This is a genomic window from Rubrivivax sp. JA1055, assembly GCF_020966565.1.
Classification (GTDB): Bacteria; Pseudomonadota; Gammaproteobacteria; order Burkholderiales; family Burkholderiaceae_C; genus Rubrivivax; species Rubrivivax benzoatilyticus.
Window position 1 is genome coordinate 444,548 of record NZ_JAJKFP010000002.1, and the last position, 82,298, is coordinate 526,845.

Consider the following 82,298-nt stretch of genomic DNA (forward strand, 5'->3'; position numbering starts at 1 on the left):
ACGGCCCCTGCATCGCCGGCAGCGTCAGCAGGATGCCGACGAGGCCGACGCCCAGCGTGATCGGGAAGCCGACCGAGAACACGTTCATCTGCGGCGCCACGCGCGACACCGCGCCGAGCACGATGTTGACGAACAGCAGCATCGCCAGCAGCGGCAGCGCGATCCAGACGCCGGTCGAGAAGATCTCCGCCGCCCACAGGTGCGGCCGCGCCTCCTTCAGGAAGCCGAACGGCTCGGGCCCGACCGGGAAGGCGGTGAAGCTCTGCACCAGCGCGGCGATGACCAGCAGGTGGCCGTTGATGACGATGAACAGCCACGCGATCGTCGTGCCGTAGAAGCGGCTCGTCGCGGTGGCGGTGCCGCCGCGGATCGGGTCGAAGAAGGCGGCGAAGTTCAGCCCCATCTGCAGGCCGACGATCTCGCCGGCGAACTCGACGGCGGCGAAGACGATGCGCACCGCGAAGCCCAGCGACAGCCCGATCACGACCTGCTGCACGACGAGCACGAAGGCCTGCGGCGAGTCCAGCGGCACCGGCTCGACGGCCGGCAGCGAGGGCTGCGCGGCGAACGCGATCAGCCCGGCCAGGCCGATGCGCACGCGCGTGGGCACGCTGCGCGTGCCCAGCACCGGCATCGCGGTGAACAGCGCCAGCGCGCGCAGGAAGGGCCAGATCAGCGGCGTGATCCAGCCCAGGATCTGGGCCTCGTCGAAGCTGATCACGGCCGGCGCGTTTGGGTGCGGGGGCGGGCGACGTTCAGCCGACGACGCTCGGGATCGCCTGCAGCGTGCGCTGCAGGTACTCGACCAGCGTCGTGATCATCCACGGCCCGGCGAAGCCGAGCACGGCGACGGCGGCGACGATCTTGGGCACGAAGCTCAGCGTCGCCTCGTTGATCTGCGTGGCCGCCTGCAGCACGCTGACGATCAGGCCGATGGCCATCACGACCAGCAGGATCGGCGCCGACACCAGCAGCAGCAGGTACAGGCCCTGCTGGCCCATCGAGAGGACTTGTTGTGCGTCCATGGCGGCGGCTTTCAGGTGACGAAGGAGGCGGCGAGCGAACCGAGCAGCAGGTTCCAGCCGTCGGCGAGCACGAACAGCATCAGCTTGAAGGGCAGCGCCACCAGCACCGGCGACAGCATCATCATGCCCAGGCTCATCAGCACGCTCGCGACGATCATGTCGATGATCAGGAACGGGATGAAGATCATGAAGCCGATCTGGAACGCGCTCTTCAACTCGCTGGTGACGAAGGCGGGAACGAGCACGCGCAGCGGCACGTCCTCGCTCTTGACCTCGGCCGGCAGCTTGGCCAGCTTGGCGAACAGCTGCACGTCGCTCTGGCGCGTCTGCTTGAGCATGAACTCGCGCATCGGCACCTCGCCGCGCTTCAAGGCCTCGTCGAAGGCGATCTGGTTCTCGGCGAAGGGCTTGTAGGCCTGGTCGTAGACCCGGTCGAAGGTCGGCGACATGACGAAGAAGGTCAGGAACAGGCTCATGCCGATGATGACCTGGTTCGGCGGCGCGGCCTGCGTGCCCAGCGCCTGGCGCAGCAGCGACAGCACGATGACGATGCGCGTGAAGCCGGTCATCAGCAGCAGCAGCGCCGGGATGAACGACAGCGCCGTGAAGAACAGCAGCGTCTGGATCGGCACCGAGTAGCTGGTGCCGCCGGCGCCCTGGCCGACGAGCAGCGGCAGCCCGCCACCCGGCGCCTGCTGGGCGAAGGCGGCCGCCGGCAGCGCCAGCAGCGCGGCCGTGCCGAGCCCGCGCAGTAGACGGTCAGCGCGCATCGTGGTCCCCGCGGCGCTGCAGCCGGCCGAGCATCTGGCCGAAAGGCGTGCCGGTGCCGGTGGCCGGCGCCGGGGCCTCGTCCTGCGGCGCCATCGTGTGCAGCGTGCTGATCGCGCCCGGTGTCACGCCGAGCACCAGCCAGCGGCGCTCCTCGCCGCTGCCGACCTCGACGGTGACGATGCGCTGGGTGTTCGACAGCGGCAGCGCGGCGACGGTGCGCATCCCGGCCGACGAGGCGTTGCGGCCCATCGGCGTGCGCCGCAGCAGCCACAGCGCCACCGGGATCAGCGCGATGACGACGGCGAAGGAGAAGAGGGCGCCGAAACCGGCGGAAGCGTCCACGCGGGGCTCCTCAGGTGCGCGACAGCCGGCGCATGCGCTCGCTGGGCGTGACGATGTCGGTGAGCCGGATGCCGAACTTGTCGTTGACGACGACGACCTCGCCCTGGGCGATCAGGTAGCCGTTGACGAGCACGTCCATCGGCTCGCCGGCCAGCGCGTCGAGCTCGACGACCGACCCTTGCGCGAGCTGCAGGATGTGCTTGATCGGGATGCGCGTGCGGCCGAGTTCGACGGTGAGCTGGACAGGGATGTCCAGGATCATGTTGATGTCGTTGCCCGAGCCGGAAGCCGGCACCGACGCGCCGAAGTTGGTGAACGCCGCCGGCGCCACCGTCTCGGCCGGTGCCCGCACCTCCGAGGCGACCTCGGGTTCCTTGCTCTCGGCGAGCGCGGCGGCCCATTCCGCGGCCATGCGGTCCTCTTCGGACATGTTGGTGTCAGCCATGGTGGTGGTCTCCGAGCCAGCCCACGTTGGAGCTGGTCAGCAGTCGGTCGATCTTGATCGCGTAGCGGCCGTTGGTCGTGCCGTAGTGGCAGTCGAAGACGGGCACGCCGTCCACCTTCGCCTGGATCATCGGGTCGAGGTCGAGCTCGATGAAGTCGCCCGGCTTGAACGACAGCAGTTGCTCCACGGTGGCCGGGGCGTGGCCGAGCTCGGCGACGAGGTCGACCTCGGCGGCCTGGATCTGGTGCTTGAGCAGGTTGACCCAGCGCCGGTCGGGCTCGGCCGAGTCGCCCTGGATCGTCGAGTACAGGACGTCGCGGATCGGCTCCAGCGTCGAGTACGGGATGCAGAAGTGCACCGCGCCCGAGGTGTCGCCGATCTCCAGCGTGAACGCGGTGGAGACGACGATCTCGCTGGGCGTGGCGATGTTCGCGAACTGCGGCTGCATCTCCGAGCGCTGGTACTCCAGCTCGAGCGGGTAGATGCCGTGCCAGGCCTTCTTGTACTCGGCGATGATGCACTCGACGAGGCGCAGGATGACGCGCAGCTCGGTCGGCGAGAAGTCGCGCCCTTCGATGCGGGTGTGGAACTTGCCGGCACCGCCGAACAGCGCGTCGATGACGGCGAAGACGACGTTCGGGTCGCAGACGATCAGCCCGGAGCCGCGCAGCGGCTTCACCGACACGAGGTTGAAGTTCGTCGGCACGACGATCTCGCGCAGGAAGGCGCTGAACTTCTGCACCTTGATGCCGCCGATCGACACCTCGGGCGACTTGCGGATCAGGTTGAACAGGCCGATGCGGATGTTGCGGGCGAAGCGCTCGTTGATCACCTCCATCGTCGGCATGCGTCCGCGGACGATGCGCTCCTGGGAGGAGAGGTCGTAGTCGCGGATGCCGCCGGCGGTCTGCTCCTCCTGCTCGAGCTTCTGGCTCTCGCCGGTGATGCCCTGCAGCAGTGCGTCGACTTCGTCCTGCGAAAGGATCTGCTGGTTCATCGAGCGGGTGTCACTGGATGATGAAGTTGGAGAAGTGCACGGCGGAGATCGGGAGCTCCTCGGTCTTCTTCTTTTTCTTCTTCGGCTTGTCCTCGGCTGCGGCCTCGTCGTCGGGCTCCTCGACCTCGTAGCCCATCGCGCGTGCGGTCTCGCGGCGCACCTGCTCGGCGAGCTTGGCCTTGCCTTCGCGGTCGGACAGATCGGCGGCGGTCTTGTCGGCCAGCGCCATCAGGATGTTGTTGCGGATCGCCGGCATGTAGGCCTTGATGGTGTCGCCCATCTTGGCGTCGCGGACCTCCAGCGTGATGCCGACCTGGGCGTAGCGCTCGGCATCGCGGTCGGCGAGGTTCACGGTGAACGGGTCCAGCGGCACGAAGGTCGGCGCCGACTTCGGGTCGTGCTTGACCTCGGCCTTCGCCGGCTCGGCGTCCTCGGCCCCTTCCTCGGTGTCGGCGTGCGGCTTCTTCAGCAGGAACACCGCGGCGCCGCCGCCGATCGCGAGCACGGCAACGAGCGCGCCGACGATGATCAGCAGCTTCTTCTTGCCTTTTTTCGGCGCGACCGCATCGGTTGCAGCGGCTGCGGCGGGGGCGGCGGTGGCCATCGGGCGGACTCCTTCCTGTCGGGATCCCCGTCGTGGCCGATGACCGGCCATCGACGGGCTTGGAAGGAATTATTCGGGGCGCGCCGCCGGCGAAAGCGCCGATAAGCGGCCCGAAAGCCCGTCTAAAGCCCGTGGCGGCGGTGCCGCCGCCGCGGGTGATCAGGCGTAGGTGTCGAGCATGCCGCGCGTGTGCGCGCGGGCCGGCGCGGCCGCCGCGACCGACTCGTCGCCGCCGCCGTCGCCGCGTGTGCGTCCCGCGTCGGCCGTGCCGCGGCCGCCTTCGGTGTCGTCACGGGCGGGGCCCTGGTGCTGCTCGAAGACGCCGCCGCCGGTCAGCGTCAGCCCGGCCTCCTGCAGCGCGCCGGCCAGCGTCGGCAGCGCCTGCTCCAGCGCCTGGCGCGTGTCGGCCTGCTGCGCCGCCATGACGACCTGCGCGCTGCTGCCCTCGACCTGGATGCGCACCGTGATCGGGCCCATCTCGGCCGGGTTGAGCTGCAGCCGGGCCTCCTGCAGGCCTTCGCGCAGCATCACGCTGACCTGGGCCGACAGCCCCGGCGCGAAGTCCGGCGAGCCGACCGGCGCGGCGATCTGCGCGGCATACGGCGTGGCGGTGGCCGCCGCCCGGGCTTCGGGCGTGGCCGCCTGCTGCGCCGGGCTCGTCTGGGCCGGGGTGCCGGCGGCGGCCAGCTCGGCGCGGAAGTCCGGGCGACGTTCGCCGCCGACGGCCTCGGCCACCGCGCCGCGGGCCTCGGTGGCGCCGGCCTGCAGCGCGGCGGTGGGGTCGGCCTTGCCGGCGCCGGCGCCGCCGCGGGCGCGGCCGGTGGCGGCTGCGGCGTCGCCTTCGGCCTCGCCGCGGGCGCTGCCGGCGCGGGCGGCCCCCGCACGGGCGGCCGCGGCGGCGGCGCGTGCCGCCGGGTTCAGCAGCCCGGCCAGCAGCGACGAGACGTCGCCGCTCCCGCCGGCGTCCTCGTCCGCGTCGCCGCGCGTCGTGCGCTCGCCGGCTTCGGCGGTGGCCGACGCGGCATCGTCGGCGGCGTCGGTATCCGACGCCTTGCGGGCCGCCTTGTCCGGGCCGCGCTCGGCGCGGTCACGTTCGGCACGGTCGTTTCGTTCGGCCTTGTCGGCCTGGCGCGAGGTCTCGGCCTTGCGTGCACCCTGGCCGTCCTCGGCGGCGCGCCCGAGTTCACGGGCGAAGGCGCCGGGCTCCTTCTGCCGCGCGGCGTTCGACGGCGTCGGTGCGGCGGGGCTCGGGTTGACAGTGGCGATGGCGGCAGTCGTCATGGCAGTGGCGGATGTCTAGTGCCGGGCGGCTTCGGCCTGGCTGGCGCGCCAGCGGATCTGCTGCGCGGTCTCGTCGGTCTGGCGCTGGTCGCGGCGGGCCTGCACACGCTGCTGCTCGAGCTCGCGGCGCTCGATCAGCTTGCGCACCGAGGCGACGCGCATCTCGGCGGCGACGAGCCGCTGGCGCAGCCGCTCGACGTTGGCCTTCGCGGTCTCGATCTGCTGCTGCTGCTGCACCAGGGCCTCGTCGATGCGGTCGCCGAAGCTGCGGTAGCAGTGCAGGATCTCGACCGCGCCGAGCTGGCGGAACTGGCTCGCCCAGCGCTGCTGGTACTCGCCGCGGTAGCCGTCGAGCTGATCGGCCTGGGCCTGGGCGCGGCGCGCGTGCTCCTCGGCGCGCTGGACCGCGGCCTGGATCTGGTCGCGCTCGGACTCGGCGTGTTCGAGCAGGGTGGGCAGGGCGCTCATGGTCAGGTCCCGACGAGGTGAAGGAGTTCCTGGCGGCTGGACTCGAGGTCGGCGCGTTCGCGCATGTCCTGCTGCAGCAGCGCGACGATCTGGCCGTGCAGGCGCACCGCGGTGTCGAGCTCGGCGTCGTGGCCGGGGGCGTAGGCGCCGAGCTGGATCAGGTCGCGCGCCTTGTTGTACTTGGCCAGCAGCTGGCGCAGCTTGCGCGCGGCGAGCAGGTGCTCCTTCGGCGCCACCGAGCTCATCACGCGCGAGACCGAACGCTCGACGTCGATCGCCGGGTAGTGGCCCGACTCGGCGAGCTCGCGCGACAGCACGATGTGGCCGTCGAGGATGCCGCGCGCCGCGTCGGCGATCGGGTCCTGCGGGTCGTCGCCCTCGGTCAGCACGGTGTAGAAGGCGGTGATCGAGCCGACGCCGTTGAGGCCGTTGCCGCTGCGCTCGACGAGCTGCGGCAGCTTGGCGAAGACGCTGGGCGGGTAGCCCTTGGTGGCCGGCGGCTCGCCGATGGCCAGCGCGATCTCGCGCTGCGCCATCGCGTAGCGCGTCAGGCTGTCCATCAGCAGCAGCACGTGCTGGCCGCGGTCGCGGAAGTGCTCGGCGATCGCGGTGGCGTAGCTCGCGCCCTGCATGCGCACCAGCGGCGGCGCGTCGGCCGGCGCGGCGACGACGACGCTGCGGCGCAGGCCTTCCTCGCCGAGGATGTCCTCGATGAACTCCTTGACCTCGCGGCCGCGCTCGCCGATCAGGCCGACGACGATGACGTCGGCGGCGGTGTAGCGCGCCATCATGCCCAGCAGCACCGACTTGCCGACGCCGGTGCCGGCGAACAGGCCCAGCCGCTGGCCGCGGCCGACGGTCAGCAGCGCGTTGATCGAGCGCACGCCGGTGTCCAGCGCGCGCCGCACCGGGTCGCGGTCCATGGCGTTGATCGGGCGGCGGATCATCGGCTGCGCGTGGGCGTCGGCGATCGGGCCGCCGCGGTCCATCGGATGGCCATGCGAGTCGACGACGCGGCCGAGCAGGCCGTCGCCCATCGGCAGGTGCAGGCCGCGGTCCTCGCTGCGCCGCCAGGGGTGGTTCTCGACGCCGAAACGCGGCGGCACGCGCGGCGCCGGGCGCGGGATGACACGCGCACCGCTGGCCAGGCCGTGCAGGTCGCCGGTGGGCATCAGGAAGGCGCGGTCGCCGTTGAAGCCGACGACCTCGGCCAGCACCGGCGGCTGCCCGGGCTGGCGGATCTCGCAGATCGAGCCGACCGGCACACGCACGCCGGCGGCCTCGAGCACCAGGCCGGTGACACGCAGCAGCGTGCCCACGGCCTCCAGCGGCTGCGGCGCGCTGGCGTAGTCCTGGATGTCCTGCAGGAAGCGCGACCACTTGCGCGCGCGGGTGTCGGCCACCGGGGTCACGGCGTCGGCTCCCAGGGCTCGTCGCTGCCCATCGCCGCGGCGGCCTGCGCCCAGCGCGAGGCGATGCGCGCGTCGATCGAGCCGACGTCGGAGTCGACGAGCACGCCGCCGCGCTCGATGCCGTCGTCGGCCAGCAGCCGCGCGCCGCGCGCGGTCAGCGCCTCCTCGGCGCCCTCGGCGACCAGCGGCAGGTCGTTCGGATGCACGCGCACGGTGATGTGGCGCGCGCTCAGCAGCACGTTGTTGACGGCCTCGGCGGCGACGCGTGCCACCAGCGACGGGTCGGCCTGCAGCTCGCTGCGCAGCACCTGGCGCGCCAGCTGCACCGCGGTGCGCGCGACGGCCGTCGCGATCTCGGCGTCGAGCCGGTCGAACTGGGCGTTGAAGCTGTCGACGACGGCGCCCACCTGCGCCGTGGCCTGCGAGGCGAAGCTCTGCTTGAAGCCTTCGAGCGCGACCAGGCCGTCGCGGTAGCCGTCCTGGTAGCCGGCCTGGCGCGCGGCGGCGATCTTCGCCAGCCACTCCTCGGGCGTCGGCTCGGGCGGGGCGGCCGGCTCGGGCGGCGGCGCCTCGGGTTCGGGTTCGCCGTGGAACGAACCGGGCTTCCAGGCGGCGAAGTCGCCGAGCTCCTCGCGCGGGATGAAACGCGTGTAGGCGCTCGCCGGCTTGCTGCCCTGCGGCGGCGGGACGTTGCGGAAACCGTGTTTAGAGGAACTGCTCATCGCCACCCGTGCTCAGCATGATCTGCCCTTCGTCGGCCAGGCGGCGGACGGTCTTGAGCATCTCCTTCTGTTCGGCCTCGACCTCGGGCAGGCGCACCGGGCCGCGGGACTCGAGGTCCTCGCGCAGCGTCTCGGCGGCGCGCGTGGACATGTTCTTGAAGATCTTCTCGCGCAGGCCCGGCGTGGCGCCCTTGAGCGCGACGATCAGCGACTCGGACTGCACCTCGCGCAGCAGCGCCTGGATGCCCTTGTCGTCGATCTTCTCCAGGTCGTCGAAGGTGAACATGTTGTCCATGATCTTCTGCGCCAGCTCGTTGTCGGTCTCGCGCACGAAGTCCAGCACCGAGGTCTCGGCCGAGCTGCCCAGCATGTTGAGGATCTCGGCGGCGGCCTTGACGCCGCCGAGCGTGCTCTTCTTCATGCGGTCGCCGCCGGCGAGCACCTTGCTCATGACCTCGTTGAGGTCCTTCAGCGCCGCCGGCTGGATGCCGTCGAGTGTCGCGATGCGCACCAGCACCTCGTTCCTCTGGCGCTCGACGAACTGCTTGAGCACCTCGGCGGCCTGGTCGAACTCCAGGTGCACCAGGATCGCGGCGACGATCTGCGGGTGCTCGTGGCGCAGCAGCTCGGCCACCGAGCTGGCGTCCATCCACTTCAGGCTCTCGATGCCGGTGACGTCGCTGCCCTGCAGGATGCGGTCGATCAGCAGCGCCGCCTTGTCCTCGCCGAGCGCCTTGCGCAGCACCGACTTCACGTACTCGTCGGTGTCGGGCACGAGGATGTGCTCGCGCTCGGCAACCTCGGTGAACTTCTCCAGGATGGTGTCGACACGCTCGCGCGGCACGGCCTTCATCTTGGCGATCGTCTCGCCCAGGCGCTGCACTTCCTTCGGGGCGAGGTGCTTGAAGACCTCGGCGGCCTCCTCCTCGCCCAGCGACATCAGCAGGATCGCGGCGTCTTCCAGCCCTTCGTCGTCCATCGGCGCGGCCATCGGATCCTCCCGTCAGGCGGCTTCGCCGCTGACCCAGCCGCGCACGATGTTCGCGACGGCGGCCGGGTTCTCGCGCGCCAGCTTGCGCGCGGCTTCGAGCTTGTCGTTGGAGCGCGGGGCCTCCAGCGCCGGCAGCTGGTCGGGGCCGGGCAGCGCCGCGCCGCCGTCGACGAGCTCGTCGACGGTCTCGCCCTTGATCGGCTCGGGCTTGGCCGCGGCGGCCTTGATCGCCGGGCGGATCAGCGTGAAGACGACGATCAGCGCGACGAGCACCAGCGCCGCCGGCGTCGCGCCGCTGCGCAGCAGGTCCAGCACCCAGGGCTGCTGCCAGATCGGCACTTCCTCGGCCTCGGGCGCCTTCTCGACGCGGAACGGGGCGTTGACGACCCGCACCGAGTCGCCGCGCTCCTTGCTGAAGCCGATGCCCTGCTCGACCAGCGCGGTGAGCTTGTCCAGCTCCTCCTGCGACAGCGGCGTGCTCGTCGGCTTGCCCTTGGCGTCGACGCCGTTGCGGTGGTTGACGACGACGGCGGCGTTGATCCGGCGCACCGTGCCGGTGGCGCCGCGGATCACGCGCACCGTCTTGTCGACCTCGTAGCGCGTCTCGGCGTCGCGCTGGGCGTTGCCGCCGGCGGCGCCGCCGTTGGCCGCCTGCAGGGCCTGCGCCGGGCCGTTGATCGGCGCCGAGGCCGGCACCGGCGGCTGGTTGCTGACCGCGCCGGGCACGCCGCTGGGCACGTTGGCGCCCGGGCGGGTGGATTCGGACACGCGCGAGGCACGCACCGCGGCCGGGTTGTCGCCCTGGTTGGGCTTGAACTCCTCGGAGGTCTGCTCGGTCTGCGAGAAGTCGACCTCGGCGGTGACGGTGGCGCGCAGGTTGTCGCGGCCGAGCACCGGCTCGAGCAGGTCGTTGACGCGGCGCAGGTAGGTCGCCTCGACCTCGCGCACGTACTGCAACTGCTGGGTGTCCAGGCCTTGCGAGGCGTTGTCCTGGCTGGACAGCAGGCTGCCGTCGCCGTCGAGCACGCTGACCGCCTTGGCGCTCAGCTCGGGCACGCTGGAGGACACCAGGTGCACGATGCCGGCGAGCTGGGCGCGGTCCAGCGTGTGGCCCGGGCGCAGCGTCAGCACGACCGAGGCCGAGGGCTTCTGCTGCTCGCGGAAGAAACCGTTCTGGTTGGGCAGCGCCAGGTGCACGCGCGCCGTCTCCACCGACGACAGGGTCTGGATGGTGCGCGTGAGCTCGCCTTCGAGCGCACGCTGCAGGTTGATGCGTTCCTGGCCCTGCGTCTGGCCGAAGGCCGTCTTGTCGAGCAGCTCGTAGCCGGTGATCGAGCCCTTGGGCAGGCCGGCGGCGCTGAGCTTCAGGCGCAGGTCGTAGACCTGGCTGGCCGGCACCATGATCGTGCCGCCGCCTTCGCTGAAGCGGTAGGGCACGTTCATCTGCGCCAGCTTCTCGACGATGGCGCCGCCGTCCTTCTCGCCGACGTTGGCGAAGAGCACGCGGTAGTCGTCCTGCTTCAGCGACAGCGCCAGCACGACGACGATCGCCAGCAGCGCGGCGAGGCCGGCCCCGGCCATCACCTTGGTCTTCATCGGCAGCGCCGTCAGGCGCGCCACGAATCCGGGCGGCGTCTCGGGCACGAGCGGGGGTTGCGCAACGACGGCAGTCTCCATGGCTGGGCATTCTTCGCTGCCGCCGGGCTTTCCGGTGGCACAAGAAAACCGGCAAACACTCGCCTGTTCGCGCCTTAGGACCGGGGACGCCGCCTCTACAGTGCCTCATCGGCACCATGGAACTCAAACTCAAGCCCTTCGACTTCAACCAGGCGGTGGCCCGCGCAGGGCTGCGGCCCGACGGCACGCCCCTGGTCGGCAAGACCGAGGCGCCGGCCCAGGGCGGCAGCTTCCGCTCGGCGATGGCCGAGGCGCTGCAGGACGCGAGCCGCAACCAGCTGGAGGCGCAACGCCTGCAGCGCGAGGTGGCGCTGGACAACCCGACCGTCAGCCTCGAGGAGACGATGGTCGCGATGCAGAAGGCGCAGCTGGGTTTCCAGGCGACGGTGCAGGTGCGCAACCGGCTGGTCAGCGCCTACACCGAAATCATGAACATGCAGGTGTAGGACCCCCCCCGTAGCGCCTTCGGCGCTCCCCCCCAGGGGGGGCGACGCCGACGGCCGGGCGGAGCCCGGCCGTCGGCGTCAGCTTGACGCGGCCGGCCGGGCCGCTTTTCTTTGTTCGCGACTGTCAGACCAGTGCTGTGTCTGCGCTCTGGTGGGGCAGGCGGTCGGCGGGCTGGGGGCGGCCGAGCAGGAAGCCTTGCAGGACGTCGCAGCCGTGGGCGGCCAGGGCCTGGCGCTGGGCTTCGGTCTCGACGCCTTCGGCCGTGACGTGCATGCCCAGGGCGTGGGCCATCGAGACGACCGAGCCGACGATGACGCCGACCTTGGCGTCGTCGGCCAGGCTGTGGGTGAACTCGCGATCGAGCTTGACGCGGTCCAGCGGGAAGCGCCACAGGTGCGCCAGGCTGGAATAGCCGGTGCCGAAGTCGTCCATCGCGATGCTCACGCCCAGGCCGCGCAGCTCGCGCAGCGCGCGCAGCACGGGCTCGGTGCGCGCCATCAGCAGCGACTCGGTGATCTCCAGCTCCAGCCGCTCGGGCGCCAGGCCCGAGTCGCGCAGCGCCTCGGCGACGACCTCGGCGATGCCGCCGTCGCGGCGGAACTGCGCCGGACTCAGGTTGACGGCCACCGACAGCGGTGCCGGCCAGCGTGCGGCTTCGCGGCAGGCCGCGCGCAGCACCCAGGCGCCGAGATCCTCGATCAGCCCGGTCTGCTCGGCCAGCGGAATGAAGCTCGCCGGCGGCACCCAGCCGCGCTCGGCGTGCGGCCAGCGCGCCAGCGCCTCGTAGCCGACGATGCGGCCGCTGGCGGCATCCATCAGCGGCTGGAAGTGCAGCACCAGCGCGTCGGCGGCGAGCGCGTCGCGCAGCTCGGCGCCCAGGCGTCGGCGGCGCTGCAGCTCGTCGTCCAGCCGCGCGTCGTAGAAGCGGAAGGTGCCGCGCCCGTCGGCCTTGGCGCGTGCCAGCGCCAGGTCGGCTTGCTGCAGCAGCCGGTCGGCCTCGCGGCTGTCGACGCCGTGCAGCGCGATGCCGATGCTCGCGCCGATCTCGCAGCGCCGGCCGCCGACGTCGTAGGGCTGGCGCAGCGCCTCGACGATGCGCTGGGCCAGCGTCGCCAGCGCCTCGGCGTCGCCGGTGTCGGCGAGCACCGCGAACTCGTCGCTGCCCAGGCGTGCGACGAGGTCGCCGCTGCGCACCGTGGCGCGCAGCCGTGCCGCCACCTGGCGCAGCAGCGAGTCGCCGGCACCGCGGCCCAGCCACTCGTTGAATTCGCGGAAGCGGTCCAGGTCCATGCACAGCACGGCGCTGTGGCCGGCGCGGCGGGCGGCGGCGCGGCGCAGCGCGGCGACGAAGCTCTCGCGGTTGAGCGCGCCGGTCAGCGGGTCGTGCTGGTCGAGGTAGTCGATGCGCGCGCGCGCGCTGCGTTCGGCGCGTGCGTAGGCGCGCCACAGCAGCAGGCCGGCCAGGCCCACGCCCAGCAGCCCGGCGAAGGTGGCGCTGGCGGCGCGCACGGCCGAGCGGGTCGTCACCGCGGCGCTCTCGTCGAGGTCGACGCGGACCTGGGCCACGCCCAGCAGCACGCCGTCGCCCTGCACCGGCAGCCAGACGTCGGCGTGCACGGCCGAGCGCGTGTCGGGCTGGCGCTGGAGCTCGACGACGTGGGTGCTGCGGCCGGTCACCAGGTCGAGCACACGGGCCCTGGCCAGCGCCGCCGGCGCCGCCGGCAGGCCCTCGGAGGCCAGCGTGACGCGGCCGTCGGGGGCGTGCAGGCGGAAGGCGTAGACGGCGGTCGTGCCGCGCAGGCCGGCCAGCGGCAGCAGCGCACGCGGCGCCGGCGCCGGCCCGAACAGGCTGGCCGGCTGCGGCACGACGCGGCCGACCTGCAGCGCCCAGCCGCGCGCGGTGCGCAGCGCCTCCTCCTCGAGGTGGCGTTCGGCGACCTCGTGCAGCCGCAGCGCCACGAGCACGATCGCCGCCAGGATCACCGCGCCCCAGATCACCAGGGCCCGGGCGAGCGAGAAGCGGACGCCGGCCGGGCGCTGCGGCGTCAGCATGCGGCGTAGCCGGACACGACACCCGCCGGTGCGCAGATGCGGGCCCGGCCCAGCGGCGACAGCGAGACCTGCAGCCGCTCGCCGCGCGAGGACTCGAACACCGCCGGCCGGGGCTGGGCCTGGGCCTCGCCGTCGGCTTCCAGCCGCGCCGGCGCGGCGTCCAGCAGCCGGATGCCGCGGTGGTCGGCGGCCCGCTCGGTCTTGAGCTGGCAGCCGCGCTCGCTGCCGCAGCCGCAGCCGCTGTCGGTGGCGATGGCCCAGCACCAGTCGGCGCCGGCGTGCACGTCCAGGTGCAGCGGCTGGCCGCGGCGCGCGGCCTCGAAACGGGCTTCGCCGAGGTCGGCGGCCAGCGTCTCGGCGGCCATGCGCAGGCGGGCGCGCTCGGCGGCGCTGCCGAAGGACGGCACGGCCAGCGAGGCGAGCAGCGCCACGATCGCCAGCGCGATCATCGCTTCGAGCAGCGTGAGGCCGAGGGCGGGGCGCTTCATCGGTTCCAGCAGCGGCGGGTCGGGCCCTGGCGGGCAAAGCCGCTGTCCACGGCCAGCGTCAGCGCCGGGCAGTCGTGATCTCCGGCCTGCGGGCCGCCGGCCACCGGCGTGGCGCTGGCGAGGTAGCGGCCGTCGGCCTCGCGCTCGAGCGCCAGCGCGTAGTGGCCGGCCTCGCTGACGCCGGGCAGGCGCAGCGCCGCGACGTCGTCGGCGTAACGGCCGTGGCGGTCGCGGTAGCCTTCCTGCGCGGCCTGCAGCCGCGTCAGCGCCTGCACCGCGTCGGCGCGGCGCGTCTTCACCAGGCTGCCCTGCCAGCTCGGCACCGCCAGGCCGGCGACGATGGCCGTCACGGCGCAGGCGGACATCACGTCGACGAGGCTGAAGCCGCGCGCGCGGCGGCCGGTGGCGGGCGGGTTCACAGCGACATCAGCCGGCGGCGGCGCTGCGAGAGGTCGATCCAGCGCTGCAGCAGGCGTTCGCCGCCGGCCGGCAGCGACAGCCATTCGCAGCCCAGGCGCAGGCCCTGGCCGTCGGCGGGCAGGGCGGTGACGTGGCGCAGCGACAGCTTGGTGACGAAGCGGGTCTCGAGATCGAGCTCGATCTGCACGCCGGCCAGCTCGATGCCCGGCGGCATCGGCGGGACGTCGTGCGGCAGCAGCAGCGCGCAGCCGCCGGCGCTGATGTCGATCAGGCGCAGCGCCAGCGACATCTCGGGGATGGCCGGATGGCGCAGCCGTGCGGTGGGCGCCTGACGGCCGTGCGGCCGCACGCGGTAGGCGCCGCGGCGCTGGAAGCGGTAGAGCGCGCGCGGCATCTGGGCCTGCAGCGCGCAGGCGCGCGGGCCGCGCACCAGCAGCAGGCCCTGCAGCTCGAACTGCAGCTTGACGCTGTCGAGATAGGCCACGGCCGTCGCCTCGTCGGCGTCGACCAGCGCCTGCAGCCCCGGCAGGCCTTCGTCGGCGCTGAACGACAGCCGCCCCGAGGCCGCGTCCACCGACCACAGCGTGGTCGTCAGCCCGATGCCGTCGGGCGCGTTCAGATGCACCGTGGCGCTGCTCTCGCAGATCTGGCGCAGCAGCGCCTGCAGCTCGCGCGGGTGATCGACGCGGAACTCGGCCCAGCGGTCGATCGTGCCGCCGGCGTCCAGGTCGGCGGGGCGGGTGTCCTCGAACATGGCCATGGCTCTTTCGTGAACGACGAACGCCGCCCGAGGGCGGCGTCGGCCGGACGGCTAGTGCAGGGTCTTCTGGCGCCCTGCCAGCGTGTCGTCGAGATCCTGCAGCCAGGGCTCGGCGAGGTGCCGGATCTCGGCGTCGTTGATCAGGATGCGCTGCATGATGCGCGACTTGGCCTTGGCCGCCTCGGCGTCCAGGCTGGCCTCGCGTGCGGCGTGCTTGAGCTGGCTGATCAGCAGCACGCAGGCGCCCTCGAGCTTGACGACCTCGTCCCAGTTGCCGGCCTTGGCCGCCGACAGCATGTCGGCGCTGGCCTGCTCGATGGCCTCGTAGTACTTCAGGAGGTCGGTGTTCATCGCGGGTCCTCGTGGTGGCGCCGGTTCAGCCTCGTCCGGGCTGGCCGCCGACCTTGTCGCCGATGGCGTTCCAGGCGTCCTGCAGCGGCTGCATCAGGCGCTGGCATTCGTCGAGCACGGCTTCGTCGTTGCGCAGGTTGGCGTGGGTCAGGCGCAGCTCGATGTAGCCGTACAGCGCGTGCAGATCCTTGGCCAGCTGGCCGCCGGACTCGAGGTCCAGGCAGGCGCGCAGGCCTTCGTCGACGATGGACAGCGCATGCTTGATCGCGCGGTTCTTGCGCTCGATCTCGCCGGCGCGCATCGCGCCGCGGGCCTGGGCGATCGCGTCCTGGAAACCCTGGTACAGCAGCGCGACGAGCTGGTGCGGCGAGGCCGTGCTGATCGCCGTCTCGGCGCCGACACGGTGGTAGGCGTGGGCGAACTGCTGCGGGCGGGCGAACGCGGAGGCGGAGGCGAACATGGTGGGGATGTGCGTCGATTCAGCGGAAAGTGATGGATTTATCGGCGTGGGCTGGCGGGACTTGAGCCGGAAACGGCGGTCCTGACCCGGCTTTTCCGGCGACCGCCGGCGCCGGCATCGCCCCCTGAAAGGACATCGGCCCCAGGCCCCGCGGTCGCGGGCGCCTGGGGCCGTGGCGCGGGTGCGGCGGCGGCGGCCGCTCAGCTGCTCGACTTGTTCAGCGCGGCGAGCTGCTGCGTGACGTAGCTCGACAGCCCCGACAGCGTCGTCATGCTGGTGTCCAGCGCCTGGTACTGGCGGCGCAGGCGCGCCTCGGCCAGGGCCAGCCGGACCTCGAACGCGTCCTGGCTCTTCTCGTTCTGCTTGATCTGCGACTGGATGCCGGAGGTGCGCGTCGTCAGCAGCCCCTCGCTGCCGAGCACCGCGTTGCCCAGGTCGCGGAAGCGGTCCATGAAACCGGAGCCGGCGGTGGTGTCGGCGTCCTCGGCGAAGACCTTGCGCAGTTCCTCGCGCTGGCTCGTCAGCGCGTTCTTCAGCTTGGTGCTGTCGACCGAGAGCTGGCCGTTGGCGCCCATCGAGATGCCGACGTCGGACAGGCGGCCGTAGACCGACGACGCGCTGCTGCCTTCGTTGATGACGTTGCGCAGCTGGGACTGCAGCGACACCGTCGTGCGGTCGCCCTGCAGCGTGCCGCCCTTCTTGGTGTCGGCGTCGTACTTGGTCTGCTCGGCGATGTAGCTGGCGAGCTGGTTGAAGGCCTTCACGAAGGTGTCGACGGCCTTGGTGACGGCCTCGTCGTCGGCGTTGACCTTCACCTCGACGGCGCTCGTCGTGGTCTTGTTCAGCGTCAGCGTCAGCCCTTCGGCGACGTTCTCGAGCTTGTTGCTCGCCGAGGTGACCTGGATGCCGTTGATCGTCGCCACGGCGTCGGCGGCGGTCTGGGTGCGCGTCATCGCGCTGGCGCCGACGGCGCTGAAGCCCAGCGTCGACAGGCCGGTCGTGGTGCTGCCGTCGTCGGCGGTCTCGGTCGCGGTGACGCGGAACGCGCTCTCGGCGCCGGTGCTCGCCGAGCGCAGCGCCAGACGCGCGCCCTGCGAGTCGGTGACGATGGTCGCGGTGACGCCGGCGCCGGCGGCGTTGATCTTGTCGCGGATCTTCTCGAGCGTGTTGTCCTCTTCGCCGATGGTCACCGTGACCTCGCTCTTGGCGGAGAAGCCGGTCGGCGTCGGTTCGCCGGTCCAGCTGCCGAGCTCGATCTTCAGCGTGCCGGTGCCGACGACGGTGTCCGACGCCGCGAAGCGCTGGCTCGCGACGGTCTGCGTGCTGGCGAGCTGCTGCACCCCGATGGCGTAGCTGCCGGCCACGGCCCCGCCGGCGGAGCTGACGCCGACGGCGGCGCTGTCGCTGCTCGTCGCCGCGGTCTGCTTCCACAGCAGCACCGACGACAGCGCGTTGGCCGCGTCGCGCATCTCCGAGGTGTAGCTCGTGAGCTTGCCGACCGCCGACAGCCGGGTGTTGAGCGTCGAGTTCGCCTGCTGCAGCAGGTTCAGCGGCCGCTTCTCGACCGACATCAGCTGCGTGACCACCGCCTCGACGTTGATGCCGCTGCCCAGGCCGGTGGAGGAAATGGTCGCCATGTCGATTCCTTGGAGTCTCGTCTCGCCTTCGGCGCGCACGCGCCGAACTTGAGCCTGCGCTGCGCCGTTTCGCGCAAGGCGTCACGCCGCGCCGTGGCTGACGGCCCCGGAGCGGCGTGGAAGGAGGGCTTGCCGGTGGTCCCGGCGAAGGGGGGGCGCGTCAGCGCTGCAGCAGGCTCAGCACCTGCTGGGGCAGCTGGTTGGCCTGCGCGACCATCGCGTTGCCGGCCTGCTGCAGGATCTGCGCGCGGCTCATGTTGGCCGTTTCGGCAGCGAAGTCGGCATCCATGATGCGGCTGCGCGCGGCCGACTGGTTCTCGACGCTGATCTGCAGGTTGGAGATCACGGCCTCGAAGCGGTTCTGGGTCGCACCCCACATCGCGCGTTCGTTGTTGACCGTGTTGAGCGCCTTGTCGATGTTGTCGATGACGGTCTTCAGGTCGGCGGCGCTGGTCAGCGCGCCGGAGGTGCCGATCACCGAGCTGGTGGTCGTCACCGCGCCGAGGTCGGCATTGGCGCTGAAGGCGGCGGCGATCCTGACGGTGACGACGTCGTCGTCGGTCGTGTTCGGGCCGACCTGGAACGACATGTCCGTGGTCTGGCCGAAGACCGGCTTCTCGTTGAAGGTGGTGCCGCCGAGCACACGCTTGACCTCGGTCTGCAGCTCGAAGAATTCCTTCTGCAGCGAGTCCTGGTCCTTGGCCGTGTTGGTCGAGTTGCGCGACTGCACGGCGAGTTCGCGCATGCGCTGCAGCGAGTCGCCGATCTTGGCCAGCGCACCTTCGGCCACCTGGGCGTAGGAGATGCCGTCGTTGGCGTTGCGGATCGCGACGTTCATGCCGCGCACCTGGGCGTTCATCCGTTCGGCGATCGCCAGGCCGGCCGCATCGTCCTTCGCGGAGTTCACGCGCAGACCCGACGACAGGCGCGCCATCGACGTCGCCAGCGAGCCCTGGGAGGCGCTGAGGCTGCGCTGGGCGTTCAGCGAGGCCAGGTTGGTGTTGATGGTCTGAGGCATGTGCGGCTCTCCTTCGATGGCTGCATTGTCCGGAGGGCCGCGGGCGGCAAAAGCGCGAAAAGGGCAGGAAAGACGCGCCAAAAGAAAAGCCGCGCCCGGGTGGGCGCGGCTTGCGGGGCGGTGTCCGGGGCGCGCCGCTTCGACGCGCGCCGGGCCCGGGCTGCGATCAGCGCAGCAGGCTCAGGACCTGCTGGGGCAGCTGGTTGGCCTGCGCGACCATCGCGTTGCCGGCCTGCTGCAGGATCTGCGCGCGGCTCATGTTGGCCGTCTCCGAGGCGAAGTCGGCATCCATGATGCGGCTGCGGGCGGCCGACTGGTTCTCGATGCTGACCTGCAGGTTCGAGATCACGGCCTCGAAGCGGTTCTGCGTCGCACCCCACATCGAGCGCTCGTTGTTGACCGTGTTGATCGCCTTGTCGATGTTGTCGATGACGGTCTTCAGGTCCGCGGCGCTCGTGACCGAGCCGCTGGTGCCGATGATGGCGGCGGTGGAGGTCACCGCGCCGATGTCGGCGTTGGCGCTGAAGGCGGCGGCCTGCTTGACCGTCACCACGTCGTCACCGCTGGTGTTGGCGCCGACCTGGAAGGTCAGGTCCGAGGTCTGGCCGAAGATCTTCTGCTCGTTGAAGGTGGTGCCGCCGAGCACGCGCTTGACTTCGTTCTGCAGCTCCAGGAATTCCTTCTGCAGGGAGTCCTGGTCCTTGGCCGTGTTGGTGGCGTTGCGCGACTGCACCGCCAGTTCACGCATGCGCTGCAGCGAGTCGCCGACCTTGGCCAGCGCGCCTTCGGCGGTCTGCGCCCAGGAGATGCCGTCGTTGGCGTTGCGCACGGCGACGTTCATGCCCTTGATCTGGGCGTTCATGCGCTCGGCGATGGCGAGGCCGGCGGCGTCGTCCTTCGCGGAGTTGACGCGCAGACCGGACGACAGCCGGGCCATCGAGGTGGCCAGCGACGACTGCGAGGTGGTCAGGTTGCGCTGCGCGTTCAGCGAGGCAATGTTGGTGTTGATGGTGGCAGGCATTGAGGGCTCCTAAGACTGTCGGCGACCCGGGCGCACGGCGGAAACTCTCCGCTCGCGCAAGCCGCCTCGGGCGTCACGTGTTGCACTGACCTCATCCGGCTCGCGCCTTCGAGGCCACCGCCCGACGCCAGTCCCCTTCTCGTGGCCTTCCTTGCGGGAGGCGTCGATCGGGCTTCTGGCCGGACCACGGATTCGTTGTCGGACCCGTTGGGGGTGTTATCGAAGCGCCGCGGAAAAACTTTAGCGAGTCGTTGCGAAACCCTTCGCCGCCGCCGCCGCCGGCGCCGCGCACTGCGAGTGCCGTCGCGGCCCGCGCCCTCGTGCGAGATGGCCCGGGAAGGCGGCGCTTATCCGTCGACGGTGCCCACGCGCGTCTGCCTACAGTGCAGCCGGGGTCGCGGTGTGCGCGGCCTGCCCGCGCTTGGAGTCCGACAGACCATGAAAAATGCCACAGCTGGTTCAGATCACCGTGCCCGCACGCACTGGCAGGCCGGTGCCGCCGCCGTGAAGGTCGGGCGCTGGCAGCGTGCGGCGGAGGAGTTCGAGCGCGCCGCCCGGCTGGCGCCCGGCGACGCGCTGTACTGGCTCAACCTGGGCCGCGCCCGGCTGCAGCTCGGCCAGAACGACGCCGCGATCCAGGCCTTCAACGCGGTCACGAAGAGCACCCGCGGCTACGACACCATCACCGCGCTGACCGCCGCCCAGTGCCTGTCCGCGCTGCACCGCTATGCCGATGCCGCGGCCTGCCTGGACGCGGCGCCGGCCGGTGTCGTGCGCGACCACGCCTATCACTCGACGCACGGCTACGCGCTGTTCCGCGCCGGGCGCCACCACGAGGCCATCGAGGCCTATTTCCGCGCGCTGTCGCTCAAGATGGATGCGGCGCTCGAGCACTACCGCATGGGCCTGGCGTTCAAGGCGCTGCGCATGCCGGAGCAGGCCGCGGAGTGCATGCGCACCGCCGCCGTGCTCGACGAAGGCGCGGTGCGCGCGCTGGCGCTGACGATCCTGACGCACGAGAGCGGCAACGCCTGCGAGTGGAGCCGCCGCGCCGAGGAGACCGCGCAGCTGCGCGAAGCGCTCAACCGCATCGGCCTGGACACGCCGCAGCTGCTGTCGGTGTTCCCGCTGCTGGCGCTGGACTGCAGCCCGCAGGAGCAGCTGCACGCCGCCCGCCTGTGCTCGGCCACCTACGCGCGCGGCGTTGCGCCGCTGCCGCGGCGGCGCGTGCGTACCGAGGGCCGCCTGCGCGTCGGCTACCTGACGGCCGACATCTGCTCGCACGCCACCGCCGTGCTGATGGCCGAGTTCTTCGAGCGCTGCGACCGCGAGCGCTTCGAGGTGCTGGTCTACTCCCACAGCCCGGACGACCAGTCGGCACTGCGCGCGCGCGTCATCGCGGCCTGCGACCGCTTCGTCGACGTCAACAGCATGACCGACCAGCAGATCGCCCAGCGCATGCACGCCGACGGCGTGGACATCGCGGTCGACCTCAAGGGCCACACCGCGGACACGCGCTACGCCGTCCTCGCGCACCGCCCGGCGCCGGTGCAGGTGGCCTTCCTGGGCTACCCCGGCACCACCGGGGCGGACTTCATCGACTACGTCATCGGCGACCCCGTCGTGACGCCGCTCGAGCACGCGCCGCACTTCAGCGAGAAGATCGCGCAGCTGCCGTGGTCCTACCAGCCCAACGACCGCAACCGCGTCCTGCCGCCGTGCCCGTCGCGCCGCGAGGAAGGGCTGCCCGAGGGCGCCACGGTGTTCTGCTGCTTCAACCAGAGCTACAAGCTCAACCCCGCGATGCTCGACCTGTGGGCGCGCATCCTGGCGCAGGTGCCCGACAGCGTGCTGTGGCTGCTGGAGTGGAACGGGCAGGCGCCGCGCAACCTGCTCGCCGAGCTGGCGGCGCGCGGCATCGCGCGCGAGCGCGTGGTCTTCGGCAAGCGCGTGTCGATCGAAGACCACCTCGCGCGGCTGCAGTGTGCCGACCTGTTCCTCGACACCTGGCCCTGCAACGCCCACACCACCGCCAGCGAGGCGCTGTGGGCCGGCGTGCCGGTGCTGACCGTGCCGGGGCAGACCTTCGCGTCGCGCGTGGCGGCGAGCCTGCTGCACGCCTGCGAGCTCGACGAGCTCGTCTGCGGCGACGGCGACGCCTACGTGGACCTGGCCGTCGGCCTGGCCCGCGACAGCTCGCGGCTGCAGGCGCTGCAGCGCCACCTGCGCGAGCGGCGGCTGACGCTGCCGCTGTTCGACACCGCGCGCTACGCCGCCGACTTCGACGCGCTGCTGCTGCGCATGGCCGAGCGCGAACGCCAGGGCCTGCCGCCGCAGGCGCTGCCCGCGACGGCCCCCGAGGGCCGGCGCTGAACGGCGCCGCGTGCCCGGCTTCGTCTTCCCCCGTCTGTCGACCTCCGAACGGCCCCCGATCCGGCCTGAAAGGCGCCCATGAGCCTGCCTCCCAAGATTCACCTGAGCATCTGCCAGCCGCTGGGCTACGTGCACTCGCTGGGCCTGCTCGATCCGGCGCGCTACTTCCGCTGGCAGTTCCGCCGCCTCGGCGCCGAGGTCAGCATCGCCAAGAACCGGCTGCGCCACGACGCGGTGAACTTCGTCTTCGGTGCGCACCTGGGCTTCGACGCCTCGCTGTGCCGCCGCCATGCCTGCGTGTTCGTCAACCTCGAGCAGCTCGGCGACCGCGGCGCCTCGGTGCGCCCGGAGTACCTGAAGCTGCTCGCCGCCAACGCCGTCGTCGACTACGACGCCGACAACGTCGCGGCCTACGCGCAGGTTCCCGACGAGGTGCCGGTGGTGCCGTTCTGGCACGCGCCCTATCTCGCGCCGGCGGTGCCGCTGCCGCTCGAGGAGCGGCCGATCGACCTGCTGTTCTTCGGCAGCATGAACGACCGCCGCAAGGCGATGATCGACCGCATCGAGGCCCTGGGCTGGACGGTGACGGTGTTCGACAGCGCGCTCTACGGCGAGGAGCGCGACCACTACATCCGCCAGGCCAAGGCGGTGCTGAACTGCCACTTCTACGACAGCGCCCGCTTCGAGCAGGTCCGCGTCGCCCACTGCCTGTCGCTGGGCACGCCGGTGATCTCCGAACGCACCCCGGACACCCGGCCCGACGAGGCCTTCGAGGACTGCGTGATCTGGCTGCAGGACGAGAACGAGCTCGTCCAGTTCTTCAGCGAGGACTTCGCGACGCCGGCCTACTACGACGTCACGCGCGCGGCGCTGCAGCGTTTCGAGGCGGCCGATCCGCTGGGCGCCTACGCCGCCGCGCTGGGTTTCGCCGAGGGTTTCGTCGGCACCCACCACGAGTGCCGCCCGGCCGAGCCCTGGGCGCCGGAGCGCATCCACATCGGCTCCGGCAAGGACTACCGGCCCGGCTGGCTCAACGTCGACGTGCTCGCGCGGGCCGAGCCCGACCTGCTGCTGGACCTGTCCGGCGCGCTGGAGCTGCCGCTGCATGCCGACTCGCCCACCGTCGGGCCGCTGGTGCTGGCCGCCGACAGCGTCGATCGCATCGACGCGAACAACGTGCTCGAGCACGTCGGCGACCTGCCGGCGCTGATGAGCAACTGCCTGCGCCTGCTGAAGGAGGGCGGCGAGTTCCACATCGAGGTGCCGCACGAGCGCGCCCTGACCGCCTGGCAGGACCCGACGCACGTGCGCGCGATGAACGAGAACTCGTGGATCTACTACACCGACTGGTTCTGGTATCTGGGCTGGGTCGACCACCGCTTCGAGGTCGCCGCGTCGAGCTGGCTGGACGCCAGGGTCCAGCCCTGCCAGCGCGAGCAGGCGGCGTTCATGCGCGTGGTGCTGCGCAAGATCCGGACGACGCCGCGCGAGCGCATGGTCGCGCTGACGATGGCCGCCGGGGTGCACCTGCCGGACGACGAGCCGGTCGCGCCCGCAGCGGCCGGCGAAGGCCCCGCGTCGTCGTGAGCCCCGCGGGGCGGCGCTCGCGCCGCCCCGGTCGCCGTGCCGGGCTCAGGCCGCCGCGTCGAGCTCGGTGCAGGCGCGGCGCAGCACGGCGATGACCTCGCGGGTCTGCGCCAGATCCTGCGTCGGCCCGATCGGCAGGCTCAGCACCTGCGCGTGCAGGGCCTCGGAACGCGGGAAGCGCCCGGCCGCCAGCCCCAGGTGGGCGTAGGCCGGCTGCAGGTGCGGCGCCACCGGGTAGTGGATCATCGTGCCGATGCCCGCAGCGGCCAGCCGCGCCGCCAGCGCGTCGCGCCGCGCATGGCGCACGACGAACAGATGCCAGACCGGCTCGGTCCCGGCCGCCGCGGCGGGCAGCTCCAGGCCGGGGAGTCCGCGCAGCCCGTCCAGGTAGCAGCCGGCGATCTCGCGGCGGTGCGCGTTGTCGCCGTCGAGCAGCGGCAGCTTGGCCCGCAGGAAGGCGGCCTGGAGCTCGTCGAGCCTCGAGTTGAAGCCGGCGACCTCGTTGTGGTACTTGAGCCGCGAGCCGTAGTTGCGCAGCGTGCGCAGCCGGTCCGCCAGCGCGTCGTCGTCGGTCGTCACGGCCCCGCCGTCGCCCAGCGCCCCGAGGTTCTTGCCGGGGTAGAAGCTGAACCCCGCGGCGTCGCCCAGCGTGCCGACCCGGCGGCCTTGCCGCCGCGCGCCGTGGGCCTGGGCCGCGTCCTCGAGCACCTTCAGTCCGTGCGCCTTCGCGATCGCCATGATCGGGTCCATGTCGGCGGGTTCGCCGTACAGGTGCACCGGGAGGATGGCGCGGGTCCGGGCGGTGATGGCCGGGCGCAGCAGCTCCGGGTCGAGGTTGTAGCCGCCGGCCGTCGGCTCGACGGGGACCGGCGTCGCGCCGGTGTGCGTCACGGCCAGCCAGGTCGCGATGTAGGTGTTGGCCGGCACGATCACCTCGTCGCCGGGGCCGATGCCCCAGGCGCGCAGCACCAGGATCAGCGCGTCCAGGCCGTTGCCGACGCCGACGCAGTGGCGCGCGCCGCACAGCGCGGCGAACTCCCGCTCGAAGGACTCGACTTCCTGCCCGAGCACGTACCAGCCCGAGTCCAGCACCCGGTCCAGCGCGTCGTGGAACGCCTGCCGCTGGCGCAGGTTGATCGTGCCGAGGTCGAGGAACTTGGTCATGACGTGCGCTGGCGCCGGACCGCGTCCAGGAACTGTTGGTAGTCGCGGTAGTAGTCGGCCTCGTTGTACGGCGTCGACGCCAGCACCAGGCAGACCGAACCGGGGTCGAAGTTGATCTCCGACGCCCAGATCATCGGCGGGATGTGCAGGCCGATCCAGGGCCGGTTGAGGTGGACCACCTGCTTGGACACGCCGTCGTCGAGCGAGACGTCGAAACTCCCGGACAGGCAGATCAGGAACTGGTGCAGCTCCTTGTGCGCGTGCGCCCCGCGGTCCTCGCCGGTGGGGATGTCGTAGAGGTAGAAGACACGCTTGATCTCGAACGGGACGTGGCTCTGGCCCTCGATGAAGGTCAGGTTGCCGCGCGGGTCCTGGACCTTCGGCAGCGAGATCAGCTTGCAGTCAGACAGAGGCATGGGTCCTCCCGGTGGGGCGACGACGGGGCGCTCAGCGGGCCGGGTCGGCCCGGCGGCTCTTCTTGTGGCGTGCGGTGTGGATCGGTTCGGTCGCGATCACCACCTTGGCCGGCACCTTGTAGGCCGCCAGCGCCGCCCGGCAGGCCTGGCGGATGCGGCTCTTCACGCCGTCCACCGGCTCCGGCTGCGCCAGCACCACCCGGGCCACGATCATCTGGCCCAGCAGCGGGTTGGCCTCGGCGAAGACGGCGACGTCGACGATGTTCGGCAGCGTCATGATGACCTCCTCGATCTCGGTCGGGTAGACCTTCTGTCCGCCGACGTTGATCAGGTCGGTCACGCGGCCGAGGATGCGGAAGTAGTCGCCGTCGACCTCGACCTTGTCCTGGGTGTTGAACCAGCCGTCGGCGTCGAAGTTCGACGCCGCGTTGAGGTAGCCGACCATCGAGTACTCGGACCGGATCCACAGGATGCCGTCGACGACCTTGGTCTCGAAGCCCTCGCCGCCGATGCGCATCCACAGCGAGCCGTCGCCGCGCGACTTGGACGCCAGCACGCCCACCTCGGAAAGGCCGTAGGTCTGCTGCAGCACGACGTTCGGCAGCGCGCGGGCCAGGCGGTCCAGCGTGGCCTGCGGCATGACCTCGGTGCCGTAGCTGATGCGCTGCAGCGACGACAGGTCGTAGGCCTCGTGCGCCCGGGCCGCCAGCAGCAGGTTCAGGAACGAGGGCGTGGTCGGCAGCAGCGTGACGCGGTACGTCTCGATCGCCGCGCAGACGCTGGCGACGCTGCGCTCGGCGACGCTGACCACCGTGCCCAGGCTCGAGGTGATGGCCAGGATGGTGTTGAAGCCGCCGAAGTGGTCGAACATCAGGAACGGCACGGCCACCACCGGCGAGCGCGGCTTCACGAACTTGCCCGCCACGCGGCCGAGGTCGTGCAGGATGCCCTTGGGCCGGCCGGTGGAGCCCGACGAGAAGAACACCAGGCCCGGTGCGCCACCGGCGATGAACTCGCGCATCGTCGTGTTGTCGACCTCGACCGGCGACCAGGTCAGCGTCGGCTCCACGGCGCCGGCGGCGAACTCGAAGATCCACTCGCAGCCCGAGACCGACAGCGCGGCCGACAGCTCGACGACCGACTCGCGCGTCAGCGGGATGACGACGTTGCCGTTGCGCGCCAGCGCCAGCAGCAGGGCGAAGGCCTCGGGCGTGTAGTCGCCGAGCACGACGACGCGCTGCCCGGCGTGCACGCCCTCGCGGGCCAGGCGCTGCTCGAACGCGGCCACCTGCCGCAGCAGCTCGCCGTAGCGCACCGAGCGGCCCTCGTGCACGAAGGCGAGCCCGTCGGGCGCGCCGGCGAAGCGCTCGAGCAGCCAGTCCAGCGTCACGGCCGGTCCTTCAGCTGCTCGAGCAGCACCAGCCGGATCAGCGGGTAGGAGGTGATGTTCGCCGCGTCCTCGTCGGGGATGCCGACGCCGAACTCCTCCTCGATCGCCAGCACCAGGTTCATGTGCTGGATGGAGTCCCACGTCGCCACGGTGTCCATGCTGGTGTCGTCGTCGATCGACTCCGCCGCGATGCCCAGCACGGCGGCCATCACGTTCTTCAGCGTGTCTTCGGTTGTCATGGGCAGACCTTGATCCAGTCGATGGGAGAGGGGTTGAAGCGGTCGAGCTCGGCGCGGTAGCGGCGTGTGCCGTCGTCCTCGCCGACCCGTGTCAGGCCGAGCCGGTCGTAGAAGTCGGCCACCTGGGCGTTCTTCGCGCTCGGGCGGTACTCGGCGGCGATGAAGCGGCAGCCGCGCCGCCGCGCGTCGTCGGCCAGCGCCGGCCAGATGCTGAACTCGATGCCGCGGCCGATGACGCGGCCGCTCATCAGGAAGGCCTCGATCCGGGCCGTCTCGGCCTCCCACGAGACCAGCACGACGCCGGTCAGGCCGGCGTTGCCGAAGCGGTCGCCGACCTCCAGCGCGTACACCGTCGACGCCGGGCTGTCGATGCGTTCGCGGACCTGCGCCGGCGACAGCCGCGGCGTGGTGAGGTTGAACTGGTTGGACTTGAGCGTCAGCTCGCTGATGCGGGCGACGCTGGCCACGTCGTCGCGCGAGATCCGCACCTGCAGGTCCAGCGAGGCGAGGTACTGCTCGTGCGTCTCGAAGTCCGCGCGCGCCGCCTCGGCCTGTTCGCGCTGCCGGTACTGCGCGGTCTTGGAGCGGCTCTCGGCGGTGACGCCGCCGGCCAGGAACAGCTCGCGCAGCTCGTCGAGCAGGCGCGGGTAGTCGGTCAGCGACTTGGGCACCTGCATCACCCGCAGCTCGGGCAGGGCGCTGCGCACCGCGCTGCACTCGAAGTCCGAGTCGTCGACGAACACCATGCTGTCCAGGCCGATGTTGAGCTCGCGCGCGATCGACTGCAGGTTGCTGACCTTGTCGGTCCAGTCGACGCGGCGCGCGGCGATGTGCTCGCGGCGCAGCACGGCGAACGGGTGGCGATCGAGCACCTCGTCGACGTCGGCCGCGTTGTTCTTGCTGCACAGGCACAGCAGCACGCCCTGCCGCTCGAGGGCGCGGAAGGTCTGCTGCGCCTGCCAGAACACGCGGCCGGGGTAGTGGTGCGGGTCGAGCCGGATGCCGTCGAGCTGGTCCTCGCCGACGATGCCGCCCCACAGCGTGTTGTCGCAGTCCAGCACCAGCGCCTTGTAGAAGTGGGCGTCGAAGCCGCGCGCCGCGGCGACGATGCGCCGCGCCAGCTCGTCGAGGAAGGGCGTGGCGAAGGGCGCCGTGCTGCGCAGGTAGAAGCGCATGTCGAAGGCGGCCGCGGTGCCGATGCGCTGGACGACGGCGCCGGCGTCGATGACGCGCACGTTCGCGAACGCCGCCGCCTCGTGGCGCAGCATGTCGTTGAACCGGTCGAGCACCCGTGCCACCGCGTCCGGCGCCCCGGTGTCGACGGCCGGCGTGCAGCGCACGAAGCTGCAGGCGTAGAGCCGCTTGAGCCTGCCGGCCTTCTCGAACACCAGCCGCAGGCGGGCGCGCAGGTCGGCCTCCCGGGCGTCGATGGCCTCGGGTTCCAGCAGCTCGATCTGGCGCTCGAAGGCGGGCAGCAGGTTGTCGAAGAACGGCAGCAGCACCATGTGCTCGACGCCGGCCTGCACGAAGCGCTCGACGTCGCCCAGGGCGTCGTCGTGGTGGCCGACCTGCAGCTCGGCCCGCGCGCCGGCGAGCAGCGCGTGCTTGCGCAGGAACAGCGCGAGCAGGTCGGCGCTGACGTTCGAGGAGATGCCGATGCGCGTGACGCGCCGGGCGGGCTCGAGCCTCTCCAGCCCGTCGACGGCGGCGATGGTTCGCGCCAGCGTCGTGCCGGGCGTGCGCAGCAGCTCGATGAAGGCCGCGGCGTCGCTCACGACATCACCATGCCGCCGTTGACGTCCAGGGTGTGCCCCGTGACGTGGCGGGCGTCGTCGGACACCAGATAGGCCACGGCCGCGGCGACGTCCTCCGGCACGGCCAGGCGGCGCAGCGGCGTCTGCCGCGCGATCATCAGCTGCTGCTTCTCGGCGATGTCGCCGATCAGGCCGGTCTCGGTCATGCCGGGGGCGACGCAGTTGACCGTCACGCCGCGCGGGCCGAGCTCGGCCGCCAGGTTGCGCGACAGCATCGCCAGCGCCGCCTTGGCCACCGCGTAGGCGGTCCAGTGCAGCGCCGGCGTGCCCTCGGTTACCTGCGAGGTGATGTTGACGATGCGGCCGGCGCCGTCGGCGGCCATGTCGGCGGCGCAGAGCTTGCTCAGCAGGAATGCACCCTTGACCTGCACGTCGAGGTGGTGCTGCAGGTCGGCCCAGTCGGTGTCGGCCAGCGCCTTGGCCTGGATGCGCGGCGAGGCGTTGTTGACCAGCACGCCGACCGTGCCGTAGTGGCGTCGCGCCTGCGCCAGCAGGTGCTCGACGCCGGCGGCGTCGGAGACGTCGGCCTGCACCGCCAGCGCCCGGCCGCCGGCGGCGACGATGTCGGCGGCGATCGCGTTCGCGCGCTCGCGGCTGCCCTGGTAGTTGATCACGACGGCGTGGCCGTCCTGCGCGAGGCGGCGGCAGATCGCCTCGCCGATGCCGCCAGCGCCGCCGGTCACCAGCGCGACGCGGCTCGGTTCGCCGCGCGGGCGCGCGGCCGCGGCGGCCGGGCGCTGCAGCAGCATCTTCACCTTGCCCTGGCCCTGCAGCACCGCCTGCCCGTGCTGGTTGACGATGCGCGTCTCCAGCTCCAGCAGGCGCTCGCGCTCGTGCTTCTTCAGCACCGTGCAGGTCACCGTCAGCTCGTCGCCCAGCCGCACCGGCAGCAGGAACTCCATCGCCTGGCTCACCCACAGCGCGCCGGGGCCGGGCAGCTTGGTGCCGATCACCGTCGAGATGAACGAGGCGCCGAGCATCCCGTGCACGACGATGTCCTTGAACGCCGTCTCGCGGGCGAACGCGCGGTCGACGTGCAGCGGGTTGTCGTCGCCGGTCAGCTCGACGAAGCGGCGGATGTCCTCTTCGGTGATGGTCTTGACCAGCTGCCGGCAGTCGCCGACCTTCAGCGTGTCGAAGTCGAGGAACGCGCTCATGACGCCGTCTCCAGGTGGCGGGGCAGCCAGCGCCAGAGGCTGGCCGCGAAGTTGAAGCCCGCGCCGACGCCGGCCAGCACCAGCAGGTCGTTCGGCTTCAGCAGGCCCTTGTGCACGGCCTCGCTGAGCGCGATCGCGATCGACGCCGAGCCGGTGTTCCCGATCTCCTGCACGTTGGTGTAGGTGCGCTCCAGTCCGGCGCCCATCTTGCGCACGATGTACTCGATCAGGCGCAGGTTGGCCTGGTGGAAGACGAAGAAGTCGACGTCCCGGGGGCTCTTGCCGGCCTTGTCGCAGGCGCTGCGGATCACCGTCGGCAGGTGCGTGATCGCCTGCTTCCAGGTCGCCAGGCCGTTCATCTCCATCGCGTCGACCGAGGGGTCGCGCTCGCGGCCGAGCGACGGGAAGCTCGAGCCGCCGCCGCGCAGGCGCACCGACTCGTAGTTGGAGCTGTCGGTGAAGAACGCCGAGGACAGGATGCCGTGCGCGGCGTCGCAGCGGCCGAGCACGACGGCGCCGGCGCCGTCGCTCAGGTAGATCGCGGTGTTGACGTCGCCGCGGTCGACGTAGCGCGAGCACAGCTCGACGCCGACGACCAGCGCGTGGCGCACCGACGGGTCGCGGAACATGCGGTCGGAGGCCGCCGTGAGCCCGGACACGACGCCGCTGCAGTTGGCCTGCAGGTCGTAGACCTGGGCCCCCTTGGCGCCCAGATCCTGGTGCAGCTTGGCCGACAGCGGCGGGAAGAGGTAGTCGCCCGAGAAGGTGCAGGCGATGATGATGTCCACCTCCGATGCGTCGATGCCGGCCATCGCCAGCGCGCGCCGCGCGGCCTGGCCGGCGAAGGCGCTGGCCGTGTCGCCCGGGGCCGCCAGATGGCGGCGCACGATGCCGGTCTTCTCGACGATCCACTCGGGGCTGACGTCCAGGCCGCGGCAGAGCTCCTCGTTGCTCTCCACGTGGTCCGCAAGGTGGTGGCCGACGCCGATGATGGCGACGCCGCCGGGCGTGCTGGTGCTCGTGTTCATGATGAGGATGCGGGCGTGCAGGGCGCGGGCTCCAGGAAGCCCCGCAGCGCGTCGTTGTGGTCGCGGATCCAGCCGAGCGTGGCCGACTCCCCGTGGCCGGGCAGGATCAGCGTGTCGTCGTCAAAGCCGTCCAGGATCGACCGGACGGACCGGCGCAGCTGCGTGGCGTCCTCGCCCGGCAGGCCGGCCAGGCCGACGCCGCGCGCGTACAGGGTGTCGCCGGTGAACAGTGCCTTGCCGATCTCGATCGCGCAGCTGCCGGGAGTGTGGCCGGGCACCGGGTGCCAGCGCACGGCCAGCCCGCCGATGTCCAGCGCCGGCGTGCCGTCGTCCACCCGCTCGGGGCGTGGCTGGCGCACGCGCGCCGGGATCCTGAACGCCATCAGCAGGAAGTTCGACGCGCCGAGCGTGCGCAGGTCGCGCTCGTGCAGGTAGACCGGGCAGCCGTGGCGCTCCTGGAAGTGGGCGGCCGAGCCGGCGTGGTCGAAGTGGCCGTGGGTGCAGACCACGGCGCGTGGTGTCAGCGCCAGCGCGGACAGCGCCTGCTCGATGCGCTCTGCGTCCAGGCCGGGATCGACCAGGATGCACTCGCCCGGCACGTCGGTGGCGTGCAGGTAGCAGTTGGACGGGAAGACCCCGTTGGCCAGGGTCCAGACACGGCCGGCCGAGCCCGCCACCGCGACGGCGATGCTCACCTCAGTGCACCCCGCCGAGATAGAGCGTCTGCGCGGTGACGTAGCCGCTGCGCTCGGATGCGAAGAAATCGACGACGTTGGCGATGTCCTCGAAGCTCGCGTAGCGCGGCAGCGGCAGGCGCGCCACCACGGCGTCGATCTTGTCGCGCGGCAGCTGGCGCAGCATGTCGCTCTCGATCGCCGTGATGCCCAGCGTGTTGCAGGTGACGTTGAAGGCCGCCAACTCCCGGGCGAGCACGTTGGACAGCGTCGTCAGCCCGGCCTTGCAGGCCGCGTAGACCGAGTCGCCCTCGGGCTCCAGGGCGACGGCCATCGAGCTGATGTTGATGATGCGCCCCCACTTGGTCTTGCGCATCATCTTCGCCGCCTCGCGGGCCACCATGAACGGTGCGAGCAGGTTCAGCTCGACCATCGAGCGGGCGGCCGAGGCCGGCATCACGAGCGCGTACTGCGAGGTCAGCACGGCGGCGTTGTTGATCACGATGTCGATCGCCGTGCCCGAGCGGCGCAGCGCGGCGAACAGCTGCTGCACCGCGTCCGTGTCGGCGATGTCGGCCTGGCGGTGCTGATAGCGCTCGTGCCCGCAGGTGGCGGCCCCCCGGGACACGCCGACGACCTTCGCGCCTTCGTCCAGGAAGTGGCGCGTCAGCAGCGCGCCGACGCCGCGGCTGCTGCCGGTGACGAGCACGGTGCGGCCCTCGTATTTGCCTGCGCTCATCGCCCGATCAACCCCGCGACAGCTGTCCGACGATGTAGTCGGCCAGCGTCGTCACGCTGGAGAACGGCGAGACCGGCTGGCTCATCGCGGTGTCGTCGGTCAGGCTGACCGTGCGGCCGAGCTCGTCGGCCACCGCCGTCTCGACGTCGACGATGACCGACACCAGCGACAGCGAGTCGAGCGAGGCGTCGGCGCCGAACAGGCGCGTGTCCGGGGCCAGCGCGACGCGCTTGTCCGCGGCCAGCTCCTCGTTCAGGCTGCGCAGGGCTCGGTAGATGAGTTCGATGACTTCGGCTTGGCTGGCCATGGTTCACTCCGGAGAGACGGACGGTGCAAGAGGCAGCCGGGCGGCTGCGATGAGCGATTCGAGCCTGGGGCGCGTGACCTCGCGGTACTCGTTTTCGAGCAGGCCGAAGACCACCGCGTCCTGCAGCCGGCCGTCGATGAACAGGTGCTGGCGCAGGCGCCCCTCCTGGACCATGCCCAGGTAGGTCTGCCACTTGATCATGCGCCGGTTCTCCGACACGACGGTGCCCCAGACGCGGCGCAGCCGCAGCCGATCGAAGGCCAGCTCGTAGAGCAGCTTCATGGCCTCGGCGGCGGCCGGCAGCCCGGCGGCGGCCTGTTCGTCGCCGATCAGGAAGCGGCCCGGCTCGCCGACCCGGTTCACCGGGTCGATGCCGCTGAGCGAGAGCATGCCGATCGGCACCTGCTGCTTGGTCTGGATGACGAAGTTGTACTCCGACGCCGGGCGGCTGGCGATCCAGCGGCGCTGTTCGTCGACGGTCGTCGCGCCGCGATGCAGCAGGGCCGCGCGTTCGCCCTGGCGCCAGGCCAGGGTGAGCGCGGCGTCCTCGGGCCGCAGCGGGCGCAGGTCGACGAACTCGCCGTGCAGGGTGCAGTGTTCCTCGTTGGACGTCATGGTCGGGGTTCAGCAGACGACGAAGGCGGCGGCCGCCGGCACCGGCGCACCCGCCGAGGCGGGGGCGTGGGCGGTGGCGACGAAGGACTGCTCCAGCACGAAGCCCGCCGCGTGGAGATGCGCCAGGACCTCCTCGCCGCTGCGGTAGAGGTAGATGTGGTCGGCGTGCGCGGCGTTGAGCGCGGCGGTGATGAAGGCCTTGCCGCCCGGGGCGAGGCCGGCGCGCAGCGCGCGCAGGAACTCGACGGGGCGCTCCAGGTGTTCCAGCACCTCGACGCAGACCAGCCAGGGCACGGGATCGAGGCCGCCGTCGAGCACGTCGTGCTGGTGCATCGTGTAGCGCTGATCCAGACCGGCGGCCGCCAGGTGGCGCTCGGCGAAGCGGCAAGACGACGGGCTGATGTCGTAGCCGGCGCCGGTGGCCCGGGCCACGCGCGACAGGAGGCGGCGCGAGTAGAGCGCCGTGCCGACGCCGACCTCCGCGAAGCGCGGCTGCGCGCCGAGCGCCATCGGCGCCACGAAGGCCGTGTCGAAGAAGCGCAGCTGCCGATAGTGGTGCGGCCAGAGGAAGTGCGACAGCAGCAGGCCCGGCAGGTACTCCTGCATCATGTGCGCGTCGTTGAGGTAGACCTCGTCGGCGGCCTGCGCGTAGGACTTGACGGGATACGCGCCGCTGGCCTCGAAGGCCTTCTGCCGGCGCATCGAGTCCATCGCGAACGCGACGTAGCCCTTGACGGCCGCCTGCAGCGCCTCGTCGTCGGCGCAGAAGGTCTCGAGCACCGACTCGAAGTCGGCGGCCCACTCGGCGCCGAAGCCGTCCATCGCGCGGCCGACGAGCGTGCGCGAGAGCCTGTACTTCTGGTCGAACAGCGCCTGCAGGCGTGTCAGCCAGGGCAGGGGGGCGGGATCTTGCGTGGAGCCTGGTTGCATCGTTTGCTCTCTTTTGTGCCGGCGGCGGCCCCGATGCCGGCGCATCGGGGCGCCCGGTCTCAGCCGCCGAAGATGCGGCGCACGGCGGCCTCGAACACCGGGCGAGAGTAGCTCTCCTCGTAGTGCGCGCGAGCCGCGCGGCTCAGTTCGGCGTGTCCGTCGACGGCGCGGCCGATGGCCTGCTGCAGCTCGGGCAGCGTCGCCCAGCCGAGCGTCGGGCTGGCGTAGACGCTGGTGTTGCCGAGCACGGCGTGGCCGTCGTGCGCGTCGTGGAACACGACCGGGTAGCCGCAGCCCTGGGCCTCGATCGCCGCCCGGCCGCCGCCCGTCGGCGCGGAGCCGAGGTAGACGGCGGCGTCGCCGAGATCGCGCAGCGTCTGCCAGAGCGAAGGCACGAGCCCCAGCGGCACGAAGCGCGCCGGGTCGAGCCCGTGCTGCCGCAGCTGCGCCCGCACCGCCGCGATCCAGGCGTCGTCGAGCGGCCCGATGTGGAAGAAGCTCCCCCGCACCGCCTGCAGCGCGGCGCAGACCAGGGCCTGCAGCGCCAGCGGCCCGTCGCGCCGGAACTTGGCCGGGTGGCCCGAGGTGACGACCGAGCAGTCCGGGCCGACGACGGCGGCGAAGCGCCGCATCCCCAGGTCTTCCACGAACAGCGGCAGCAGCTCGGCCTCGACGCCGAGGTGGCTGCTGCAGTGCTGCTGCATCGCGCCGGAGCAGTCGACGTGGCGCAGGCCGGGCAGGGTGTGGCCCAGCCCCGCGTTGTGGTCGCCGTGGTGCACGAGCACCTGCCGCGGGCCGCCGGCGCGCGGCGCGGCGACGAAGGGCAGCGGGTCCTGGTGGTGGGCGAAGTGGCCGATCGCCGCCGGCCGCATCGCCTCGATCAGGCGCTGCAGGTTCTGCACCTTCTGCAGCGGCGTGCCGGGCGGCAGCACGACGAAGGGGGCCGGCGCGAACTGGCGCTCCAGCCGCGCGGTGGCGTCCGGGTCCTGCGCGGTGCGCTCGAACAGGTCGGTGACGACGACGAGCGGGTGGTCGACGACCCGGGCCACGTCGGCCAGCACGCGCGAGTGGCCGCCGAGCTCGTACAGCTCGGTCGCGATCAGCAGCGTGCCGCGGCGCGGGCCGGGCGGCAGCGCGCGTGCGTGGCGCGCCGCCAGGGTCTCCAGGTGACGGTCCAGCTGCGGGACGTACAGCGGGCCGGCGGCGTACTCGGGGCGGGTGTAGGTCCGGTGCACGCCGGCGATGATCTGGGCCAGCGCGGCGTCGTCCTCGCCGCGCGCGAGCAGCTCGTGGACCTTGCGGTCGACGCCGTCGAGCATCAGGTTCGCGCCCTCGGCGCGCGCGTCCGGGGTCTCGTCGGCCGGCGGGGGCGGTGCGCTGTCGGCGGCGCCGCAGAACGCCGCGTCGATCGTCCCGCACAGCGTCGGGATCGGCCCGAAGCCGGCGTGCTTGGCGCGCAGCACCCGTGCCGAGGCCTTGAACTCCTCGGGCAGCCGGTAGTCGTTGAGCGAGTTGTGGAACAGCGGCAGCCGCACGATGCGCGGGAACACGCGGTGGGTGCAGACCGCCGTCAGGCACAGGTCGGTGGCCCACAGGTGCCAGCCCAGCGCCGGGTCGATGGTGTGCACCGAGTCGCGCGCGACCACGATCGCCAGCTCGTCGATCGACAGCGCGCGCTCGCCCTCGGGGTGGTCGAAGCGGTGCTGGCGGTCGATCACGAAGCCGGCCGGCCGAGTGCCGTCGGCGCTGTCGTTGACGGCGATGCCGGCGAAGCCGAGCAGCGTGGTCCGGCGCTCGGCCGGCGGGATCGCGTCGAGCACGGCGCCCAGCCGGGCGCCGAAGCCGCTCGGGAAGTAGACGTCCTGGTGGCACAGCAGCACCCAGTCGGCGTCGGCGCAGCGGGCGGCGGAGGCCGCGAGTGCCGCGGCCGGCGAGGCCGCACCTTCGCAGGTGACGACCTCGGCGTCGACCTCGCGCAGGCCCGGAGACTGCAGCACGTTGAGCTGCAGCTGGCGCGGCCGCGTGACCGGCACGACGACGGCGAAACGCGCCCGGCCGGCGCGCACCGGCTGGCCGTCGAAGCGGCGCTCGGCTTTCACCAGCAGCTCGCGCTGGCCGAGGTTGCGCAGCGCGGTGAGCGGCGGCATGCGCAGGCTGGCGGCCAGCGCCGCCACCGCCTCGGCAAGGGCGCCCGACGGCGGCTCGTCGCGCGTGGCGTCGAGCAGTTCGGGCATCCAGCCCTCGTCCATCAGGCGCCGGTACAGCGCGGCGTACGACCAGCCGCCGCCGTGGTGCGGCCCGGCCGCCCGTTCGTCGTCGAGGTCGGCGCTAAGCGTGCGTTCGAGCTGCGACCAGTGCGCCGCGTTGGGCGCGAGCACGAACAGCTGCGCGCCCGGCGCCGCATGGCGCGCCAGGCCGGCCAGCAGGCCGGTGCAGGCCGCCGGCTGTGCCGGCAGCGCGAGCACGACGAGGTCCGCCGCGCAGGCCGGCGCCGACACGATCTCCGCGGCGTCCAGGCGCTGCCAGCGGCCGTCGGGATGGCGGGCCTGCCAGGCCTCGGCCAGCCGGGTGTCGACGTCGACCAGCAGCAGGCGGCTGCCGGCGGGCAGCCGGGCCGCGCACAGGCCGAGCGCCTCCGCGGACGGCGCGTGCGGCACCGGCCCGGCAGGGGGCTGCACCACGGGCCTCGTGGACACCAGCGGCTCGCGAGAGGAGGAACGGTCGGATTGCATGGTGCGATGTTGCCGGCAGTTCGGCGCCACGAATGCGTCGAGCAGCGGGGTGATCCGGGTTCAGTTGCACGCCGCGGCGGCGGGCCGGACCGGACGCCACGCCGTCGGCTTGTAGGAATTTGCCTGACACGACCCATGGAAAAACCGGGACTCAAGCGACGGAAGTAGCCCGATGTTGCCGCCCATCTCCGATCCATACAGTTCGTATCACACCCGTCGCACCCCGACACACAGGAGCCCCGAGATGAACGCCGACCAGATCCTTGCCGAAATCCGCGAAGCCAACCTCTCGTACCTGATGCTGGCCCAGAGCCTCATCCGCACCGACCGCGAGCAGGCCCTGTACCGCCTGGGCGTCAGCGAGGAGACCGCGACGCTGATCGCCACGCTGACCCCGGCGCAGATGATGAAGATCGCCGGCGGCAACACGCTGCTGTGCCGCTTCCGCATGGACGACGACATCGTCTGGAGCCTGCTCACCAGCCACGGCAAGAGCTCGGCCAACGACGGCGTCTCGCGCCTGCACGCCTCCATCCTGATGGCCGGGCGCCATCAAGAAGCCGCATAACGAGCCCCCAAGCTCCCTCCCGGTCGCTGCCCCCCAGGGGGGGCGCCTGGCGACGGACCGGCGGAGCCGGATCCGCGCCAGTAGCTTGATGAAGACAACGGAGAAACGACCATGGCCCGCAACAAGAGCATCCTGACCGAAGCCAAGCAGATCGAGCGCGCGGTCACGCTGATCAACCTCGGCGCGCGGCTGCAGGTGCTGGAAAGCGAGACCGACCTGAGCTACGAGCGCCTGCTGCGCCTGTACAAGGAGGTCTCCGGCAAGAGCCCCAGCAAGGGCCAGCTGCCGTTCTCCACCGACTGGTTCATGACCTGGCAGCCGAACATCCATTCGAGCCTGTTCCTGAACATCCACGAGTACCTGAACAAGGTCTCGGTCCTCGACGAGATCGACGTCGTCATCAAGGCCTACCAGCTGTACCTGGAGCAGATGCAGGCCCAGGGCCTGGAGCCGCTGCTGTCGGTGACGCGCGCCTGGCGCCTGGTGAAGTTCGTCGACAACGGCATGCTGACGATGACCGCCTGCAGCAAGTGCGGCGGCCACTACGTCACCCACCCGCACGAGATCGCGCGCCACTACGTCTGCGGCCTGTGCAACCCGCCGGCGCGCGCCGGCAAGGGCAAGGCCGGCGGCCTGCAGCTCGCCGGCTGCCACGGCGAAGGCGAACTGGCGCACTGAAGCATTCCGTCACGCCGGCGCCGCTCGAGCCGGCGCGCCGGCGGCCGATACAGCTTTCAACCGGCTTCATTGCGTTGTCTCCTCCTGGCACAGGCTCCTGTGCATTCGGCGGCGGATCCCGGCAGGGTCCGCCGCTTTTCTTTTCTGGGCCGGCATTGCCCCGTTTCTCCGGCGCTTGCCGCCACGCGAGGCGCCGCACACTGCCCGCATGTCCACCCTGAGCACTCCGCGACTGCCCTGGCCGCTGCCGGCCGTGGCCGCGTGGCTGCTGGCCTGGGCGGCCTTTGCCGCGGTGCAGGCCGCCGGCGCGGGCACCGGCCCGGCCTTCGCCGCCGGACTGGCGGCCGGCGTCGCGGTGGCCGCCACCGCACGCGGCCGCTGGCGCCGCCTGCTGGCCGGTGGCGGCTTCCCGCTGTCGGCGCTGGCGCTCGGCGCCTGGCCGGCGCTGCCCGCCTGGGCCTGGCTGGCCGCGGCGCTGCCGCTGGCGCTGGCCTACCCGCTGAAGGCCTGGCGCGACGCCCCGTTCTTCCCGACGCCGGCCGGCGCGCTGCAGGGCCTGGACGCCGTCGTCACGCTGCCCGCCGGCGCCCGCGTGCTCGACGCCGGCTGCGGCCTGGGCCACGGCCTGGCCGCGCTGCACCGCCTGTGGCCCGACGCCCGGCTCGAAGGCGTCGAATGGAGCGCGCCGCTGGCCTGGCTGGCGGCACGGCGCTGCCGTTTCGCCACCGTGCGCCGCGGCGACCTCTGGGCCGGCTCCTGGGCCGGCGCGGACCTGGTCTACGTCTTCCAGCGGCCCGAGAGCATGGACCGTGTCGCGGCCAAGGCCGACGCCGAGATGGCGCCCGGCCGCTGGCTGGTCAGTCTCGAGTTCCCGATCGCCGGGCGCCAGCCCGTGGCCCGCGCCGGTGTGCCCGGCGGCCGCCCGGTGTGGATCTACCGGACCGCTGCAAGCGGTAATTCGCCCTCAAACGCCGGGAGCCGGCGCCGATAACACGCCAAGTACCCCGCGTGTCGGTCACGTCGGGGCTTGCTCGAGGTCAAGCGCAACACCATGTTTGTCATCATCGGCTGGGTCATCGTGCTCGTCTGCGTGTTCGGCGTGTTCATCGTGCACGGCGGCAACATCGGCGTGATCCTGAAGGCGCTGCCGTTCGAGATGGCGACGATCGGCGGCGCGGCCGCGGGCGCCTTCCTGGCCAACAACCAGCCCAAGGTGCTGAAGGCCACGCTGCGCGGCCTGGGCAAGTGCTTCAAGGGCAGCAAGTACACCAAGGCCCGCTACATGGACCTGATGGCGCTGCTCTACGACATCCTGCAGAAGGCCCGCAAGGAGGGCCTGATGTCCATCGAGAAGGACGTCGAGGACCCGCACAACTCGCCGCTGTTCCAGAAGTACGCGACGGTGGGCAACGACCACCACGTCTCGGAGTTCGTCACCGACTACCTGCGCATGATGGTGTCGGGCAACCTGAACGCGCACGAGATCGAGTCGCTGATGGACAGCGAGATCGAGACCCACCACCACGAGGAGCACGCCGCGGTGGCCGCGATCCAGCGCCTGGCCGGCGCGCTGCCGGCCTTCGGCATCGTCGCCGCGGTGCTGGGCGTCGTGAACACGATGGGCTCGGTCGGCCAGCCGCCGGCGGTGCTGGGCGGCATGATCGGCTCGGCGCTCGTGGGCACCTTCCTCGGCATCCTGCTGGCCTACGCCTTCGCCGAGCCGCTGGCCGGCCTGCTGGAGCAGAAGGTCGACGAGGCCACCAAGGAACTGCAGTGCATCAAGACCACGCTGCTGGCCAGCATGCAGGGCTACGCCCCGCAGGTCGCGATCGAGTTCGGCCGCAAGGTCCTGTACTCCACCGAGCGCCCCAGCTTCTCCGAGCTGGAGAGCCACGTGAAAGGCAAGAAGTGACCTCCCTCCGCATCGTCTTCGGCACTGCCTGCTGGAGCGCAGTGGCTTCGGGGTGCACATTGGGCGGTCGTGTCCCACGAGTGTTCGATACCGTGGGTCGGGTGGTAGCCGCGACCCAGCCACCGCCGCGGATCCGGCTCCGCCGGTCCGCCGGCGGGCGGCCCCCTCGGGGGGTAGCGAGCGCAGCGAGCTTGGGGGCCCACTGACATGGCCGGCGACGCGAAGAAGCTTCAACCCATCATCATCAAGCGCGTCAAGAAGGGCGGTCATGCCGCCCACGGCGGCGCCTGGAAGATCGCCTACGCCGACTTCGTCACGGCGATGATGGCCTTCTTCCTGCTGATGTGGCTGCTGGGCAGCACCACCGAGGGCGACCGCAAGGGCATCGCCGACTACTTCACGTCGCCGCTGAAGGTGGCGCTGAACTCCGGCGGCAGCGGTGCCGGTGACGCCTCGCACGTGCTCAAGGGCGGCGGCCAGGACCTCACGCGCACCACCGGACAGGTCAAGCGCGGCGACATCGAGGCGCCTCGCGCCACCGTCAACCTGCAGGCGCTGAAGCAGGAGCAGGTGCGCGCCGAGATCGTGCGGCTGCAGGACCTCAAGCGCCGCATCGAGGAGAAGATCGCGGCCAACAAGCGGCTGTCGGCGATGCGTTCGCAGCTGCGCCTGGACATGACGCGCGACGGCCTGCGCATCCAGATCGTCGACGAGCAGAACCGGCCGATGTTCGCCAGCGGCAGCGCCGTCGTGCAGCCCTACATGCGCGAGCTGCTGCAGGAGATCGGCTCGGTGCTCGCCGAGGTGCCCAACCGCCTGACGCTGGAGGGCCACACCGACGCCATGGCCTACGCCGGCGGCGAGCGCGGCTACAGCAACTGGGAGCTGTCGTCCGACCGCGCCAACGCTTCGCGCCGCGTGCTCGCCGAAGGCGGCCTGCCCGAGGACCGCATGCTGCGCGTGCAGGGCCTGGCCTCGAGCCAGCCCTTCGACCGCCAGGACCCGCTGGCGCCGACCAACCGGCGCATCAGCATCATCGTGATGAACCGTGAAGCGGAGGACCGCTTCTTCCGCACCGAGCCCGACGCCATCGAGGCGGTCGGTGACGATGCTCCCGTCAACGGCGCGCCCGCGGCGCCAGCGAACGACTCAAGTCCGGCTGCGGGCAGCCGATAAACCCCGAAGCCGTCTTTTCAAGGTCTGCCATGAACCCTTCCGACCTGAAGTTCCTCATCGTCGATGATTTCTCGACGATGCGTCGCATCGTCCGCGGCCTGCTCAAGGAGATGGGCTGCAACAACGCCGACGAAGCCGAAGACGGCGTCGTCGCGCTGAACATGCTGCGCGCGTCGAAGTACGACTTCGTCGTCTCCGACATCAACATGCCCAACATGAACGGCTTCGAGCTGCTGAAGGCCATCAAGGCCGACGGCTCGCTCAAGCACCTGCCGGTGCTGATGGTCACGGCCGAGGCGCGCAAGGAAGACATCGTGCTGGCGGCGCAGAGCGGCGCGGCCGGCTACATCGTCAAGCCCTTCACGAAGGCGACGTTGGAAGAGAAGGTCCAGAAGATCCTGCAGAAGCTGGCGGCCACCGCCTGAGGGAGGGACTCGACATGAAGATGGAAGACCTGACCTCGTTCCAGCCGGCCGAGCCGCTGACGGTGTCCCCCGAAGTGTTCCAGCAGCTGGGTTCGATCACGCGGCTGCTGCACGACACGATGCAGCAGCTGGGCGTGATGCCCAAGCTGCAGATCGCCACCGACGGCCTGCCCGACGCGCGCAGCCGGCTGAACTACATCGCCAACAAGACCGCCGACGCCGCCAACAAGGTGCTGAACTCGGTCGACCAGGCCAAGGCCGAGCACGCCAAGATCACCGAGGCGACGCGCCAGATCGCCGCGCGCATCGTCGCCGATCCGGTGCGCGCCGTGGCCTCGGGCGCGGTGCTGAACTTCGTCCAGGATGTCGAGCACTCGACCGCCAAGATCGACGAGCAGCTCACCGACATCATGATGGCGCAGGACTTCCACGACCTCACCGGCCAGGTCGTGGCCAAGGTCGTGACGCTGGCCAACGACCTCGAGGACAGCCTCGTGAAGCTGCTGGTCTCGGTGGTCCCGCCCGAGCAGCGCGAGAAGGTCGACCCGAACGTGCTGCACGGCCCGGTCGTGAACCCGGAAGGCCGCACCGACGTCGTCGCCAACCAGGGCGAAGTCGACGACCTGCTGGCCAGCCTGGGGTTCTGAGCGTCCGGCGCCCAAGCCTGGGGTCAGGTCTCACAAGACCTGACCCCGTTCCGCGGCGCCAGCGTGGGGTCAGGTCTTGTGAGACCTGACCCCGTCTTCCTGAGGCGCTCCGTCCCCGCGGGACTGGTGCGCTCCGCTCGCGCCTGGGCATCGCGATTCGGAACACAGGGGCTTTTGACCCGCTTATCGGGCTCAAGTCCGGCGGTGCTGCCGGCACCATGGCGAGGCTCTCTCCAGAGTCGAGATCGCCATGGCCGACGACGCACAGGACCGCCGCTTACCCGCATCGCAGCGCAAGATCAGCAAGTCCCGCGAGGACGGGGAAGTCGCGCGCTCGCGTGACCTCGGCCACCTCGCGACGCTGGGCGCCGGGCTGGCGCTGCTGATCGTCTTCGCGCCGCGCCTCACCGACTGGCTGCGCCGCGTGCTCGAGACCGGGCTGCGCTTCGACGCCCAGGCCATGGACCGGCCCGGCACGATGCTCGAGCGCCTGTCCGCGTCGGGCGTGGACATGCTCGTCGTCGTGCTGCCGCTGGGCGCGGTGGTGGCCGTCGTGGCGTCGGCGTCGGCGGTGCTGGCCGGTGGCTGGAACTGGACGTTCAAGCCGATGCAGCCCAAGTTCTCCAAGCTCAACCCGATCACCGGGCTGGGCAACCTGTTCAAGGGCCAGCAGCTCGTCAACACGCTGAAGATCTGCCTGCTGGCGCTGATCCTGGGGGCCATCGGCATGCTCTACCTGCACGCCCAGCTGGCCGAGTTCACCTCGCTGGTGGCGATGCCGCTGCCCACCGCGATGGCCGAGACCGGCTCGCTGCTGCAGGGCGGCATGGTGCTGCTGCTGCTGGCGCTGACGCTGTTCGCGCTCGTCGACGTGCCGCTGCAGCGCTTCATGCTGCTGCGCCGCCTGCGCATGAGCTTCGAGGAGGTCAAGCAGGAGCACAAGGAGTCCGAGGGCAACCCCGAGGTCAAGGGCAAGATCAAGGCCAAGATGCGCGAGATGGCGCGGCGCAAGATGATGGCCGCCGTGCCGAGCGCCGACCTCGTGGTCATGAACCCGACCCACTTCGCGGTGGCGCTGAAGTACGACGAGGCGACGATGGCCGCGCCGCGTGTCGTCGCCAAGGGCGCCGACCTGCTGGCGTTCCGCATCCGCGACGCCGCCAAGGCCGCCAACGTGCCGGTGCTCGAGGCCCCGCCGCTGGCGCGGGCGCTGTACCGCCACGCCGAGATCGACCAGGAGATCCCCGCCGCGCTGTTCGGCGCCGTCGCGCAGGTGCTGGCCTGGGTCTACCAGCTGCGCGCCGCGATGGCCGCCGGCCGCCCGCTCAACGCCCCCGCGCCGGCCGTTGCCGTGCCGCCGGGCTTCGACCCCGCCGAAGGGCGTGCCGCTTCCGGGAGGACTGAACCTTGAACGCGCTGATGCAACGCCTGAACACGCTGCTGGGGCCGAACGCGGCCTCGGCGAAGATGCTGATGCTGCCCGTCTTCGTGGTGCTGATGCTGTCGATGATGGTGCTGCCGCTGCCGCCGTTCGTCCTCGACCTGCTGTTCACCTTCAACATCGCGCTGGCGCTGGTGGTGATGATGGTCGCGGCGCAGATGGTCAAGCCGCTGGACTTCGCCGCGCTGCCCACCGTGCTGCTGGTGACGACGCTGCTGCGCCTGTCGCTGAACGTGGCCTCGACGCGCGTCGTGCTGCTCGAGGGCCACAACGGCCCGGGCGCCGCGGGCAAGGTCATCGAGTCCTTCGGCCACTTCCTGATCGGCGGCAACTTCGCCGTCGGCCTGATCGTCTTCGCGATCCTGGTCGTCATCAACTTCATCGTCGTCACCAAGGGCGCCGAGCGCATCGCCGAGGTCGGCGCGCGCTTCACGCTGGACGCGATGCCCGGCAAGCAGATGGCGATCGACGCCGAGCTCAACGCCGGCCTGATCGACGAGACCGAGGCCCGGCGCCGCCGCTCCGAGGTCGGCGAGGAGGCCGACTTCTTCGGCTCGATGGACGGTGCCAGCAAGTACGTGCGCGGCGACGCGATGGCCGGCCTGCTGATCCTGTTCATCAACATCGTCGGCGGCCTGATCATCGGCATGGCGATGCACGGGCTCAGCGCCGGCCAGGCGGCCGAGAGCTACATCCTGCTGGCCGTCGGCGACGCGCTCGTCGCGCAGATCCCGGCGCTGCTGATCTCGGTGGCCTCGGCGATGGTCATCTCGCGCGTCGGCAAGGACCAGGACATCGGCACGCAGATCCGCGGCCAGGTGTTCGACTCGCCGCAGTCGCTGGGGCTGGCCGCCGGCATCGTGCTGATGCTGGGCTTCGTGCCGGGCATGCCGCACCTCGTGTTCCTGCTGATCGGCGGCAGCCTGGGGCTGCTGGCCTGGCAGCTGCAGCGGCGCAAGAAGCGCGCCGCCGCCGAGCCGGCGCGCAAGGAGTCGGACGACCCGGCCCAGGCCAACGCCGAGGCCAGCTGGGACGACCTGACGCCGGTCGACACGCTGGGCCTGGAGGTCGGCTACCGGCTGATCCAGCTCGTCGACAAGTCGCGCCAGGGCGACCTGCTGGCGCGCATCAAGGGCGTGCGCAAGAAGTTCGCCCAGGACGTCGGCTTCCTGCCGCCGCCGGTGCACATCCGCGACAACCTCGAGTTGAAGCCCAGCGTCTACCGCGTCACGCTGCGCGGTGCCGTCGTCGGCGAGGGCGAGGCCTTCCCGGGCCAGCTGCTGGCCATCAACCCCGGCGGCGCGCAGCAGCAGCTGCCCGGCACCAAGACCGTCGACCCGGCCTTCGGCCTGCCGGCGATCTGGATCGAGCAGCGCCACCGCGAGACGGCCCAAATGGCCGGGTTTACGGTCGTTGATTGCGCGACCGTCGTGGCGACCCATCTTTCACACTTGATGCAAATGAATGCATCCCGCCTGCTGGGCCGCGTCGAGACGCAGCAACTCGTCGAACACGTGACCAAGCTGGCCCCGAAGTTGATCGAGGACGTGGTTCCCAAGATGGTCGGTATCGCCACTCTGCAGAAGGTGCTCCAGCTCTTGCTGGAGGAGGGCGTGCACATCCGCGACATGCGCTCGATCATCGAGTGCCTGGCCGAGCACGCCGCCACCGTCACCGACCCGGGCGAGCTGGTGCGCCGCATCCGCACCCACCTGGCGCCGGCGATCGTGCAGCAGATCTACGGCCCGACCAAGGAACTCGACGTCATCGCGCTGGAGCCCGAGCTCGAGCGCCTGGTGACGCAGGCCCTGAGCTCGCCGCACGGCGCGGCGCTGGACCCCGGCGTCGCCGAGGCGATCACCAAGCGTGCCGCCGACACCGCGCGCCGCCAGGAAGACCTGGGCCTGCCGGCCTGCCTGCTGGTGCCGGACCTGATCCGCGCGCCGATGGCCCGCCTGCTGAAGCGTTCCGCGCCGCGCCTGAAGGTGCTGGCGCACAGCGAGATTCCCGAGACCCACTCGATCCGGATCGGTTCGATCATCGGAGCCAACGCATGACCACCGTCACGACCCTCACCCCGCGCACTGATCGGGAGGCCGCATGAACGTCAAGCGTTTCACCGCACGCACCTCGCGCGAGGCCCTGGCGCTGGTGCGCCAGGCCTTCGGCGAAGACGCCGTCGTGATGTCCACCCGCCCCTGCGCCGACGGCGTCGAGGTGCTGGCGATGGCCCCCGAGTCGCTGCAGCAGCTCGAGCGTGTCGCCGCCGCGCCGGCCGCCGAGGCGCCGCGTGCCCGTGCCGCCGCGCCGCGCCTGCCGGCCGCGCGTGTCGAGCCCCGGGTCGAGCCGTCGTTCGACGCCGGTGCCGTCGATGACGACGTCGAGCAGCTCGAGATGAGCACGCTATCGTTCCAGGACTACGTGCGCGAGCGCATGCTCAAGCGCCGCCAGACCGAACTCGCCCGCGAGGCCACCGAGCCGCGCCAGCCCGGCGCCGTCAGCACGCGCCGTGCCGAGGCCCAGCGCGAGGAGCCGCCGGTGCGCCCGGTGGCCGCGCCGGCCGCCGAGCCGCGCACCCGTGCCGCCGCGCCGGCCATCGAGCCGCGCGCCCGTGCCGCCGAGGCCCGCCGCGAGCCGCCGGTGCTGCGCGAGGAGATCCGCCACGCCGAGCCGCTGCTGCCGCAGGCGCCGGTGCTCGCCGACGGCGCGCCGCGCCGCGACCAGGTCGAGATGATGGAAGAGCTGCGCTCGATGCGCGGCCTGATCGAGCAGCGTTTCGGCGCACTCGCGTTCATGGAGAAGCTGCAGCGCCAGCCGCGCCAGGCGCAGCTGACGCAGAAGCTGCTGGGCTGCGGCTTCTCGCCGTCGCTGGTGCGCAAGCTCGTCGAAGGGCTGCCCGGCGGCTGCGACGAACTGGCCTGGGCCGCCGGCGTGCTCGAGCGCAACCTCGCCACCGGCGAGCGCGAGAGCCCGCTGGAGGACGTCGGCGGCGTCTACGCGCTCGTCGGCCCGACCGGCGTCGGCAAGACGACGAGCACCGCCAAGCTGGCCGCGGCCTTCGCCACGCGCCACGGCGCCGCCAACCTCGGCCTGATCACGCTGGACGCCTACCGCGTCGGCGCCCACGAGCAGCTGCGCACCTACGGCCGCATCCTCGGCGTGCCGGTGCACACCGCGCACGACCGCGCCTCGCTGGAAGACCTGCTGGACCTGCTGTCGGCCAAGAAGATGGTGCTCATCGACACCGCCGGCATGGCCCAGCGCGACGCCCGCACCCGCGAGCTGCTGGACATGCTGTCGCACCGCTCGATCAACAAGCTGCTGGTCGTCAACGCCGCCGCCCAGGGCGAGACGATCGAGGAAGTGCTGCTGGCCTACGGCGCCGCCGCCTGCCGCGGCATCGTGCTGTCCAAGATGGACGAGGCGGTGAAGCTGGCGCCGGCGCTGGATGCGCTGATCCGCTACAAGCTGAAGGTGCTCGCGGTGGCCAACGGCCAGCGCGTGCCCGAGGACTGGCACCGCCTGTCGGCCAACGCGCTGGTGCAGCGTGCGCTGCGCGGCGGCGGCAGCCCGGCCTGGCGCATGGACAGCGCCGACATGAACCTGGTGTTCGCCGGCGTGCCGACGCCCGCCGCCGGCAACCCGCTGCACGCCTGAACCCGGCGCCGAGCAGCATGCGCGACTTCTACGCCACCGACACCGCGCCGCTGGACCAGGCCCACGGCCTGCGCCGGCTGTTCGCGGCCTCGCGCCAGCGTTTCGTCCCGCTGGCCGCCAACCCGCACGTGCCGTTTTCCGGCGTCGTCATCGACGAGCTGACCGCCGCCTTCGTGCAGCGCGGCCAGCGTGTGCTGGTCGTCGACGCCGCCGACGGCGCCCCGGCGCCGCGCGAGATCTCGCTGCTGGACCTGGGCGCCGGCATCGAGGACCTGTCGCCGCAGATCGGCTACCTGGCCGCGCGCGGCCTGCCGCTGCGCCACGTCGACACGCGCGGCTCGGCCTCGGCCTTCGTCGACGCGCTGGCCCAGGCCGCGCCCAAGGCCGACGTCGTGCTGGTGCACGCCAATCCCGGCGACCTGGCGCGCATGTTCGGCCAGCGTGCCGCGCGCCCGATCCTCATCGGCGCCGACCACCCGGAGAGCATCAAGCACGCCTACGCCGCCTGCAAGCTGCTCGCCCAGCGCTGCGGCCTGATGACCTTCGATCTCGTGCTCGCCGCGCCGCTGGCCTCGCGGCGCGTGCGCGCCATCGCCTCCAGCCTGGCGAGCTGCGCCGACGCCTTCCTGGGCGCGCTGCTGCACGACTGGGCCGTCGTCGACCCCGCGACCGACCTGCGCGCCGGCCCCGATGCCGCCGTGGCGCGCCTGGTCGGCGGCCAGCTCGCGCTGGACGCGGCCGGTTTCGCCGGCCCTGCGGCGGTGGCGGGTTTCGCCCCGCCGGTCAGCGCGACGACGAACTGAAGAACGCCAGAACACGCCCCGAAAGGCTGCGCCCATGTACACCGCCAAGGGACAACTCGATGCCAACGCGCTGCTCCGGCAATACAGCCCGCTGGTGCGACGGCTGGCGCACCAGATGATCGCCAAGCTGCCGGCGAACGTGGAGCTCGACGACCTGATCCAGGTGGGCATGATCGGCCTGTCCGACGCGCTGTCGCGCTTCGATGCCGGGCAGGGCGTGCAGTTCGAGACCTTCGCCACCCAGCGCATCCGCGGCGCGATGCTCGACGAGCTGCGCGGCAACGACTGGATGAGCCGCGGCGACCGCCGCCACCAGCGCAGCATCGAGGCCGCGGTGCACAAGCTCGAGCAGAAGCTGCACCGCGCGCCCAACGAGAGCGAGATCGCCAAGGAGATGGGCCTGTCGCTCGCCGAGTACCAGGAACTGCTGACCAAGGTCCGCGGCACCCAGCTGATCTACCTGGAGGACATGAGCGGCGACGACGGCGACGAGGACTACCTCGATCGCCACGTCCACGACGACGAGGCCAACCCGCTGGGCCGGCTGCAGGACCAGCGCATGCGCCAGGCCCTGGTCGACGCGATCAAGAACCTGCCCGAGCGCGAGCAGTACGTGATGAGCATGTACTACGAGCACGACATGAACCTCAAGGAGATCGCCGCGGTGCTCAAGGTGACCGAGAGTCGCGTCTGCCAGCTGCACAGCCAGTCGATCGCCCGTCTGCGCACGCGCCTGCGCGAGTGGTGACGCCGGCGCCGTGAACGAATCCGCGCGGCCTGCCCCGGCGCCGCGCGACAGCCTCGTCGGCGACCGCCTCGCGTCTCTGTATCTGATGAAAATGCGACCGCGGCGCGCCGCGATCCCAGGAGACACGATGCTGAAGATGTTCCGGCGCGAGCCCCCGCCGCTTTCCGCCGCCCCTGTGCCCGCCGCTGCGGCCGGTGCTGCCGGTCCCGCCGAGACGGCGCTTCGCCAGATCAACGAACGTGCCTCGGGCCTGGGCCGCGAGGCCGCCGAGGTCTGCGGCGTCATCGCCGACACCCAGCGCATCGCCACCGCCCAGGCCGCGGCGCTGCAGGCGCTGGCCAGCCAGCTCCAGGACGTGGTCGCGGCGCAGGCCGCGATCGCCGGCGAGACCGACAACGGCCTGCGCGCCGTGGCCGAGGTCGGCGAGGCGGTGCAGGCCGTCGGCGCCGAGGTCGGCGGCATCGTCGACACGCTGCGCCAGGTCTCCGGCGCGGCCGGCCAGATCACCCAGATCGCGCTGCAGACGCGGCTCGTCGCCTTCAACGCCTCGGTCGAGGCCAAGCGCGCCGGCGAGGCCGGGCGCGGCTTCGGCGTCGTCGCCGACGCGGTCAAGGATCTGGCGGCCAAGGTCGAGGTCTCGTCCAAGGAGATCCTGACCACCGTCGGCCGGCTCGACGAGCGCATCGCCGCGCTGGCGCGCGAGATCCAGCGCAGCGAAGGCAGCCCCGCCGGCGGCGTGCACCGCGCGCTCGACGGCGTCGTCGAGGGCGTCGGCCGCATCCACGAGGCCAGCCGGCGCAGCTCCGAGGTCTGCGCCGTGCTCGAGGCCCAGATGGCCGGCATCGAGGGCGAGGTGCGCCAGACGACGCGGGCGCTGGACGGCGCCGCCGGCCGCACCGAGAACTTCCTGCGCATCTCCGAGCAGCTGATCGAGGCCTTCGCCGCCAGCGGCCTGGAGACCGAGGACTCGCCGTACATCCGCGCCGCGCAGCAGGCCGCCGGGCAGGTCGCGGCGCTGCTCGAGGACGCGCTCGCCGCCGGCCGCGCGACGCTCGAGGACCTGTTCGACGAGCGCTACCAGCCGATCGCCGGCACCGAGCCGGCGCAGCACACGGCGCGCTTCTCGGCGCTCGCCGAGCAGCTGTTCCCGCAGGTCCAGGAGGCGGCGCTGCAGCTGTCGGACAAGGTCGTGTTCTGCATCGCCGTCGACCGCAACGGCTACGTCGCCTGCCACAACCGGCGCTACAACCAGCCGCAGCGCCCCGGTGACCTGCTGTGGAACACCGCCAACAGCCGCTGGCGCCGCATCTTCAACGACCGCACCGGCCTGGCCTCGGCGCGCAACGAGCGCCCGTTCCTGCTGCAGACCTACCGCCGCGACATGGGCGGCGGCCGCTTCGTCGTGCTGAAGGAAGCCGCCGCGCCGATCACCGTCGGCGGCCGCCACTGGGGCGGGCTGCGGCTGGCGTTCAACTTCTGATCAGTCCGCCGCGGCGGCGAGCGTGAACTCGAAACGCGCGCCGCGGCCCGGCGCGCCGTGCGCGGCCACCGTGCCGCCGTGGCGCTCGACGATGCGCTGCACGATGCTCAGGCCGACGCCGGTGCCGGCGTAGTCCTCGCCGGCGTGCAGCCGGTTGAAGGGCACGAACAGCCGGTCGGCGAGCGCCGGGTCGAAGCCGGCGCCGTTGTCCTCGACGGTCACGCGCAGCCGGCCGTCGGCGTCGGGCGCGGCGGCCACGCGCACCGTCGGCGCCTCGACGCGGCGCGTGAACTTGGCCGCGTTGCCGAGCAGGTTGGCGAGCACGATGCGCAGCGCCGGCGCGCAGCCGTGCACGCGCAGGCCGGGCTCGATCTCCCAGTGCAGCGGCGCGCGCCGCTCCAGCGCCGGCAGCCCCGCCGCGGCGTCCTGCGCCAGCGCGCTCAGGTCCACGCTGTCCATCGGCATCGCCTGCACCGTCGAGCGCGCCAGCAGCATCAGCGCGTCCAGCGTCTCGCGCATCGTGCGCGCCGCCTGCTCCTGCATCGCCAGCAGCTCGCGGTCGGCCTTGTCCAGCCGCGCCGCGGCGCGGTGCGACAGCAGCTGGGCGATGCCCTCGACGTGGCCGATCGGCGTGCGCAGCTCGTGCGCGAGCTGGCGCGAGAAAGCGTCGAGGTCGCGGTTGATCTGCTGCAGCTCGCGCGTGCGCTCGGCCACTGCCTGCTGCAGCGCCTCGTTGTCGCGGCGCAGCACGGCCTCGGCCTGCTTGCGCACCGTGATGTCGCGGCCGACGCCGCGGTAGCCGAGGAAGCGGCCCTGGCCGTCGAAACGCGCGATGCCGCTGAGCGACACCCAGCGTGTGCCGCCGTCGCGGGCCTCGGTCGGGAACTCGAAGGAGCGGAAGGGCCGGCGCGTGTCGAGGTCGGCGCGGTGGCGCTCCCAGAGTTCGGGCGGCGTCGCCGTGTGCAGCTCCCAGCGCGTGCGGCCGTCGCCCGGCTCCAGGTAGTCGACGGCGCTGCGGTAGACGGCGCGCCCCACCGGCTGCAGCCGGTGCGCGGCGTCGGTCTCCCAGTACCAGTCGGAGGCCAGGTCGACCATCAGCGCCCAGCGCTGTTCGTTCTCGCGCTGGCGCTCGTAGCCCAGCTTGTGTTCGGTGATGTCGCGGCCCACGCCTTCGTAGCCGGTGAAGCGGCCCTCGGCGTCGTGGCGCGGGCGGCCGCTGAGCGCGATCCACAGCGCGTGGTCGCCGCGGCGCGAGCGTGCCCGCAGCTCGACGTCGCGGAACGGCTGCCGGCGCGCCATGCGCTCGTTCAGCCAGTCCCAGCCCAGCGCCGGCGGCTCGAAGGCCGGCAGCTCGTCGCGGCGCCGGCCGATCAGCTCGTCGAGCGTCCAGCCCAGCTGCGTCGTCAGCGGAGACGAGCCCGACGACCACGACAGGCGCATCTGCTCGTCGCTCTCCCAGTACCAGTCGGCCGACAGGTCGGCCAGCGCGCGCCAGCGGCGCGCGGAGACCCCGGCCTCGGCGGTGTCGGCGGGCGGGCTTTCCGCGCCGCGCGCCAGCGTGTCGGAGAACTCGCGCAGCGCGCGGCGCATGCGCCGGCGCTGGCGCCACAGGCCGTGGGCCGGGAGCAGCAGCGTCAGCGCCAGCGTCGCCGACAGCAGCTGCAGCCACAGCCCCAGCCGGGCCTGGCGCTGCAGCATCTCCTGGCGCGCCTGGGCAGTGACGCGCTCGGCGAGGTCGGCAACGGCGCGCAGCTCGGCGCGGCCGGCGCGCGGCCCCAGGCCGGCCAGCCGCGACTCGAGCAGGTCCAGCTCGTGCAGCACGAGGCCGCCGCTGGCGGCGGCGCCGCGCAGCGTCGCCAGCCGCTGGCGCAGCAAGGCGAGCCCGCGCTGCGTCTCGTCTTCGGCGCCGTCGGCGACGGTCCAGCCCAGACGGGCGGTGGCGGTGCCGAGGCCGTCGGCCGCGTCGGCTAGCGTGGTGTCCGGGCGCTGCTGCAGCAGCGCGATGACGAGGGCCGCCGCGCACACCGGGCCGGCGAGCAGCAGCAGCCAGCGGTTGTCGGCACAGCCCCGCAGGCGTTCCAGCAGGGTGCGGGCGGCTTCGGCGCCGCTGGAGGCAGAGCCTGGCGCTGCGGACGTCCAGGCGGTATCGGTGTTTCCCAACGCAGACTGATCGATCAGGACGCCGCTCGTGACGGCGCCCAGGTGATGGGGCGGGGGCCGCAGTCGTGGCCGCGCCCCTCGGGTTTGTCAGGAGGCCATTGTCACCCCATTCCTGACGCGGACCCCGGCGTGCCGCGCCGCGGCCGCCGAAACGACGACGGCCGGGCCGCTGACGCGACCCGGCCGTCCGGGAATGGGGCGAGGGCGGCGCGAGCCGCCGCGTGATCAGGCCAGCAGCGAGCCGCCGTGGCTGGTGCGGGTGCTGGCGCCGGCGGCGCCGTAGCCGCCGCTGCCGATGTTGGGCAGCAGGACGTCGATCGCGCGGTCGAGCGCGGCGGTGGCGCGGGCCAGCGCTTCGCGCTGCGCGGCCACCTGGCCCCCGGCGACGGCCAGGCGCTGGCGCAGCGGCATCGGCACGCCGCCTTCGCGTGCGGCGCGGGCGAAGTGCTCGACGGCGGCGGCAAGCGCGCCGTGCAGCTCGCCGGCGGCGGACTCGATGCCGGCGGCGTCGCTGGCCGCCAGCGCGGCGCCGAGCTCGGCCAGGCGCTGCTCGAGCGTGTCCAGCGGGGCTTCCAGTTCGGTGGCGCGTTGCAGCGCCCGCATTTCGGCGGCAGTCGTCAGCATGGACGCTTCGGCGTGGTTCAGCGGTTGTAGGTTCTGCCCAGGAGCTCCTGGGCATTGGCGATCAGCTTGTCGGCGATCTTCTCGGCGTCGACCTGGTAGCCGCCTTCGCGGATCGCCTGGGCGATGCGGTCGACCTTGGCGGCGTCGAAGCTGCCGTCGGCGGCGTCGCTGGCGGCCAGGGCCGCCGACGACAGCTCGACCTTGGCGCTCGGCTCGGCCGTGGCGCCGGACGTGCGTGCCTGCGAACCCGTCTTGCGGTCGCCGTTCACCGCCGAGGCGGGCGACGTGGAATCGAGGTGACCGATCTTCATGTTGAACTCCAGCAGGAGCCGTCCCGGCGGGGCAGCCTCCCATGACATGATCGCTGTATCGGAGCGTGGAGAGCCAACTTTAGGGCCCGGCGGGATGATTTTTCATCGGTCCCCTGAATGCGGGGGGAATCGCGCTCAGCGGGCGACATCGACACGCCCCTCGGCCGTGGGCCAGCCGGTGACGATGCGCCCGGCCTCGGTGCGCACGCGCACCAGCCGGCCTTCGACGCCGCGCATCAGCGCCTCGCCGCGGGTGCTGACGGCGTAGCCGTCGCCGCGTGCCACGACGCTGACCACCTCGCCGGCGGCGAACCACTCGCGCGGCTTCAGCGCGTCCAGGCGCAGCGCCTGGCCGGGCGCCAGCGGCCGCGCCAGCGTGCGGCCCTCCAGCGCCTGCACCGAGGCCAGCGGCGGTGTCGCCGCCGCGGCCCAGTCGACCTCGCCCAGCGCCAGCTGGCCGGGGGCCAGCACGGTGCCGGGGGCCAGCGCCGTGACGGCGACGACGCCCGGGCCCCAGACCTCGACGGTGATCGGCAGGAAGACGTTCCAGGGCACGGCGCCGTCGCGGCAGCGCAGGCCCACGCGCGCGCGGCCCCAGGGGCGCACGCCCGTCGGCAGATAGGGCTCGACGCGGTTGCAGGGCGCCAGCCGCAGCCGCGGGTCCAGCCGGCCGGGCACGACCTCGACGCGCAGCCCGGCCGGGGCGAGCGCGGCGGCGGCGTCGCGCGCCAGCGCGCGCACGGCCTGCAGCGTGGCCGGCGCCAGCGTGTCGGCCGCCGCCGGGCCCGGGCAGGCGAGCGCGGCGGCCAGCAGCAGGGCGCCGGCCGTGCCTCGCGAGCGGGGGCAGTCCTTTTCCACGCGACGCACTCTAGACGTCGGCAGCGCGGGCACGGCGGCGAAAAGCGCCGGGATGTGCCCGCTTATCGGCCCCAAGCCGCGGCCCCGGCTGCCGAGAATCGGCGCGGACCATCCCGAAGGAGCGCGAGCCCATGATCAACCGCCTGACCGGACAGCTGGACTTCCAGGCCCAGGCGCTCGCGCTGCGCTCGGAGCGCCAGCGCGTGATCGCCAGCAACATCGCCAACGCCGACACGCCCGGCTACGTGGCGCGCGACTTCGACTTCTCGCAGGCGTTGCGCGAGGCCACCGCCTCGCTGCCGCGCCCGCCGGCCAGCGGCGCGCCACCGGCCGGCGGCGGCAACGAGCTCGGCTCGCCGGTGGCCCGCGGCCTGCTGGCCGAAGGCTTCGGCCGCCAGCGCCCGGCGACCGACCTGCGCTACGGCGCGCCGTCCCAGACCAACCTCGACAGCAACACCGTCGACATGGACCGCGAGCGCGCGGCCTTCGTCGACAACACGCTGAAGTTCGAGGCCTCGCTGCGCTTCCTCAACGGCAGCGTCAGGACGCTGACCGACGCGATGAAGAGCCACAACCAGGGCTGAGGAACCGAATCATGAGCATGTTCCGCATCTTCGACGTCTCGGGCAGCGCGGTCAGCGCGCAGAGCCAGCGGCTCAACGTCGTCGCCAGCAACCTCGCCAACGCCGACACCGTGGCCGGCCCCGACGGCCAGGCCTACAAGGCGCGCCAGGTGGTGTTCCAGACCGCGCTGATGGACGCCGGCGCCGACCCGGCCAGCGCCGCCGGCGTGCGCGTCTCGACGATCCGCGAGGACGCGAGCCCCGGCCGGCGCGTGCACGACCCCAAGCACCCCGCTGCCGACGCCGAGGGCTACGTCACCTTCAGCAACGTCAACGCGGTGCAGGAGATGGTCGACATGATCTCCGCGTCGCGCTCCTACCAGAACAACGTCGAGGTGATGAACACCGCGAAGACCCTGCTGCAGAAGACGCTGCAGATGGGCCAGTCCTGAGCCTGAACGGAAGACGCGATGACCACCATCGATCCCTACGCCGCGATCAACACCCCGACCGAGAGCAAGAACGCGGGCACCGCGTCGGCCAGCGCCGACCGCTTCCTGAAGCTGCTGGTCGCGCAGATGCAGAACCAGGACCCGCTGAATCCGATGGACAACGCGCAGGTCACGAGCCAGATGGCGCAGATCAACACCGTGACCGGCATCGAGAAGCTCAACGAGACGGTCACCGGCCTGAACTCGCAGTTCCTGCAGATGCAGGCCATGCAGGGCGCCTCGCTGATCGGCCGCGACGTCACCGTCGAGGGCAAGCACCTGGACGTGCGCCAGGGCGTGGGCGTCGGCGGCATCGACCTGTCGGGCGCCGCGGACTCGGTCAAGGTCGAGATCCTCGACGCCTCGGGCCGCGTCGCCGACACGCTCAACCTCGGTGCGGCCAAGGCCGGCACGCACAGCTTCAGCTGGGACGCGAGCAAGGTCGAGGACCCCAGCGGCTACACCTTCCGCGTCACCGCCAAGCTCGGCACGACGACCGTGCAGACGACGCCGCTGATGCGCGACACGGTGGCTGCGGTCAGCAACTCCGGCGGCAAGCTCCAGCTCGAACTCGCCCACAGCGGCGCCATCGACTACACCGCCGTCAAGGCCTACAACTGAACAGGACGACACGATGAGCTTCCAGCAAGGTCTCTCCGGGCTCAACGCGACCAGCAAGAGCCTGGACGTCATCGGCAACAACATCGCCAACGCCAACACCTACGGCGCCAAGGTCTCGCGCGCCGAGTTCTCCGACATGTACGCCACCGCGCTCAACGGCGCCGGGGTCAACAACGTCGGCATCGGCGTGACGCTGGGCGCGGTGTCGCAGCAGTTCACGCAGGGCAACATCTCGACCACCGGCAACGCGATGGACATGGCGATCAACGGCGCCGGGTTCTTCCAGGTGACCGACGGCGTCAGCCCGACCGTGTACACGCGCAACGGCCAGTTCAAGGTCGACCGCGAGGGCTACATCGTCAACAACGAGAAGCTCAAGCTGATGGGCTACCCGGCCGACGGCACCGGCACCATCCAGCCTGGCCTGGCGCAGCCGCTGAAGCTGCCGACGGCCGGCATCGCGCCGAGCGCGACGAGCAAGATCGAGCTGGAGTTCAACCTCAAGGCCGACTCGGTGGTCACGGCGCCGGCGGCCACCGCGACGCCGCAGATCGACTTCACCGACAAGTCGACCTACAACAACGCGACCTCGGTCGTCGCCTACGACTCCAAGGGCCAGGACGTCGCGCTGTCGTACTACTTCCAGAAGGAGTCGAACGACAAGTGGAACGTCTACGTCACCGCCAACGGCCAGCCGGTGAACGTCGACGCCGCCGGCAACCCGGTGAAGTGGCAGACGCTGGAGTTCGACAACACCACCGGCCGCCTGGCCTCGCCGGACCCGGCCGACGCGCTGGCGCTGAGCATCACCAACGACCTGATCATCACCGACCCGGTCACCGGCCGCGAGACCTCGCGCATCGTGGTGCCGCTGAACATGTCGGTCAACGTGGCCAGCGCGACCCAGTACGACCAGACCTTCGGCGTCACCAACCTGACGCAGAACGGCTACGCCGCCGGCCAGCTCACCTCGATCGCGATCGAGGCCGACGGCATCGTGCTGGCGCGCTACAGCAACGGCCAGAGCAAGCCCGCCGGCCAGCTCGAGCTCGCCAACTTCCGCAACCCGCAGGGTCTGCAGCCGCTGGGCGGCAACGTCTGGGCCAGCACCTACGCCTCGGGCGACGCGGTCGTCGGCGTGCCCAGCGAGGGCAACATGGGCGTCATCCAGGCCGGCGCGCTGGAGGAGTCGAACATCGACCTCACCGGCGAGCTGGTCAACATGATCACCGCGCAGCGCATCTACCAGGCCAACGCGCAGACCATCAAGACGCAGGACCAGGTCATGCAGACGCTGGTCAACATGCGCTGAACGCGCGCGCGGCGGAGGCTGAACCGTGGACCGTCTGATCTACCTGTCGATGGGCGGCGCGAAGGCGACGATGGAGCGCCAGGACGTGCTCGCCAACAACCTGGCCAACGCGTCGACGACCGGCTTTCGCGCCGAGCTGCAGGCCTTCCGTGCCGTGCCGGTGCGCGGCGACGGCGCCAGCACCCGGGTCTACGCGCTGGAGTCCACCGTCGGCCACGACGACCAGTCCGGCCCGCTGCAGGTCACCGGCCGCAACCTCGACGTCGCGATGCGCGGCAAGTCCTGGCTGGCGGTGCAGTCGCTCGACGGCACCGAGGCCTACACGCGCGCCGGCTCGATGGAGGTCAGCGCCGAGGGCGTGCTGGTCACGCCGTCGGGCCTGCCGGTGCTCGGCGACGGCGGCCCGATCACGGTGCCGGCCAACGCGACGCTGACGATCGGCGCCGACGGCACCGTCTCGGCGGCGGCCAACGGCGGCAAGCCGCAGGCCATCGGCCGGCTCAAGCTGGTCACGCCCGAGGCGCCGCTGACGCGCGGCACCGACGGCCTGTTCCGCGCCGCCGACGGCGACCTGCCGGCCGATCCGGCCGCCCGGCTGCAGGACGGCGCCCTCGAGGGCAGCAACGTCAGCCCGGTCGAGACCATGGTGCAGATGATCTCCGCGGCGCGCCAGTTCGAGCAGCAGATCAAGATGCTGCAGACCGCCGAGCAGAAGGAGCAGGGCGCCACCAAGCTGCTGGCGACCTGAGTCCGGGCCCCCGGCCCGGCCCCCCGACACGCCGCGCCCCGAGCGCGGCGTTTTCGTTGGCGGCGCGGAGATGCGGGCACAACGCGGCTGTTTTCGGCGTTTCGACCGGGCTTGTCCGCCCTCAAGATTCGCTCGTACCCGTCCGCCCCCCGAGGAACCGACATGCTTCGTTCGCTATGGATCGCCAAGACCGGCATGGAGGGCCAGCAGACCAAGCTGGACGTCATCTCCAACAACCTCGCCAACGTCGGCACCAACGGCTTCAAGCGCGGCGGCGTCCAGTTCGAGGACCTGATCTACCAGAACCTGCGCCAGGCCGGGGCCGCCAGCAGCGAGCAGAGCACGCTGCCGACCGGCCTGCAGGTCGGCCTGGGCGTGCGCGCCGCCGGCACGACGCGCAACTTCAGCCAGGGCAACCTGCAGCAGACGGGCAACAGCTACGACATCGCGATCAAGGGCAACGGCTTCTTCCAGATCCAGATGCCCGACGGCACCACCGGCTACACGCGTGACGGCGGCTTCCAGGTCGACAACGCCGGCCAGCTGGTCACCAACCAGGGCTACCCGGTGCAGCCCGGCATCACGATCCCGGCCGACGCCAAGACCGTCACCGTGGCCGACGACGGCACGGTGCAGGTGACGACCGCCGGCAACGCCACGCCGACCACCGTCGGCCAGCTGCAGCTGGCGAACTTCATCAATCCGGCCGGCCTGGAGTCGCTGGGCGGCAACCTCTACGCCGAGACCGCGGCCTCGGGCACGCCCAACACCGGCACGCCGGGCACCAACGAGCTCGGCGCGCTGCAGCAGGGTTTCGTCGAGACCAGCAACGTCAACGTCGTCGAGGAGCTCGTCAACATGATCGCGACGCAGCGCGCCTACGAGCTGAACTCGAAGGCCATCCAGACCTCCGACCAGATGCTGCAGAAGCTGGGGCAGCTGTGAACACGCTCGTGAGGACCTGCCTGGCCGCCGCGGCGCTGGCGCTCGCCGGCTGCGAGACGATGTACCCGACGGTGCAGTTCGAGCAGCCCACCGGCGCCGACACGCCGCCGCCGGTGGTCGCGGCCGAGGCGCCGAGCACCGGCGCGATCTTCCAGACCTCGCAGTACCGGCCGCTGTTCGAGGACCACCGCGCGCGCCAGGCCGGCGACACGCTGCAGGTGCGCATCGTCGAGAAGATCAGCGCCACCGCCAAGTCGACGAGCTCGCTGGACAAGACCACCGACCTGAGCGGCGGCATCACCGCGCTGCCCGGCATCAACGCCGCCACGGCGCTGCGCCGCGCCGCCGTCAGCGCCAACTCCGAGAACAGCTTCGCCGGCAAGGGCAGCACCCAGAACAGCAACGACTTCCAGGGCACGATCACCGTCACCGTGCGCGGCGTGCTGCCCAACGGCCACCTGCTGGTGGCCGGCGAGAAGCAGATCGGCGTCAACGCCAACGTCGACGTGCTGCGCTTCTCGGGCCAGGTCGACCCGCGCGCGATCGAGCCGGGCAACGTCGTGCAGAGCACGCGCATCGCCAACGTGCGGCTGGAGCAGCGCGGCCGCGGCGCCCAGGCCGACACCAACGCCGTCGGCTGGCTCAGCCGGGTGTTCTTCAGCGTGCTGTGGCCGCTGTGAGGAGCGACACGATGCGAAGCCTTGTCCTGCTCGTCGCCGCCGCGCTGACGGTGCTCGCCGCCGCGCCGGCCGCCGCCGCGGTGCGGCTCAAGGAAGTCGCCGCGGTGCAGGGCGTGCGCGCCAACGCGCTCGTCGGCTACGGCATCGTCGTCGGCCTCGACGGCACCGGCGACCAGACCACCCAGACCCCGTTCACGACGCAGAGCGTGACGGCGATGCTGCAGCAGATGGGCGTCACCGTGCCCGCCGGCAGCAGCATGCAGCTGAAGAACGTCGCCGCGGTGATGGTCACCGCGCAGCTGCCGGCCTTCGCCCAGCCGGGCCAGCAGATCGACATCAACGTCTCGTCGATCGGCAACGCCAAGAGCCTGCGCGGCGGCACGCTGATCGCCACGCCGCTCAAGGGCGCCGATGGCAACGTCTACGCGCTGGCCCAGGGCAACCTGATCGTCGGCGGCGCCGGCGCCTCGGCCAACGGCTCCAAGGTCCAGATCAACCACCTGAGCGCCGGCCGCATCCCGATGGGCGCGACCGTCGAGCGCACCGTGCCGACGCCGCTGCTCGACGGCGACGGCGTGCAGCTCGGGCTGCAGGCCGACGACTTCGCCACCGCCCGCGCCGTGGCTGACGCGATCAACCGCGCCAAGGGCCAGGGCACCGCCGTCGCGCTCGACGGGCGCAGCGTGCGCGTGCGCGCGCCGCAGGCGCCGGGCGAGCGCATCGCCTTCCTCGCCGACATCGAGAACCTGACGGTCGAGATCGCCAAGCCCGCCGCGCGCGTGGTGCTCAACGCGCGCACCGGCTCGGTGGTGATGAACGACGCCGTGACGCTGGGCGCCTGCGCCGTGGCCCACGGCAACCTGTCGGTGACGATCAGCACCACGCCGCAGGTCAGCCAGCCCAACCCCTTCGGCCAGGGCCAGACGGTCGAGTCGGCCAAGTCCGACATCGCCATCACCCAGCAGGGCGGCTCGCTGGTGCAGCTGCCCGCGGGCACCAAGCTGGCCGACGTCGTCAAGGCGTTGAACTCGCTGGGCGCCACGCCGATGGACCTGCTGGCCATCCTGCAGGCGATGAAGAGCGCCGGCGCGCTCAACGCCGAGATCGAGGTGATCTGATGGCTGCCGGCCCGTCCTCGCTGTCGGTCGACTCGCGCTCGCTGGCCTCGCTGCAGGCCAAGGCCCAGCACGACCCCAAGGCCGCGGTGCGCGAGGCCGCCAAGCAGTTCGAGCGCCTGTTCATGAACGAGCTGCTGAAGAGCATGCGCCAGTCGACGATGGCCACCGGCCTGTCCGACGACCCGGGCCGCAAGATGGGCACCGAGATGCTCGACGAGCAGTATGCCGGCCAGCTCTCGGGGCTGCCGGGCGGGCTGGCCGACGTCATCGCGCGCCAGCTCGAGCGCCAGATGGGCATGGCGCCGGGGCCGATCCCGGTCACCGGCTCGGCCAACAACACGCCGGCGCCGCTGTCGGCGCGGCCGCAGGCCACGCGCATCCCGCAGACCGGCGCCGCCGGCTTCGTGCAGCAGCACGCCGGCGCCGCCGAGCGCGCCGAGCAGAAGACCGGCATCCCGTCGGAGTTCATGATCGCCCAGGCCGCGCACGAGACCGGCTGGGGCCGCAAGGAGATCCGCCACGCCGACGGCTCGCCGTCGTTCAACCTCTTCGGCATCAAGGCCGGCGCCAGCTGGAAGGGCCCGGTCGCCGAGGTGACGACCACCGAGTACGTCGACGGCAAGGCGCAGAAGATGGTGCAGAAGTTCCGCGCCTACGCCAGCTACGAGGAGTCCTTCGCCGACTACGCGAAGCTGATCTCCGAGAGCCCGCGCTACCGCGACACGGTGGCCGGCGCCACCGACGCGAGCACGTTCGCGCGCGGCCTGCAGAAGGCCGGCTACGCCACCGACCCGGCGTACGCGGACAAGCTCACCCGCGTCATCAACACGACGCTGCGCGTGCAGCGCAGCCTGGGGTAAGGGATGGCCGCTTCATCGCTGATGTCGCTGGGCATGCGTGCCATGACGGCAAGCTATGCCTCGATGCAGGTCACCGGGCACAACATCTCCAACGCCAACGTGCCCGGCTACTCGCGCCAGCAGGCCGAGCTGGCGACGGCCAAGGGCCAGTACACCGGGGCCGGCTTCTTCGGCAAGGGTGTCGACGTGGCCAGCGTCACGCGCGCGCACGACCAGTTCCTCACCCGGGCGGCGGCCTCGGCCAAGTCGCTGGCGGCGATGGACGAGACGCTGTCGCAGCGGCTGCAGCTGCTGGAGGACGTGTTCCCGACCGGCGAGAGCGGCCTGGGCTACAGCGTCGGCAACTTCCTCAACGCCATGGTCGACCTCGCCTCGCGGCCCGGCGACACGGCCACGCGCCAGGTCGTGCTGGCGCGTGCGCAGGACCTGGCGACGCGCTTCAATGCCGCCGCCGGCCAGATCGACACGCTGCAGGCCGGCGTCACCGCCGACCTGAAGACCACCGTCTCGGCGGTCAACGGCCTGACCAAGAGCCTGGCCAAGATCAACGACCAGATCGCCGCCGCGCGCGGCCTGGGCCAGCCGCCGAACGACCTGCTCGACGAGCGCGACCGCATCGTCAGCGAGCTGTCCTCCAAGATCCAGGTCAGCACCGTGATGGCCGACGACGGCACCGTCGGCGTCTTCGTCGCCGGCGGCCAGAACCTGGTGCTGGGCGCGACCTCGGTGGACATGCGCGTCACCACCGACCCGCTGGACACCTCGCGCTCGGCGCTGGCGCTGGTCGACGGCGACAAGCTGCGCATGCTCGACGAGAACTCGCTGGGCGGCGGCTCGATGACCGCGCTGCTGCGCTTCCAGAACGAGGACCTGGTCGACGCGCGCAACCTCGTCGGCCAGCTCGCCGCCGGCGTGGCCTCGGCGGTCAACGGCCAGCAGAGCCTGGGGCTGGACCTCAACGGCAACACCGGCAAGCCGCTGTTCCAGGTCGGCGCGCCGTCGGCCCGCTCGGACATCAACAACTCGCGCGACGCCAGCGGCAACTTCGCCGCCACGCTCAGCATCTCCGCGCCCGACGGCACCGTGCTGAAGGCGTCGGACTACCTGGTGCGCCCGGACCCGGCGACGGCCAACGGCTACGTCATCACGCGCCTGTCGAACCCGCAGGAGACCTTCCAGCGCACCGCCGACGCCAGCGGCCGCTTCGAGGTCGAGGGCCTGGAGGTCACGGTCAGCGGCACGCCGGCGGCCAGCGACCGCTTCCTGCTGCAGCCGGTGGCGCGCGCCGCCAGCGGCATGAACGCGCTGCTGCAGGACCCGCGCCAGATCGCCGCCGCCTCGCCGCTGGTCTCCTCGGTGGGCTCCGCCAACACCGGCACCGCGTCGGTGGCCTCGCTGACGATGGTGCGCACGCCGGACATGACGGCCAGCGCGGCGATCAGCTTCTCGACGACGCCCTCCGGCCAGCTGCAGTACAGCTGGACCGTCACCGACGGCGGTGGCACGTCGACGACGACCGGCCCGCTGGACTGGAACGAGGAGGGCATCGTCCCGCCCGAACCCGACTCGATCAACGGCGCCCGGCTGCGCCTGGCCGGCGTGCCCAGGGCCGGCGACACGATCGCCGTCAACACGATCGCGCCGGCCTACGTCGGCGCCAACAACGGCAACGCGCTGGCGCTGGCCGGCCTGCGCGACCAGGCCATCGTCGGCCGCAGCGAGAGCGGCGGCGTCTACAGCGGCGGCATGGTCGCCACCGACGCCTACGCCGCCGCGCTCGCCGACATCGCGGTGCGCGTGCAGACGACCAAGGCCGCCTCGACGATCTCGACCTCGGTGGCCAACCAGGCCGAGCTCGCGCGCAGCGAGGTCTCCGGCGTCAACCTCGACGAGGAGGCCGCGCGCCTCATCCAGTACCAGCAGAGCTACCAGGCCGCGGCCAAGGTGCTGCAGGTGGCCCAGAGCGTCTTCGAGACGCTGCTCCAGACCGCGGCCCGCTGAGGCCGCCTTCCAAGAGGCTGAAACGCCATGCGAATCACCGCTGCCAACGCCTTCGAGACCTCGATCAAGAACCTGCAGAAGCGCCAGGAAGGGCTGTCCGACGCGCAGGACCGCCTCACCAGCGGCAAACGCGTCGTCACCGCCAGCGACGACCCGGTGGCCGCCGCACGCGCCGAGCGCGCGCTCGCCGCGATGGTGCGCAGCGAGGCCAACCAGCGTGCGCTGGAGGCCAGCCGCAACGTCATGCTGCAGGCCGAGTCGGCGCTGGGCAATGCCGGCGACCTGCTGCAGCAGGCGCGCGAACTCGTCGTCCAGGGCGGCAACGGCAGCTACGGGGCCAGCAACCGCGAGACGCTGGCCGACGCGCTGCGCGGCATCCGCGCGCAGCTGCTGGGCGTGGCCAACCGCGGCGACGGTGCCGGCGGCTACGTCTTCGCCGGGCAGGGCGCCGACTCGCCGCCGTTCGTCGACACGCCGGGCGGCGTCATCTTCCGCGGCGCCGAGGGCGAGATCAGCGCCGCCTCGGACGAGGCCCTGCCGCTGTCGGTCGACGGCCGGCAGGCCTGGCTGGGTGCACGCGACCCGTCGGGCACCGGCACGGTCTCGGTCTTCACCGCGCTGGACACCGTGATCGGCAAGCTCTCGGACGGCACGCTCAGCGAAGCCGAGGTCTCGACCGCGGTCAAGGAAGGGCTGGCCGACATCGACGCGGTGATGAACAACGTGCTCACCTCGCGCGCCGCCGCCGGCGAGGCGCTGAACCGCACCGACATGGTCGAGAGCCGCATCGCCGAGAGCAAGCTCGCCGCCAAGACCGAGCGTTCCAACGCCGAGGACCTTGACATGGTGCAGGCGATCTCCGACTTCCAGAACAGGCAAACCGGCTACGATGCGGCACTGAAGACGTATTCCCTGGTGCAGCGGCAATCGCTGTTCCAGTACCTCAGCGCCTGATGCACGACCTCCCGATCCTGGGCCCGGTGGCCCTGGGCTTCAGCCCGGTCATCGACCGCCAGCACGCCGTCGTCGCGACCCGTCTCACGGTCTTCCCCGAACAACCCGACGCCGGTTGCGACGTCGACGCGTTGCTGGCCGCCGTCGACGCGGTCTGGCCGCCCGAGGCCGACGCCGGCACGCCGGCGCTGTCGCTGAACCCGCGGCCGCTGGCGCCCGGCGGCGCCCGCCCGGCGGCGACGCTGCGGCCGGTGTCGCTGAACCTGGCCGGCGAGCGCCTGCTCGCCGACGTGCTGGCCGCCGCGCCGCGGCCGCAGGCCATGATCGAGGTGCCGGCCTTCCTGGCTGCCGAACCGCGTTTCGCCCAGGCGCTGGTCGCCCACGCCGAGGCCGGCGGCACGCTGCTCGTCAAGGGCCGGCCGCTGGCGCCGCTGCCGCCGCAGGTGCTGTCGGCGTTCTCGTTCGCGATCCTCGACCACGACGCCGCCGCGGCCGGCCCCGCGCTCGCCGGCCTGGCCGAGCTGCGCGCCGGCGCGCGCACGATGGGCGCCGTCGACGCGGCGCTGCAGCGCGGCGCCATCGCCACGCTGGGCTGGCCCAGCGACGAGCCGGTGGCGCGCTCCGGCCGCCAGGGCGTGCCGCCGGACGTGCAGGTCGTCATGCAGCTGATCCAGGGCGTGGACCGCGAGGAGCCGGTCGCGCGGCTGGAGGCCATCATCAAGCGCGACCCGACGCTGGGCTTCCGGCTGCTGCGCTACCTCAACTCGCCGGCCTTCGGCCTGTCGGTCGAGATCAGCTCCTTCGGCCATGCGCTGATGATGCTCGGCTACCAGCGCCTGAAGCGCTGGCTGGCGCTGCTGCTGGCCTCGTCGTCGCGCTCGGCCGCGGCCAAGCCGCTGATGTACGAGGCGGTGCGCCGCGGGCTGCTGATGGAGGAGCTCGCGCGCGGCAGCGACGACGCCGAGATGCGCGGCGAGATGTTCATCTGCGGCGTGTTCTCGCTGCTCGACCAGCTGCTGCAGCAGCCGGTGGCCGACCTGCTGAAGAGCGTGCCGGTGCCCGAGCGCGTGCGCCAGGCGCTGGTCGACGAGACCGGCCCGTTCCACCCCTTCCTCGAGCTGGTGCGCGCGATCGAGCAGGAATCGGTGTTCGACATCCGCGAACGCGCCGAGACCCTGCTGCTGGCCCAGGGCGAGGTCAACCGCGCCGTGCTCGCCGCGCTCGCGTCGGCCCGGTCGCTGGACTGACGTCCCGACCTTGGCCACGCCGACGACTTCCGCCTCCTCGCCCGAACTGCTCGCGGCGCTGCTCGACGAGGTCGCCGACGCGCTGCTGTGGTTCGACGCGCGCGGCGTGCTGCGCGCCTGCAACCAGGCCGCGCTGCGCCTGCTCGGCTGCGAGCCGGGGCAGGGCACGCTGCAGCTCGCGCCGGTGCTCGGCGTCGACGCGATCCGCTGGCTCGACCGCGCCTTCGCGCTGCCCGACCGCAGCGAGACCCTGCTGCCCGCCACCGACGGCACGCTGCTGCGCCTGGCCACGCGGGCGCTGGGCGGCGGCCATTCGCTGCGCGTCGTGCCGCAGCCGCAGCTGCCGCCGCCGCGCCCGCCGCTGCCGCTGGACGCCGCGCGCAGCACCGACGAGGCGCGCCGCGCCGTCGCGCTGCTGTGGAGCTCGCCGTTCGCCGCGACGCTGCAGGACGACGATTTCCGCATCCTCGACGCCAACGACGCCTTCGTCGAGCTGAGCGGCTATGCGCGCGAGGCGCTGGTCGGCCGCGACCCGGCCGAGCTGCAGCTGCCCGAGGAGGCCGGCGCGCACCTCGGTGCACGCGCCGAGCTGCGCGCGGCGCTGGCCGCCGGCGTGCCGCTGCCGGCCGTGCCGCGCAGCCTGGCCGACGCCCGCGGCGGGCGCCACTGGTTCATGCTGGTGCCGCAGAACCTGGCGCCGGCCGGCGCGCCGCCGCTGTGGCTGGTCGTCTGGCAGGACGTCACCTCCGAACACCACGCCCGCGTGCATGCGCGACGCGCCCAGGACGAGCTGCTGCGCTGGTTCGAGCTGGCGCGTGCCGGCATGCTGGTCTACGACGACGCCGGCCTGGTGCTGACGTCCAACCCCGCGCTGGAGGCGCTGCTCGAGCAGGTGCCGGTGCTGCTGGCCGATGCCGACGAGGCGCTGCAGGCGCTGCTCGGCTGGGAGGACGGCGCGCCGCTGGCCGCGCTCGTGCCCGGCGCGCCGCCGCTGGAGCGCCAGGCGCTGGTGCCGCTGCCCGGCGGACGCCGGCGGCGGCTGGGCGCGCGCCTGTCGGGCTGGGCCACCGAGGCCGGCCAGCGCCGCGTGATGGCCGTCGTCGAGGACCGCAGCGCCGAGGAGGAGCGCGACCTCGCCCAGCTCGAGATCGGCATGCTGATGGACACCGCCAGCATCGGTGTCGCCACCTACGACCCGGCGCGCGGCTGGCTGGTCTCCGACCGGCCGCGGCCGGCGCCGGCCGCCGCCGGCGAACGTGCCGGCGCCGGGCTGCAGGGCATCGGCCGCGAGCTCGTCGAGCCCGAGTCGATGGCCGAGTACGAGCGCCTGCAGCGTGCGCTGCGCCTGGGCGAACGCGCCGAGGTGCGCTACGCCGTGCGCCACCCCGAGCTGGGGCTGCGCTGGCTGCTCACGCGGGTCGAGCCGGGGGCGCTGTCGGGCGGCCGCACGACCTCCGTCGTCACGCTGGACGTCACCGACCAGGAGGTCGCGCAGCGCCGCAACGAGCAGCTGCTGCGCGAGCTGACGACCATCCTCGACGGCTCCAACGCCGGCATCGCCTACCTGCGCGGGGCGCTGCTGGTGCGCTGCAACCACCGCTTCGAGCGCATGCTCGGCGTCGCCGCCGGCGCCGCCGCCGGGGCATCGCTGCAGCAGCTCTTCGGCGCGCCCGACGGCAGCGGCGGCATCGCCGCCGAGATCACGCGCGCGATGGCCGAGGGCCGCGGCTACGAGACCGAGCTCGTCGCCGGCGAACGCCGCGGCCAGCCGGTCTGGTACTCGCTGTCGGTGCACCGCGCCGAGTCGGCGCTGCCCGAGGCCGAGGCCGAGGCCGTGGCGGTGCTGACCGACATCTCCTCGCTGAAGGCGCAGCAGGGCGAACTCGAGCGCCTGCTGCGCGAGCGCGACCTGATGTTCGACCTGTCCGACGTCGGCATCGCGACGATGCGCGGCGCGTGCATCGAGCGCGCCAACCAGGCGCTGTCGCGGCTCACCGGCTACCGGCCCGAGGAGCTGGTGCAGCTGCCGACGGCCCGCCTGTGCCCCGAAGGCGAGTGGGAGCAGCGCGAGCGCGAGGTGCGCGACGCGCTTGCCGCGGAAGGCCGCTTCAACGGCGAACGCACGCTGCGCCGCAAGGACGGCGAACTGGTCTGGGTGCAGGCCGCGGTGCGCCCGGTCGACGCCGAGGATGCCGGCGCCGGGCTGATCTGCTCCTTCGTCGACATCGACGCGGCGGTGCGCGCGCGCCGTTCGCTGCAGGTGCAGGCCGAGCGCACGCGGGCGATCCTGAACTCGGTGCTGGTGGGCATCGTCACCGTCGGCGACACCGGCATCACCTGGATGAACCGCTCGGCGCAGCGCATGTTCGCCGGCGAGCTGGCCGACTTCATCGGCCGGCCGATCGCCACCGTCGCCACGCCCGAGGACGAGCATCCGCTGCGCCGCGGCGACTGGAGCGAGCGCCTGGCCGCCGGCGAGACCGAGCCCTTCGAGTGCCGGCTGCAGGCCCGCGACGGGCGCGAGTTCTGGGTCGTCGGCAGCGTCGTCGCCACCGCCAGCGAGTCCAGCGGCCCGCAGCTGACCTTCGCGCTGCTCGACGTCGAGCGCCGCCGCCAGGCGCAGATCGCGATCGAGCAGGCGCGCGAGTCGCTGCGCCGCATCATCGAGACCGCGCCGCTGGCGATCGCGCTGTTCGACGCCGCCGAGCTGCGTGTGCAGGAATGCAACCACGTCGCCGCGACGCTGTTCGGCCGCCCGGTCGACGAGGCGCTGGGGCGCACGCCGGCCGAGCTCTGCAAGCCGGCCACCGCGCAGGCCGTCGAGGACTGGCTGCGTGCCGCGGCCGCCGGCACCGACCTGCAGCGCCACGAGCTGCGCGAGCTCGGCGCCGCCGGGCAGACCACGGTCTGGGACACGCGCATCGCGCCGGTGGCCGGGCCGGTGGGCGCGCCGCTGCTGCTGCTGGTGGCCAGCGACGTCACCGAGGAGCGCGAGGCCGAGCAGGCGCGGCTGACGGCCGAGATCGTGCAGCGCGAGTCGCTGGTGCGCGAGGTGCACCACCGCATCAAGAACAACCTGCAGGGCGTGGCCGGGCTGCTGCGCCACAACGCCAAGCAGCACCCCGAGATGGGCTGGCTGCTGTTCGAGGCCGAGGCGCAGGTGCAGGCCATCGCCCAGGTCTTCGGCCTGCAGGTGCGCAGCGGGCCGCTGGGTGCGGCCGCCGTGGTCGGCGCGATCGCCCAGTCGGTGCGCCGGGCCTTCGGCCGGCCGGTGCTGTTCTCCGCCGCGCCAGGCGCCGAGCGCTACCTGCTGCCCGAGGCCGAGGCGATCCCGATCGCGCTGTGCGTCAACGAGCTGCTGGCCAACGCCGTCAAGCACGCGCCCGAAGGCGACCTGCAGTGCCTGATCACGCCGGGCGAGGCCGCCGGCGAGCTCGTCGTCGAGGTGCGCAACCCTGGCCGCCTGGCCGAGGGCTTCGACATCGACCAGGTGCCGCGCGGCATGGGCGGCCTGGCGCTGGTGCGTTCGCTGCTGCCGCGCGGGGCCACGCTGTCCCTCGAACAGGCGGGTGGCGAGGTCCGTGCGCGCATCCTGCTGCGTCCGCCGCGTGTTCTGCTGCAGCCGTAGGCGAGAATAGCGGCGGTCGCGCGGAGGGCGACGGTTCGATGGCTTCGAAGGGCAGGATTCTGGTGGTGGACGACGACCGCCTCGTGCTCGCCGCCGTGACACACGGTCTGGCGCAGGCGGGGTACGAGGTCGTGGACGCCGACAACGGTGACGAGGCCATCCTCAAGGCCCGCCAGCTGCGCCCCGAGATCGCGCTGCTGGACATCCGCATGGAAGGCAAGAGCGGCTTCGACGTCGCCGAGTACCTGCGTGACGTCGCCCGCATCCCGTTCATGTTCCTGTCGGCCTTTGCCGACGAGGCGACGATCGCCAAGGTCCACGAGCTCGGCGCCGTGGCCTACCTGATCAAGCCGCTGGACATCGACCAGATCCTGCCGACCGTCGACGACGCGTTCGCGCGGCTGCGCGCCGGCCAGCTCGCGCCGCCGCCGGCGGTCGCGCCGGTGGTGGCCGCCGCCGCGCCTGCGCCCGAGCCGCTGTCGGACCCGCTGCCGCTGGCCGTCGGCGTGCTGATGCACCGCCACTCGCTGTCGCGCCAGGCGGCGCGCCAGCGCCTGCAGCGCATGGCCGCCGAGCAGGGCATCGCCGAGACGGCGCAGGCCGAGCGGCTGGTCGCCGCGGTCGAGGAGCTCGCGCGCTCGTCCTGAGGCGCGGCGCGCCTCAGTCGCGCAGCGTGAAGTGGAAGGTCGCGCCGCGGCCGGGTTCGGCTTCGGCCCAGACCTCGCCGCCGTGGCGGCGCACGATGCGCCGCACCGACGCCAGGCCGACGCCGCTGCCGGGGAACTCGCTGGCGCTGTGCAGGCGCTGGAACAGGCCGAACAGCCGGTCGGCCGAGCGCATGTCGAAGCCCGCGCCGTTGTCGCGCACGTAGTACGAGACGCGGCCCTCGTGCGGCTGGCTGGCGAAGACGATGCGCGCCTTCGGGTTGCGCGCGCTGTACTTCCAGGCGTTGCCGAGCAGGTTCTCGAGCACCAGGCGCAGCAGCGTCGGGTCGCCGCGCGTCGCCAGGCCGGGCTCGATCTCGACCTCGACGCGGCGCTCCGGCGGCGACTGCCGGCGCAGGTCGTCGACGACCCAGGCCGCGAGCTGCGACAGGTCCACCGGCTGGCGTGCCAGCGGTTGCTGCGACAGCTTGGCCAGCGCCAGCATCGAGTCGATCATGTGGTTCATGCGCGCCGCCGCGCCGAGCACCCGGTCCAGGTGCTCGTTGCCGAGACGGTCGAGCTGGCGGCCGTAGTCCTCCTTCAGGATGCGCGTGAAGCCCTCGACGACGCGGATCGGCGCGCGCAGGTCGTGCGAGACGGTGAAGCTGAACGCCGCGCCGTCGCCTTCTTCGCCGGCGCGGGCGGCCTGCATCACCAGCAGCCCGGCCTCGGCCTCGATGTCGCAGCGGCGCAGCACCCAGCCGTCGACCTCGGTCGCGCTGCCCGGCGCCGAGGCGGCGAGCGCCTCGCGCACCGCGGCCGGCAGCCGCGCGAGGACCTCGCCCCAGGCTGGGGCGTCGCGCTCCAGCCAGCGGCGGGCCGCCGGGTTGAGGGCACGCAGCGCCCAGCCGTCGGCGCGGCCGTCGCCGGCGGCCAGCAGCGCCGGCACGTCGACGGCCTGCAGCACCGCCTGCAGCGCCGCATGGTCGGCCGCCAGCGCGTCCTGCGCCGCCACCGGCTCGGCGGTGCCGCTGAAGCCGTCGAAACGGCCGAGTTCGTCGAAGCTCGGCGCGCCGCGCAGCCGCCAGGCGCTGCCGTCGGCGCGCAGGCGCACGCGCAGCGCGCGGAAGGCGCGCTGCGTCGCCAGCCGTGCGCCGAGATCGCCGTCGGCTTCGGGATGCGAGGTCTCGAACTGCTCGCACAGCGGGCCGCCGGCGGCCGGGCCGCCGACGCTGCTGCCGGCCGGCGGCTGCAGCGCGACGAGGCGGTGCGACGCGTCGCTGCGCCAGACCCAGCCGTCCAGCAGCGACTCGGCCTCGCGGCGCGCGGCGCGGGCGCCCCGCAGCGCGGCCTGCGCCGCCTGGCGTTCGCGCAGCCCGCCCAGCGTGTAGGCGGCGGCGCCCACGCCCACCAGGGCCAGGCCGCCGAAGAGCGTGCCGCGGTCGCCGCCGCCGGTGCAGCCGGTCATCGACAGCAGCCCCGCGATGCCGGCCAGGCGCAGCGCGAGAGCGCTGCCGGCGTGGCGCAGGCGGTGGCGGGTGACGAGCATGTGAACGATTGTACGGACGGGGGCTGCGGCCGACGCTGTCGACAGCAAGCCTGCGGCAGGACACGAAAGCGGTGCCGGAAACGGGTATGGTGCGCGGGCACGTGCCGGTCGCCGGGGCGCGGCGGAGACGCCGCGCACGAGATGCTGCGGCAAGATTGCTCACCGCGGCGGCGTCCGTGGTGCCGCCTGTCGTGACCCCGCTTGACCACCGCCGCGCCGGGCGCCATCCTCGCCGCCTGACCGGCGGCATGGAGCTTGCCTCGCAGCCCCGCCTATGACTGGCCAGAACATTCCGCACGACGCCCCCGCCCCGATGCTCGACGACACCGCGCTCGCGCGCCTGCGTGAACTGGACCCCGACGGCAGTCTCGGCGTCGTCGGCCGCGTGCTCGAGACCTTCCGCACCGCGCTCGGCCGTGACCTCGAGCGCCTGGCCCTTGCGCGCGACGCCGGCGATCTGAAGACCGTCGGCGAGGTCGCGCACAAGGTCAAGTCCTCGTCGGCCAGCGTCGGCGCGCTCGAGCTGTCGGCGCTGTGCGCCGAGGTCGAGCGCCGCGTGCGCGCCGGCGACACCGCCGACATCGCGCCGCGCGTGCAGGCCCTGCTCGACGAGGCCCAGCGCGCGCTGCGTGCCGTGGTCGCGGCGCTGCGAACGTGAGGGCCCCGGCACACGGTCCGATCCCTCCGCGCCGCGACGACGCGGCGCTTCTCGCTCGCCCGGAGGTCCTGCTCGTCGACGACGACGAGGTCGGCCTGCTGACCACCGCCATCGCGCTGCGCGAGCGCGGCTTCGCCATCGTCGAGGCCACGCGCGGCGAGGAGGCGCTGGCCATCCTGCGCGATCGCAAGCCCGATCTGGTCGTGCTCGACGCCCAGATGCCGGGCCTCGACGGCTTCGAGACCTGCGCCCGCATCCGCGCGCTGCCGGGCTTCGAGCGCCTGCCGATCGTCATGCTCACCGGGCTGGACGACGAGGCCTCGATCAAGCACGCCTTCGACGTGCACGCCACCGACTTCTACACCAAGGACAAGGACCGGGCGCTGAACTGGAGCCTGCTGGCGCGCCGCCTCGAGTACGTGCTGCGCGCGGCGCGCACCACCGTCGAGCTCGACCGCAACCGCGAGAAGCTGGCGCGCGCGCAGCAGCTCGCGCGCATGGGCAGCTTCGAGTGGCGCCAGGGCGGCGGGCTGACGCTGTCGCGCGAGGCGCTGGAGGTGCTCCGCGTCGGCGGCCGGCCGCCGACGCTGCGCTCGCTGCTGCGCCGCGTGCCGCGGGCCCTGCGCCTGCCGTCGCTGCGGCTGCTGCGCGACCGCGTCGCCCAGCGCCGCGCGCTCGACCAGGACCTCACGCTCGACGACGGCCTGCTCGTCGTGCACGTCGCCGGCAAGGCCGAGGAGGACGAGCACAAGCGTTTCGTCGGCTACGACGGGTTCCTGCAGGACATCACCGACCGCCACCGCGCGCAGAGCCAGTCGCGTTATCACGCCGCCTTCGACATGCTCACCGAGCTGCCGAACCGGCGCGAGTTCATCCGCCGCGCCAACCTCGCGCTCGAGGCCAGCCGCCAGCATGGCCTGCGCCACCGCGTCGCGCTGCTGCAGATCGACCTCGACCGCTTCAAGCAGATCAACGACACGCTGGGCCACCAGGTCGGTGACGAGGTGCTGCGCGAGGTCGCCACGCGGCTGCGCGGCTGCATCCGCTACCACGCCGACATCGACGACAGCGCCGTCGAGGCCGCCGGCCCGCGGGCCCACCGCGACCTGGAGACCGTCGGCCGTGTCGGTGGCGACGAGTTCGTCGTGCTGCTGCCCGAGGTCACCGACCCGGCCGACGCCGAGCGCGTCGCGCAGCGCATCGTGCTCGCGCTGCGCGAGCCGATGCGCCTGGCCGGCGTCCACGACCGGGTCGTCACCGGCAGCGTCGGCGTGGCCCTGTTCCCCGACGACGGCGAGACGGTGCAGGAGCTGCACCGCAATGCCGACCTCGCGATGTACGAGGCCAAGAAGGAGCGCGACTCGAGCATGGTCTACGGCCCCGGCCTGCTGCAGCGGCCGATGCTCGAGGCGGCGCTGCCCGGCGCGGCCGGGCGCGGCGAGCTCGAGCTGCATTACCAGCCGCAGGTCGACGTCGCCAGCGGCCGCCTGGTCGGCGTCGAGGCGCTGATGCGCTGGCGCTTCAACGGCCGCCTGGTGATGCCGGGCGACTTCATCCCGCTGGCCGAGGAGTCGGGCGACATCCTCGGCATGTCCGAGTGGGCGCTGCGCGAGGCCGCCGCGCAGGCGCGCCGCTGGCAGGCCGACTTCGGCTTCGACGGCACCATCGCCGTCAACCTGCCGCCCAAGCTCTTCCTGCGCAACGAGCTGATCGACCTGATCGACCAGCTGACCTCCGACGGCGGCGGCCCGCGCCGGCTGCTGTCGCTGGAGATCACCGAGACCAGCCTGATGCGCGACGTCGTCGGCGTCGGCCCGGCGCTGCGCCGGCTGCACCAGATCGGCGTCGACGTCTCCATCGACGACTTCGGTACCGGCTATTCCAGCCTGTCGCACCTGTCCGGGCTGCACTGCGCAGAACTCAAGATCGACCGCAGCTTCGTCGCCAAGCTCGGCATCGAGCCCACCGCCGTGCACATCGTGCGCACGATCATCGCGCTGGCGCGGCACCTGTCGCTGCGTGTCATCGCCGAGGGCGTCGAGACCGAGCATCAGGTGGAGCTGCTCCACAGCCTGGAGTGCACCCGCATGCAGGGGTACCACATCGGCCGGCCGGTGCCGGCACCGCAGTTTGAACACTGGTTCGCGACGATGGCGCTGCCGCTGCCCGCGGCCGCCGGCGCCGGCCTCGCGGCCGCCGCGCACGATCGCTGATGAACGCGCCCACCCCGGCGCAGATCGCCAAGGGCGCGCTGCGGCGCCTGGCGATGGCCAAGCTGGAGCCGACCCCCGAACACTACGCCCGTGCCTACGCCGAGGAGGCCGGCCTGCCGCTGCCGGCCGACCCCAAGGCCCAGGGCCCGGTCTGGGCGGCGCTCGTCGAGAAGCTCGTCAAGGGTGTCGAGCGCGGCGGCCGGCAGTGGACCACGGCGCGCAAGAAGGAAAGCCTGCAGCGCGTGCTCGACGGCAGCCGCGGCGACCTGCAGCGCCTGCAGCAGCGGCTGCAGGCGCTGGTCGGCGCCTGGGACGGCGACCACCGCTACGAAGACCCCGAGGCCCCGTCGGCCGAAGGCGACACGCCGCTGGAGCTGCCGCCCACCGCGCCGGCGCCGCTGGACGAGGCCCCCGGTGCCGAGGCTGCGTTGCCCGACGCGCCCTGGCAGCCGGTCGTCGCCAGCCTGGAGACCACGGTGCGGGCCGGCCTGCCGCCGGCCGAGCCGCGGGCCGCCGAGCTCGCCGACCGCCTGGCCGCGCTGGCCGATGCCATCGCCGCCGACGGCGTGTCGCCCGAACGGGTCGCCGAGGTCGACGAGCTCTGCCAACGTGCGCGCCGGCTGTTCGCCCACCGCCACCACCTCGTCGAGCAGCTCGGCGACCTGTGCCGCGAGCTCGGCCGCGGCCTGGTCGAGGTCGCCGAGGACGACAGCTGGGCGCGCGGCCAGTGCGAAAGCCTGGAGCAGCGCCTGGCCGACGGCATCACCGCACGCGGCGTGCGCGCGGCCACCGAGCTGCTGGCCGAGACGCGGGCGCGCCAGCAGCGCGTGCGCGACGAGCGCAACGCCGCGCGCGACGCGCTCAAGGGGCTGATCCACCGCCTGCTCGGCGAGGTCGGCGCGCTCGGCGAGCACACCGGTCGCTTTCACGAGAGCGTCGGCCGCCATGCCGAGGCGGTGGCACGCGCCGAGTCGCTGGAGAGCCTGGCCGGCGTGGTGCGCGAGATCGTCGACGAAAGCCGCGCCGTGCAGCAGCTGGTCGGCGCGGCGCAGCGCCGCATGGAGGACGAACACGCCAAGGCGACCGAGCTGGAGACACGCGTGCGCGAGCTCGAGGGCGAGCTGCGGCGGCTCTCCGACGAGGTCTCGACCGACGCGCTGACCCAGGTCGCCAACCGCCGCGGCCTGGCCCAGGCCTTCGACGCCGAGCGCGCCCGTGTCGACCGCGCCGGGCCCGAGGCGGCGCCGCTGGCGATCGGCCTGATCGACATCGACAACTTCAAGAAGCTCAACGACACGCTGGGCCACGCCGCCGGCGACCTGGCGCTGAAGTCGCTGGCCGCCGCGGTGCGCGAGCGCCTGCGGCCGGTGGACCATCTGGCGCGCTTCGGCGGCGAGGAGTTCGTCGTGCTGCTGCCGGCCACCCCGCTGGCCGAGGCGCAGCAGGCGCTGACCCGGCTGCAGCGCGGCCTGACCGAGGCGCTGTTCCTGCACGAGCAGCGCGAGGTCTTCGTCACGTTCTCCGCCGGCGTCACCGCCTGGCGCCCCGGCGAGGCGCTGGAGATCGCGCTCGAACGCGCCGACGAGGCGCTGTACGAAGCCAAGCGCAGCGGGAAGAACCGCACCTGCACGGCCTGAGCGGTTACGGCTTGTTGCTTTCGGGCCCTCAACAGCGGGCCCCGGGAAGCCGACTCATCGAAGACGATGAGCTCCCCACGATCGCCCTTCGGTCTGCTGCGGACGGCCTTCGACGCCGTCTTCCGCCAGGACCTCGCGCTGCGGCGGGGCCCCGGCGGCGTGCGCGTCGTGCTCAAGCGCGCCGACGGTGGCGCCGAGCCGCCGCCGACACCCGAGGAACTGGAGCGCCGCCGCCAGCACGCCGAACTGCGGGCCGCCCGCGACGAGCTCACCGGCCTGCTCGACGAGGATCACTCCGCACGCTCGACGATGCGCCATCTGGCGGTGGTCGAGCACGCGCTCGGCCGGCTTGGCTGGCAGGCGCTGGAACGTGTGCCGCTGGACGTGCTGCAGCGTGCGCTCGAGCAGTTCGAGGAGCGTGTCAGCAACTGGTCGGCGCGTGGCCTGGCCTGCCTGCGTTCGCGCATGGCGGTGGCGGTGGCCGAGCGGCTGCGCCGCGAAGGCCCGCCCAGCGGCGAGGCCGCCGCGGCGCTGGATTCGCCGCCCGACGTCGCCCGCCAGGCGATCGACCGCGCGCGGGTGACCGCCGCCGTGGCCGAGCCCGAGGTCACCGAAGCCGGCGACGACGACGAGGCGCAGGCGCTGCTGGCCGCCTACGGCTCGCTGGTCGAGCCGCCGCCCGGCCGCTGAACGGGCGTGTGCCGGGTCTCGCCCGGCCTCAGAAGGTGATGACCTTGTCGGCCCAGAGCGTCCACTGGGCGAGTTCGGGCAGGGTGCCGATGCGCGTGCCCTCGACCAGCGGCAGCTCGGCCAGGCCGCGCGCCAGCGCGCAGGTGCGGCACAGCGCGATCGGCACCTCGCGCGCGGCCAGTTCCTGCACCAGCCCGAGCAGCCCGTTGCCGCTGCCGTCGGCCTGGTTCGGCAGGCCGAGCACGACGGCGTCGGACATCAGGAACAGGCGCAGCTCGGGTGGCGTGCCGTCGCTGCCGGCCAGCGCGTTGGCCAGCCGCAGGGCCGACAGCACGCGTTCGCTGCCGTACGGCGGCGCGTGGACGATGATGAGGATGCGCTGCATCGTGGCCTTTCGCCGCGGCGCCCGGGCGCCGCGCGGCGCCGATCATAGGCCGCTCAGGCCGAGCGCTTGAACACCGACAGCGCCGCCCCGGCGGCGATGAACAGCGAGCCGAAGACGCGGTTGAGCAGGCGCACGTGGCTCGCCGAATGCAGCGACCCCAGCACGCGCGCGGCCAGCGCGGTGTAGCCGGCCATCACGACCAGGTCGGTGAAGCCCAGCGTCAGCCCGATGACCAGGTACTGCGGCGCCAGCGGCTCGGCCAGGTGCAGGAACTGCGGCACCACGGCCAGCAGGAACACCGTGCCCTTCGGGTTCACGGCGTTGACCATCCAGCCGCGCAGCACCATCGTGCGCCGCCGCACCGCCGCCGCCTCCTCGCGCGCCGCGGCCAGCGGCCGCGCCGGCGCGCGCCACTGCTGGATGCCCAGCCACACCAGGTAGGCCACGCCGCACCACTTGACGGCCTGGAAGGCCGTCGACGACGCCGCGATCAGCGCGCCCAGGCCGACGCCGACGACCAGCAGCTGCGTCCAGATGCCGGCGACCAGCCCCACCGTCGTCCAGTAGCCGCGGCGAAAGCCGTGGTGCAGGCCCGAGGTCATCGCCGCCAGCGCACCGGCACCCGGCGACAGGCTGATCGCCCAGGAGGCGGCGAAGAAGGCGAGCCAGGTGGAGAAGTCCATGCGGCGGCGTGGTCGAGGCGGCGGGGCGCCGAGTCTAGGGCACTACAGCAGCAGCAGCGCCGCGGCGGCGACGACGGTCGGCCCCAGCGCCCCGAGCAGCAGCCCGCCGGCGCCGATGCTCTCGTCGGCGAAGCCGCGGCGCAGCAGCGCGACACCGGCCGGGTTCGGCGCGTTGGCGATCACCGTCAGCCCGCCGCCGGCCACCGCGCCGGCCACCAGCATGTACTTGGCCTCGTCGGAGATGCCGGGGATCAGCGAGCCGAGGTAGGTCAGCGCCGCGTTGTCGGTCACCGCGGTCAGCGCCAGCGCGCCGAAGAACAGCGCCAGCGGCTCCAGCGACTCGACGATCGGCCGCAGCCACCAGGCCTGCAGACCGCCCAGCACGACGAGCCCGGCGAGGAAGAAGGCGACCAGCAGCGCCTCGCGCATCAGCAGCGGGCTCTGGTGGCGCTCGTAGGCCTGGGTGAAGCCCAGGAACAGCAGGAAGACCGCGAGGAAGGCCACCGGGTGGTGGGCCAGCATCACGATCGCCGCCAGCACCGCCAGATGCACCAGCACCACCGCCACCGGCGGCCGCGGCAGCGGCGCGGCGGCCTTCGGGTCGGCGCGCAGCGAACCGCGCAGCAGCCAGGTCGCGACGCTGGCATTGAAGAGCACCGCGACGGCCGCCTTCCAGCCGAAGTTCTGCAGCATGAAGGCGCTGTCCCAGTTCCAGGCCGACGCCACCATCAGCACCGGCGGTGCGGCGTAGGAGGTCAGCGTGCCGCCGATCGACACGTTGACGAACAGCACCCCCAGCGCCAGGTACTTGGCGCGCTCGGGAACGTCGCTGCGGAAGGCCAGCGGCGCCAGCGTCAGCGCCGCGATCGTCATCGCCGCCGGCTCGGTGACCAGCGATCCGCTGAGCGGCACCACGCCCAGGCCGAGCCAGGTCACGGCCACCGCGCGTGACATCGGCAGCCGCGCCGCGGCTGCGTCGACGAGGCTCCTCACCGCGGTGAGCACCGGGCCGGAACCGGCCACGACCATGACCACGAAGACGAACAGCGGCTCGGTGTAGTTGCGCGACTCGGCGTAGCCGATCGCCGCGGTCGGGCCGACGACGAAGGCCAGCAGCAGCACCAGCACGATGGCCCAGAAGCCGAACACGACCTCGACCTCGCCGAGCAGATGGAACAGGCCGGCATGGCGCGGGAAGCGGTGCGACAGGCGCTCGAACTGGCGCGCGGTGAAGGTGTGCAGCAGTGCGACGGCGAAGACGATCGCAGCCACCGTCTCGACGGCGGGGTGGTTCATGCGGAGGAACAGATGCAGCCGCGCGGCGGCCCGACCTGCGCGAAAACCTGCCGCGGCGATCTCCGCGGCACCCGGCGCCGACTTTACCCGCTGACGCTTTGACGCCGCCGGCGCGGGGTCTTGCCGTTCGCCCGCGAGTTTCGACCGTTCACCGGCGGCGGGCTGCCGTTCGGCCGAAAGCGGGGTTCCGCGAGGCTCCGGTTTGATCTGCTCCAAATCCCACCGGCTGGGTATCAAAAGCCGTTTCCGGGGCTGCCGCTGGCGCCTGCGATTTCACCGTTCAGGGGGCCGCATGCGCCGCTGGCGTGAAAGCCCTGCGGCCCGTCCGGCGACTCCTAGGATGGCTCCCGTCAGACAAACGTTCCGACACTTCGATCGATCAACCAACCGGATGGAAATAGAAATGGACCAAGCCATCTATTTCGTCGTCATGGCTGTTTGCGTCCTCGCCCTGGCATATCGCTTCTACGGGATATTCTTCGTGCGCAAGGTGCTCGCCGCCGACGACAAGGAAATCACCCCCGCACACCAACTCGAGGACGGCAAGAATTACGTCCCGACGAAGAAGTGGGTCAACGCCGGCCAGCACTTCGCCGCCATCGCCGCCGCCGGCCCGCTCGTCGGCCCGGTGCTCGCGGCCCAGTTCGGCTACCTGCCGGGCTTTCTCTGGCTGCTCGTCGGCGCCGTCATCGGCGGCGCGGTGCACGACACGGTCGTGCTCTTCGCGTCGATGAAGCACCAGGGCAAGTCGCTCTCCGAAGTCGCCAAGGCCGAACTCGGCCCGGTGGCGGGCTGGAGCACGGGCCTGGCGATGCTGTTCATCATCACGATCACGATGGCCGGTCTGTCCATCGTGGTCGTGCATGCGCTGGAACGCAACGCCTGGGGCACCTTCGCGGTCTTCATGACGGTGCCGATCGCCATCGCGCTCGGGCTGTATGAACGCTACTTCGGTTCGTCGAAGTGGGCCACCTACGTCGGCGTCGCCGCCGTCGCCGCCTCCGTCGCCGTCGGTCCGCACCTCGCGGGCACGGCGCTCGGCGAATGGCTGACGCTGCACAAGACGACCGTCAGCTGGGCGCTGCCGATCTACGCCTTCTTCGCCACCGCGCTGCCGGTCTGGATGCTGCTCACCCCGCGTGGCTACCTGTCCAGCTTCATGAAGGTCGGCGTCTTCCTGGCGCTGGTCGTCGGCGTGATCTTCATCAACCCGACGATCCAGTTCCCGGCGGTGACCGAGTTCATCAACGGCGGTGGCCCGATCCTGAAGGGTTCGGTCTGGCCGTTCATCTCGATCACGATCGCCTGCGGTGCCATCTCCGGCTTCCACGCCTTCATCGGCTCGGGCACGACCCCGAAGCTGGTCGACAAGTGGACCGACATCCGTCCGGTGGCCTTCGGCGCGATGCTGGCCGAGTGCCTGGTCGGTGTCATGGCCCTGATCGCCGCGACCTCGCTGCATCCGGCCGACTACTTCGCGATCAACTCGACGCCTGAAGTCTTCAAGACGCTGGGCATGACGGTCGTGGACCTGCCGCACCTGAGCCAGGAAATGGGCATCGACCTCGCCGGCCGTACCGGCGGTGCCGTGACGCTGGCCGTCGGCATGACCTACATCTTCACGAAGATCTCCTGGTTCACCGAGCTCGCCGCCTACTTCTTCCAGTTCGTCATCATGTTCGAGGCGGTGTTCATCCTGACCGCCGTCGACTCGGGCACCCGCGTCTCGCGCTACCTGATCCAGGACCTGGTGGGCGACTTCTTCCCGGCGATGAAGAACCTGAACTCCGTGCCGGCCGCGATCACCGCCAGCGTCATCGCCTGCGTGCTGTGGGGCTACCTGCTGCTGTCCGGTGACATCAGCTCGGTCTGGGCGCTGTTCGGTGTCTCCAACCAGCTGATGGCCTCGATCGGCCTGATGATCGGCGCGACCATCATCCTGCGGCTGTCGGCCAAGCGTGCCTACATGCTGACCTGCCTGGTTCCGCTGGCGTACCTCTTCGTGACCGTCAACTATGCCGGTTACTGGATGATTACCAACGTATACCTGAACAGCGCGGCCAAGGGCTACAACGTCTTCAACGGTGTCATCGCCTCGATCATGCTGGTTCTCGGCATGGTCATCATGGTGGCCTCGGTGAAGCGCTGGCTGGTGCTCTGGAAGGCTCGCGGTGAATCCAAGGCGATTCCCGCCGACCTGACCACGGCACACGCCTGAAGTCCCCCCAAGACGTTTTCCACGAATAACAACAAATAACGGTCCCGGCCCACCCGGCCGGGACCTCACGAAACGCCAACCAGCAGTTTTCGTTTAAGGAATCCAAATGAATACCATGACCATCGTCAGCAGCCGCGCGAATGCCTGGGAAGGGTTCGTCGGTGGACGCTGGGAAACCGCCGTCGACGTCCGCGACTTCATCCAGAAGAACTACACCCCGTACGCCGGCACGAGCGCCTTCCTCGAAGGCCCGACGACGCGCACGCTGGCGCTGTGGAAGAAGCTCTCCGAGCTGCTCAAGCAGGAGCAGGCCAAGGGTGTGCTGGACGTGTCGACCGACCGTCCGTCGACGATCGTGGCGCACGACGCCGGCTACATCGACCAGGGTCTGGAGCTCATCGTCGGCCTGCAGACGGACGCCCCGCTCAAGCGCGCGATCATGCCCAACGGCGGTCTGCGCATGGTCCAGTCGGGCCTGAAGGCCTACGGCTTCGAGAGCGACCCGACGGTCGACGAGATCTGGACCAAGTACCGCAAGAGCCACAACCAGGGCGTCTTCGACGTCTACTCGACCGAGATCTCCAAGGCGCGCAAGTCGGCCATCCTGACCGGCCTGCCCGACGCCTACGGGCGCGGCCGCATCATCGGCGACTACCGCCGCGTGGCGCTGTACGGCGTCGACGCGCTGCGCAAGTTCAAGCAGCAGGAATACAAGGACCTGGACAGCCGCGACTTCAGCGAAGACGTGCTGCGCCTGCGCGAGGAGCTCTCCGAGCAGGGCCGCGCGCTGGAGGAGCTCAAGGTCATGGGCGCCAAGTACGGCTTCGACCTCGGCCGCCCGGCGCAGAACGCGCGTGAAGCGGTGCAGTGGACGTATCTGGCCTACCTGGCCGCGGTGAAGGAGCAGAACGGCGCCGCGATGTCGCTGGGCCGCGTCTCCAGCTTCCTGGACATCTACATCCAGCGCGACCTCGACGCCGGCCTCATCGACGAAGCCCGCGCCCAGGAGTTCATCGACGACCTCGTCGTCAAGCTGCGCATCGTGCGTTTCCTGCGCACCCCCGAATACGACCAGCTGTTCTCCGGCGACCCGACCTGGGTGACCGAGGCCATCG

General features: G+C 72.1%; 79 protein-coding genes (1 of these 79 cut by a window edge). 36 read left to right on the plus strand and 43 right to left on the minus strand.

Annotated elements, in window-relative coordinates:
* The 13 genes from fliR to fliF form a co-directional block, all read right to left on the minus strand.
* Positions 1-721 carry the 5' portion of a flagellar biosynthetic protein FliR gene (gene fliR, locus LOC65_RS05190; protein WP_009855361.1) on the minus strand. Its footprint begins 41 nt before the window's first position, so 721 of the gene's 762 nt are visible here — the first part of the coding sequence; it begins with the start codon at positions 719-721; its stop codon lies beyond the left edge, outside the window.
* A gap of 34 nt (positions 722-755) precedes the next feature.
* Positions 756-1,025, minus strand: coding sequence for a flagellar biosynthesis protein FliQ (fliQ, locus tag LOC65_RS05195; protein ID WP_029718837.1), 270 nt, complete (start codon positions 1,023-1,025; stop codon positions 756-758).
* An 11-nt stretch (positions 1,026-1,036) separates the two neighbouring features.
* A complete protein-coding gene (fliP, locus tag LOC65_RS05200; protein ID WP_009855363.1) occupies positions 1,037-1,795 on the minus strand; it encodes a flagellar type III secretion system pore protein FliP in 759 nt (252 codons plus the stop codon).
* Positions 1,785-2,138, minus strand: coding sequence for a flagellar biosynthetic protein FliO (locus LOC65_RS05205; protein WP_009855364.1), 354 nt, complete (start codon positions 2,136-2,138; stop codon positions 1,785-1,787). Before LOC65_RS05205 ends, fliP begins: the two co-directional genes overlap by 11 nt.
* A 10-nt stretch (positions 2,139-2,148) precedes the next feature.
* Positions 2,149-2,583 (minus strand): flagellar motor switch protein FliN, encoded by a 435-nt coding sequence (fliN, locus tag LOC65_RS05210; protein WP_009855365.1) that lies wholly within the window; start codon positions 2,581-2,583, stop codon positions 2,149-2,151.
* Positions 2,576-3,580: a flagellar motor switch protein FliM gene (fliM, locus tag LOC65_RS05215; RefSeq protein ID WP_009855366.1), complete on the minus strand. Its 1,005-nt coding sequence runs from the start codon at positions 3,578-3,580 to the stop codon at positions 2,576-2,578. Before fliM ends, fliN begins: the two co-directional genes overlap by 8 nt.
* 10 nt (positions 3,581-3,590) lie before the next feature.
* Complete coding sequence (gene fliL / locus LOC65_RS05220) at positions 3,591-4,184, minus strand: flagellar basal body-associated protein FliL (protein WP_009855367.1); 594 nt, start codon at positions 4,182-4,184, stop codon at positions 3,591-3,593.
* Between the two features lie 159 nt (positions 4,185-4,343).
* Complete coding sequence (locus LOC65_RS05225) at positions 4,344-5,465, minus strand: flagellar hook-length control protein FliK (RefSeq protein ID WP_230246855.1); 1,122 nt, start codon at positions 5,463-5,465, stop codon at positions 4,344-4,346.
* Between the two features lie 15 nt (positions 5,466-5,480).
* Entirely contained in the window at positions 5,481-5,933 is a 453-nt protein-coding gene (fliJ, locus tag LOC65_RS05230; RefSeq protein ID WP_164964240.1) for a flagellar export protein FliJ, read from the minus strand.
* Between the two features lie 2 nt (positions 5,934-5,935).
* Entirely contained in the window at positions 5,936-7,345 is a 1,410-nt protein-coding gene (gene fliI, locus LOC65_RS05235; protein WP_230246856.1) for a flagellar protein export ATPase FliI, read from the minus strand.
* Positions 7,342-8,067 (minus strand): FliH/SctL family protein, encoded by a 726-nt coding sequence (locus LOC65_RS05240; protein WP_164964241.1) that lies wholly within the window; start codon positions 8,065-8,067, stop codon positions 7,342-7,344. The genes fliI and LOC65_RS05240 overlap by 4 nt, the downstream gene beginning before the upstream one ends.
* A complete protein-coding gene (fliG, locus tag LOC65_RS05245) occupies positions 8,051-9,046 on the minus strand; it encodes a flagellar motor switch protein FliG (protein WP_230246879.1) in 996 nt (331 codons plus the stop codon). The genes LOC65_RS05240 and fliG overlap by 17 nt, the downstream gene beginning before the upstream one ends.
* A 24-nt stretch (positions 9,047-9,070) precedes the next feature.
* Complete coding sequence (fliF, locus tag LOC65_RS05250; protein WP_009857938.1) at positions 9,071-10,735, minus strand: flagellar basal-body MS-ring/collar protein FliF; 1,665 nt, start codon at positions 10,733-10,735, stop codon at positions 9,071-9,073.
* Positions 10,736-10,851: 116 nt separating this feature from the next.
* On the opposite strand from fliF, the gene fliE reads away from it, so the two are divergent.
* Positions 10,852-11,181: a flagellar hook-basal body complex protein FliE gene (gene fliE, locus LOC65_RS05255; protein WP_009857939.1), complete on the plus strand. Its 330-nt coding sequence runs from the start codon at positions 10,852-10,854 to the stop codon at positions 11,179-11,181.
* A gap of 124 nt (positions 11,182-11,305) precedes the next feature.
* On the opposite strand, the gene LOC65_RS05260 is transcribed toward fliE, so the two are convergent.
* From LOC65_RS05260 to LOC65_RS05300, 9 genes are all read right to left on the minus strand, one after another.
* The gene (locus LOC65_RS05260; RefSeq protein WP_230246857.1) at positions 11,306-13,234 is read right to left on the minus strand and encodes a bifunctional diguanylate cyclase/phosphodiesterase; all 1,929 of its coding nucleotides are present in this window, start codon (positions 13,232-13,234) and stop codon (positions 11,306-11,308) included.
* Positions 13,228-13,722, minus strand: a complete 495-nt coding sequence (locus LOC65_RS05265) for a GspH/FimT family pseudopilin (RefSeq protein WP_009857941.1) — start codon at positions 13,720-13,722, stop codon at positions 13,228-13,230. The genes LOC65_RS05260 and LOC65_RS05265 overlap by 7 nt, the downstream gene beginning before the upstream one ends.
* On the minus strand, positions 13,719-14,141 hold the full coding sequence (locus LOC65_RS05270) for a type IV pilin protein (RefSeq protein ID WP_164964242.1): 423 nt from the start codon (positions 14,139-14,141) through the stop codon (positions 13,719-13,721). The genes LOC65_RS05265 and LOC65_RS05270 overlap by 4 nt, the downstream gene beginning before the upstream one ends.
* On the minus strand, positions 14,138-14,902 hold the full coding sequence (locus tag LOC65_RS05275) for a flagellar brake protein (RefSeq protein WP_009857943.1): 765 nt from the start codon (positions 14,900-14,902) through the stop codon (positions 14,138-14,140). The genes LOC65_RS05270 and LOC65_RS05275 overlap by 4 nt, the downstream gene beginning before the upstream one ends.
* 51 nt (positions 14,903-14,953) lie before the next feature.
* Positions 14,954-15,253 carry a flagellar protein FliT gene (locus LOC65_RS05280; protein WP_009857944.1) on the minus strand — a complete coding sequence of 100 codons (300 nt, stop codon included), beginning with the start codon at positions 15,251-15,253 and terminating at the stop codon, positions 14,954-14,956.
* A gap of 25 nt (positions 15,254-15,278) precedes the next feature.
* Positions 15,279-15,713: a flagellar export chaperone FliS gene (gene fliS / locus LOC65_RS05285; protein WP_009857945.1), complete on the minus strand. Its 435-nt coding sequence runs from the start codon at positions 15,711-15,713 to the stop codon at positions 15,279-15,281.
* A 200-nt stretch (positions 15,714-15,913) separates the two neighbouring features.
* Entirely contained in the window at positions 15,914-17,350 is a 1,437-nt protein-coding gene (gene fliD, locus LOC65_RS05290; RefSeq protein WP_009857946.1) for a flagellar filament capping protein FliD, read from the minus strand.
* 160 nt (positions 17,351-17,510) lie between these two features.
* Positions 17,511-18,368, minus strand: coding sequence for a flagellin (locus LOC65_RS05295; protein ID WP_009857947.1), 858 nt, complete (start codon positions 18,366-18,368; stop codon positions 17,511-17,513).
* Between the two features lie 166 nt (positions 18,369-18,534).
* Positions 18,535-19,389, minus strand: coding sequence for a flagellin (locus LOC65_RS05300; protein WP_009857948.1), 855 nt, complete (start codon positions 19,387-19,389; stop codon positions 18,535-18,537).
* 438 nt (positions 19,390-19,827) lie between these two features.
* Here LOC65_RS05300 and LOC65_RS05305 point away from each other — a divergent pair, with 438 nt between their 5' ends.
* Together LOC65_RS05305 and LOC65_RS05310 are read left to right on the plus strand one after the other, a co-directional pair.
* Positions 19,828-21,762, plus strand: coding sequence for a glycosyltransferase family 41 protein (locus tag LOC65_RS05305; protein ID WP_230246858.1), 1,935 nt, complete (start codon positions 19,828-19,830; stop codon positions 21,760-21,762).
* Between the two features lie 78 nt (positions 21,763-21,840).
* Entirely contained in the window at positions 21,841-23,349 is a 1,509-nt protein-coding gene (locus tag LOC65_RS05310) for a hypothetical protein (protein ID WP_009857950.1), read from the plus strand.
* A 45-nt stretch (positions 23,350-23,394) separates the two neighbouring features.
* Here the strand turns inward: LOC65_RS05310 and LOC65_RS05315 are convergent, their stop codons facing one another.
* The 13 genes from LOC65_RS05315 to LOC65_RS05375 are packed head-to-tail and all read right to left on the minus strand — an operon-like array spanning position 23,395 to position 36,518.
* Entirely contained in the window at positions 23,395-24,513 is a 1,119-nt protein-coding gene (locus LOC65_RS05315) for a DegT/DnrJ/EryC1/StrS aminotransferase family protein (RefSeq protein WP_230246859.1), read from the minus strand.
* The gene (locus LOC65_RS05320; RefSeq protein ID WP_009857952.1) at positions 24,510-24,929 is read right to left on the minus strand and encodes an FdtA/QdtA family cupin domain-containing protein; all 420 of its coding nucleotides are present in this window, start codon (positions 24,927-24,929) and stop codon (positions 24,510-24,512) included. Before LOC65_RS05320 ends, LOC65_RS05315 begins: the two co-directional genes overlap by 4 nt.
* A 31-nt stretch (positions 24,930-24,960) precedes the next feature.
* The gene (locus LOC65_RS05325) at positions 24,961-26,319 is read right to left on the minus strand and encodes a fatty acid--CoA ligase family protein (protein ID WP_009857953.1); all 1,359 of its coding nucleotides are present in this window, start codon (positions 26,317-26,319) and stop codon (positions 24,961-24,963) included.
* Positions 26,316-26,558: an acyl carrier protein gene (locus tag LOC65_RS05330; RefSeq protein ID WP_009857954.1), complete on the minus strand. Its 243-nt coding sequence runs from the start codon at positions 26,556-26,558 to the stop codon at positions 26,316-26,318. The genes LOC65_RS05325 and LOC65_RS05330 overlap by 4 nt, the downstream gene beginning before the upstream one ends.
* The gene (locus tag LOC65_RS05335; protein ID WP_230246860.1) at positions 26,555-28,333 is read right to left on the minus strand and encodes an HAD family hydrolase; all 1,779 of its coding nucleotides are present in this window, start codon (positions 28,331-28,333) and stop codon (positions 26,555-26,557) included. The genes LOC65_RS05330 and LOC65_RS05335 overlap by 4 nt, the downstream gene beginning before the upstream one ends.
* The gene (locus LOC65_RS05340; protein ID WP_230246861.1) at positions 28,330-29,529 is read right to left on the minus strand and encodes an SDR family oxidoreductase; all 1,200 of its coding nucleotides are present in this window, start codon (positions 29,527-29,529) and stop codon (positions 28,330-28,332) included. Before LOC65_RS05340 ends, LOC65_RS05335 begins: the two co-directional genes overlap by 4 nt.
* On the minus strand, positions 29,526-30,557 hold the full coding sequence (locus tag LOC65_RS05345; protein WP_009857957.1) for a 3-oxoacyl-ACP synthase III family protein: 1,032 nt from the start codon (positions 30,555-30,557) through the stop codon (positions 29,526-29,528). The genes LOC65_RS05340 and LOC65_RS05345 overlap by 4 nt, the downstream gene beginning before the upstream one ends.
* A complete protein-coding gene (locus LOC65_RS05350; RefSeq protein WP_009857958.1) occupies positions 30,554-31,252 on the minus strand; it encodes an MBL fold metallo-hydrolase in 699 nt (232 codons plus the stop codon). The genes LOC65_RS05345 and LOC65_RS05350 overlap by 4 nt, the downstream gene beginning before the upstream one ends.
* 1 nt (position 31,253) lies before the next feature.
* Positions 31,254-31,970 carry an SDR family NAD(P)-dependent oxidoreductase gene (locus LOC65_RS05355; RefSeq protein ID WP_009857959.1) on the minus strand — a complete coding sequence of 239 codons (717 nt, stop codon included), beginning with the start codon at positions 31,968-31,970 and terminating at the stop codon, positions 31,254-31,256.
* Positions 31,971-31,977: 7 nt separating this feature from the next.
* The gene (locus tag LOC65_RS05360) at positions 31,978-32,277 is read right to left on the minus strand and encodes a hypothetical protein (protein ID WP_009857960.1); all 300 of its coding nucleotides are present in this window, start codon (positions 32,275-32,277) and stop codon (positions 31,978-31,980) included.
* A gap of 3 nt (positions 32,278-32,280) precedes the next feature.
* Positions 32,281-32,892 (minus strand): GNAT family N-acetyltransferase, encoded by a 612-nt coding sequence (locus LOC65_RS05365; protein ID WP_009857961.1) that lies wholly within the window; start codon positions 32,890-32,892, stop codon positions 32,281-32,283.
* Positions 32,893-32,901: 9 nt separating this feature from the next.
* The gene (locus tag LOC65_RS05370) at positions 32,902-33,822 is read right to left on the minus strand and encodes a bifunctional 2-polyprenyl-6-hydroxyphenol methylase/3-demethylubiquinol 3-O-methyltransferase UbiG (RefSeq protein ID WP_164964251.1); all 921 of its coding nucleotides are present in this window, start codon (positions 33,820-33,822) and stop codon (positions 32,902-32,904) included.
* Between the two features lie 59 nt (positions 33,823-33,881).
* The gene (locus LOC65_RS05375) at positions 33,882-36,518 is read right to left on the minus strand and encodes a hypothetical protein (protein WP_230246862.1); all 2,637 of its coding nucleotides are present in this window, start codon (positions 36,516-36,518) and stop codon (positions 33,882-33,884) included.
* 280 nt (positions 36,519-36,798) lie between these two features.
* Here LOC65_RS05375 and flhD point away from each other — a divergent pair, with 280 nt between their 5' ends.
* The 13 genes from flhD (at position 36,799) to LOC65_RS05440 (ending at position 50,089) form a co-directional block, all read left to right on the plus strand.
* Positions 36,799-37,122, plus strand: coding sequence for a flagellar transcriptional regulator FlhD (flhD, locus tag LOC65_RS05380; protein ID WP_009857964.1), 324 nt, complete (start codon positions 36,799-36,801; stop codon positions 37,120-37,122).
* 111 nt (positions 37,123-37,233) lie between these two features.
* Positions 37,234-37,800, plus strand: a complete 567-nt coding sequence (flhC, locus tag LOC65_RS05385) for a flagellar transcriptional regulator FlhC (RefSeq protein WP_009857965.1) — start codon at positions 37,234-37,236, stop codon at positions 37,798-37,800.
* 208 nt (positions 37,801-38,008) lie between these two features.
* Complete coding sequence (locus LOC65_RS05390; RefSeq protein ID WP_029718831.1) at positions 38,009-38,791, plus strand: trans-aconitate 2-methyltransferase; 783 nt, start codon at positions 38,009-38,011, stop codon at positions 38,789-38,791.
* Positions 38,792-38,851: 60 nt separating this feature from the next.
* On the plus strand, positions 38,852-39,712 hold the full coding sequence (motA, locus tag LOC65_RS05395) for a flagellar motor stator protein MotA (protein ID WP_009858116.1): 861 nt from the start codon (positions 38,852-38,854) through the stop codon (positions 39,710-39,712).
* A 207-nt stretch (positions 39,713-39,919) separates the two neighbouring features.
* A complete protein-coding gene (gene motB / locus LOC65_RS05400) occupies positions 39,920-40,888 on the plus strand; it encodes a flagellar motor protein MotB (RefSeq protein WP_009858117.1) in 969 nt (322 codons plus the stop codon).
* A 29-nt stretch (positions 40,889-40,917) separates the two neighbouring features.
* Positions 40,918-41,313: a chemotaxis response regulator CheY gene (gene cheY / locus LOC65_RS05405; RefSeq protein WP_009858118.1), complete on the plus strand. Its 396-nt coding sequence runs from the start codon at positions 40,918-40,920 to the stop codon at positions 41,311-41,313.
* 14 nt (positions 41,314-41,327) lie between these two features.
* Positions 41,328-41,960: a protein phosphatase CheZ gene (locus tag LOC65_RS05410; RefSeq protein WP_009858119.1), complete on the plus strand. Its 633-nt coding sequence runs from the start codon at positions 41,328-41,330 to the stop codon at positions 41,958-41,960.
* Positions 41,961-42,210: 250 nt separating this feature from the next.
* Entirely contained in the window at positions 42,211-43,371 is a 1,161-nt protein-coding gene (gene flhB / locus LOC65_RS05415) for a flagellar biosynthesis protein FlhB (RefSeq protein ID WP_230246863.1), read from the plus strand.
* Between the two features lie 8 nt (positions 43,372-43,379).
* Positions 43,380-45,458, plus strand: a complete 2,079-nt coding sequence (flhA, locus tag LOC65_RS05420) for a flagellar biosynthesis protein FlhA (RefSeq protein ID WP_029718830.1) — start codon at positions 43,380-43,382, stop codon at positions 45,456-45,458.
* A 43-nt stretch (positions 45,459-45,501) separates the two neighbouring features.
* Positions 45,502-47,058: a flagellar biosynthesis protein FlhF gene (gene flhF / locus LOC65_RS05425; RefSeq protein WP_029718829.1), complete on the plus strand. Its 1,557-nt coding sequence runs from the start codon at positions 45,502-45,504 to the stop codon at positions 47,056-47,058.
* A gap of 17 nt (positions 47,059-47,075) precedes the next feature.
* Complete coding sequence (locus LOC65_RS05430) at positions 47,076-47,861, plus strand: hypothetical protein (protein WP_009858845.1); 786 nt, start codon at positions 47,076-47,078, stop codon at positions 47,859-47,861.
* 34 nt (positions 47,862-47,895) lie between these two features.
* Complete coding sequence (locus LOC65_RS05435; RefSeq protein WP_164964254.1) at positions 47,896-48,609, plus strand: RNA polymerase sigma factor FliA; 714 nt, start codon at positions 47,896-47,898, stop codon at positions 48,607-48,609.
* 127 nt (positions 48,610-48,736) lie between these two features.
* Positions 48,737-50,089 (plus strand): methyl-accepting chemotaxis protein, encoded by a 1,353-nt coding sequence (locus tag LOC65_RS05440; RefSeq protein ID WP_230246864.1) that lies wholly within the window; start codon positions 48,737-48,739, stop codon positions 50,087-50,089.
* On the opposite strand, the gene LOC65_RS05445 is transcribed toward LOC65_RS05440, so the two are convergent.
* The 4 genes from LOC65_RS05445 to flgA all read right to left on the minus strand — a co-directional run bounded on the left by LOC65_RS05445 (position 50,090) and on the right by flgA (position 54,042).
* Positions 50,090-52,249 (minus strand): ATP-binding protein, encoded by a 2,160-nt coding sequence (locus LOC65_RS05445; RefSeq protein ID WP_230246865.1) that lies wholly within the window; start codon positions 52,247-52,249, stop codon positions 50,090-50,092.
* Between the two features lie 225 nt (positions 52,250-52,474).
* Positions 52,475-52,873 carry a hypothetical protein gene (locus LOC65_RS05450; RefSeq protein ID WP_138938927.1) on the minus strand — a complete coding sequence of 133 codons (399 nt, stop codon included), beginning with the start codon at positions 52,871-52,873 and terminating at the stop codon, positions 52,475-52,477.
* Positions 52,874-52,890: 17 nt separating this feature from the next.
* Positions 52,891-53,184 (minus strand): flagellar biosynthesis anti-sigma factor FlgM, encoded by a 294-nt coding sequence (flgM, locus tag LOC65_RS05455; RefSeq protein WP_009858840.1) that lies wholly within the window; start codon positions 53,182-53,184, stop codon positions 52,891-52,893.
* 135 nt (positions 53,185-53,319) lie between these two features.
* Entirely contained in the window at positions 53,320-54,042 is a 723-nt protein-coding gene (gene flgA, locus LOC65_RS05460) for a flagellar basal body P-ring formation chaperone FlgA (protein WP_081666899.1), read from the minus strand.
* A 131-nt stretch (positions 54,043-54,173) separates the two neighbouring features.
* On the opposite strand from flgA, the gene LOC65_RS05465 reads away from it, so the two are divergent.
* The 14 genes from LOC65_RS05465 (at position 54,174) to LOC65_RS05530 (ending at position 69,857) form a co-directional block, all read left to right on the plus strand.
* A complete protein-coding gene (locus tag LOC65_RS05465; RefSeq protein WP_230246866.1) occupies positions 54,174-54,626 on the plus strand; it encodes a flagellar basal body protein in 453 nt (150 codons plus the stop codon).
* Positions 54,627-54,637: 11 nt separating this feature from the next.
* Positions 54,638-55,057 carry a flagellar basal body rod protein FlgC gene (gene flgC / locus LOC65_RS05470; protein WP_009856147.1) on the plus strand — a complete coding sequence of 140 codons (420 nt, stop codon included), beginning with the start codon at positions 54,638-54,640 and terminating at the stop codon, positions 55,055-55,057.
* Positions 55,058-55,075: 18 nt separating this feature from the next.
* On the plus strand, positions 55,076-55,717 hold the full coding sequence (locus LOC65_RS05475) for a flagellar hook assembly protein FlgD (protein ID WP_009856146.1): 642 nt from the start codon (positions 55,076-55,078) through the stop codon (positions 55,715-55,717).
* Between the two features lie 13 nt (positions 55,718-55,730).
* The gene (flgE, locus tag LOC65_RS05480; protein WP_009856145.1) at positions 55,731-57,029 is read left to right on the plus strand and encodes a flagellar hook protein FlgE; all 1,299 of its coding nucleotides are present in this window, start codon (positions 55,731-55,733) and stop codon (positions 57,027-57,029) included.
* Positions 57,030-57,054: 25 nt separating this feature from the next.
* A complete protein-coding gene (gene flgF / locus LOC65_RS05485) occupies positions 57,055-57,777 on the plus strand; it encodes a flagellar basal-body rod protein FlgF (protein WP_009856144.1) in 723 nt (240 codons plus the stop codon).
* 162 nt (positions 57,778-57,939) lie between these two features.
* Entirely contained in the window at positions 57,940-58,722 is a 783-nt protein-coding gene (flgG, locus tag LOC65_RS05490; protein WP_009856143.1) for a flagellar basal-body rod protein FlgG, read from the plus strand.
* Positions 58,719-59,402 (plus strand): flagellar basal body L-ring protein FlgH, encoded by a 684-nt coding sequence (locus tag LOC65_RS05495; protein WP_009856142.1) that lies wholly within the window; start codon positions 58,719-58,721, stop codon positions 59,400-59,402. The genes flgG and LOC65_RS05495 overlap by 4 nt, the downstream gene beginning before the upstream one ends.
* 11 nt (positions 59,403-59,413) lie before the next feature.
* On the plus strand, positions 59,414-60,520 hold the full coding sequence (locus tag LOC65_RS05500) for a flagellar basal body P-ring protein FlgI (RefSeq protein WP_230246867.1): 1,107 nt from the start codon (positions 59,414-59,416) through the stop codon (positions 60,518-60,520).
* Complete coding sequence (flgJ, locus tag LOC65_RS05505) at positions 60,520-61,380, plus strand: flagellar assembly peptidoglycan hydrolase FlgJ (protein WP_009856140.1); 861 nt, start codon at positions 60,520-60,522, stop codon at positions 61,378-61,380. Before LOC65_RS05500 ends, flgJ begins: the two co-directional genes overlap by 1 nt.
* A gap of 3 nt (positions 61,381-61,383) precedes the next feature.
* On the plus strand, positions 61,384-63,381 hold the full coding sequence (gene flgK / locus LOC65_RS05510; RefSeq protein WP_029718828.1) for a flagellar hook-associated protein FlgK: 1,998 nt from the start codon (positions 61,384-61,386) through the stop codon (positions 63,379-63,381).
* Positions 63,382-63,408: 27 nt separating this feature from the next.
* Complete coding sequence (gene flgL, locus LOC65_RS05515) at positions 63,409-64,335, plus strand: flagellar hook-associated protein FlgL (RefSeq protein ID WP_164964259.1); 927 nt, start codon at positions 63,409-63,411, stop codon at positions 64,333-64,335.
* Complete coding sequence (locus tag LOC65_RS05520) at positions 64,335-65,582, plus strand: EAL and HDOD domain-containing protein (RefSeq protein WP_029718827.1); 1,248 nt, start codon at positions 64,335-64,337, stop codon at positions 65,580-65,582. The genes flgL and LOC65_RS05520 overlap by 1 nt, the downstream gene beginning before the upstream one ends.
* Before the next feature lie 10 nt (positions 65,583-65,592).
* Positions 65,593-69,210 carry a PAS domain S-box protein gene (locus LOC65_RS05525; RefSeq protein WP_230246868.1) on the plus strand — a complete coding sequence of 1,206 codons (3,618 nt, stop codon included), beginning with the start codon at positions 65,593-65,595 and terminating at the stop codon, positions 69,208-69,210.
* A 65-nt stretch (positions 69,211-69,275) separates the two neighbouring features.
* Positions 69,276-69,857, plus strand: a complete 582-nt coding sequence (locus LOC65_RS05530) for a response regulator (RefSeq protein WP_009858261.1) — start codon at positions 69,276-69,278, stop codon at positions 69,855-69,857.
* Positions 69,858-69,870: 13 nt separating this feature from the next.
* Here LOC65_RS05530 and LOC65_RS05535 read toward each other — a convergent pair whose 3' ends face one another.
* Positions 69,871-71,403 carry an ATP-binding protein gene (locus LOC65_RS05535; protein WP_230246869.1) on the minus strand — a complete coding sequence of 511 codons (1,533 nt, stop codon included), beginning with the start codon at positions 71,401-71,403 and terminating at the stop codon, positions 69,871-69,873.
* A gap of 313 nt (positions 71,404-71,716) precedes the next feature.
* Here LOC65_RS05535 and LOC65_RS05540 point away from each other — a divergent pair, with 313 nt between their 5' ends.
* The 4 genes from LOC65_RS05540 to LOC65_RS05560 all read left to right on the plus strand — a co-directional run bounded on the left by LOC65_RS05540 (position 71,717) and on the right by LOC65_RS05560 (position 76,601).
* Positions 71,717-72,061 (plus strand): Hpt domain-containing protein, encoded by a 345-nt coding sequence (locus tag LOC65_RS05540; RefSeq protein WP_009855480.1) that lies wholly within the window; start codon positions 71,717-71,719, stop codon positions 72,059-72,061.
* The gene (locus tag LOC65_RS05550) at positions 72,058-74,274 is read left to right on the plus strand and encodes a bifunctional diguanylate cyclase/phosphodiesterase (protein ID WP_009855481.1); all 2,217 of its coding nucleotides are present in this window, start codon (positions 72,058-72,060) and stop codon (positions 74,272-74,274) included. Before LOC65_RS05540 ends, LOC65_RS05550 begins: the two co-directional genes overlap by 4 nt.
* A complete protein-coding gene (locus LOC65_RS05555; RefSeq protein WP_009855482.1) occupies positions 74,274-75,911 on the plus strand; it encodes a diguanylate cyclase in 1,638 nt (545 codons plus the stop codon). Before LOC65_RS05550 ends, LOC65_RS05555 begins: the two co-directional genes overlap by 1 nt.
* 66 nt (positions 75,912-75,977) lie before the next feature.
* Positions 75,978-76,601 carry a hypothetical protein gene (locus LOC65_RS05560; protein ID WP_230246870.1) on the plus strand — a complete coding sequence of 208 codons (624 nt, stop codon included), beginning with the start codon at positions 75,978-75,980 and terminating at the stop codon, positions 76,599-76,601.
* Positions 76,602-76,629: 28 nt separating this feature from the next.
* Here LOC65_RS05560 and LOC65_RS05565 read toward each other — a convergent pair whose 3' ends face one another.
* The 3 genes from LOC65_RS05565 to LOC65_RS05575 are packed head-to-tail and all read right to left on the minus strand — an operon-like array spanning position 76,630 to position 78,965.
* Positions 76,630-76,986: a DsrE/DsrF/TusD sulfur relay family protein gene (locus LOC65_RS05565; protein ID WP_009855484.1), complete on the minus strand. Its 357-nt coding sequence runs from the start codon at positions 76,984-76,986 to the stop codon at positions 76,630-76,632.
* 53 nt (positions 76,987-77,039) lie between these two features.
* On the minus strand, positions 77,040-77,669 hold the full coding sequence (locus LOC65_RS05570) for a LysE family transporter (RefSeq protein WP_009855485.1): 630 nt from the start codon (positions 77,667-77,669) through the stop codon (positions 77,040-77,042).
* A gap of 42 nt (positions 77,670-77,711) precedes the next feature.
* Positions 77,712-78,965 (minus strand): putative Na+/H+ antiporter, encoded by a 1,254-nt coding sequence (locus tag LOC65_RS05575; protein WP_009855486.1) that lies wholly within the window; start codon positions 78,963-78,965, stop codon positions 77,712-77,714.
* A 403-nt stretch (positions 78,966-79,368) separates the two neighbouring features.
* Here LOC65_RS05575 and LOC65_RS05580 point away from each other — a divergent pair, with 403 nt between their 5' ends.
* Entirely contained in the window at positions 79,369-81,183 is a 1,815-nt protein-coding gene (locus tag LOC65_RS05580) for a carbon starvation protein A (RefSeq protein WP_164964264.1), read from the plus strand.
* A gap of 106 nt (positions 81,184-81,289) precedes the next feature.
* The coding region (locus tag LOC65_RS05585) for a pyruvate formate lyase family protein (protein ID WP_310736915.1) at positions 81,290-82,298 on the plus strand (1,009 nt) is incomplete at its 3' end.

Excerpts from the sequence above, each read along its gene's own strand:
- fliQ (WP_029718837.1), bottom strand. The coding sequence starts at position 1,025 with ATGGACGCACAACAAGTCCTCTCGATGGGCCAGCAGGGCCTGTACCTG.
- fliP (WP_009855363.1), bottom strand. The coding sequence starts at position 1,795 with ATGCGCGCTGACCGTCTACTGCGCGGGCTCGGCACGGCCGCGCTGCTG.
- fliN (WP_009855365.1), bottom strand. The coding sequence starts at position 2,583 with ATGGCTGACACCAACATGTCCGAAGAGGACCGCATGGCCGCGGAATGG.
- fliM (WP_009855366.1), bottom strand. The coding sequence starts at position 3,580 with ATGAACCAGCAGATCCTTTCGCAGGACGAAGTCGACGCACTGCTGCAG.
- fliL (WP_009855367.1), bottom strand. The coding sequence starts at position 4,184 with ATGGCCACCGCCGCCCCCGCCGCAGCCGCTGCAACCGATGCGGTCGCG.
- LOC65_RS05225 (WP_230246855.1), bottom strand. The coding sequence starts at position 5,465 with ATGACGACTGCCGCCATCGCCACTGTCAACCCGAGCCCCGCCGCACCG.
- fliJ (WP_164964240.1), bottom strand. The coding sequence starts at position 5,933 with ATGAGCGCCCTGCCCACCCTGCTCGAACACGCCGAGTCCGAGCGCGAC.
- LOC65_RS05240 (WP_164964241.1), bottom strand. The coding sequence starts at position 8,067 with ATGAGCAGTTCCTCTAAACACGGTTTCCGCAACGTCCCGCCGCCGCAG.
- fliG (WP_230246879.1), bottom strand. The coding sequence starts at position 9,046 with ATGGACGACGAAGGGCTGGAAGACGCCGCGATCCTGCTGATGTCGCTG.
- fliF (WP_009857938.1), bottom strand. The coding sequence starts at position 10,735 with ATGGAGACTGCCGTCGTTGCGCAACCCCCGCTCGTGCCCGAGACGCCG.
- fliE (WP_009857939.1), top strand. The coding sequence starts at position 10,852 with ATGGAACTCAAACTCAAGCCCTTCGACTTCAACCAGGCGGTGGCCCGC.
- LOC65_RS05260 (WP_230246857.1), bottom strand. The coding sequence starts at position 13,234 with ATGCTGACGCCGCAGCGCCCGGCCGGCGTCCGCTTCTCGCTCGCCCGG.
- LOC65_RS05265 (WP_009857941.1), bottom strand. The coding sequence starts at position 13,722 with ATGAAGCGCCCCGCCCTCGGCCTCACGCTGCTCGAAGCGATGATCGCG.
- LOC65_RS05275 (WP_009857943.1), bottom strand. The coding sequence starts at position 14,902 with ATGGCCATGTTCGAGGACACCCGCCCCGCCGACCTGGACGCCGGCGGC.
- LOC65_RS05280 (WP_009857944.1), bottom strand. The coding sequence starts at position 15,253 with ATGAACACCGACCTCCTGAAGTACTACGAGGCCATCGAGCAGGCCAGC.
- fliS (WP_009857945.1), bottom strand. The coding sequence starts at position 15,713 with ATGTTCGCCTCCGCCTCCGCGTTCGCCCGCCCGCAGCAGTTCGCCCAC.
- fliD (WP_009857946.1), bottom strand. The coding sequence starts at position 17,350 with ATGGCGACCATTTCCTCCACCGGCCTGGGCAGCGGCATCAACGTCGAG.
- LOC65_RS05295 (WP_009857947.1), bottom strand. The coding sequence starts at position 18,368 with ATGCCTCAGACCATCAACACCAACCTGGCCTCGCTGAACGCCCAGCGC.
- LOC65_RS05300 (WP_009857948.1), bottom strand. The coding sequence starts at position 19,389 with ATGCCTGCCACCATCAACACCAACATTGCCTCGCTGAACGCGCAGCGC.
- LOC65_RS05305 (WP_230246858.1), top strand. The coding sequence starts at position 19,828 with ATGAAAAATGCCACAGCTGGTTCAGATCACCGTGCCCGCACGCACTGG.
- LOC65_RS05310 (WP_009857950.1), top strand. The coding sequence starts at position 21,841 with ATGAGCCTGCCTCCCAAGATTCACCTGAGCATCTGCCAGCCGCTGGGC.
- LOC65_RS05315 (WP_230246859.1), bottom strand. The coding sequence starts at position 24,513 with ATGACCAAGTTCCTCGACCTCGGCACGATCAACCTGCGCCAGCGGCAG.
- LOC65_RS05320 (WP_009857952.1), bottom strand. The coding sequence starts at position 24,929 with ATGCCTCTGTCTGACTGCAAGCTGATCTCGCTGCCGAAGGTCCAGGAC.
- LOC65_RS05330 (WP_009857954.1), bottom strand. The coding sequence starts at position 26,558 with ATGACAACCGAAGACACGCTGAAGAACGTGATGGCCGCCGTGCTGGGC.
- LOC65_RS05340 (WP_230246861.1), bottom strand. The coding sequence starts at position 29,529 with ATGAGCGCGTTCCTCGACTTCGACACGCTGAAGGTCGGCGACTGCCGG.
- LOC65_RS05345 (WP_009857957.1), bottom strand. The coding sequence starts at position 30,557 with ATGAACACGAGCACCAGCACGCCCGGCGGCGTCGCCATCATCGGCGTC.
- LOC65_RS05355 (WP_009857959.1), bottom strand. The coding sequence starts at position 31,970 with ATGAGCGCAGGCAAATACGAGGGCCGCACCGTGCTCGTCACCGGCAGC.
- LOC65_RS05360 (WP_009857960.1), bottom strand. The coding sequence starts at position 32,277 with ATGGCCAGCCAAGCCGAAGTCATCGAACTCATCTACCGAGCCCTGCGC.
- LOC65_RS05365 (WP_009857961.1), bottom strand. The coding sequence starts at position 32,892 with ATGACGTCCAACGAGGAACACTGCACCCTGCACGGCGAGTTCGTCGAC.
- LOC65_RS05370 (WP_164964251.1), bottom strand. The coding sequence starts at position 33,822 with ATGCAACCAGGCTCCACGCAAGATCCCGCCCCCCTGCCCTGGCTGACA.
- flhD (WP_009857964.1), top strand. The coding sequence starts at position 36,799 with ATGAACGCCGACCAGATCCTTGCCGAAATCCGCGAAGCCAACCTCTCG.
- flhC (WP_009857965.1), top strand. The coding sequence starts at position 37,234 with ATGGCCCGCAACAAGAGCATCCTGACCGAAGCCAAGCAGATCGAGCGC.
- LOC65_RS05390 (WP_029718831.1), top strand. The coding sequence starts at position 38,009 with ATGTCCACCCTGAGCACTCCGCGACTGCCCTGGCCGCTGCCGGCCGTG.
- motA (WP_009858116.1), top strand. The coding sequence starts at position 38,852 with ATGTTTGTCATCATCGGCTGGGTCATCGTGCTCGTCTGCGTGTTCGGC.
- motB (WP_009858117.1), top strand. The coding sequence starts at position 39,920 with ATGGCCGGCGACGCGAAGAAGCTTCAACCCATCATCATCAAGCGCGTC.
- cheY (WP_009858118.1), top strand. The coding sequence starts at position 40,918 with ATGAACCCTTCCGACCTGAAGTTCCTCATCGTCGATGATTTCTCGACG.
- LOC65_RS05410 (WP_009858119.1), top strand. The coding sequence starts at position 41,328 with ATGAAGATGGAAGACCTGACCTCGTTCCAGCCGGCCGAGCCGCTGACG.
- flhB (WP_230246863.1), top strand. The coding sequence starts at position 42,211 with ATGGCCGACGACGCACAGGACCGCCGCTTACCCGCATCGCAGCGCAAG.
- flhA (WP_029718830.1), top strand. The coding sequence starts at position 43,380 with ATGCAACGCCTGAACACGCTGCTGGGGCCGAACGCGGCCTCGGCGAAG.
- flhF (WP_029718829.1), top strand. The coding sequence starts at position 45,502 with ATGAACGTCAAGCGTTTCACCGCACGCACCTCGCGCGAGGCCCTGGCG.
- LOC65_RS05430 (WP_009858845.1), top strand. The coding sequence starts at position 47,076 with ATGCGCGACTTCTACGCCACCGACACCGCGCCGCTGGACCAGGCCCAC.
- LOC65_RS05435 (WP_164964254.1), top strand. The coding sequence starts at position 47,896 with ATGTACACCGCCAAGGGACAACTCGATGCCAACGCGCTGCTCCGGCAA.
- LOC65_RS05440 (WP_230246864.1), top strand. The coding sequence starts at position 48,737 with ATGCTGAAGATGTTCCGGCGCGAGCCCCCGCCGCTTTCCGCCGCCCCT.
- LOC65_RS05450 (WP_138938927.1), bottom strand. The coding sequence starts at position 52,873 with ATGCTGACGACTGCCGCCGAAATGCGGGCGCTGCAACGCGCCACCGAA.
- flgM (WP_009858840.1), bottom strand. The coding sequence starts at position 53,184 with ATGAAGATCGGTCACCTCGATTCCACGTCGCCCGCCTCGGCGGTGAAC.
- LOC65_RS05465 (WP_230246866.1), top strand. The coding sequence starts at position 54,174 with ATGATCAACCGCCTGACCGGACAGCTGGACTTCCAGGCCCAGGCGCTC.
- flgC (WP_009856147.1), top strand. The coding sequence starts at position 54,638 with ATGAGCATGTTCCGCATCTTCGACGTCTCGGGCAGCGCGGTCAGCGCG.
- LOC65_RS05475 (WP_009856146.1), top strand. The coding sequence starts at position 55,076 with ATGACCACCATCGATCCCTACGCCGCGATCAACACCCCGACCGAGAGC.
- flgE (WP_009856145.1), top strand. The coding sequence starts at position 55,731 with ATGAGCTTCCAGCAAGGTCTCTCCGGGCTCAACGCGACCAGCAAGAGC.
- flgG (WP_009856143.1), top strand. The coding sequence starts at position 57,940 with ATGCTTCGTTCGCTATGGATCGCCAAGACCGGCATGGAGGGCCAGCAG.
- LOC65_RS05500 (WP_230246867.1), top strand. The coding sequence starts at position 59,414 with ATGCGAAGCCTTGTCCTGCTCGTCGCCGCCGCGCTGACGGTGCTCGCC.
- flgJ (WP_009856140.1), top strand. The coding sequence starts at position 60,520 with ATGGCTGCCGGCCCGTCCTCGCTGTCGGTCGACTCGCGCTCGCTGGCC.
- flgK (WP_029718828.1), top strand. The coding sequence starts at position 61,384 with ATGGCCGCTTCATCGCTGATGTCGCTGGGCATGCGTGCCATGACGGCA.
- flgL (WP_164964259.1), top strand. The coding sequence starts at position 63,409 with ATGCGAATCACCGCTGCCAACGCCTTCGAGACCTCGATCAAGAACCTG.
- LOC65_RS05520 (WP_029718827.1), top strand. The coding sequence starts at position 64,335 with ATGCACGACCTCCCGATCCTGGGCCCGGTGGCCCTGGGCTTCAGCCCG.
- LOC65_RS05535 (WP_230246869.1), bottom strand. The coding sequence starts at position 71,403 with ATGCTCGTCACCCGCCACCGCCTGCGCCACGCCGGCAGCGCTCTCGCG.
- LOC65_RS05540 (WP_009855480.1), top strand. The coding sequence starts at position 71,717 with ATGCTCGACGACACCGCGCTCGCGCGCCTGCGTGAACTGGACCCCGAC.
- LOC65_RS05555 (WP_009855482.1), top strand. The coding sequence starts at position 74,274 with ATGAACGCGCCCACCCCGGCGCAGATCGCCAAGGGCGCGCTGCGGCGC.
- LOC65_RS05560 (WP_230246870.1), top strand. The coding sequence starts at position 75,978 with ATGAGCTCCCCACGATCGCCCTTCGGTCTGCTGCGGACGGCCTTCGAC.
- LOC65_RS05565 (WP_009855484.1), bottom strand. The coding sequence starts at position 76,986 with ATGCAGCGCATCCTCATCATCGTCCACGCGCCGCCGTACGGCAGCGAA.
- LOC65_RS05570 (WP_009855485.1), bottom strand. The coding sequence starts at position 77,669 with ATGGACTTCTCCACCTGGCTCGCCTTCTTCGCCGCCTCCTGGGCGATC.
- LOC65_RS05575 (WP_009855486.1), bottom strand. The coding sequence starts at position 78,965 with ATGAACCACCCCGCCGTCGAGACGGTGGCTGCGATCGTCTTCGCCGTC.
- LOC65_RS05580 (WP_164964264.1), top strand. The coding sequence starts at position 79,369 with ATGGACCAAGCCATCTATTTCGTCGTCATGGCTGTTTGCGTCCTCGCC.